Source organism: Flectobacillus sp. BAB-3569, assembly GCF_002270355.1.
GTDB classification, from domain to species: domain Bacteria; phylum Bacteroidota; class Bacteroidia; order Cytophagales; family Spirosomataceae; genus Flectobacillus; species Flectobacillus roseus.
The window spans coordinates 57,672-169,562 of record NZ_NJFZ01000016.1 but is presented as its reverse complement, the minus strand read 5'-3'; the positions used below and the strand labels follow the sequence as shown (position 1 = coordinate 169,562).

Here is a 111,891-nt window from a genome sequence, read left to right as displayed (position 1 = left end):
ATGCGCTTTGTCCCAGCGGGAGCATGTGAAAAACCGCAAATATAGCCACCTAACTCACTAAGCAATAAGCCCATAGAGTTGTGTCGATGCAATAAAATGGCAACTATTAAATCGTAAAAAGTACGAACTAAACGCTTATCCAGAACAGAATCTAACGATAACTGGACGTCAGCAAGATAAAGATCAAGTTTATGAAGAAGTAAATGAGAGAGTCTTGACTTACTCGATTTTATGTCATTATTTTGTAGAAATGCTTTATGCATAGAAACCTCCTGTTTGTTTGTGTTTGTCGTAATTCACAAAGTAAACAAGGAGGTTTCGTTTTTAAAAGTCTTCACGAAAAATTCGGGATGACTCATGTTTTGTTGGAAAACGAGTCATGGTATTTTTGTCCATTCATTAGTGATTTTTATACATTCTTTCAGGAAAATAATTCATGCAACTTTGTCATATCAAAACGATACAACAAAACACAAATAAACCTTAAAGATCATGTTAATTAAAAGAAGCGCTAACGCTCAGTGGATTGGCTCGGGCAAAGCAGGCAAAGGAACTCTTACTTCTCCTAGTGGTGTATTAAACGCAACTCAATACTCATTTAATACTCGTTTTGAAGACGGTATCGGCACCAATCCAGAGGAATTAGTAGGCGCAGCACACGCTGGATGTTTTTCAATGCAATTGGCATTCAACCTTCAGGGTGCAGGTTTTACCGCAGATATTATTGATACTACTTCTGAAGTAGTGTTAGAAAATGGTACAATTACGACCATCAACCTTACTACTAGCGTAAAAGCTGAGGGTTTGGATCAAGCTAAATTTGAGGAATTGGTAAATCATGCTAAAGAAAACTGTCCAATTTCTAAATTATTCAATGCAACTATTACGCTTCAGGCAACATTGCTATAGACTGAATATATTAATACGCTTTAAGCTGTAAGCCGTAGGCATTAGGCAAAAAAGCCTCAATTATTTCATGAGAAATACTAATTAACTTTTAGCCTACAGCATAAAGCCTAGAGCTTAAGGCGGGTAAAATTATTTTAATTTTGCCCGCAAACTTATCTAACCACTAAGTATTATTGTTGATTTTAATAGCCTATTTATTAGGCTATTATTTTTTGATACCTTATTCATAAGTTTTACATTTTTAGACGTAAAGTATTGCGTCTAAAAATGTAAAATTTATACAAAAATCACTGATTCACTCAATGTAGTACGGCTCTCACTATCCATTATAACTGATTCCCGATATAGGCTAAACATTGCATAGCAGACAAACCCCACTGTGCTACGGCATTGGTCGAAACTTCCCCTTCTTGGATAGGTCGCAAGACTAATGGCGGATTGATAGGCGTTAGTTTGCTTGATGGCTTTTTAAAACCACCTTCTCCTTTATAAAACTCATCCCATGCTCTTTGCGCCAATTTAGCATCTTTGAGATGATAGGCGGCAAATGCTGTCAATCGAGCATGACCTTGCGCTAGATTTAGTTTGAAGTTTTTTCCTAAATATGCTTTTTGTTCTTCATCTGTACCATTATATAATTCACAATACTTCAGCCATGCGGTCTTGAATTCTGGCATATCTATTAGGTCGACTAACTCAAAACAGATTTCTGTCAAACCAAAAACTGCACTCAAATGGGATACAGATATTTTGTCGACAGGCTGTGGCGCAAATTTTCCTGTAGCAATTTCCATAATGCCCTCCCCATGAAAAAATCCTTTGGGTTGTGTGGCTATGGTACGCATACTATTGAGCAATTTATTCTTCATTTGTTCATTGCCAGTACGTTCCCACTCAGTTAGCCATGCCGAAGCCAATGCCCCCCAGTCTGTACCAAACGACATAGATACGAGCTTTTTATCTGGGTCATTTTGGGGTGGTTTTTGACCAATTTTTCTACCTGGCACTACTTCTCTCAAGGTTTTGTCTCCATTGATTTGCTCTCGCATCAAATCGCCAATGCGCTCATCAGCAGTAAGATAATAGTAAAATCGGCGGTTGGCTGCTGTACTGATTCTCAATTGTTTGGCACTACATCCCCAATGTTGCACATTATGGCGCGAGCCCAAAGGACTAAATCTTCCGATATGATGAACATCCACTTCGCCCGTATGACGAGTCATGGCTTCTGCCATCGCAAATACGTCTTTATTTCCTGTTCTCAAAAAATAATACCACAACCAAAGGTCTGTCGACAGTTCGGAGTTGTCCCATGCAAAGCCACCCACGTCATAGCGCCAAACATGACGGTCATTGTCGTATGTGTGCATGACATCGCCATAATTCCAGAATCCATACCAACGACGTTCTTCTATTTGTCGCTGATAGTAGTTAAAGTAAAACGCTAATTGGTCTTCAAGTGCTTTGTGTTTTTCGGTGCTAGTAGTGGGTAAACTGATGGCATTGCCAAAAACACGAGCTTGAATAAACTGTTCTGGCAAAACCATGAGTCGAGGCGGATTTTCTATGTCTTCAGAAAGTTTACTCAAGGTTTCATGCGATGGAGTTTCGGTAAATGTTTGAATAAAAAATTCGCTAGTGCGGGCAGTACCATACGGGCGACCAAATTCGGGCTCATAATCTTCGTAGGTAATATCCAAGCCATCCCTTTGTTCTTCAAAAGTGAGTTGCCCCATGCCATCATGATAAAAACGCAAATCCATAGCAGAGGCTTTTGGCGCCCAAAACCAAAGCGTCATTTGGGCAAGGTCTGTCTGCGCCTGACGAATATCGATTTGTGCAGGATAGCTTTGCCAAAAATGCCTAAGTCCCAACGAAAGTCCACCCGTTGGAGTACCCAAATATGCCAAACCACTTGCTCGCTGACCACTTGCCGACTGAATCCAGCCATAGCCCGCTTTGGTTCTTTTCTGAATATCAAACCCATCACAGGAGCCTTGAAATAAGGTGTAATCGCCAAATGCAGGAATATATTTAAGTAAGTCTTGGATATTTTGCGGTAAAGCATTGACCGATTTTCCTTCAAATTGCGATTGAGTTACGTCTTTTCCTGGATTGCGTCTGAGCCCCGAAAGACCTTGGATAGCTTCGGCAAAAATGCCTCCATTTTGCCCTACAAAACGAATATGTCGATTATAAAGAGCTGTATCTTTTAATAAAGTATCAAAGCGAAAACCGATTCCTTTGATAAAATCGTGGTTTTCATCGGCATCATACACAAACGAATGAATGGCACGAATGGAGTCAGAATTTTCGTAAAAATAAAGACGTAATACAAAAGGTAATAGCTGTTTGCCTTGGGTACTCTGATGAATTCCCTCGACTTTTATCAAGGCTCGCACACTACCTTGATTTTCTATTTGTACTTTTTGAATGGTACTTTCAAAACCTTGTAATTGTGTATTTTCAGCCCAGTCACCATCAGCTTGGTTTTGTACTTGCAAGACGAGTTTTCCGTTTTGGGCAACTAATTTTTGTTGTGCATGAAAAAGCGATTTAATGATGGTATTCCCTTTTTTTGCAATTTCACAACGCATTTTTCCTGTGTCAACGACGATGATGTCCTGACTCTCATTGACTTGTAATTTGCCAGCTTGTGGTTTTTGTCCAATTTTAACACGCCAATTTTCGGCTAATTTTTCTTGTGCGCCAATAGCAAAAGCTGACCATTTAATACTACCATCTGGCCAAAATGCTAGCGGCCAAGTTTGGCTATTCTGAACAGTATCGTTTTGTAAAACAGCTAAAGGCGTTTCTTTTTTGACCAACCCTTTGGGCCAAGGAATACCCCATGTGGTGCCTTGTAATACGCTCGGAGCTTGTCCTGTTAACCAGTGTAAAATTGCTCCTTCTGTGGCTGGAATCAGATTTTTAGTTTGATGTTCCGTAGCCAAAATCTGATGAGAAGCCAATGTTGCAGCAGTGCTTGCTAATAAGGTATTTTTGACGAAATCTCTTCTTGAAACTTGAAATTGTTTTTTCATTATTTATTAGAGGTAAGTATTAGTGCTGAATTGTGAGCATCAGCTCTTTGGTTTTAAATACAAATTACTGAAAATAAAGCCTTTACATTTACAATTCGCAACTTACAATTAGAACTGTATGAAGGATTCTAAAACTGTCTATTTCGGATATCGGATGTCAGATTTCGGAAGTGTAAGCTTTTATGTTTTGTAAAAATAGAGGTATTTTACTTTATTTCCGAAATCAGAAATCCCAAATCCGCAATTATTGGAAATCCTTCATACAGCCCTAACTCACAATTCACTACTCAAAAAAAATAGCTATCAAAAAATTTCTGATAGCTATCCGTTTTCATACAAGATAGGATGAACGGGTTAGTTCAACTTACTATTGTCCTTGACCTAGTGAATAAGCGGCTTTACCATCAAACTCATATAGGTTTTCTGTTTTAATCACATCTATGCCTTGCGAAATGGCCTTCTCCAACAACGCTGGAATTTGTGCGCTAGAGCCAAGTCCCTTAAATCTACATCTCCAGTGGTCTGTACAAAATGTTTCGGGGAAGCCTTCAGGCCATACCTTGATTCCTCGGTTGGTAATCATACTTAGTTCCAAACCTGCATGATTTAGCTGACTTACTTGCGCTGCCAAATCATCTGCCTGATTACCAGACCAGTGTACAAACAAATCTACTCCAACGATTTCCTTTTTGGCAGGTGCTTTACGCACGTACTTCGGTAAGTACATTTGAGCTCCTTCAGCGTACTCAACGGCTTGAAGTTGCTTAGGTTTTTGACCAAGATTGGCGATAACCGCTTGAGCAAATTCCTTTGTACCAACCTTTTGAGTACTTGTTCCCTCCTGATAGATATCATAAGTATGAATACCGTCCTCGATGGTTTTGAGCCAAGCATTTTGTACCTTTTCCGCTACTTCCATCTGACCAATATGTTGTAGCATTAAGATAGCACCTTGCAATAACCCTGATGGATTGGCTACATTCTGACCAGCTCTTCGTGGTGCAGAGCCATGAATCGCTTCAAACATGGCACATTCCTCACCGATATTGGACGAACCAGCCAAGCCTACCGAGCCTGCTATTTGTGCGGCAATGTCTGATAGTACATCACCATAAAGATTTGGCACCACAATTACATCGAAAGCCTCAGGCGTATCAGCCATTTTTGCTGCTCCAATATCAATAATCCAGTGTTCATTTTCAATTTCTGGATACTCCAGAGCTATTTCGTCGAATACCTTATGGAACAATCCGTCGGTTTGTTTCATGATATTGTCCTTGGTGAAGCAAGTTACTTTTTTACGTCCGTTATGCTTGGCATATTCAAAAGCATAGCGAACGATTTTCTCACAACCCGGGCGACTGATGAGTTTAAGACACTGTACAACTTCGTCGGTTTGTTGGTGCTCAATACCTGCATAAAGATCTTCCTCATTTTCGCGGATAATCACAATATCCATCTTAGGGTGCTTGGTATCCACAAACGGATGCAGACTTAAACAAGGGCGAACATTTGCATACAAGCCCAAAAACTTACGAGTGGTTACATTAAGACTCTTATAGCCCCCTCCTTGTGGAGTAGTAATGGGTGCTTTTAAGAATATTTTGTTTCGGCGTATAATATCCCACGACTCTCTAGCGATACCCGAGGTATTACCAGATAAATACACCTTTTCACCAATGTCAATTGTCTCGATTTCAATTTTTGCTCCTGCGGCAAGAATGATTTCTAGAGTGGCATCCATAATTTCTGGTCCGATACCATCTCCTTTTGCAACTGTAATTTTTGTCATCTGTGTTTGTGTTATGCTTTGTTTACGACACAAATTTGAAGTAATATTTTTATAAGTTTTTATTTATGTTAAAAATAAAATACATAAGTATTATTTATGGATATAAAATTTCTAATCAGTGAATCTTTCTTGAACAATACTTAAAATATTTATTATCAATTACTTATATTAAATCAAAATATTGGAAATGTCATGAAAAATTAATATGTATAAATATTCTAAATGTCTAAAATATTATATATAAATAAAAACTTATGACTATTTAAGTTCAATTTTGTAGTCAAATATTAAAACACATACAAAATGATACTTTCAACTTCCGTACAATTAGCAAAGACATATTTAGAAAAAGGCGGTGTCATAGGACTCCCAACAGAAACCGTTTATGGTTTGGCAGGAAACATCTGGGATCAAGAAGCCATCAATAAAATATTTACTATCAAAGAGCGTCCTAAAAATCATCCATTGATTGCGCACGTAGCTCATTGGGAACAGGTGGAAAGTATTGCTAGTGATATTCCTGTGAAGGCTCAACTGTTAGCCGAAAGATTTTGGCCTGGTCCATTGACCATGATTTTATCAGCAAAACCAACTATTCCCTCAGAAGCAACTGCTGGCTTAGGCACAATTGCCGTTCGAATGCCAGAGCATCCTTTAGCATTAAAACTACTTTCGACAATTCCATTTCCATTGGTTGCTCCAAGTGCTAACCCATTTGGGAAGATTAGTCCTACCTCGGCCATGCATGTATTTTCTTATTTTAAAGGAAAAATACCCCTAACACTCGATGGTGGAAATTGCAAAGTGGGGCTCGAATCTACCATTATTGGGTTTAAAGATGATGCCGTAGTAATCTATCGTCAAGGAATTATCAGTAAGGATGATATTCTTGAGGTTCTTCCTAATACCGCAGTGTACTATGACATTGATAACCAGAGTAATTACCCAGGAAGTCACCGCTCCCATTATGCCCCCCGAACTCCTCTAATCATCACCGAATCTTTTGAAGAAGCGGTCAATAAATTTGTAGGTAAAAAGATAGGATTGCTCACTATGGGAACTAGCGGAGTGGATTTTTCAAGTAGTGCTGAAGTTCGCAACTTAAGCACCACCGAGGATCTAAGGGAGGCTGCTTCTAACCTGTATGCACAATTGCATGAACTGGATAATCTTAATTTAGACGTAATTATCGTTAAACTTTTCCCTGCGACTAATTTGGGTATAGCCCTTAACGATAAATTATTTAGAGCGTCAAGCCAATTTGACCAAAATGCTTGAAACAAACTAAATCAGTAGTTAAAATTTAATCCGCTTGATAATCAGACGGATAATTTTAAGTATTAATGCAAAATAAAATTGCATTAAGTAATCATGCAAAGTTTTGTGTTTTAGGCACAAGGCAACAGGCACTAGGCAAAGAGTGTTAAAATGTTTTTTAATAACCACAGCCATGCATTTTTCCAAAGCCCACCGCCGAAAGCCGTTACCTGAAAGCCCAAAGCTCAACAGTTGAATTTTATTTTGCCCACTCACTTAACTAATTATTATTTCATGAATTCCAACTTACTATTAGAGAACTTATCTAATCCAGCACTGCTATTTTTTGTTTTGGGAATTGTATCAGTGATGCTAAAAAGTGATTTGAAAATTCCCTCCAATTCTTCCAAGTTTATTTCATTGTATTTGTTATTTGCGATAGGTTTCAAAGGCGGTCAAGAACTTTCGCACGAAACCTTCAATAGTCAAATTATTTGGGTTATGCTAACAGGTATATTTATCTCGGTAGCAATACCATTTTACACATTTTTTATTCTTCGGAAAAAATTAAATATCTACGATGCAGGCGCTACGGCGGCGGCTTATGGTTCGGTAAGTGCTGTAACTTTTGTGACTGCGGTGTCGTATCTCGAAACGCATCATTTACAAATACATGGGTACATGGTTGCCACTATGGCACTGATGGAATCACCAGCCATTATCGTAGGATTGCTATTAATTTCGGTATTTGGAAAGGACATTCATCAAGGTATTCAGAAAAAAGAGGCATTTAAACACTCGTTAACCAATGGAAGTGTTCTGCTAATTTTGGGAAGTTTGATTATTGGTTATTTGGCTAATGCCAAACAAGCAGAAGGTATTAAACCATTTACTAATGATTTGTTTAAAGGCTTTCTGGCGATATTTTTATTAGATATGGGAATATCAAGTGGGAAAAAATTGACGTCCTTCTTTTCCTACGGTTGGTTTCCCATCATTTTTGCAGCGATTATTCCACTAGTCAATGGATGTTTGGTGGGATGGGTAACAGGATTTTTTTGCGAACATACTATTGACCGTTTCATCTTGGCGGTTTTGGCGGCGAGCGCTTCTTATATTGCCGTCCCTGCTGCCATGAAAATCTCAGTACCTCAAGCAAACCCTGGACTTTACTTGCCTATGACCTTGGCTATTACTTTTCCTATCAATATCACGATTGGATTACCTATTTACTTCGGAATAGTATCGATGTAATTTTGAATGGTGAATTAGTGCTTTACGAAGGATTTTCAATAATTGCAGATTTGGGATTTCTGATTTCGGAAATAAAGTAAAAGACCTTTATTTTTTACAAAATATAAAAGATTAAACTTCCGAAATCCAACACCCGATATCCGAAATATACAGTTTTAGAATCCTTCGTACAGTTCTGATTCACCATTCAAAACTAATACTTATTGCACCAATCAAATTTTTCCTGAATAATTCGATCTTTTTCTTGATGGATAAATTCTAAGAAAGCTTTTGCTACAGGCGAAAAGTTCTTGCCTTTCATCCAAATTAGGTGCCAAATACTTTGAATAGGAAATCCTTTGACAGGAATAATTTGAACATCACCCATCGATAATTCATTTTTAAGCCCAATCAAAGGCATAACCGAATATCCCAAACCTGCCAAAACCGCTTGTTTTACCGCTTCATTGGAAGTCAATTCCATTTTTTTATGAATAGGAAGCATATTGGCCTGCACAAATTTCTCCATCACATGTCTGGTTCCCGAACCTTGCTCGCGATAAATAAGGGGTAAAGTTCCCAAAACAGAGGTATCGTAAAGTTTCTTCTCAAAAGCTTGGCGTGTATTCCCAACTAAAAATAGTTTGTTGGGCATGAGTTCAACCTTTTCAATTTGTAGGTGGTCGGGCAATACCGATACCAAAGAAAAATCTACGTCGTTTTGTTCGAGACTTTCCACTACCTTCACTTTGTTGGTAACATCCAATTTTAGTTCAATTCCGTCATGTTGACTCATGAAGTCATTCAGAAAATATGGAATGACATACTTTCCTGTAGAAACAACAGATATTTTGAGTTGACCCACCAATTGCCCTTTAAAGGCAGCTGTTTTATGATTTATAGCATATACTTCTGATAGAATTCGTTCAGCAGCAATGGCAATTTCTTTTCCAAAATCTGTAATAAACAACTTACGACCAACCACTTCTGTAAGCGGAATAGCGAATTGGTCTTGTAAGTTTTTTAATTGTATAGAAACGGCGGGCTGACTCAAATGTAATTCCTCGGCGGCTTTTGTCACGCTTTTGGTTTTACTAATCATCAGGAAAACCTGCAATTGATGTAATGTATAATTCATAGAGATAGCTATAATGATTCAAGAAAATCCTAAACAAGTAAGGACATAAAATCAAATTTAGTAAAAGTAATAGTCAATATAAAATTGTGCCATTAATCAGAGATACGTCTCTACAGACACATCTGTTATTATAAAGATACTTCCAAAATATTATAGCCATAGGTTGTTTAAACGCATTTTGATAGCTTGTCATGGTAGGCAATGCTATTACTAGGATAACTTTGAGAGGGTTTTCAAAGATTAGTTAAAAAACACTTCATCAATAAATACCCATCCCGGTTGTCCTTTGCCATTATGCCAACTAGGAAGTTTGGTTACAGGTCGAGCGATAACTTTAATAAAAGAATAACTACCCGCTTTTAAAGTTATCTCGATTGGTTCAATACGCACAGGACTGTCTTTCAAAGGCTGAGTGGGATTGATTTTTTGTATTAATTGCAAACTGCTTTTACTATTTCCTGCCCATATTTCGATAGAAGTAGGAGGAAATATAAAACCTCCCAAATTTCGTCCAAGACTGAGCATTACCGACTGGATGGGCGTTGGTTTGTCAAAAGTAAAAAGCGCTTCAAAAGGTTTTTCACGGTAACCTAACCAAGCCTTATTTTTAAAGTCGTTGGGGTCACCCTTTTTCAAATTTATCAGGGTACTTCCTCCTTCACCCATGTATTGAGGATTGGGCTGATTAATTAATTCTACACTTTTAGGATGATGTTTTCCTTTGAAAAAGACGTACTCAACCACATCGCTGGCGTACCAATGCGCTTTGACAGCCTTTGCTTTGAGTATTGTATAAGTATTGAGTTCAAAGGGCTTTTGGTATACAGGAGAATTCAATGAGTCGAGTTGTTGCCCATTAACAGTATATCGGATCGTAACGCCTTTCAAAGGATGTTTGAATGAAATGAGCGTAGGTTTACTAAGCACAAAATCTTCATTCTCAAGGATTGGAGGCGTGAGCTTAAGCATTTCTGTATCGGTAGGAATATACCCTTTTTCGAAGTGAATAGCAGGAAACTGCTTTTGTATTTCATTCACCTCCAATTCGGTAAGCGAAGTATTCCAAACGTACACTTGCTTGAGAGCTGGTAACTTTGCCAATTGGATTAAGGAGTTTTTACTCTGCTTTGTACCTGATAAAGACAAAGATTTTAAGTTTATTAAGCTTTGAAGACTGGATAAATTTTCGCCAGTAATGTCGGTATTATTTAAAACGAGTTTTTCTAAATGTTCAAATTGTCCTATGGTTTTGAGATCATCGTTTGTAATGGGCATATTGGATACATTTAGCACCACTAATTGCTCTTTGATGTCGGCTAGCTCGCTTAATTGTTCCTTTTTGAAGGCTTGACGCACAAAGAAATCAGCTTGTAAGGCTGGAGAACCATTTGCCAATGGAAAAATCACTCTAAAAGGCGTATTGAGCTTCTGGAGCGTTTGTTCGTTTGCTGGCTCAAAATCGTAAGCAACTTCCGTCATGGACGACTGGTGTTTCTTATTTTTCTCCCAATACGCTTTTATAGGACTATTGACAGCCAATTGTTTAAGTGTCTTTTTGGTGTCTGTTCCATCATTAATCCAAGCGCTAAGTACCGCAATTTCTTCAGGCGTAAGCTGAGTTTTGCCCTTGGGTGGCATGTGCTTTTTGTCGTCAAGAGGCAAATTGGCACGTTCAATCAAATGGCTTTGAAGTGCGTTACCACTCATCCAAATAGGTCCGTTTTTGCCTCCTTTTTTTAAGCCAGCTAGAGTTGTCATCAGTAAGCCACCTTTAGTTTTTTGTTCATTATGACACTGGTAGCATTTTTCTTTTAAAATAGGCTGAATGACCGCTTCGAAAATGGGCGTATCTTCGGTAAACACAAGCTCAGTTTCTTCTTTATTGTTAGGAAATAAATAGTCCTCACCATGAGTCAAACTAGCTCCATAATGCCCTGTGACTAACAATACAACTAAACTTAGGCTCAAAACTGGCGTAAAAATACGTGTCTTGACTACAGGTTGATATATTATCCAAAGCCCATAGCATAAGAAACTTAGCACTATGCCTGAGTATTTGTGCCAAGTAAGCAGACTTGCGGTATAACCCTCTTCTTTTGACAGAAAGAAACCCATTAAGGCAGCCACACTAGCAGTAATAGCTGTGATAGCTAGCACAAATCTAAAGAGTTTAGGAAAATTTTCTCCTTCAAACTCTTGCTTACAAAACCAAAATAACCCTGTGATTAATAGTAGTCCAATAGGTAAATGTAAAACCATAGGGTGCATTCGACCTATGGTTTGAAATCCGATAGGAATATTTACTTTTTCTTGAAAAAGAAGCAAGAATAGCAATAAAATATGCAGTGCAAAAAGTAAATATGAAAGTATATGTTGAAAACGAGACATGTAAATGAGTCAATATTTAGAAAGAAAATGGGTTTTGGAATACTCAACAACCTTGTTGTGTTTTGGGCTTTCAGGTAACGGCTTTCGGCCGTGGGCTTTGGAAAAAAGCATGGCTGAGGTTATTAAAAACATGTTAACACTCTTTGCCTTGTGCCTATTGCCTGACTACTTAGATCTAATTCAGCACTCAAACTAAGCCATCAATCCTGGCAATACTTTACCTGCTAAATCGGTAAGTCGATAGCGACGACCCAAATGCTTGTAAGTAAGCTTTTCGTGATTGATACCCATCAAATGCATAATAGTCGCATGGAAGTCGTTGATATGCACAGGATCTTTGACAATATTATATCCAAAGTCATCCGTTTCACCATACACAGTGCCTGGTTTTACGCCACCACCAGCCATAAACGTGCAATAGGCTCTTGGATGGTGATCGCGACCATAGTTATCCTTTGAAGCTGTACCCTGAACATAATTGGTACGCCCAAATTCGCCACCCCAAATCACAAGTGTTTCGTCGAGTAAGCCCCTTTGTTTGAGGTCAGTAATCAAGGCAGCTGAGGCACGATCGGTATCTTGGGCTTGCATAGGCATTTCACCAACCAGATTACCGTGTTGATCCCAACCCTGATGGTAGAGCTGAACAAAACGAACGCCAGCTTCAGAAAGTTTACGAGCTAAAAGACAGTTAGCCGCAAAAGTTCCAGGAACAAGACATTCTGGACCATACATTTTGACAATATAGTCAGGTTCTTTACTGAGGTCAGTTAGCTCAGGAACAGCCGTTTGCATACGATACGCCATTTCGTATTGCTGTACTTTGGCTTTAATTTCTGGGTCACCAAAATCATCATAAGCCATATTATTGAGTTCGGCCAAATGATCTAACATTTTACGATGCGAAGCCCTATCTGAGTTAGCAGGGTTATTGAGATACAAGATAGGATCCTCGCCGCTACTAAATACCACACCTTGATGGGTTGAGTCTAAAAATCCATTTGACCAAAGTTTTGAATATACTCCTTGTCCGTTTCCTTTGCCTCTTGATAATAGAACCGAAAATGCTGGTAAGTTTTTATTTTCACTCCCAAGACCATAGCTTACCCATGCACCCATACTCGGACGATTGCCTTGTTGTGCGCCAGTTTGCATAAAGGTAAGAGCTGGGTCGTGATTAATAGCCTCAGTATTCATGGTTTTAATCATACAAATATCATCGGCAATATTGGCGATATTGGGAAACAACTCGCTCATCCAAATGCCTGATTGACCGTGCTGGGCAAATTTGAAGTAAGATCCCACCAAGGGAAATTTAGCCTGACTTGCCGTCATTCCCGTTAAACGTTGCCCCATACGAATAGAAGCAGGTAATTCTTGACCTGCCATTTTGTTGAGTAAGGGCTTGTACTCAAAACTTTCGTATTGTGAAGGAGCACCATTTTGAAATAGGTAAATCACACGTTTTGCTTTTGGGGCAAAATGTGCAATTCCTAGAGGTAAACTTTCGGCGTCATCAGCCGAACCTCTAAACAAATCTGGTACTAACAGCGAGCCTAGCGCAAGTCCACCAATACCCGCAGCCATTTTTCCCATGAAGTGTCTGCGGTTGATATTTAGACGATTTTCTATAAATTCATTCTTATTCATCTTCTATGATTGGGTGCTTTATTCTGTTGATTAAGTTAGTGGATAAAATTGAATTTTGAGCTTACGGCTTTCAGCAATGGGCTTTCGGCAAAACATATCTGTAATTACTAAAAAACACATTAACACTCTTTGCCTTGTGCCTGTTGCCTAGTGCCTAAACACACAACTTAAATCTTATTTTGCACGATTTCCTACTAGTACAAAAAGGATATTTATCAAAGGAATCCAAGGCAAAAAATTGACAGCTAAACGTTTCCAGAAAATCGAAGAAACATTTCTGCCAAGTGCCCATCGCCGACTGCCGAAAGCTTATTTCATAATTGCTTCTTCAAGGTTATACATCATAAGCACCGACTGCATCAAAGCAGCGGCCGTAGGACGTAAATGGGTCTTGTATTTCGCTTTTGCCGATGCCAGCAAAGAAGGCTTCTCTCCTACTCTCAATAGTTTCAGTGCTTTTTGAGGATTTTGACTAAAAACTTCTTTTTCACTGTTAAAATATTTTTCAAATACCGCTAATTCTTTCTCCTTTCCATTTCGACAAAGGACAGTACGAAAAACCTTTTTGATTTTATCATCATCAGTATTGTTTTCAAGAGCTATTTTTTCTGCTAATACTCTAGCCGATTCCAAAATGACAGGGTCATTCAGCATCACTAATGCTTGTAGTGGCGTGTTGGTTCTGGAGCGTTTTACTTCACATTGATCTCGATTTGAAGCATCAAAAATCAGCATAGAAGGTGGTGGAACGGTACGTTTGATAAATACATACATGCCTCTTCGGTAAAGACTATCTCCGTGGTCTTGGATATAACTTTTGAGACTTCCCCGTCCCGATGTGGCTACTTCCCACAGTCCTTTGGGCTGATAAGGTTTTACACTTGGACCTCCAATCATTGGACTCAGCAAACCACTTGTTGTGAGCACAAAATCACGAACCAACTCGGCTGAAAGGCGCATTCTAGGCGCACGAGCCAGCAAAATATTTTCAGGATCTTTGGCCAAATGTTCTTTGGTGATAACAGCAGATTGCTTGTAAGTTGCCGACATAACAATCTGCTTTACCAAGCGCTTGATATTCCAGTGATTGGTACGAAAATCTACCGCTAGCCAATCGAGCAATTGAGGATGAGAAGGCAACTCCCCCTGCATGCCAAAATCGCCCACAGTTTTCACAATTCCACGACCAAAAAACTCCTGCCACATTCGATTGACAAAGACTCTTGCGGTAAGGGGATTTTTCTCATCTGTAAGCCATTGAGCTAAACCAAGACGGTTTTTAGGATATTTTTTAGGATCAAAAGAAAGTAAAAATTTGGGCATTTGTGCCTCAACAAGCTCAGAAGGCTGGTCATAATTTCCACGATTCAATACATGCGTTTTTCGCAGGGTATCCGCATCTTGCATGACCATTACAGAAACATCGGCTGTATCTCTTTTATTGATAAAATTCAAAATACGTTTTACATCCTTACTCGTCAATTTAAGGTTTGGGGGGTCAGCAAAAGAGGCATCAATGGTACCAAATAAACCTTTTTCTGGCACTTGGTTAAAAAAGGCAAAAGCGCTATAATAGTCTTTTTGTTTGATAGGATCATATTTATGGTCATGACATTTGGCGCATTCATAAGTTAATGCCAAAAAGGTTTTACCAAAGGTATTGGTACGATCCGTCACATATTCGACACGGTATTCTTCATCTATTACGCCACCTTCTTGTGTAATTTTATGATTACGGTTGAACCCTGTTGCCAATACGGCCTCTTTCATACGTGGATTTTGTAGATTGCCCTTTTGATTTTTGACAATAACATCCCCAGCCAATTGCCATGTTAAAAATTTGCTGTAACTGTAATTATTGTTAAAAGCATGAATAACCCAATCACGCCATGGCCACATAGTTCTTAAACCATCGTCCTGATAGCCATGCGAGTCGGCATAGCGAGCGACATCTAGCCAGGCAATCGCCATTTTTTCGCCATAGTGTGGCGAAGTAAGTAGCTCATTTACTATTTTCTCATAAGCATTAGGTGAAGGGTCGTTCAAAAAACGTTCTTGTAATTCGAGTGAGGGAGGAAGTCCTGTAATATCTAAACAAAGTCTTTTTAGGAGTCTTTCTTTATCGGCTTCTTCGTTAGGTTTTAGCCCATTTTCTTCCATTTTTGTCAAGGTAAAATAATCAATCGGGCTTTGAGGCCAATTCGTATCATTGACTTTGGGTAACTGAGGTTTTTGAGGTACTGTAAATGCCCAATGAGGTTTATACTTGGCTCCTTGCTTAATCCATTTCTCAATTAAGGTAATTTCTTGCTCTGTCAATTTAAGATTTGAGTTTAATGGAGGCATGATATCAGCAGTATCTTTTGTGACAATACGCAACCATACCGCCGACTCATGGGGCTTTCCTGGCACGATAGCATGAAATTTGGGGTTATCTTTCAGACCAGCGTAGGCGGCTTCTTCGGTATCTAAACGTAAATCAGCCTCTCTTTTGTTGGCATCGGGTCCATGGCATTGAAAACAGCGATCGGAAAGAATGGGGCGAATATGGTAATTATAATCTATCTCCCCTGCGATGGCATCAGCCGATGCACTGCTTCCATTTTTCAGAAAACAAGCAGAAGTGATACAACACAAAGCCAAGAATAAGATTACTAAAAGCTTGTTAGTCAACACGTATGTCAATAGTTTGTTATTCATGAAATGACAGAAATAGTTTGATATTGATGAACCTTATTACTAACAAAGGCCAAAATAATATCGTAATACCCAAATACTTTTTTAGATAAAATTACATTTAATCTCGAAATCGTAATACTGTATTGTCCTGAATCATCCATAACAGGCAACTCTTTTTCTGGGAATCCATTCATTTTTTTCAAATCATCCTTTAGTTGATTTTGGATATATCATATCGGGTAATGCTAGGAAAATAATCCGCTGATCGAGAAAATCATAGGTTCGGAGTACTTCTATTGACTTCAAGCATACTTTTTTACCCAAAAACAGAGCGCACTCATGCATATTTGGAATTTCTGATTTCAGAAATGGTTGGGCTTGTCAGTCCATCATACACCGCTAATGCAGCATGATACATACCCTCTTCTGGATTCACAATCATTTCCATTTTGGAAAAAACCCTTTCATTTTGGAAGGGTTTTTATTTATCCAAAAAGTCCACAAAACAAAAATCATAAAAATAACCAACTGTAAATCAGATTATTACAAGAAATTTATTATAAAAATTGCAGAATTGGAATAGACTTTGGCACACCTAGTAGCAAAGAACAATTAAAAACCCTAAAAAAATGCTACTTACCATCATTCTCGTGCTTTTAGGTCTTCTGGCCTTCTATCTATTCGATTGGACGATAGATTTTTTTGAAAAAATTTAATACACAAAACCCTATTCATCATGATGACGCTATTGCTGGTTTTATCCATCGCCGTTTTTGGCTATTTGTTTTATGTTTTATTAAAACCTGAAAAATTTTAGCCTAACAATCAACTATCGCAATTGTAGGAAAACGCTCAATTTTGAAAATCCCTATTACCCAACATGGAAACTGATTTATTAGGCATCATTGCCACCTTTGTACTGACGATTTTACTGGCATGGCCTTTAGGAAAATACATTTCTGCCATTTATACAGGTGCTCCGCATTGGAGCGACAAAATATTTGGAGGCATAGAAAGACTTTTTTATAAAATTGGCGGAATCAATCCCAAGCTCGAAATGACATGGCAAGAAAGTTTAAAAGCACTTTTAAGCATCAACCTGATTTGGTTTTTGTTTGCTATGTTTATTTTGATGAACCAAGGATGGCTTCCGTGGAATCCCGATCATAATCCTTCTATGTCGCCCGATTTGGCATTTAATACAGCAGTATCGTTTTTGGTAAACTGTAACTTACAACATTATTCAGGCGAAACAGGAATGTCATATCTAGGACAAATCACCTGCTTGATGTTTTTACAATTTGTGACAGCCGCAACTGGTATGGCTGCTTGTGCTGTGGTGTTCAAAGCAATGCGTGAACAAACAAGCCAAAAACTAGGTAACTTCTACACCTATTTCATTCAATCGAACACACGTATTTTGTTACCGTTAGCTTTGATCGTAGCAAGTTTGCTTCTTTTCGAAGGCGTTCCGATGAACATTGAGGGCAAAGCCAGTATCCATACATTGGAGGGCAATACCGTACAAGTGGCTCGTGGACCAGCAGCGGCAATGGTCGCTATCAAGCAATTAGGTACTAACGGCGGTGGGTTCTTTGGTGCAAACTCAAGTCACCCGCTCGAAAATCCTACCTATTGGAGTAATGCCATTGAAAGTATTAGCATTATCTTGATTCCCATTGCAATGGTCTTTGCCTTAGGATTTTACCTCAATCGTAAAAAATTGGCTTTGGTAATTTTTGGAGTAATGACCGTAGGTTTTTTGGCACTTATAGCTCCAGCGCTATATTTCGAATGGCAAGGAAATCCTGCTATTGACCACTTGGGAGTAGCTCAAACTTTAGGTAACATGGAAGGAAAAGAAACTCGTTTTGGAACAACTTTTTCTACTTACTGGGCTATTATTACAACGGTTACCTCTAACGGTTCGGTCAATGCGATGCACGATAGTTTGATGCCATTGACGGGCATGAGTGCGCTACTTGGCATGATGATCAATGCACTTTATGGAGGCGTAGGTGTAGGTTTTCTTAACTTTTATGTATTCATCATCATTTCCGTATTTATTGCTGGTTTGATGGTAGGTCGTACGCCTGAATTGTTTGGGAAAAAGATTGAAGCACGAGAAATGAAAATTGCCACACTCATCGCACTTTTACACCCTTTCTTGATTTTGCTAGGGACCGCTATAGCATCTTACGTAGCACATCAAAAACCTGATATTGGTTGGCTCAATAACCCAGGATTTCATGGTTTTTCAGAAATGCTTTATGAATATACCTCATCTGCGGCGAACAACGGCTCAGGCTTTGAAGGATTAGGCGACAATACACCATTTTGGAATATCTCGACAGGTATTGTCCTGATTTTGAGTAGATATATCCCTATTATTGGTCCAGTGGCTATTGCAGGAATTTTGGCGAAGAAAAAGCATATTCCCTCTGGTGCAGGAACTTTACAGCTCGACACACTGACATTTGGTATCCTGATGTTTGCTGTGATTTTAATCCTAGTAGCTCTTGCCTTCTTCCCTGCCCTAACGCTCGGTCCATTAGCAGAACATTTTTCTTTGAAATAAAACTTGAGTTCAGATAAATTTTTATCCCAACACTCAATCAATAATATGAAAACGACATCCAATGCGCTTTTTACCCAAAAAATGGTAAAAGAAGCTTTATCAGCAGCATTTTCAAAACTCAGTCCCAAACAAATGTACCACAACCCCGTCATGTTTACGGTTGAAATCGGTACGGTGGTGATGTTTTTGGTAAGTATTTATAGTATTTCTCAGCCCGACCAAGGTTCGTTTGTCTATAATGCTATTGTATTTTTTGTGCTTTTTCTGACCTTATTATTTGCCAATTTTGCCGAGGCTATCGCCGAAGCACGTGGCAAAGCACAAGCAGAATCTTTGCGTAAAACTCGTGAGGAAACGCCAGCCAAATTGCTCAAAAACGACCAAATACAATCGGTAAGCTCTTCAAGTTTGACCAAAGGAGATATTTTTATTTGCGAAGCAGGCGATATCATCCCAAGCGATGGTGAGATTATTGAAGGCTTGGCTACTATAGACGAATCAGCCATTACGGGTGAGTCTGCGCCTGTGATTCGTGAAGCAGGTGGTGATAAATCTTCGGTGACAGGTGGGACAAAAGTACTTTCTGATAAAATCAAAGTACGAGTAAGAACACAACCTGGTGAGAGCTTTTTGGATAAAATGATTGCTTTGGTTGAAGGTGCTTCTCGCCAGAAATCACCCAACGAAATCGCCTTGACTATCTTGTTAGCTGGTTTTACCTTAATTTTTATCATCGTATGTGTGAGTCTGAAGCCATTTGCTGACTACGCCAATACGCCGATTACGATTGCGGCTTATATCTCTCTTTTTGTATGTTTGATTCCGACTACGATTGGCGGACTTCTATCAGCCATTGGTATAGCAGGCATGGACAGAGCTTTGCGTGCCAATGTGATTACCAAGTCGGGGAAAGCTGTTGAAACTGCGGGAGATATAGATGTTTTATTATTGGACAAAACAGGTACTATTACTATTGGTAACCGTAAGGCTACGCATTTTTACCCTGCTCCTAATCAAAAAACCGAAGATTTTGTTGAGGCGGTCGTACTGAGCTCATTGGTAGATGAAACTCCAGAAGGTAAATCGGTCATAGAATTGGCTAGTCAAATTGGCTATACGATTCCTAAATTGCCGATGGAAGCCAAAGCCATTCCTTTTACCGCCGAAACTCGTGCTTCTGGTGTGGATTTAGGGAATATAAGTATCAGAAAAGGTGCTATGGATTCTATCAAAAATTGGGTTGAAAAAGCTGGAAATTCTTTTCCTGATGAGGTAGTGGAACGAACCAAAAGCATTGCCAGTAATGGTGGTACACCTTTGGTAGTGGCTCAAAATCAGCAAGTTTTAGGTATTATCGAATTACAAGATATTATCAAAACAGGTATCCAAGAACGTTTTGAACGTTTGAGAAGAATGGGTGTAAAAACTGTTATGGTGACAGGAGATAACCCATTGACAGCCAAATATATTGCTCAAAAAGCTGGCGTTGATGATTTTATCGCAGAAGCCAAACCTGAAGATAAAATGAACTATATCAAAGCCGAGCAAGCCAGTGGTAAACTTGTAGCCATGATGGGTGATGGTACCAACGATGCCCCTGCCCTAGCCCAAGCCGATGTAGGCGTAGCGATGAACTCGGGTACTGCCGCAGCCAAAGAGGCGAGTAATATGGTGGATTTGGACAATGATCCAACCAAATTAATCGAAATCGTAGAAATTGGTAAACAATTATTGATGACGCGCGGTACGCTTACGACTTTCTCGATTGCCAATGACGTAGCCAAATATTTTGCGATTGTACCAGCTTTGTTTGTAGCAAGTATTCCCGCTTTGCAATCTTTGAATATCATGCGTTTGCATTCGCCTGAAAGTGCTATTTTGTCGGCAGTAATTTTCAACGCCCTCATTATTCCAATTTTGATTCCATTGGCCTTGCGTGGCGTCAAATATCGACCAATTGGCGCTTCGGCTTTGTTACAACGTAACTTATTGGTCTATGGCTTTGGCGGCATAATTGTACCTTTTATCGGTATCAAATTACTCGACATGCTGGTATCAGTTTGGTTTTAAATATGAATGAAGAATTGTGAGTTGTGAATGTATTTTTTTTAATCCATAATTCTTCATTCTCCCTTAGCTGTTTAACAAACTCTAAACTTCAATTTCAGCCCTTCAAGTGAAGTTTGAATATCATATTAGTCATTGGAGTAGGCAAGATTTTGTAGATTTCATCTTTTGCCTACTCAATTTAAAAAATTATTACCATGAAAAATCAACTTTTCACAGCCATCAAATTAAGCCTTGCTTGCTTTATTTTGTTGGTAGTTATATATCCCTTGGCAGTTTTGGGAATCGCTCAATTTACACCCAATAAAGGCGATGTGGATTTTGTTAAAGTACGCGACAAAATCGTTGGTGTTAGACAAATAGGACAAACTTACACCCAAGCAAAATATTTTTGGGGTCGTCCTTCAGCAGTAAACTATGATGCGGGTGTGTCGGGTGGTTCAAACAAAGGTCCTTCAAACCCTGATTATATTCAAACCGTTCAGGCTCGACGAGATACTTTTTTAGTACATAATCCAAGTGTCAAAGCCAACGAAATTCCAGCGGAATTATTAACGGCATCAGGCAGCGGACTTGACCCACATATTTCTTTACAAAGTGCATTAGTTCAAGTTGCTAGAGTAGCGAAAGCCAGAAATCATTCTACCGAAATTATTCAAAAAGTAGTGATGAATAGCCTCGAAAAATCTCCTGCGGGTACTCCTTTTGTGAATGTCCTTGAGCTTAATCTGGCTTTGGATAGATTGTAAGTGCTATTGTAGAATTGTGAGTTGTAAATTGTGAATAAGAAATTTTAAGTCCGAAACAGTTTGAAAACTGTTTCAATAAATAAGTCCAAGACTAAGTCTTGAACTAGTGTAAGTTCCTTTTAAAACAACTATGCCTGAGCCTCAATGTCTCAGGCAATTTGAAACAAAACCATGAAAAAATTATTATTGATTTGTGCCTCAGTGCTATTGTTATTGAGTAAAGGATTGGCTCAAACAAACAACTCTACTATCACTTGGTCTGGATATGTAGATGCGTATTATGCCTATGATTTCAACCAACCCGACGATCATCTACGTCCTAGTTTTTTGTACAATCATAATCGTCATAATGAATTCAATATCAACCTAGCGTACATCAAAGGAGCCTATTCATCCACTCGTACACGTGCCAATTTAGCCATCATGGCAGGTACTTATGCCCAATATAATATGGCTGCCGAAAGTCCTTTATTACAGCATATTTTTGAAGCAAATGTTGGAATAAAATTAAGTCAAAAACACGACATTTGGCTCGATGCAGGGATTCTTCCGTCGCATATTGGTTTCGAAAGTGCTGTCTCAAAAGACTGTTGGACGCTCACCAGAAGTATTTTAGCAGAAAACTCCCCTTATTACGAATCTGGCGCTAAACTGAGCTATACCAGTCCCAATCAACAATGGACAGCTAGCGTATTGGCACTCAATGGATGGCAACGCATCAAACGACTTGATGGAAATCAAACTGTTAGCTTGGGAACACAAATTACTCATAAGCCCAACGAAAATTTAACACTTAATTGGAGCACTTATTATGGCAATGAAGGAATAAATAATATCAATCAAAAACGTTATTTCTCAAACCTGTATGCTATTTATCAACATGAAAAATGGGGATTCATCGCAGGTTTTGATTACGGTTCTCAGCAAAAAGCCAATACAGATGGTTACAATAATTGGTATTCCCCTGTGGCGATTGTCCGTTATCAATTAGCTCCAAAAATGCGTCTAGCAGCTCGATACGAATATTATCAAGACAAAAATGGAGTCATTATTTCAACAAATACCCCTGAAGGCTTTCAAGTAACAGGTTATTCGCTCAACTGGGATTATCAAGTAGCCGAAAATGCTGTTTTTAGAATTGAAGCAAAAAATTATCATGCAAATTCAGCCATTTTCACCGAAAAATCCCAACCTAAAAATGACAATTTAGCTATCACCAGCTCAATTGCGGTGCAGTTTTAATTTTATCAGGGACAAAGGGAACAGGCACAAAGTGGCAAAGTATCTAATAGATTTTCTTCACTTTGTGCCTTCGTGCCTTTAATACTGTTCCCTATAAATACAACCTTTATGTCCGACTCAAATACTGCCGCCTATTTCTTGGAACTGATTAGGGCGTCGAAAAGAGGAAAACTCAAAATTTACATAGGAATGTGTGCAGGCGTAGGCAAAACTTACCGCATGCTTCAAGAGGCGCATAGTCTTTTGAAAAATGGGGTAGATGTCAAAATTGCTTTCGTCGAAACGCACCTTCGTGTCGAAACCCATGCCTTGCTCGATGGTTTGCCAATCATTCCGAGGCGGCAGCTATTTTACAAGGGCAAATTGTTGGAAGAAATGGATTTGGAAGGCGTTTTGCGTATTCATCCAGAAGTTGTGATTGTCGACGAACTCGCTCATAGCAATATAGAAGGTTCGAAAAACGAAAAGCGCTGGCAAGATGTGGTGCAATTACTAGACGCAGGAATCAATGTGATTTCGGCAGTAAACATTCAGCATATCGAAAGTTTAAACCAAGAAATTAAACAAATAACCGAGGTTGAAGTCACCGAAAGAATTCCTGATGCGATTTTACAACAAGCCAACGAGGTAGTAAATATTGACCTTACTGCCGACGAATTAATCGACCGACTCAAACAGGGAAAAATATATGAGCCTGCCAAAATTGAAACAGCACTCAAAAATTTCTTTCAGTCTGCTCATATTCTTCAATTGCGAGAACTAGCACTCAAAGAGGTAGCACATCAGGTAGAACGAAAGGTGATTCATGAAGTAAGCGCCGTAAAACTGAGTCCGCAACGGTTTTTGGCTTGCGTAAGTTCCAATGCCCCCCGTTCCAAAATGATTATTCGAAAAACTGCCCGACTAGCTTCTTATTATGATGCCAAATGGTTTGTTTTGTATGTACAAGCCGAAAGTGAAGCAGGTGATAAAATCGATTTATCAGTACAAAGACACTTAATTAACAACCTCAAACTGGCCACGGAATTGGGAGCGGAAGTGGTCAAAATAAAACATAACGATGTTGGATATACGATAATGAGTTTTGCAGAGCAGCAACAAATCTCAACGATATGCTTAGGCAAACCAATTATTGAAGGTTTTAGAGGTATAAAATCTGCCTACTTCTTTACCCAATTACTAAAAAAATTATCTTCGAGTCCGATTGATTTAATATTACTGTCATGACTATCAAAACCAAATTACAGCTAGGGCTTTTGTTTTTATTCGGGGTAATCGTCTTGCTTGGTGGCATGGGCATGTATTATCTCAATCAGCTCAAAGAAGAATCTGCCAATATCCTTACAGATAACTATGAATCAATTAGTTATGTCCAAAAAATGCAAGAAAGTCTTGATCTGGATACACAGACAGATAGTTTGGCGATGATCACATTTGAAAAAAATCTTCAACAACAAGAAAAAAACCTGACCGAAAAAGGCGAAAAAGAAGAAACCATCGAATTAAGAAAAGTTTGGAATTTATATAAAGCTCAGAATAATACGCAATTTCTACCAAGTATAAAAGCCCATCTTTTTGAGATAGCAACCATTAACCAAAATGCTATTTTTAGAAAAAATGAAGCAGCACAAATGATTTCTCAAGAGGCACTTAACTACTTGAAAATCATCACCATTACTTGTTTACTAATCTCCTTTACTTTCGTCATAAATTTTCCTGCCTATCTGGCCAGTCCTATCAAGCAACTCACCGAGGGGATTAGAGCCATTACTGCTAAAAACTATGAACAAAGGTTGCATTTTAGCTCGAATGATGAGTTTGGCGAATTGGCTACTGCATTTAACTTAATGGCACAAAAACTTGATGAATATGAGCATTCGAGTTTGGCTCAAATTCTTTCCGAAAAGAAAAGAATCGAGGCTATTATCAATAAGCTCAACGATGCGGTTATTGGGCTAGACGACCATCAGCATATTCTATTTGTCAACTCCGTTGCTTTGGATTTACTACATATCAACCAAGAGGAATTAGTGGGAAAATCAGCCTTAGATGTAGCACTTCAAAGCGATTTGATGAGAAGTCTATTAAATCATTCTACTGATAATCAAGAAATTAAAATATATACTGGTGGAAAAGAATCTTATTTCTCGAAAGAATGGATTTTAGTAGAAAATGAAGAAAAGCTCTTAGGAAAAGTGATTATTCTCCAAAATATTACCAAATATCATGAGCTAGATGCTGCCAAAACAAACTTTATTGCTACGATTTCTCACGAACTCAAAACCCCTATTTCCTCTATCAAAATGAGTTTGTCTTTGCTCGAAAACCCCAAAATCGGAGAGCTGAATCCAGAGCAACAAGGACTATTACAGAATATCAAAGACGAAAGTCAACGCTTATTGGGTATCACTGGCGAGTTATTGGATTTAACACAGGTCGAAAGTGGTAAAATCAATTTGGCTTTCGAGGCCGTTTCGCCTATTCAAATTATTGATTATGCTAGTATGGCCGTTGGTTTTCAGGCACAACAAAAATCTATCGAATTCCAAATTGACCTTGCGCCTGCCCTGCCGCAGGTATGGGCGGATGCCGAAAAAACCGCTTGGGTTTTAGTCAACCTCTTGACTAATGCCATTCGTTACAGCGAAGTACAAAGTAAAATTTTGATTTCTGTTGTTCAAGAACAAAATCAGGTAGTTTTTGGAGTGCAAGATTTTGGGAAAGGAATAGAAGCCAAATACCTAGATCGGATTTTTGATAAATACTTCCAAGCGCCTAATAGTCCCAAAGGTACAGGTTTGGGCTTGGCAATTGCCAAACAATTTATCGAAGCACAGCAAGGGCAAATACAAGTAAAATCAGAGTTTGGTCAGGGAGCGATTTTTCAATTTTCCTTACCGATTTATGAAGGATAGATTCAGCAAAACCCTCAAAGAGGAATTCTAACGATTTCAGATTGGGGATTTCTGATGTCGAAAATAATGTAAAATACCTCTGTTTGTCAAAAGAAATAGAAGCTTACACTTCCGAAACCCAACAGCCGATATCTCAAATAAGCAGTTTTTATGGTTTTCAGAGAATCATAGTCAAACATCAACAGAAGAATCATATAGCCCAGACAAATAAGGGATTTTATTCTGAAAGAGCCATAGGCAGAGCTCGTTGAGCTTTGCCTATGCTGCTAATATTTATTCTTTGTATCCTAAGGCAAGGAGTTCTTCTCTCGTCTTTTTTACCTTAGTATTGAAATATTGGGTCAAAGTATTATATTCTTTGGACATTGTGGAAAGAATAGAAACTTTTAAACCTTGAATGATGTCTCTTTGTAAGTTTTCATCTAGGCTTTTTTGAGGGTCATAAAAATTATTTGCCTGAATTCGTTGTACCAAATCATCTCGTAAGGTCGGATTTTGACTTAATAATTTTTGCACTAATTCGGCCTCCTTAATTTTATATTCTTGCCAAATATGTTGAAGCTCGGCTTTTTTCTCTTCAATCAAGGCCGTATTTACTTGAACTTTCTTAGCTTCCTTTTTAACCTTCGTTTTTGTTACCTCGTACTTATCGTAAAGATTAGGAGTGCTCACCATCGTATTGAGCATTCCTCCGATGTTATTAACGGTATTACCAGCCTTTATGTAATTGATGGTATACGCAATCCCCTTCTCGATTTGCTCAATCGGTAAATCTTTCAGCCATTTTTTGACTTTGGCTTTAGTAACATAATTACTCACCGTTGCATAAATGCGTTCAAGCTCTTCGGTACTGGCATCTAGCGCCTTTACTTCTTTGGACTTTACTTTTTCACCTACTTTTTCTCGCTGGTTATTTGGATTATCAAAAATATTGAAGGTAATGGCCACTACTTTCTTTTTCAGGATATCTTCCTCAAAAGTAAAATAAATGTCTGTATGCTTCAGTAAGTCTTTTTCTGCTCGTTTAATCAAACCTTTGAAGTGACCATAAAGTTGGTATTCATTGGGTTCGATCGAAAGAAGCGTTTTGAGTTCATCTACCCTAAACTTTCGTTTCCCAATTTTTTGATACTGCTTCAATAACTCAAACAATCGAACCGAGTAAATACTCGACAAGCTCAGAATATTTCTGATATCATATACCAAATATCTTTCCTTCAACTCCAATAAAAAGGGTCTAAGTGCTGGGTGAAAACTCAGCTTGATGTAATCTCCTCGCCCGCGTTCTTCAGGGGTAGCTGTAGACGCTACTAGGTGTGTAGTAAATTGTTCTTTGCGACCATCATCCAAAGTTCGGATAATACCCACTTTTTTGTCTAACAGCTTTTCACCTGCCGATTTGATGCTATCATATACTTGCCCAGAATCATGCAACCCAAATTCTCGAACAATATCTCCTGCATTGATTTGATATTCTCTAAAGTCTGTATCCTCGTGCTTAATCAGAGTAAGCATAAATGCAAATACTCTTGTCTCCCAGATATCAAACTTATATCTAGCTTCTACAAGCTCATTAGCTTTTCGAATGAGCTTAATATCTGAATCGATGATGGGTAATTCTTTCTTTTTAGGTGGCATATCTAATATCCTAGAAATATACAGCAGTACAAATATATCTATCATATCTAATTTTACAACTGATAGATACTGTTTATTTTTTAAGTCAAAAATTACTTTCAATCAAAAACTCCGAACTTTTTGTGATAGTTGTAAAAATTTCATGCCTACAAAAGGCCTCCAAAACACCCAAAAACGACGTTCTCAAAATAATTATTAGCACAAAACAGTTTTCCGAATTATTTGTGATAGTTATGCTAAAACTATGCTCAAAAAGACCTTCAATAAGTGCAATAAAAATCTAGTATTAGCCAATTTTTTTATTCCGAATTATTTGCGATAGTTCCGAATTATTTGTGATAGTTAATTATCCTATTTTCCGAATTATTTGCGATAGATAAAGTGATTTTATGCTCCGAATTATTTGTGATAGTTCCGAATTATTTGTGATAGGTTTCCGAATTATTTGTGATAGATGTGGATAACTTTTCCGAATTATTTGTGATAGTTGCCGAATTATTTGTGATAGATGACCTATTTAACAAAATGATTTTCAAATAGTTATAGAGCCTGAAAGTATTTAAATATTGTTGTTTATTTTAAAAAACAACAACAATAGTGTTTGTTGTTTCTATTTTAATTTTTCAAAAACAATAAAAAACAAAAAAAATATACTAGAAAAGAAACTTTCCTTTATCCCCCAGTTGCGCGGCCCCCCCTTAATGGTTTTCATCAAAAAACGGCTCCGAAAAGATAAGACCTAATGAGAAGTTAGTCATTTGGCTTGAAAATGCAGAATAATGTTCCTAGAATAACCTGTAGCCACATGAATAGATAGCAGAAATAATATTTATGTTTATTTTTTCAAACAAATATATTCAATATGTTTGAAAAGTTAAACATGACAAGTAATTTAGCATCGTACAAAACTTCAAACCGATGCTTACACAAGAAACATTACTTAAGTTTTTGAAAAGACGTTCAGCTTTATCGATTGCTACCCTTGAGAGAGAAGCCTCTTTACCCAAGAATACCCTTTCTGCGGTTCTTAATGGCTCGCGTAATTTGAATGAAAAGCACTTGGCTGACCTTTATCCTGTTGTGACACAATACGGTTTTAATCCTGAGGTTTTTGAAAAAGCACGCGTAATTTCAATTATCAATCACAAAGGTGGTGTAGGAAAGACCACAACTACGGCTTATTTGGGCGAAGCTTTGGCGAATAAGGGCTTTAAAGTACTCTTGATAGACATTGACCCTCAAGGCAGTCTAAGCGAGGTTCTAAACGTAAATGTGGGCGAAACACAGGTATATCATTCCTTGCTCAATTTGGAAGTGCCACTAGCTATTCAAAACGTAATCCCAAATCTTGATATTTCGCCGAGCGATATTGAGCTGAGTACTGCCGAAAAAGAACTCTCCAACAAGATCGGTGGCGAATTACGTTTGAGAGTGGCAATCAATAAAGTTTCGAAAGATTATGACTTCATTTTGATAGATTGTCCTCCTTCGCTCAATATTTTGACCATTACAGCCATGCAAGCCTCGAATAGCTGTTTGATCACGACCCTACCCGAGCAGCTTGCCTACAAAGGACTTGTGGTATTGTTGGAAAGAATCTCAGAAGTAAGAGCGTTGCTAAATCCTTCGCTAGAATTAGACGGCATTGTATTTACGATGGTAAAAAACAACAGCATTCACCGCGAGTACAAAGAACTCATGAGACAGCAATTTTCGGGACTGAGAGTATTTGACTCGGAAATAAAACATTTGATTGATTTTCAAAAAGCCATGGTTGAGCATCTTACCATTAGTGCTTTTAACAAAAGTTCGGAGGCCGCAACCTCCTATCAAAGTCTCGCGGACGAGTTTTTACAATCATTGTACAGTCGTAACGCATAAATTCTCTTAACCTATGGCAAAGAAATCTTTAGCAGAAAAAATGGCTGAAAATAGTCAGGCGCTTCTTCAAACGCTAAAACCCAATACCATCAATAGTTTTAGTACGACAGAAACTATTAAGAAAAATATTGTTGTCCTCGACGAGCTACGCGACCTGATTCCTCCTTTGTTGGAGGCAGAATATTTAGCCCTGAAAGACAATTTGATAAAACATGGTTGTAAAGACCCTTTAAAAATTTGGCGTACCACCAAGCACGTGGTAGGACAAACAGATTCGTCGGATGACGAAATATATGTACTGATTGACGGACACAACCGCTATAAGTTGTGTACTGAGCTGGGTATTTCTTTTAATATTCAAATTGACAATTTTGAGTCGCTGAAAGAAGTACGAGATTTTATGATTGACTTCCAGTTGAGTCGTCGTAATATTACTCCACAACAAGCGTCATATTTGAGGGGATTACGCTATAATTCAGAGAAAAAAGAACTAGCCGATAACCTCAAAGGAGGCATTGTCCAAAACGAAAATTTGCCTAATGGGCAAAATGTCCATCTGGGAGAAAACCCTAAAAAAACCACTGCTCAAGAGCTAGGAGAGTACTTCAATGTAGATGAAAAAACGATTCGTCGTGATGCTGAATTTGCCAAAGGTTTAGAACGCCTCGACCCCGTTTTTCGCAAGGAAGTGTTGAATGGAAAAGCAAGAGTTGAAAAATCAAAGATTCAAAAACTAGGTAAAGCCAGTGAAGTACTTAGTCCAATTTCAAGCGTAGACGATGTAATTGCGGTATACAACCAAATTGTCACAACGGAGCAAACCAAAGGCGTAGAAAGCCCACAGAAGTCAAACTTGGAGTTGCAATATGAAAAGCTTAACAAACAGCTTTTAAAGGCTTGTAAATCGAAGAAAGTAGATAAAGGTAGTGTGCAAAAATTGAAAGAAACATTTGAAGCATTTATTAACTCAATCCCACAAGGATAGGTGAATGCAGAATGGTGAGTTAGTAGTTTACGAAGAATTTCCAACTATTGCAGATTGGGGATTTCTAATTTCGGAAATGTAATCCCTAATTTTTGACCAACGATTCCAATTAGCGGGTGAATTTATTCACCTTTACAATCATTAAATAAATCGTGCACAATAGAATTTAAGTTATATGCCTAGGCAGTAGGCAACAGGTACTAGGCACAGAGTTTTAACATGTTTTAAAAAACAAAGAAATGCTTTGCTTTTTCCCAAAGCCTACCGCCGAAAGCCGATATCTGAAAGCCTAAAGCTCAAACCTTAAATTTTATTTTGCCCACTAACTTAAGAGTAACGAAATTTATATATTTCGTTACTCTTTTTTATATCTGTATATCTAAAAAATTTAACTGTAAGTAGAATTTGTATAACTTTCCCTTTTTTAATAACTTAATTTTGATTAGCTCACCAGAGCCAAATAACTGACTGAATTGATTATAAAGACCAATTATTATTACTAATCTATCCAACCTTTTAACAGAACAATGAATAGAAGAGATGTTATAAAAAATGTAGCCATGATGCTGGGCGGTGCGTTTTCGGCTCCTACACTCATGGCGATGAATCATTGGGAAAAACCTATTCAATCTCATCCTAATGGAGTTGCTTTTAGCTTGACTCAAATACAGCGCAATATCGTAGCTGAAATTGCTGAATTGATCCTTCCCAAAACTACAGCTCCCAACGACGTTTCGCCTGGTGCAAAGGATGTGGGTGTTCCTGCCTTCATCGAAATGATGATGAAGGATTGCTATTTACAACCCGAGCAACTGAGTTTTATGGAAGGTTTGGTAAAGATGGAACAAGTAAATTTTTTGGAGCTCAACGATAATGAGCGTAAAGGTATCCTCAAGTACTTGGAGCAAGAAACCAAGGCAGAAATGAAAGCCCGTCAAATGAAACAAACCAAAATGGGCGATAACGACGACCATGAGGATATTAAAAAAGTAGCGAAAGGATTACCATTTTGGCGACTCATAAAAGAGCTGACACTTTTGGGGTATTTTACTTCTGAAGAAGGAATCAAAGCTTCTTTTGAGTATGTGCAAATACCGGGGAAAGTAGAGAATATCAAGCTGAAACCCAATCAAAAATCATATGCTTACTAGGCGAGAATAATAGAATTGTGAGTTATAAATTGTGAATTGTCATAACCTAAAATAGGGTGCTAGTTAACAATATTGAGTTCAATTCTATTCTTCTGCTAAAGTATTTTTAACTGTTAAATCGCTGAAAATAATGTATTTGAATATAAAAGCTACTAAAAATAACACCTTTGATGCAATCGTTGTTGGCTCGGGTATGACGGGCGGTTTTGCCGCAAAGGAATTAACCGAAAAAGGATTAAATGTATTGATGATTGAGCGTGGTCGTGAAATAAAACATCCGCAAGATTATGATACTGCCATGAAACAGCCTTGGGAAGTAGAGCATAGGGGCAAGGTTACGGCGCATTCGGCTGAGGAACTTTGGGCAAATAAGCGCTTTGGCAATTTGGCTAATGATGAATCAGGTTCGTTTTTTACGAATGATAAAGACAATCCATATATTGAAAAACGCCCTTTCGACTGGATTCGTGCATACCATACAGGCGGCAAATCGATGCACTGGGGGCGCCAGTCGTATCGTTTCAATAAAGAAGATTTTGAGGCTAATGCCAAAGAAGGCATCGGTATCGACTGGCCAATCCGTTATGATGATTTGGCTCCTTGGTATACTTACGTAGAAAAATTTGTAGGAGTGAGCGGACAAAAAGAAGGGCTTGATGTATTGCCCGATGGTCATTTTTTGCCAGCTATGCCACTGTTTGCACCCGAAGTACATTTCAAGAAAATGATGCTTGAAAAATTTAATCGTCCTGTAACGGTCGGACGTGTGGCCAATCTCTCACAACCCCAAGAGTGGCATACCAAACTAGGCAGAGCTTCATGTCAATATCGCAACAAATGTGTGCGTGGATGTCCTTATGGCGCCTATTACAGCTCGCTTTCAGGGGCCATTCCAGCCGCCAATCTGACCAAGCGTTTGAGTATGTTACACGATACCATTGTAGCCGAGATTCTTTATGATGAGCAAAAACAACGAGCTACTGGTGTACGTGTAATCAATCAAAAAACAAATCAAGTAGAAGAGTATTTTGCTAAAATTATCTTCTTAAACGCTGGAGCCATGAACACCGCCGCTTTGATGCTCAATTCAAAATCTAACCGTTTTCAGAACGGTTTAGGAAATGATAGCGATCAAGTGGGACGTAATATCATGGATCACCATTTGGGCGTAGGCGCTACGGCTACGGTGGAAGGTTTCTTGGACGACTATGTGTATGGTCAGCGACCTAATGCACTTTATATCCCTCGTTTCCGTAACTGGGGCAATGACAAGCAATCTTATCTCAGAGGCTTTGGTTATCAGGGCGGAGCAAGTCGTGAAGGTTGGAGTAGGGGAGTAAATGCAGATGGATTTGGCGGTGACTTCAAACAAAGTCTGACCAAGCCTGGGCAATGGACAATTGGTTTTGGTGGTTTTGGCGAAGTATTGCCTAATCCCGAAAATCGTATGTATCTCGACCCAACCCGTAAAGATAAATGGGGCGTACCAATGATTGTTTTTGATGCCGCCTTCGGCGAAAACGAAATCATGATGCGAAAAGATATTATGAATTCGGCTATGGAAATGATGGACGCTGCGGGCTTCAAGAATATTACTGGCTACAACCGCCCAGAAGTACATTTAGGCTTGGGTATTCACGAAATGGGAACAGCACGCATGGGACGTGATGCCAAAACATCTGTTTTGAATGCCTTCAACCAAGTTCATGCTGTAAAAAATGTTTTCGTGACTGATGGTGCTGCAATGACTTCGTCATCATGCGTCAATCCTTCTATTACTTACATGGCTTTAACAGCTCGTGCAGCCGATTATGCCGTGAAAGCCTTGAAGAAAAGAGAGCTTTAAATGCAATTTTAAATAGGTTTTGGAAGGCACAAGGAAAACACTAGCTTTGTGCCTTTTTTATTTCATTTTCGAAAAAATCAAAGGCATACATTTAGGGTCAAGCGTGCTCATTTCTACCAATTTAAGAGATTTTACCATGTGTAAAGTTGCCTTTTTGTAATGTAAAAAATGAGGCGTTTTCAAATGACTTTGATACGCTTCTTTACTGGCATATATTTCCAAAAGTCGGAAAGTGATAGGATGTTCTTTTTGAAACATCGGAAAAATTGAAATAACGCCCGTTTCCAACTTGACAGACATAGACGATTCTTCTTTCAAATAAGTAGCGTTGATTTCTATATTGGCAATACGAACCATCAGGATAATCGACTCAATATAGGCTTTGCTTCAGTCGGCAACGATAATCATGAACTTAATTGGTTGTGAATCCTCATGACCAGACAGACCCTTCCACAAAGCCGCATAAATCCGCTATTTTTATCTTATCATTAACCGATACTATATTCTGAAGAGTTGTTTATGCCTTATTTGAGTTATATCCAATAAGGCATAAACAACATGCTTAGTGTCAAGAACAAATTTCTCATTATCGCAATAACAAAATAACCCCAAACATATTCCTATTCTATGAAAAATAACAATGATGCTGCTTCGAGAAGAAGATTTTTGCAACAAATTGGTGCAACAACCCTCATTTCTGCTACTTCGCCATTTGCTTCACTGGCTAATCAAGGCAAGGCCGAAGAACGTATTTTGCAGTACAACAAAAAGATTACTGCCAATGACAAAATCCGGATAGGTGTAATTGGCTACGGCGTACAAGGGCATTTTGATTTGAGCACTGCACTCAAAGTACCTGGTGTTGAATTAGCTGGTATATGTGACTTATATACAGGTAGAATCGAGAATGCCAAAGAGCAATTTGGCAAAGACCTTTTTACCACCCGAAACTACAAAGAGCTATTAGATAGACCCGATATTGATGCCGTCTTGATTTGCACAACAGACTGTTGGCATGCTCGTATTACCCTCGATGCCCTCGCCAAAGGTAAGCACGTCTATTGCGAAAAACCGATGGTCTACAAAATCAGCGAAGGTCATCCAGTGATTGAAGCAAGCAAAAAATCAGGAAAGGTTTTGCAGGTTGGTAGCCAGCGCGTGAGTAGCCTTGGCTATGCCAAAGCCAAAGAATTGTTAGCGGCTGGTGAAATCGGAAAGCTCAACATGGTAAATGCCGTTTACGACCGCCAAAGCTCAATTGGCTCTTGGGAATACACGATTCCCAAAGATGCAGATGCTATGACTACCAACTGGGACAAGTTTATAGAAGTAACCGAAAAAATGGCATTTGACGCTAAAAAATTTTTCTGGTGGCGAGCCTTCAAAGAAGTAGGAACAGGCGTTGCAGGCGACTTATTTATTCACTTATTGAGTGGTACGCATTTGATTACCAACTCAAAAGGTCCTGAAACAATTTTTAGTACAGGACAATTTAGCTATTGGAAAGACGGTCGTAATATGCCAGACGTAATGTCGGGCGTGATGCAATATCCAGATTGTGCCGAGCACGATGCTTTCCAGTTGACTTTACAAGTAAACTTTATCAGCGGAACAGGTGGACAGGAAATCATCAGACTCATTGGTTCTGAGGGAGTTATTGAAGTAATGGGTAATAATATCACCATCAAACATAGCATTATGCCCGAAGCGCCAGGTTTTGGTGGTTATGATTCATTATTTACTTTTTCCAAAAGTATGCAAACCGAAATGCAGGCCGATTATGATGCCAAATGGACGCCAGAACAGCGTAAAAGAAAAACGAAAGACGATATTGTTTTCAAAGTACCAGCAGGCTACAGCGACCACCTCGACCATTTTACCAACTTCTTTGATGCCATTCGTACAGGTAAACAGGTAGTCGAAGATGCTACTTTCGGCTTTAGAGCGGCAGCGCCAGCCTTGGCATGTAACGAAAGTTATTTCTCTAAAAAAATCATCCAGTGGGATCCTGTGAAAATGAAGCTCAAGTAGGTGCTGTTTAAACGGTATGAGTCACTTAAGTTAGTGGGTAAAAGAAAATTTAAGATTGTTCTTTGGGCTTTCAGGTAACGGCTTTCGGCGGTGGGCTTTGGAAAAAAGCATGTTAAAACTCTTTGCCTAGTTCCTAAGCACATAACATAAATCTTATTCTGCACGATTACTTGTAAAGAAAAGTTTTAAATAATTCATATCTAAAAATACTTTAAAAACTGGGTGCTTTTCGGAAAATGATTCTTTTCGAATAGCACCCAGTTTTTATGACGTAAAAAAAGTAAAGAGCCCAAATAGCTTTATCTTTGTTCGGATAAAAAAACATTTCCCAACCTTACTTCAAACCAAACTAGAAATATGAAAAAATGGAATACTTTTTCTCGAAAAGATTTTCTTAAAAACTCCACTTTAGCGCTTACAGGACTTTCTATGACGAAAGGACTGGCACAGAATATGATGTCGTCCGACAGTACATTTCAGGTATTGGGGGGCAAATTGACTTATAAAAATGTTCGTCTCGAAACTGGATTTGAATACGAAGAAGGAGAGGTGATTGCGACCAAAACGGATTTGTTTTTAGTTGAAATTGAAAATGGAAAAATCAGTAAAATAGCGCCCAATCAGCCTCAAGCAAAGGCGATTGATGCCAAAGGACATTTGATGTTACCTTCATTTCGAGATATGCACATTCATTTAGATAAAACTTTTTATGGAGATAAATGGCAGGCTACTCGAAAAAGAACCAATGGCGTAAAAGGAATGATTGCCTTAGAACAAAAGATGTTGCCCGAACTCCTCAAAACTTCTACTCAAAAGGCCGAAAAACTCATTGAGCTGTTACAGTCAAAAGGAACCAATTTTGCCCGAAGCCATGTCAATATCGAACCTACCTCAAAACTTCAATCTTTGAAGAACTTACAAAAAGCCCTTGAAAATAAGAAAAAAACCTTTGGTGCTGAGCTCGTTGCTTTTCCGCAACATGGGGTATTTTATACTGACTCGGTGCCTTTTTTGAAAGATGCCGCTCAAATGAATATTGATTTTATTGGTGGTGTTGACCCATATACCATCGATGGAGCTATCGAAAAAACCATTGATTTTACCGTTCAGCTAGCGCTTGACAACAACAAAGGAATCGACATTCATTTACACGAATCAGGCGAATCGGGGCTTAAAACTGTTGAATATTTAATCCAAAAAGTCAACGAAAATCCTGTGCTCAAAGGCAAGACTTTTGTGAGTCATTGTTTTGTTTTGGGAAAATTAGAAAAAAACAAACAGGAGGAAGTGGCTGAAAAATTGGGGGCTTCTCAAATCGGTATTGCCTCAACTATTCCCATTGGATCGTTGATAATGCCTATTCCAACACTTTATAAATACCAAGTTAATGTAGTCACTGGAAATGACAGCATCGTAGATCATTGGAATACTTATGGCACAGGTAGTGTTTTACAAAAAGCCAATCTGATGGCACAATTGTACGGCTACAACACCGAATTTTTGCTTTCAAGAAGTCTCAAATTGGCTACTGGAAATATCCTTCCACTTAATGACCAAGGTCAACAACAATGGCCAAAGATAGGCGATAAGGCCAACATCGCTTTTGTCGATGCCAGTTGTTCGGCCGAAGCCGTGGCGCGAGTATCTCCTGTTACATCTTTAGTGTTTGAAGGAAATGTGGTGTATTAAGTATGAGTGATGAATTGTGAGTGATGAGTTTTGAGTGTAATTTTATGATTACTAATATTTTACTTTAGTATTTTTTAAAGAAAGTGCTTTCACGTATGATAGGTATCACTTAAGACTATTGATTTTGCTAGAAAACTATTTTTATCGGTATGCGTTACAAGAATACTGATTTCGGAAACGTTTGCGATAGTTAGTGGAAAAAAATCCTGAAAAATCTTTAAAAATCGTGATTACATAGTGCTACCTTAATGCCGAAGTATATGTTTTTCTATTCGTAGAAAAATCTTCTTTTTGCATTATTCTCAGAAATATTATATCTCCAATTACAAACCTAAATAGCCTTGAACAATTTCAACATACTTACAAAAACTTGTATTACGGCACTCATCGTGGGTGCTCATACCTTCAGTTTTGCCCAAACACAAGGGCTCAAAGATTATTATCAATCCTACTTTCCTATTGGTGTGGCAGTAAATCAAAGAGTCATCACTAACGAGGCTGAAAGTAAATTGATTGTCCAAGAATTTAATAGCATTACGCCCGAAAATGCCATGAAAATGGGACCTATTCATCCCTCAGAAAATGAATATAATTGGGCTCCCGTAGACGAAATGCTGGGATATGCTAAGATTCATGGTATGAAAATGCGAGGACATACGCTTTGCTGGCATAATCAAACGCCTGCATGGTTTTTTATGAAAGACGGAGTGAAGGTTAGTAAAGCCCTTTTATTGGAGCGGTTGAAAGTTCATATTGGTATGATTATGTCTCGTTATCGTGGACAAATTTATGCTTATGATGTAGTCAACGAAGCTGTGCCAGATGCAGGTACAGAAATGCTACGTCCGAGCCCATTTTTAGAAATCATTGGAGAAGAATACATTGCCAAAGCTTTTGAGTATGCACACACTGCCGACCCTACGGCACAGCTTTTCTACAATGATTATAATACCGAAAACCCTCAGAAAAGAGAAAAAATCTATCAATTACTAAAAAACTACTAGCTCAAGGTGTGCCTATTCACGGCGTTGGCTTGCAAGGTCACTGGTCTATTTATGAGCCTTCATATCAAGGATTGGAGGAGTCTATCAAGAAATTTTCTTCTTTGGGATTAAAGGTTCAAATCACAGAAATGGATGTCTCTGTTTTTCAAAAAGAGCATGAAAGTCGTGAAAAAACAGCTAAAGATAAGTTGGTGCTTACCGATGCGATTTTGCAAAAACAAGCCGAACATTATGGCAAAATGTTTGAAATTTTCAGGAAATACAAGTCTGTCATTACAGGTGTTACCTTTTGGAATGTTGCAGATAATCGTTCTTGGCTTGATAATTTTCCTGTGAAAGGACGAAAAGATTATCCTTTGCTTTTTGATGAAAATTTTAAGCCAAAACCTGCTTATTTTAAGGTGATTGACTGGAAAAAATAATATAAACTACTCAAGAAATATAAGTCATCCCGAATTGTAGAATTGGGATAAAAACTATGCTAGATGTGATTTGGCTTAAGACGCAATTATTACGTCTCTATTAATGGGATACAATTTTTTATATAATCACTCAATTCGGGATGACTCATGCTTGTACGCGATAGCTATTACCTTTTCAACTTATTCAATCGGGTTTGGTAAGCTTGCCAATAGCTTTTTTTAGTTTTTTCAGGTAAAAAAGAAGTTTCAATCAATGATAAAACCTTTTCAGACTGATTGAGCATAAAAGTAAAAATCCTTTCTACCGTCTTTTCTGGAATTAGAGCTTCTTGTGCTAGAGTAAAAAACTGCTCATGGATTTTTCCTTTTGCGATAGTTTTGGGTAAAAGTCCTTCTTCCAGCGCAAAGTCGCCATCGTTGATATGCAGACGGCTATTCAGTAAATCATAAGCAGGGCTAAGTCTAAAATCTCCTAGTTCAGTTTCAATCAGGGAGAAGTTTTTATAATGCGCGTCTCCATTCGAAAACAAATAATTAAACAAGAGGAGTTTCCAGAGTTTGGGCGCTTCGATGCTGTAAGCTGGCACATACTTTTTTAGAATGTGGAACAGCTCCAGATAATTGCCTTGGTATTTATAGTGGGCTCCGTGGGTTTGTGGGGTTCTTCCTGCCAAGGAAGCAAAGTCCTCTTTCGCCCATTTGCTCCCATCTTTTTTCAAATCAAACCTTTTGGTCAAATAAGCAGGTTGTTCATTTTGGAAAAAAATTAAGGCATTTTCTGCTGTTTCTATTTCAAATACTTGTCGAGCCATTTGCATGGTCAAGTGTTCGTTGGCAGGCATTAGTGCCGTATTTTTGCCTGTCGATGGAGTAGGTTTTAAGATATAAGCTCCTCGTTCTCCTTCATTTACTAGTCGCAAACGATTTTTTTCTAATAGCACCGAAAATTTCTCCTGCACCCCCGATACTGATATTCTGGTATGGTTTTTTTGAAAAAGCTCATCCGTTTCAAGATTCCCCACGGGCGAAATATAAGGAAGAATCGGCGAAACTTTCCGACCCTCAAACATCCGATTCAAACAGGTTTTACTATATGTGTCATGTCCTATAGCCAGTGTTCCTGGGCATCTGTCGAGTTGCATAAAATTGAAAAGATAAAATTTGAAATTCACCTATTGTAGTGCTTGCACGGTTACCGCCCCAATGCTATCGTGTCGTGCTGTAATCAACAGCAAACCAAAATAATCATCTGGGTCTATCCGCATTCGTTGGCAAACCGCCTGTTTATTTACACCTTCTGGAAGCATATTGTAAAAAAAGGAAACAAAACCTCCGAGGCATGACATTGTGCCGTTTTGGGTAAAGTCAAACTCACAGAAGGTTTGCTATTATCTGTAAACCACACATCCAAATAGCAAAAAGTAAAGTTGCCTTTATCCTCTTGAGTTAAAATACCCGCTAGCTGATTTTTATAAAAAACCTGTGCTTGTCTCATACCTTACTACAGTTCTTTTATTTTGAAACACAATTCTAAACCCAAGGCATTGCCCAATTTTTGGAGAGTTTCGGCAGTTGGATTTCCCTTGCCACTTTCAAACTGCTTAAGTGTCCGCAGTCCGACTCCAGAGAGCTCTGCCAATGTCTCCTGAGTGACTTGTAGCATTTCTCTTCTTTCTTTAATTGCTTTAATTAATAGTTGAAAGTGCATTGTACGGCTCTTTTTTAGGTAATTATTTTATTTTAAACAAAAATATACAAAAAAGTGCATTGTACGGCACTTTTTTGGAAAAAAATTAAAGGCTATTTCTTAGGGCATAATTAAGTTAGTGGGCAAAATAAAATTTAAGATTATGCTTTGGGCTTTCAGGTAACGGCTTTCGGCGGTGGGTAATAAAAAACATTTCAACACTCTTTGCCTTGTGTCTGTTGCCTTGTGCCTATGATAAAAAACTTAAATATAACTTTGCACTAAAACTTAAGTATTAGTGCTGAATTACGAGTTGTGAATTGTGAATGTAAAATTTTAATTATCAATATCTTACATCTCCAATTGATTAAATCTAATTCTGCACGATCACTTAAGTAATCATGCAGAATTAGATTTGAGTTATGTGTTTAGGCGATAGGCAGAAGACAAAGTATACAAGCATTCACAGAGGAATAATTCTTAACAAAGACTACGCAAAAGAAGCCAAAAAAATTAATAGTAAATTCAATATTACGCTGAATGATGCTAAAAATTCAAATCTTACCTCTGGGAAGAGTTATGCAGTTTACAGCCCTATTTTGCAGTTCACCAGAAACCTATTTTTACCGAATATCTATTGTGGTTGTTTTGTGATATAAATATCTAAATTTACTATCATGAAAAAATTACAGTACTTATTAGTCTTTCTTATTTGGGGAATGCCTTGCTTTTCTCAAGATTTAGAAAAACTTCCTGCAAAACCTTGGGAAGAGATTGTCGAAATGAACTCTTTCCAAGACAGTCCATTAATTCGAGATAAATGGTACACTGATTTAAAAGTAAAATTAGTGGGGAATTATTCTAAAGAAGACTCGGTAACAATCTCAACTATTCTAAATAAGTTAGATGCTTTAACCGAGACAATATCAATTACCTTTTCAAAGTCAGAGAAACCTAATTTTATCATTGATTTTTCAGATAAACACAAGGGGCTAAATAGTTGCTTATCCAGCAAAACTAATAAGGGTTATAGTAGTGTGGAACTCTACGTCGACAAGACCAACAAAACGGATGTAGAAATTAGGCAGTCTTTAGAATCACGAATCGCAAAATTGTTGGTTGGAAGTTGTTTTACTAATTTTCCATCAATAGAGAAAAGAAACAGTATTTTTAACTCACTTGTTGAATCGTCCAATGAAAATATTCCTTTGAATGAAGAAGACAAGGCAATCATAAAAGAAATTTATAGAAAAGGCTTCGAAGAAAGACTGGCAAAAGCAGATAATCAATTTAAAGACAGCGTATTAAAAAAGATTGATGATGCTAAAATCGCAAGCAGAGACCGTTCTTTATGGTGGGTAAGAAACCCCATAGCTGTTATATTTTTACCTACGCTACTATTGGTATTATTAAGTCTGTTTGTCACTCACAAAATTTATCAATCAATAAGCGTTAAAACAAAGAAAGATTGGCTTCAGTTCGGTATTGTGTCCATAGTAGCCTTGCTATTGGCTGATATAATAATTGTATTCTGTATTTCTTTTTATGATTTTTTAACCATGCCAGATGATTCACGGATTTATAGAAGTGAGCCATTTTTACCGACCACTTTGTTGCTAGCAATAGCATTTCCCTTTCTCTATTTGTTTCGTTTTATTGAGTTGAAAATTCAAAAAACAGTAAAGAACATAATAGCAAAAACTGGATTAATATTTCTATCAACGGGATTTTTGCCTTTTGGATGTTTGTTAGTTTTCTTTTTTATCTTGAAAAATACACTCAATTATCAACAAGATTATTTAGCTTTATCGCAAGTATTTTTACTCTTAATGGCAATTGCATCACTCCGAGCATTAGTAGCGTATTTTATCTTTAAGGAAAGAAACTTAATCATAGAAAATGAAACAAAGCTTGCCAATTTGAGAGAACTAAAAGCGAAAGCCGAATTAAAATCGTTACAATCTCAAATCAATCCTCATTTCTTGTATAATTCTTTAAACTCCATTGCTAGTTTAGCACCTGTAGATGCTCAGAAAACTCAAAAAATGGCACATTCTTTATCTGATTTGTTTAAATACTCTATTAATCGAAACGGTAAAAAAACGAGTACCGTTCATGATGAAGTGGAAATGGTAAAAACCTATTTAGACATCGAGAAAATTCGTTTTGGTGAGCGGTTACAATTTACAATAATGGTTGATAATGATTTAGAAAACCATAAAATTCCCTTATTTTTAATTCAACCACTAGTGGAAAATGCCGTGAAACATGGGATTTCAAGAAACGAAGGTATAGGTAAAATTGAATTACAAATTGTGAAAGAACAAAATGAGATGAAGATTTCAGTACGTGATAATGGTCCTGATTTTCCTGAAGGTTTATTAAGTGGTCATGGCTTACAAACGGTTTTTGATTTGTTGAGATTAACCTATGGCGATAATGCCACATTAAATTGGACAAATACACCACTAAAAATGATTACTATTACAATTCCAGAAGCTATTTAATATGAACAAACGCTATTCTACCATCATTATTGACGACGAAGCACCAGCCAGGCTAGGTTTACTTAACTTACTTAAAGAATTTCCCGAAACTTTTGATGTGATAGATGTAGCACAAAACGGAACGGAGGCACAGCAAAAAATAGAAGCATTAAATCCCGATATTATATTTTTAGACATTGAAATGCCTTGCTGTACTGGTTTTGAATTACTGGCACGCTTAAAAACTATACCAATGGTTATCTTCTGTACGGCTTACGACCAATATTCTTTAGAGGCTTTTGAAACCAATAGTATCGATTATTTGGTCAAACCTGTCAAATTAGAACGTATTGAAAAAACCGTTCAGAAATTAAAAAACTTTCATATTAAAAGTTCTTCCGACGAGCTTCTCAAAGTTTTACAAGAGATTACACATCGAAAAGAACAAAAAAGAATGACTTCTATTACAGTCAAAAAAAACGATAAAATCATTTTTATAAAACTCGATGACGTATCTTATTTTGAAGCTGATAGTAACTATACAAGCATCCATTCAGCAATGGGAACGTTTTTGAGTACAGAAACGATAGTAAGCTTAGAAAACAAATTGCCAGATAATTTTTTACGCATTCACAGAGGGATAATTCTTAACAAAGATTATATCAAAGAAGCCCAAAAATATTTTAACAGTAAATACATCATTACGCTGAATGATGCTAAAAATTCAAATCTTACCTCAGGTAGGAGTTATGCAGAAAGTATAAAAACGAATCTAGGATTTTTTTAGTGATAAATAACTCAATGAAACAAGAGTCATCCCGAATTTAGCGATTTAGTGAATGAGTGATTATGTAAAAATTTGTTTTCCATCAGTAGAGATGCAATGATTGCGTCTTAAGCCATTCATATCTAGCATAGTAGCATCAAAAAAGCGGTCGAAAACATATTTTTCGACCGCTTTTTTGATAAAAACTTAGAGAATAACCCCAATCCTAAAAATTAGGGATGACTCATGTTTATGAATTAGTAGTTTGTGTTTTTGTTATACTCGACGTTATTCTACCTTAAAAACTACGGATGTTGCATAAGGCATCTTTGATGGGCAAGTAATTGTTAAACCGTCAGCTTCTTGTTTCCAATGGAGTTTTCCCTTGTAACCAAGTAAAGAAACCTTCTTGATACTTTGAGCATAATGACCAGCATTTGCACCTAAAGATTTTATTTTAATAGTTGTATTCGGAGCGGGTACTGTCATACAAAAAGCATAGAGTGAATTGTCTTTTCCAACTGTAAATCTAAAATCTGTTTCATTGAATTTAAACTCAGCGTGCCTTTTCGTTAAGCCCCCCCTGGCAACATTTTCAACTTATTATTGATAATTTCTCCTTCACCAGGAATATTCCAAGCCTTGCTACCATAAACCGCCGCTCCATTTCTACGCATCCAGATACCTACTTCTTTTAACATTTTTAAACTACCTTCGTCCAAAGAACCATCGGGTAAAATAGAAATACAAAGAGCCGCATTACCATCACGTGCGATAGCTTCGATAACATATCTAATCATCATTCCTGAATCATAAGTAAAACCGGGTGCATAAAACCAGTCTCCGACAGGTGCTTCAGCAATCCAAGGTTGAGCGGTATTGATTTTCTCAGGAACGCCAAATTCTTCCGTATTCACTGTGCCATTGGTATTATCACGGAATTTTACAATACTGAAAGTATTTACGTTACCCCTTCTTTGAAGAGTACGGTTGTAAAAATCAGCAATTACGTGTTGCATGGCATCGGCTTTTATCCCTGTTCCTGTGCCATTTCCAGTAAATGGACCTTGCACAGTACCATCAGTATAAATAAAATCAGGGTCATAGTGTTCTACAACGTCCATCATTCTCAAAGCCCAATTAGTGGTGTACCATTTGGCATAGTCAAGATGGTTTGAAAAAATACCTGCTGGGGATGGCGACCAATCGGTATGTGCATTTTGTTCTACTCCTTTATATTCTCTGAGGTCGATACCATAAAGCATTCGAGGGTCATAGCCTTCCCACCATTTTCCTTTGCCATCAGCAAGCGTCAGGTGTCCGTCGTAAGGAATTCCCTTTCTGTCTCCTTCTTTATCGCTTCCAAAGGCTGTTTGCCACCACCACCATGTATATTCATGGTGAAAAGTTACACCAAATCGCATTCCATCGGTTCTACAAGCTTTTGCCCATTCTCCAATCAAATCACGTTTAGGCCCGATATTGACAGAATTCCAAGGCTGATATTTTGACTTCCATAAATCATAATTATCATGATGCACGCCTTGAATCATGAGATATTTTGCGCCTGCATCTCTATATATCTTGGTAAGTTTTGCTGGATTAAGTTTAACAGGATTCCAGTCACGCAATACTTCTTTATAGCCAACTTCTGATGGATGTCCGTACTTTTTTAAATGATTGGTATAAGCTTTTTTCTCTGATTTATACAAATTACGGGCATACCAGTCACCACTTTCGCCTGCTGATTGTGGCCCAAAATGAACCCAAATACCAAACTTGGCATCACGAAGCCACTGCGGAGTGCCGGGATAGTTTTTTTCAATAGATTCCCAAGTTGGTTCAAAAGGTCCTTTTGCGATGGGAAGATTCAATTTCATTTCTGGAAAAGTTTTCCAATCTCCCACGGTTTCACTATCAACAGGTCTTGCCTTGGGAATTGTTGGTAACGGATTCTTTTCCTGAGCATACATACAAACAGGAAGTAAGAAGGGAATAAACAATGCAAATACTTTTCTCATGTGATTAGCTCTATTGAGCATTTTAATTAAAAAAACTTAGCGAATGAAAAACAGGTTCTCATTCGCTAAGGCATTTCAGGGATATGATTTTAATGAATGATATTAATAGCCAGGATTCTGTGTAAGGTTTTTATTAATATCTCTTTCCGACTGAGGAATTGGCCACAATTCATTTCTTCCTGCGACAAAAGCTCTTTTTTGATAAAGTAAGAAACCTTGATTATCCACAGGGAAATCTTTGTAAGTAGCTGGCGAATTGGTGAGTTTCATACCTGTAAACTGTCTGTTCAGTTCGGTTGCGGCAGTGCCCCATCTCAGAATATCATAATAATGTATTCCTTCAAAAGCTAACTCTACTTTGCGTTCTCTTCTAAAGATTGTTCTCAACGAAGCAGCATCTGTTACTTTCACAGGAGGCATATTAACCGAAGCTCTACCTCTTACTTTATTGATAGTTTCATCCAATAAGGCCTGATTGATAGCATCTCCAGCTTCTACTTTTGCCTCAAGATAGCTTAGAAGTACTTCAGCATAGCGAATCAAAGTGAAGTTTCCACCATAATTCATGAGGTTTCCAGCAAAGGTTGAATCCATGAACTTATTGACACAGTAGCCACTCCAATTGTATCGATTCATTCTATCCGATGAATTACTTTCAGGTCTTGAGATGTATTTTACTCCTTTAAATACCGCACGATCAGAAATCATGATTGTTTGATCTAGTCTTGGATCACGATTATTGTAAGGGTTATTTGAGTTATATAATGGAGATTCTTCTACCGTTTTTCCATCTATACACTCATACGACTGCACCAACTCGTTGTAAGGCGAAAACTGGTGCCATCCTCCATAAGTTTCTGGATAAAGATATTGCAAAAACACGTGACCGTAAGTATCCTCATGATATTGTGAGGCAAGAATGATTTCATTGCTATTTTCTCCTGTTTGAATAAATAACTTTTTAAAACCTCCTTGCTCGATTGAATAAGCACCACTATCTATGATTTTCTTGTAGGTTGCAGCGGCATCACTCCATTTTTTCTCTGCCATTTGTACTCTACCTAAAATAGCCAAAGCTGCTCCTGCTGTAATACGTCCCATTTCACTACTTGGGCGAGTGGTAGGTAATAAGGTAGCACTCTCTTTTAGTTCGTTTTCTACAAAAGTCCAAACCTCTGCCTTAGGCGTTCTCGTAATAGAGTTTGCCTCATCTAAGGTTAATAGCTTTTTAGGCAAAGGCACATCCCCAAAGTATAGAGCAAGGTTGAACAAACAATAAGCCCTTAGAGTACGAATTTCAGATTTTAAGATATTCTTCTTCGTTTGATCCATCTGAATAGCATCAATATGGTCTAGGAAGTTATTGCATTTGGCAATTTTATTGTAAGTATTGCTCCAATAGCTATTGGTCACCCAGTAAGAAGAGTTTAACGAACCGTCGGTAACACGGTCAGGGATTAACTCTTTCTCTGAACCTAGTCCTGCCATCAAATCAAGATAAAATACCGCTCTAGCATTCCAGAAATCCTCGCCAGACCAGCCTGCTCCGATATTATAACATCCAATCAAGGCAAGATTTGCGTCTTTTTCTGTTTTCCAGAAAGTACCATCTGAAATAGAGTCGAGTGGTTGTTTGTCAAAATAATCACTTTTACAAGCTACCAAAGAGAAGTATAACGCAAATAGTAAGCCTATTTTGAAAGATGGTAGTTTTGAATATATATTTTTGAATTTCATGTCTCTCAATCGTTTAGTAAAATATGTCCTTATAATTTAGAATGATACATTTACACCAAAAGTATAAACACTTGTAAGGGGATAAAATCCATTATTTTGTGCCATTTCTGGGTCCCATCCTTGATAATATGAATTGATTGAAAGGAGATTTTGTCCACTAAAGTATACTCTAAGCCTGTCAATCTTCATTTTCTCCATCAACTTATTACTAAATGTATAGCCAACTTGTAAGCTTTTTAATCTTGCAAAACTGGCATCTCTATTCCAGAATGTTGATGTTTGAACAATCCCACTTCCTTCGTTAAGACTTGTTAATTTTGGATAAAGTGCATTTGGATTTGGGTTCTCAGTTGTCCAACGGTTTTCTACTTGCCATCTTTGGATTTGTCCTCCGTTGAAGAAGGCAAATGCTTGATAGTTATTCATTTGTTTTTGCCATCCTGCAAGTCCTTGCACTAACATTAAGAAATCGAATCCTTTGTAGTTTGCAGTAAGTGTTAAACCAAAATTGTATTTAGGAACAGTATTTCCGATAAATGTTCTATCATAAGTGGCATCTACTTTACCATCTGGCACTCCATTAGGACCACTAATATCTTTATATCTTATCAAGCCAGGTTGTGCAGAATAAGGTTGTTGAGGGTACTTAGCAACATCATCGGCATCTTTAAACAAACCATCTGCAACATAACCATACGTAACGCCTAATGACTGTCCTACAAATAAATTAGCCCCGATATTTTGTTGAAGTCCATTGGCGAGTTCAGTTACCTTGTTGTTGACCACTGTAAAGTTTGGAGAAACTCCGATTTTAACCTTTCCAATGTTTGCATGATAGTTTAAGCTTGCTTCAAAGCCCGTATTTTCTACGCCTCCAATGTTTACAGGAGAAGTACTAAGACCCAAAGTAGCAGAGCTTGCTACGCTATAAAGCACACCAGAAGTTTGTTTTTTGAAAACACCCAAAGTAAAATCTAACTTTCCTTTCCACAAGCTTGCATCTAAACCAATATCGGTCGTCGTAGTAGTTTCCCAAGTAACATCAGCGTTGCTAAGTCTTGTAGTGGCTGCACCAGACACTAAAACACCACCTAGAGAATAGTTTTGTCCCAATGAAACAATATTCTGATAAGGGTATGTACCAACATTTTGGTTACCCAATTTCCCCCAGCTTGCTCTTAATTTTAGGCTGTTTACCCAAGAAATATTTTTCAAGAAATCTTCTTCTGAAAGAATCCATCCTGCTGAGAATGAAGGGAAATAACCCCATCTACCTTTTGCAGGGAAGCGAGAGGTAGCATCCGAACGCATATTGGCTTCAAACAAATATCTACCGTTGTAAGAGTAATTGACTCTACTGAAAAATGAACGCATTGACCATGCCGACGCAGAACCTGAGTTACTCATACCTGTGGCAGAACCACCATTGATTTCGAAAAGGGTATTAGTCGGAAAATCTTTACGAAAAGCTGACATTCCCCAATCATCATATTGCTCTTGAGAAACACCACCGAGTATCGTAAACGAGTGCTGGTCTATTTGTTTAGTGTAGGTAGCTAACGACTGCATGGTTAATTGCTGGCCTTGTCCAGACGATACTGTTAAATTGTTAGGGCCAACCGTCTTGTTTGCATTAAACACAAAATCTGAAGCATAATCTTTGTTGTAGTAACTCCAGAAATTATATCCAACTTTACCACTCAAGGTTAATCCTTTGATGACCTCCCAAGCTATTTCACTACTTCCCAAAAAGTATTTGTTTGTTCCTTTGTAAAAAGACTCACTTGCCATCCATGCTTCTGGGCTGTAATTGTCTTGGTAACCATAAGTTCCATCAGATTTTTTACCTGCAAAAATAGGGCCTTGTCTTACCGCAAAGTTGATCATGCTGTTCATACCGCCATCATATTGACGTGGAGAATGGTTTTCTGAAGTATATCCTGTCAAGTTCACTTTTAGCGTAAGGTTATCCTTAATTTTAGTGTCCGTATTCAAAAGTATATTATATTTCGAATAGCCATTTTTAGCCACGATACCATTTTGTTGCAAATACCCAATAGAAAATAGATACTTTGTTTTATCATTTCCTCCCATAAAACTTAGGTTATGGTTACTCTGAAAACCATCACCAGAAGTTAAAAGGTTTTTAAGGTGAGGTACGTTGGGATAATTATCAGGGTCTGAGCCGTTTCTGAATTTCTCAATGTCAGCATCTGTATAAGAAATACCTGCGCCTGCGTTGATATTTGCTTCATTTCTTAGCTTGGCATATTCAGCAGATTCCACAAAATCAGGTAGTTGAGTAGCATTTTGCCATCCAGCATAGCTATTATAGCTAATTTTCATTTTGCCAGATTCGCCTCTTTTGGTTTCGATGAGGATTACGCCATTGGCAGCTCGGCTACCATACATCGCCGCTGAAGCTGCATCTTTCAATACCGAAATACTTTTGATGTTATTCGGGTCAACATCATTAATAGAAGTTGCTAATCCATCAACGAGAATCAACGCACCACCACCAGCACCATAAGAACCTATACCACGAATCGTAATACTTGCACCGTTATTACCAGGCTGTCCTGAACCTTGCGATACCGAAACACCCGTCATGAGACCTGCTAATGCTTGAGAAGATTGTGTAATAGGTCTATCTGCAATTTCTTTAGCAGAAATACTTGAAACAGAACCAGTTAAATTGATTTTCTTTTGAGTGCCATAGCCCACAACCACAACTTCATCCAAACTTTGTTGTTCTGCTACCAGCTTTATATTTAGTTCAGTTGATTTACCTACTTGGATTTCTTGTTTTTTATATCCAATATAAGAAAACACCAAAATGCTTGATCCATTTGGGACATTGATGTTGAATTGCCCTTTATCATTGGTTACTGCACCTTTTGTCGTTCCTTTAATACTAATATTTACTCCGACCAAAGGAACGCCGTTTTCGTCTGCTATAGTACCAGAAACGGCTTGTTCCAGATATTCAGCTTGGGATTCTACATTTTCGTCGTTTTTTAAGGAAAGAGAATTGGACTTTTTTAGCAAAATTCGATTTCCTTGAATTTCATAGCCAATACCTAGTGGTGTGAATATTTCATGTAACACCTCTTTTAATTCCTTATTTTTGACATTAACACTTATTTTTCGCTTGGCGCCTATGCTATTGGGGCTATAGAAAAAGTTTACTTTTGCAGTATTTTCAAATTCAGAAAGCACTTCAATTAATCCCTTTTCTTGAATATGAAGGGTTACCTTTTTCTGTAACATATCTTGTCCGCTAGCATCTCTAGCGTACGACAGTGTTGTGAAAATAATCGCAATAAATATCTGTCCAGCTGAAATTTTCATAATGGATAGTAACGTTGCTAACGTTAATAGATTTTTTTTCATAAATTGTAATGTTTTTGTTTTTCTCGAAAAATTGACAAAAATATTCCCATGCACTTCCTAGTAAGAAGTGCCTCAAGTTGCTTAAACGGGAATCACATGGAGTCGGTAAATGGTGCGAACATTTGCCGACTTTTCTTTTTTAGGAAGAATTAGAAACTTTTTTGGATCATAGTTATTAGTAGGTTTTTATAGTGTTTAAAAATACATTTGTTAGTTTTCAATAATTACATCCTTTTCCTGATATAATAATTTGAGCGTCAATTACTTGGTAACTTATTCCTGTGATTTTAGAAATACTATTTAATTTATCAAACATCGTCTCGTCAGAGAGATTACCATTAATGGTACAATCTTCATAGAGTTTCGAATCATACACGATTTTGATTCCATAAGCCTTTTCTAAATCTGAAAATACACTTGCTAAAGAAGCATTACGATAAATAAATGTCTGATTATCAGAAGAATCAGCAAGTATTTGAGGCAATTCTACAATCTTCTTTACTAACTTGGCTTTGGATAATTCATAAACCACCTCTTGATTCGGCGTAACAATGATTGTATTGGGATTGGTATGGTTGCGATCACTTGCTTGTTTTTGTGCGAGCACCGATACTTTACCTGTTTTTACAATAACCCTTTCTTCCTCAATATTAGGGTTGGCTTTAATCGTAAAACTTGTCCCCAATACCTGTGTAATTAACTTTTTGGTATAAATAATAAATGGTTTTTGTGGGTTTCTTTTTACCTTAAAGAATGCTTCTCCAACTAAATAGACCTCCCTTTTATTCTTTTCGAATACTTTAGGATATTTAATACGAGTATTTTTTTGGAGAACTATTTCCGATCCGTCACTCACTGTAATACTCAAAGGCCGATTGGAAGTATTTTGACTTTCAACAAACTCGATTTCCTTGTTGTAATTCGCCAGTTGAGGAATCTCATAATTTCTATCTTCGCGCTGATAATGGTTGATCCAATATCCAAGTCCAATCAGTAATAATACCGATGCGGCTAGTTGCCATTGAAACCTATACCAGTAACTCGGTTTCTCGGAGAGTTGTATTTCTAATTCGACACCACTCCATATTTTTTCAAGGGACGCATCTTCATCAATAGGTGTAGTTTGCATGATACCAAGCGTTTTTACCAGTGATTTTGCTTCTAAAATCACTGTTCTTTTTTCTGGATGATTTTGCATAAAATCTTGCCAGAAGGTATTGGTATGTTTATCTGGATTTTGCACCCAACGACAAAAAAAATCGTCTTTTACAAAATCGATGGTGTTGTAATGAGAATAGTTCATAGCTGTCAATTATAGAATGACAAGGATAACAGAAATATATCCTATTTTTTGAAAAAAAATTTATACATAAACTGTATCTAAACAGTTAAGTGATAATAAATCAGTGATTTATCTAATAAATGAAGAGAAAATAAGTAGGAATAAATGGATGGAAATATGTATTGATTGACGTAAAGAGAACAAAGCTTTTTGGATGAGGTTACCCACAGAAGCATAATTTAGCTCCATAATTTCGGCAATCTGGGCATTTGAGAATTGGTGATAATATTTCAAGTTGATGACTTCACGCTGGCGTTGTGATAGGCCATCGAAGGCTACTTTAAGGCGCTCTAAGCGTTCTTTTTGACTTTCTTCTTCAATCAGAATTCTTTCAATAGAAGCCTCAAAAAGATCTCCTCCTAGAGTTTCATCAATTTCGTCAGTACTTTTAGAAAAGTCGTATTTGACTGTTCGCATCAACTTGTTTTTCAGCGCACGGAATAAGTAAAACTTAATAGAATCGGTATCAGCAAGGTTTTCCCTGCTCTGCCATAGTTCTAGAAATAAATCTTGAAGACAGTCTTCTATAACTGATAAGTTTGAAGAGATTCGAAGCGTTACGCCATAATTCAATAATGACTTAGCGTGTAACTGATAGATTTTGGCAAAAGCAATCTTATCTCCTTTTTTAAAGGATTGCCAAATCTCTAAATCACTGTTATGCAAGGAATTAAAAGCCAAAATATAATAGTTAATAAAATTTATAAATGAATCCAACACAGCTATTCATCATCTACAACTCAACGTGTACTTATGACACAATTACTTAAGTAAAATATTACAAATATATACTATTATAAATATTAATTTTTAGCAAAATAATACCAAACTAAGTATTAGTGCTGAATTATGAGTTGTGAATTGTGAATGTAAAATTTTAATTATCAATTACTTACATTATAAATTTAAGTTGTGTGCTTTAGGCACTAGGCAAAGAGTGTTAGAATGCTTTTTTCTAAAGCCCAATAGTTGAATTTTTTTGTCCACTAACTTAATTGTCAGTGACTTATAAAATTAAAACATACTTCAACAATGATGATAGGATAGAAGCACATTTTACGTTGTAAATAGACTACCAGCAAAGGGTATTTTTTCTAGAGTTCGTCTTTTCTAAACGGTAAAAGGAGGGAGCTAATGCTTTGTTTTACTCCTTTTTAGCCCAATTTTCAAACCTGAAATTTATTTAATTCATGAAAAAAACTTTTTTACTTGTTGCTTTCTTTATGAAAGTAACAATTTCGTTATTGGCTCAAAATCAAAAACTAGCCCAAGACTGGCTTGTCAGTCCCATCTCCCAAAAATCCCAAGTCAACATTACTGATTCTGAAATAGTATTGGATAATGGACTGGTTCGTCGGAGTTTTTTTCTCGGCGAAAACTTGGCTTGTTATGATTATTTTAATCATAGTACTCAGCAACAACTGATTCGGTCTGTCAAACCCGAAGCTCGTGTGACAATCAACGGTAGAGTATATCAAGTAGGGGGTTTACAAGGACAAAAAGAAAATGCCTACCTGAAGAAAGAATGGTTGAAGAATTTGAGAAAAGGTAGTTCAGATTTTGTGTATCAATCTTTTGAAATCAAGCCTGTAGAACCCTTTGTCAATTGGAAAGCCACTACTTGGTTACCTAAAACAAAGCGCCTCGAAGGTAAAAGATTAAAACTGAGTTTTGTACCTCAAAATCAAGATTTACAAGGTATTAAAGTACAAGTCAACTATGAGATATATGATGATATTCCACTGATTATCAAATGGGTAGAGGTAGAGAATCAAAGTGCTAAAACGATGTATGTTGATAGAGTAGTCAATGAAATATTGGGTCTTGTAGAGGAAGAAAGTGCTGTTGTTGGAAGTCCCACACAGATGAAAAAGCAACATGGCATATATTTCGAAACTAATTATGCTTTTAATAATGCCATGCGCTATGACATTAGCGATCAAACCACCCATTGGCTGATTGATTCGACCTATACTTCTCAAGTAAATTATAATTATGAAACCCCCTGTTTGTTTGAGGTATATCCTGAAAAAGTATCCCATATCAAACTTACTCAAGGAGAAAGTTTCAAATCTGTGCGCACGCATGAGCTCTTAATGGACTCCTACGATCGTCAGCGTAGGGGCATGATGATTCGTAAAATGTATAGGACTATTGCTCCTTGGACTACACAAAATCCGATTTTTATGCACTTGGTTAGTCAAAATGATGAACAAGTCATTAACTGTATAAATCAGTGTGCCGCAACAGGCTACGAAGCCTTGATATTGAGTTTTGGAAGTCACCTCAATATGGAAGACGTTAGTGAAACGAATTTGACTCGTTGGAAAAAACTCGCAGATTATGCGCATAGCAAAGGAATTCTGCTAGGAGGGTATTCTCTATTTAGTAGCCGACGTATCGATGACGAAAATGATGTTGTTGACCCAGTTACGGGAAAAACTGGGCACGCATTTTTTGGTAATGCTCCTTGTTTTGGTAGTAAATGGGGACTTAAGTATCGAGATAAAATCAAGCACTTTTTTGAAGTGACTCATTTTGATATTTGGGAAAATGATGGTCCTTATCCTGGCGATGTTTGTGCTTCTACTCAGCACCCCGGCCATGAGGGATTGGCTGATTCGCAATGGAAACAGATGAATATTCAAAAAGAGCTTTATCGCTGGTTGAATGAAAGAGGCGTATATATCAATGCGCCAGATTGGTATTTTTTGGATGGAACTCATAAAATAGCCTTAGGATATCGTGAGGTCAATTTCTCGTTAAGTAGAGAACAACAGCGAATCCTCAACCGACAAAATATTCATGATGGAACAATCGAAAAAACAAGTGCTATGAGTTGGGGATTTGTACCATTAACAAAATACCAAGGTGGTGATGAAAGTGCTATCTTAGAGCCTCTCAATGAGCACCTTAGCGATTACGAGCAATTGATGATGATTTATTATGGTGCTGGAGTACAAGCCTGTTACCGAGGTCCACGTTTGTATGATACAGATGCAACCAAAGCCGTAGTTCAGAAAACAATTAGTTGGTACAAAAAATATCGTGATATTCTGAATGCTGACATGATTCAGCTTCGTCGTGCCGATGGAAGAGACTGGGATGGGCTATTGCATGTATCGAGTACCCTCCCACAAAAAGGGCTAGCCATGTTGTATAATCCTAATAAAGAAGCTATTGAGCGAACCATTACGCTTCCTTTGTACTATTCAGGCTTGACCAAAGAAGCAAAAGTCAGAGAAAAAGAAGGTGCTTCAAAGGTATATCTGTTGAACCAAAATCATGAAATTCAGGTAAAAGTGAAAATACCAGCAGAAGGCTACACTTGGTTAGTAATAGAATAACCTGTAGCGTCGCTTAAATCCTTATGATAAAGTTTGACTCAATAGTCTTAAAAAAGAGTTGGCGTTCTTAAGCTACTTTCTAAATCAAGTAACAAAGATTTATTTCTCAATCCTCCTGCAAAACCCACCAGCTTGCCAGATGTTCCTACTACTCTATGACAAGGAACAATAATCGAAATTGGATTCTTATTGAGTGCTCCACCAACCGCTCTTACCGTTTTTATGTCACCAAGCATACGGGCTATGTCGCCATAGGTTTTTGTAGCGCCATAAGGGATTTTAAGTAAGGCATTCCACACGCTCATCTGAAAATCTGTTCCATGATAATCTAACGGTATATCAAATGCCGTTCTTTTTTTCTCAAAGTATTCTGCCAGTTGTGAAGCCGTTTGCAAAAGAATTGGGTTCGAATCATCTCTTTCAGGAACAGGCAGTTTCGTTCGTTGGTAATCTTCACCTTCCCATAATATTGCGGCAAGTCCAAGGTCTGTTGCTATTAACTTAATTTCACCCACGGGTGATGGTATATCTTTAAAAACCAACTGTTTGTATTCTTTCATAGAATATTTTTACTTCAAATAGATTGAATAAAATGGCATGAATACGCTTTAGGTAATAAGCCGATGGCATTAGTCAAAAATATATTCATGATTTTATTAACAACACTTTTAGCTTACGTTAAATCGCTGATTGTCGGAAGCTTAACGATAAATCTTATTCAGTACGAATACTCAGAGCTTAAGTGCGATTCCGTATTCTTCCATTTTACGATAAAGTGTCGTCAGACCAATATTGAGCAGTCGAGCAGTTTCAGTCTTATTGCCTTTGGTATGTTGTAGTACTTTTTCGATATGAAATTTTTCAACAGATTGTAAATCCAATCCACTTGGTGCATCGGCTTGCGTGTGGTGGATAAGATTGGGAGGTAGACAGTCTTTCTGGAGTTGACCGTTATTTTGTAGAATAAGAGCACGTTCGATGACGTTTTTCAATTCACGAATATTACCTGGCCAAGTATAGTTTTCAAGTATTTGTTGAAACTCAGGTGTCATCGTAACTTGTTGAAAACCATATTTTTTACTTAAATCTTTGATAAAATGTTTGCTCAAAAGCGTAATATCCGTTTTACGTTCTCTCAAGGCAGGTAGTGAAATTTGAAACACGGAAAGGCGATAGTACAAATCCAGACGGAAATGCCCTGTCTGGGATTCTTTTTCTAAATCTCGATTGGTGGCCGAAATCACCCGAACATCTACTTTAACCTCTTTGGTATCGCCCACGCGCAAGAATGTGCCTGATTCTAAGACCCTTAAAAGTTTCGCTTGTAGGTCGAGCGACATTTCGCCTATTTCATCCAGAAAAATCGTGCCTTTGTGTGCTACTTCAAATAAACCTTTTTTGTCTTTTAAGGCTCCAGTAAATGCACCAGCTTTATGTCCAAATAATTCAGATTCAAGGATTTCTCTCGAAAAAGCAGCGCAGTTGATGGCCACAAAACCTTCGCTATGTCTGGCAGATGCTTCATGAATAGCTTGGGAAAAAACCTCTTTTCCTGTGCCTGTTTCGCCAGTCAATAAAACGGTTGTGCTGGTTTGTGCCACCCGTTTTGCCATATTTACCGCATTTTCTATGATAGAAGTTTTACCAATTACTTTATCAAAGCCCGTTAATGATGCTTCTGAGCGATTGGTCTGTTTGGCTTTTTGCATAGCCAAATCAAGCATAGGAATCATTTTTTCATTATCATCTCCTTTTACCAAATAATCAAAAGCGCCATTTTTCATGGCCTTTACGCCGTCTTGAATGGTACCATAGGCGGTCATTACGATAATTTCGAGATGAGGATACTGAGATTTTAGTTTTGCTGTAAAGTCTACACCATTACCATCGGGTAGTTTTACGTCGGACATAACCACTTGTATAGGCTGACGCTCAAGCATTTGCCAAGCAGATTTGAGATCACCTGCTTCGAAAACGGTGTAATCTTCCAACTCCACAATACGCTTGAGTAGTCCGCGTAATTGCTTTTCATCATCAATAATCAATACTACACCTTTTGATTCCATAAATTTTCTTTTGTTGACTTATGCTACAAAGTAAATAGAATTATCCTTAGGGTGTATCTTTGAGCATACGGAGATGTTGTTTAGGTCGGAGTGTTGATTTTTGATTTCGGAATTAGGTTTATTCTTCAACTAATATCAAAAGAGCGGTCGAAAAACAATTTTCGACCGCTCTTTTGATATTCCTATACTATGACTGATTCGGCTCAAGACGCAAAGCACTGCGTCTCTACTGATTGATTAAAAAAATAATCATTCATTTGCTCGCTTTTACTTCTTTATTTCAAAATTATAACTGCCAGATTCTAATGGAATTATGATAAATCCTTTTTCTGATTTAACTCCTTTCCACGTACTCAAAGATTTGCCATTTTCTGAAATTTGAGCCACTGATTTGGCAGGTAAATAGAGCGTCGCTGTTGAGTTGGCTGGTACAGTAGCGCTGTGAGTCCAAGTATTTTGTTGGCTTTTCCAAGCGCTATAGATGCGACCATACATGGAATCATAATGACCTTTAGCTTCAGTAATTTGACCATTTGGATCAGGTGTTGGCATTAGGATAAATTCCTTAAAACCAGCCTTTTCTGGATGTCTTTGAATGCCCAATGAATAATTGTACATCCAAGCAGCTACGGCACCAAACGAATAGTGGTTGAAGGAGTTCATGCTATTGTTGCCTCCAAAACCATTTTCGACGGTATAAGAATTGAGACGTTCCCAAATCGAAGTAGCACCATTAACTACCGAATACAACCAAGAAGGATACTGTTTATTGGTTAAAAGCTTGTAAGCCAAATCATGATTTCCATTTACAGAAAGGGCTTCGCTGATAGAAGCTGTACCAATAAACCCTGTCATCAAGGAGTAGTTTGGACGTTCGATGCCGCTATCATCTTTGTTGGTTCTCGAAACGGCTTCATTCAGATATTTGATAGCAAAAGGTTTATTCGCTTCATCAAAAACATCCAATGCCAATGGGATAGCATACGAAGCTTGAGTGTCAACTATGACTCCTTTGTCCGTTTTACCTGTTCCTTCTTTTTCGTTTGGTGCACCCCAAAATCCTGTTTTCAAACCAGATCTTACTGTACGGTGAGAATTTTTGTCGATATAAATGTCGTTGAATGCTTTTTTGATTTCCTCGCTACGTTTTTTCAAGGCTATTGCTTCGTCTGTTTTACCTAAAATAGAAGCCATTTGACTCATAATATTCAAATCATATGAGAAGTACGCCATCCAGAAAAGAGTATTATCATTTTTGTTTCCTTCTGGGCTAAGCCAGTCGCCCAAAGGACCTTCGTTGAGGATACCTGTGTTTTTATCAATTTTTGATTCCAAAAAGTTGATATACTTTTTCATGGCATTAAAATGTTCTCCTAACAACTGAATATCACCATATTGACGATACGTTTCCCATGCAACAACGATCCCAGCACTACCCCAAAGTGTACCTCCAAAACCACCTCCAAGTGGAGCAACATCAGTAAAACGTCCATTGTCATCTTGTACATCACGCATGGCCAAAAGGTGTCGTCTCAAGAATGAATTGGCATCGGTCAAATAAGTTGCTGTTTTAGAAAATACCGAAATATCACCGCTCCAGCCCATACGCTCGTTACGAGCAGGTGTATCTGTTGGAATAGAAAGGAAGTTGCTGCGCAAAGACCAAGTAATGTTTTGCCAAAGTTTATTGACTAATGGATCTGAGGTTTCATAACTTGACGATAATTCATTTACTGAGCTGATAACCAATCCTTTAATATCACCAACAGGAATAGCTTGTGGTATTCCTGTGATTTCTAAATAACGATATCCATGAAAAGTGAATCTTGGTTGAATTACTTCATCTCCGCCTTTCAAGATATATTGGTCGGTGGTGAGCGCCGCACGGATATTTTCCATCATAATCATACCCTCATTACCTTTGTAGGTATCCAAATTGGGATATTTTATTTCGGCATAACGCATGGTGATGACTTGTCCTTTTTGACCATTCTTGATTTGAATTTGCGGAAAGCCTACCATATTTTGTCCCATATCATAAACAAATACTTTTGGGCGAACTTCCTCAACGCTTTGAGCCTGAAGCGTTTTGACAATGCTTGCATTTTCACCGATCTGACCAATTAGTTTGAAATCTTTGTAATCAAAAGTAGATTTTTGACCAAAAACATCACTAAAAGTTCCCATATAGGAATTGCCTTCGAGGGGTACTTCTACGGCTTTTTTCCATGATTTGTCATCATAATTACTCAGTGTCCACCCTTGAATATCAGCTTCTTTAGTGGCATCATATACTTCTCCTTGGAAAAATGAGCCGTATCTAATTGGGCCGTCGGAATTGAGCTTCCAAGTGCTTGGATTTGAGTCAACTACTTGTTCTGAACCATCGACATAAGTGATAATAATTTTAGCTAAAAGAGATTGTCTATCACCAAAGAAATTCCAATGGTTTCCACTGTAAGTAATATTGCCACTCCACCAGCCTTCGCTCAACCATGCACCTAGCGCATTTTTTCCTGTCGAAATGGATGACGTGATGTCAAAAGTTTGGTAAGTATGATTTTTATTGTACTGTGTCAGTCCTGGGTTGAAGAAATCGTTACTCACCCTTTTTCCATTGAGGTACGACTCATAAATCCCTCTTGCGGTAATATACAAACGAGCCTTTTGGATTTTTTTATTGCTTACATCAAATGTGGTGCGAAGCATTGGTTCGGCATTTTGAGTAGTATTGGTGGTTGCTAAGGTATTTTCGACACGATAGCGTTGTCCTTCTTTTGTTACGCCAATCCCTGAAAAAATGGAAGCGCTTGTATCTTTGAAAATAGCATTAGAAGGGTAACGGTAGTTTTTGACTGTAATATCTGAAAAATATGCTTTTTGCTTATCAGCTACTTTGAATCCCATATCTGCTAGCATAGGGTAACTCAAATAGTCATTGCCCGCACCAACGGGATTGAGGTTGAGCCCTCTAGGACCAAATCTAGAATTGGGCTCTAAGGAAGGGTCTTTTAGTTTATGCGTTTCGTCGTTACCATCCAAATAAAACTCAAATAAACCAAAGATAGATTCGGTAAAAATCTGGTGTTTTTGATATTTATTCGACTGATTAATAAGCGATTGAGGAATAGTAATAACTTTTATGGGCGTATTCTCTTGGTCCGTTTTTGTATAACCTACTCGATAGATATTGAGCTTTGCGTTGGAGGTAGGCTCAGATGTTAGCGTGCTAATATCCAATTCTATAGCAACATAGCTCTCATTCTTTTGGCGCTCTACAGCCATGTAGTTTAAGTAGCGATTGGCTAAGCGCGGGTCATTAGCGCCAAAAATAAATGAAGCTTTGGTACTATTACTGGCTTCATCGAGTTGAATGGCATAAGAAAGTTTAAAAACTGAAAGAGCATGAGGATAAAAAACGAGGTCTTCGTCGCCACCGCCTATCCATTTGGCATTGCCCCAAGCTTCTTGTTTGGGGTTCATTAAGCCAGTTTCGAACCAAGAGTTTGCCGTTGAACTTTTGCCCTTATTATCCCAAACTGTCAAAAACCATGTGTATCTGGAACGAGCTTGTAAGGGTTTCCCTTGGTATTGGATAGCATGGGAAACATCAGAGCTGACTTTTGTAGATTGCCAAACCTCCTGATTTTTTTCATCAACTACTTTAATTTGATAGGCTACTTGCGCTAAGCCCTTGATGGAGGATAGGGCTTTCATTTGCCATGAAAACTGCGGTGTGCCTAAATCAGTGCCAAGAGGCTGGGTTTGATAATTGACTTGAAGTTTTTGTAAGCTAAAATTTGCCCAGATTGCAGGAATGCTCCACATATTCACTAGCAAAAGTAGCAATAGACCTTTTTTCATAGGATAGTATTGATAATGTTCTAAAAAAGATGGAATTAGTTCAAATTTAGCGTTTTCCAAGGTACAACTATCATATACTGTCTATGTCAAAAATATTATTTATGCTTGACTATATGTTAATTTGCTATTTATCAATAATTTACGATTAAATTTTTATATTTTCTTTTTGATACAATAAATTGATTTTATGTTGTTTTAACTATGAAAAATCACAAAATATTAGAATTGAGAAAGAAGGCATACTGTTAAGATAGAATTACGATGAATCAAGTATATGGCCTTTTGTACAACCCTAATATGTTATCCTGAGTCGAGCCATTTGAGTTATTTTTTAATCGTTAATCAAACATGAGTCATCCAGAATTTAGCGATTTAGTGAATGAGTGGTTGAGTGATTATGTAAAAATTTGTTTTCCATCAGTAGAGACGCAATGATTGCGTCTTAAGCTATTCATATCTAGCATAGTAGCATCAAAAAAGCGGTCGAAAACATATTTTTCGACCGCTTTTTTGATAAAAACTTGGAGAATAATCTCAATCCTAAAAATTAGGGATGACTCATGTTTTTGATACTTTATTTCTGGATGAAACCTTTTTAGACGTAAAGCCTTAAGTGGCATTTATATTAAGGATAATCATTCAGATTTTTCAAAATATAACAGTCTATTACTGCACCAATAATTTAATTGTGTTGGTATTATTGAGTTGGATAAAATACACTCCAGCACTAAAATGTTGGATAGGAATGTCTGTACTACCTTTGAAAGAACCTGAATATTTCTCGTTACCAAAGGCATCGATAATCCTCACTTGAGTATTGCCTTGATAGTCAACTTTTACGGTAACTTTATCGTTGGAAGGATTCGGGTATACGCTTACAAATGTATTGATACCTTCATCTATACCTAAAGGAAGTAAAATTTCCACTGTTACTTTTGCGGTATTTGAGCAACCATTTTTATCAATTCCTTTGACGGTGTATGTTCCTGAATACTTGGTGTCTACGGAGGAAATACTTGGGTTTTGAACTGACGAAGTAAATCCAGCGGGACCAGTCCAAGTGTAACTATTTGCCCCAGAAGATTTCAAATCAAGTGTTTGAGCTTGGTAAATTGGGCTTTGAGCCGAAGCGACCAAGTTGGGCAGTTCATTTATTAGTACCTTAGCCGAATCCTGATTTGCACAACCATTTTCATTGATTCCTTTTACTTTAATCAAAAGTTGATTCATGGCAAAAGTGGCATTAGGAATTTCCAATGTACCATTAGTATTGGCGTATACTTTTTGGTTAAAAGTATAGTCATAAGATTTGGCTCCTGTTGCTTTAAAAGCAAGGGTTTCGCCAACGCAAGCCGTGTCAGTTAGGAGTTTGATTGTTGGCAAAGCATATATTGTTCCTCTGAGAGTATCTTTATTGACTATTTTGTACGTACCCGCATCTATTCTCAACGTGAACGAACCCGTTGCAAGGGAGTTAGCTTCAGATTGCCATACTGTTTGGTTGCTATTGGTTTGTTGAGAAGACTTTAACGTGTAGTCTTTTCCGTTGGCTTGTATCACTTGAGAAAAACTAGTACCTGCATCGACATCTCCCAAAATACGACCATATACTTTGATAGGTTGAAGGTAGCAAGCTTTAGACAAACTATCTAAGCGCAATACAGGTATTACAGTCACATTGGTGTTATTGGGAGTCCCAACACATCCTTCAGCATAACATTTTGCTGTATAAGTAGTGGTAGAAATGGGAGTTGCCGTGAGTAGATTACTAGTAGTTAGGCTCGAACCAGCGTCTTTTTTACTGCTCCAGCTCCACTGTACCTGTGTACATCCTTCAGCTTTTAGCGATACCTGTTGTCCATATTCTATATCCTTGTTTGATGTGCTAAATGAAGGAGTACTTAACGTATTTGTACAGGCGTTGTAACGCACCACATAGCCATCATATGCAAACCAAAACAGCCCATTATTATCTATCAACATTTTTCTTATACCACTTTCTTGTATTTCTACATTTGCCAATACTTTCCAATCTCCTCCTGAATATTTCAGAATTCGGCTTGAATCCCATGCGAAAATATCTCCAGCGCTGTTTTCTGCAAAAAGTCGAGGAGAAATGATATTTCCTGTTTTAGCCTTATTCAAGCTCCAAGTATTTCCATCATACATCAAAACGCCATTAGTATTAGAAGCCCACAAGCGGTTTTTGCTATCTAAAAATGTAGTGATATAAGGAGCAGCGAGTTCGGGCATTGTTGATTCTGTAAACTCTACCGAACTTCCGTCGTTGGTACTGAATCGTTTCAGGGATGCTTTGTTGGTCTGCGAAACAAGATAGGCCTGCCAAATATAATCCTTACTACCTACTATATTACCTAATCGCCCTTGGTCACCCGAGGTTGGCGTTATATTGAAGCCTCTATTTAGATTACTCCCAGAGATTCTATAAAATACCAGCCCATTGACATTGTTCAAGCTAGCAAGAAGGTAATTATTGTTGATATCCAAATAGGTAGGATAAAAATCAGATGAGGTATTAAGTATAGTTGAACTTACCAAATTGCCTGTTGTGTTATCCAAAATATTCAAAGCATAGACATTAGCAGGAAAGGATCCCTGATAAGATATTCGCTTACTAACTTGTGTGATTACAGCTGATTGATTTTGATTATTAGCGTTATAAATAAGGGTGGCTCTAGCACCAACACTACCACCGCTTGTACTATTGGTCAATGCTAATTTTTGACCAGTGAGTGTATTAACTAGTACTAATCCTCCGTACGACAAGTAGGCCAAATGGTTTGTGGCCATGTAGGTACTAGTATTGTATGTCTGCATAGCTTGCTCATTATCAAATCCTTGGTATTTGACTAAGTTGCTGTCGACGCTACTGATTTTATTTACAAAAGAAACACTTCTGGAATTGAGGACACCCTTTGGATAAAAATATATAGGATTTTCTCTATCTCTCGACAATTCGTAGGTTACCGTGTAGGTTTGATTGTTTTCTAATGCTGGAATTTTGTAGATATATCCATAATTAACAATGCTGGTAGGAGTATATTTCTTTTGGTAAACTAGAGTATTGGGACTATTCGTTTTCACAATTGAAAGTTTGGCAACTGATTCGCCACCAGTATATGCTTCGTCGGTGGTAATCGTTCGTGCTATCGAAGGATTGGCTACCTGTGTGGTAATAGGATTTTGGTAGGAGCTTTGAGCAAAAACTACTTTTCTTTCAGACCAATCACTTTTTATTGTTTCATTAATCGCACGTATCCTCCAGCCCATTCTATAATAAAACGCCCCGATGTAGAAATTTCCTTCGCTGCCTGTGAAAGTGAAAGTATAGCATGGGTATGAAAATGTATGGTCATCTACATAAGTAAATTGTACTTCATAAGATTTGGCACCAACACTCGGAGTAATTTTTAGGGTATTGAGTTTCCCAGCATCAAAGGTCGTCCAATAAAGTGGCATGGCCTTGGTATTGGGAGGTAAAAGACTATTTTCTCCTATATTGATGGTACAAACATTACTCCAACTAGAAACCCCAAGTTTATTACTAGCCATTACTCGCAAATAATATTTACCTTGTGGGTTTAGTGTGCTTAATTGTATGTAGCTCACATCGGTGGTATCTTGACTTATAATTTGCTTAAAATCAGTATCTGATGCTATTTGAACAACATATTGATCAGCCATAAGCGAAGCGTTCCATACAAAAAATGGATTTGTATTCACCGTAAAAGTACTGGGTAACTGCACCGAAGGCACTGTTCCTGTGATTTCTTGCATGTTGGCTGTGGCATGCTGTTCTATAACTGCTTGACATAATGGATGAAACTCATCTTTAGCTTGGCAGTAACTCATGATAGAACCTTTAATAATTTCTAAAGATTTCTCATAACAAGCACCCTCAGTAGCATAGCAATAATCCAATGGACCACCTGGCCATGAGCAGCTTTGTGTATGTGGCGAACCAAAGTTATGTCCCAACTCGTGAGCAATTGCACTCAAATTGAAACTCCTAAGTCCCCATGGACAAACAGACTCTCGCCCTCCGAGATAAGCTACCCCACCTGCACCAGTGAAAGATTTAGCCGTTAAGTATATTACTTTATCATACTGATTTCTAAGCTTGTAAAGTTTACCATTTACCTTGGAAGGATTCCAATTATTATAGAGTCTACCCAACATTGCATAAATATCAGAGGTATCAAAATAAGGATCAGACTGAGCAGTGGTCCAAAAGTTAAAACACGTTACCACAAGTTTGATATTCATGTCTCTTTCATACACTTTTGAAACTTGGCTAATTTGTAGGATTGCCTCTTTTTTGATAAGATTGGTATCGCCATTGTAAGATTGGTAAGTAGGATAGTCAACCTCTATGGCAATTCGGGCAACCCGCCCAGGGCTGACCGCAGTACGACTGGCTTTTTTTTGAGCAATATACTTTTGAGCATTTTGGATAAAGGCTAGGTTTTCGGCAGATATTTTTGATTCATCTGTACCACAGGCAACACTAGGCTTGTTTGGTTCTACTAATACTTGACTCAAGCAAAGTTGAAAAGTCATCATAAAACCCATTAGGAGTAGTAACGTTTTTTTCATAGGGTAATTTGAAATTGTTTAGACAAAGAAAATGAGAAAATCTGATAGTTTTTTTGAGTAAAACCTGTAAATATCTATACAAAAATTTTTTTTATTTAGTGAAATCAAAAGTCTACTAAAGATAATTTTAAAAATCACCTATGTGAAGGTAGAAGGGAAATTGAATGTAAACATTGTGTTTTCGGTAAAACATTTCTTACATAAAAGTAGAGGTTTTTTTGCCTAATGCTCACGGTTTATAGCCTATAGCAGATGAATACAATTTTATTATCTATCTGAAGGATTTACAGAAAATGATATAGATGTCAGAAAATCCTCTTAGTTTTCGAGGATTATTTTAAAAGTCCCCTAAACATCATGAAACGCAAACCTTTACTATGGATTCTTTTCCTGTGGATGACCCCGCAGTTGTACGCACAACAGGCAACAATCGTACAAATTGAAACTAAATCTAACGCCCTAATTTTCAAGTCAGACGAGAATAAACGTCTCCGTACCATCTATTTCGGTAAAAAACTCCAACACAAAGAAGAAGCCCAATGGATTCCTACTCCAAGCAAATCTACCGATGAGAATTCGGGTATATGCAATGCCGTTTATACGCCGAGTGGCTCGTGGAGTATGTTTGAGCCCGCCATCAGTATCACTCACGCCGACGGTAATATTTCTACCGAATTACTATTTCAAAGTGTTCAGGAGCAAAAGGAAAGTGATAATGTTTCGCTAACGACTATTTTGCTCAAAGACCCTGTGTATCAGACAGAAGTAAAACTTTTTTATAAAACTTACATACAAGAAGATGTGATTGAGCAATGGACAGAGATTAAAAATCTTGAAAAAGGACCAATCACTTTACAGAAATATGCGTCGGCAAACTTATACCTCAATGCCGAAAAGTTTTATCTGACCAATTATTACGGCAACTGGGCACAAGAAATGCGTCCTAAAGAAGTGGAGCTAACAGGTGGTATAAAAGTACTAGATTCAAAATTGGGCACTCGAACCAATTTGTTTGAACCACCCACTTTCACAATTGCACTTAATAAAGCCTCATCAGAAGATGAAGGGGATGTTTTGCTAGGAAACTTGGGATGGTCAGGCAATTTCAAGTTAGAGTTCGAAATAGATCCTTTACACAATTTACGCCTAATTGCGGGTATCAATCCCCATGCTTCGGCGTATCCTTTGGCAAGTAATGCTAGTTTTAAAACTCCCTCTTTTATCTATACGTTGTCGCAACAGGGAAAAGGACTTGCCAGTAGAAATCTGCACAATTGGGCCAGAAAGTATCGTATCTTAGACGGTACAGGCGATCGTTTGACTTTGCTAAATAACTGGGAAGCCACCTATTTTGATTTTGACCAGAACAAACTGACGAGTCTTTTTAAGGATGGTAAAAAATTGGGCGTCGATATGTTTTTGTTGGATGATGGATGGTTTGCTAATAAATATCCTCGAAACGGAGATAATGCTGGTTTGGGCGATTGGGAGGAAAACAGAAAAAAGCTACCCGATGGATTAGGTTATTTGATTAAAGAAGCCCAAAATACAGGTATTAAATTTGGTATATGGCTTGAGCCAGAAATGGTAAACCCCAAAAGTGAACTTTATGAAAAACATCCTGATTGGGTCGTAAAGCAAGCGCAAAGACCCGAACATTATTTCCGAAATCAATTGGTATTGGATTTGGCAAATCCTAAGGTGCAAGATTATGTGTTTGGTGTTGTAGATAATTTATTTACTAAAAATCCAGCACTAGCATTTATTAAATGGGATTGCAATGCGGTGATTTTCAACGCTAACTCTACCTTTTTACAGTCGCAAGGTCAATCACAAAGTCGTTTTTATGTCGATTATATTCGTGGACTTTATAGTGTTTTAGAAAGAATTCGTGCAAAATATCCTAAAGTACCAATGATGCTTTGCTCGGGCGGTGGCGGTCGTGTAGACTATGAGGCTTTGAAATACTTTACAGAATTTTGGCCAAGTGACAACACTGAGCCACTTGAACGTATTTTTATCCAATGGAATTACTCGTATTATTTCCCAGCCATTGCGACTTGTAATCATGTAACAGATTGGGGAAAACAGCCGTTAAAGTTTAGAATAGATGTAGCGATGATGGGAAAAATGGGATTTGATATTGTAGTGGAACATCTCAACCCTGAGGAATTGCAGTTTGCACAAAAGGCTATTCAAAATTATAACCGACTTAAAACCACTATTCTACATGGTGACCAGTATCGCTTGGTCGACCCATATACCCATGATTTTGCTTCATTGATGTATGTTTCGACCGATAAAAACAAAGCCGTGATGTTTAACTATTTAGTCAGTAACCGTTATGAATCTTCGGCTAGTCCAAGGCCTGTGGTACTAAAAGGTCTCGATCCTAACAAGAAATATAAAATTCAGGAAATCAATTTGTTTGCCAACAAGAAGTCGAGCCTAAACAACAGTGCCGAATACAGTGGTAGCTATTTAATGACAGTTGGTTATAATCCTGAAGTGAGCAGCGGTAGAAGTAGTGTGATTTTGGAAATAGAAACTCTATAAAAAGATAAAGTGATAAGTAATCGTGCACAATTAGATTTAACTTATGAGTTGAGGCACTAGGCAACAGGCACAAGGCAAAGAGTGTTAAAATGTTTTTAACGCCCACAGCCATGTTTTTTCCAAAGCCTACCGCTGAAAGCCGTTATCTGAAAGCCTAAAGCACAATCTTAAATTTTATTTTGCCCACTAACTACAGGTACGAAGAGTTACGCTATCTCTTCGTACCTATGTGTTTTGGCTAGTTTAGATTCCTTTTACAGGAAAATATAATCCAACATTAATCTTTCTGAATCGAAACAAATCAAAGGGGAAATCTTTAACCTTCAATTTGTGTATTTATGAAAAAAGTAACTTTACTGTTGTTGATTTCGCTAATTTTTGGGAGTTGTAAAAAAAATGATACCACTTTGCCAACGGTATCTTCCTTGCGAGTAGAGGGAACGATGACAGTCGATGCGCTGTCACGAACGTATTTGTTGAACCTACCTCCCAATTATAACCAAAGCTCAGACATTCCCTTGGTCATTGCTTTGCATGGTGGCGGTGGTAGTGCCACACAAATGGAAGCCAATTATTATTTGACCGATAAAGCCAATCAATCTCAGTTTGCTATAGTGTATCCTGAAGGAGTGCGCAGTGACGGTATTTTGGGAGCAAGAACATGGAACGCAGGAACGTGCTGTGACTATGCTGTTGAAAAACAGATAGATGATGTAAAGTTTATCAGTAATTTGATTGATGATTTACTCAAAAAATACCCCCGACTTTCTACAAAAAAAATATATGCCACAGGTATGTCCAACGGAGCTATGATGTGTTATAGACTTGCTTGTGAACTTTCTAGTAAAATTGCCGCTATTGCCCCCGTAGCAGGAGCCATGGTAACGACTAGCCCTTGTGTGGCGTCGAGACCTGTTCCAATCCTACATATTCATTCGAAACTCGATACCAAAGTACCTTATGTTGGCGGACGAAGCACCTTAGGTTTTGTAATACCACCCGTCGAGACGGGTATCAATACATGGTTGAATATAGATGCTTGTAGCTCGAATATTAAGACCGTCAACAGTTTTACAAAATATACGCTTACCCAATGGCTCGATTGTAAAAATAGCGCCATTCAAATTTATTTAACCGAAGATGGGGGACACTCATGGCCTGGCGGTGACAAAGTACGTGCAGGTGCAGACGCTATTTCTGATGCTATCGTTGCTAATGATGTGATATGGAGCTTTTTTCAACAGTATAAATTACCGTAAACGAAGAAAATCGGACAAGGTACCCAAGCATAAGACAATGAGTGAGGTCGCTTCTCATATTTTCTCTTGATTAATTATTGAATATTCCTTGTCAATCTCTATAAATCTTGTAGATTTGTGTATTATAAAGAAAGGATAACTAACACACAATTTCATAACCACTCTCCTTTAATCATAGAAACGCCTGATATAAAGTCATTTACTCGTTTATTCAAACGATGATGGCTATTGTATTTATTAGATTTATCTCTTGACTTAAATTGTCTTATGGCATTATTCATCCTATGAACTTTATGATATCACATTCAAAGGCTGCCAGCTACAGCCAGACTTTATCCCAAATGATTTTGGATAAGATGGTAGCATTTGCTCAATATGTTCTTGAAATAGAGTTTTTTAGTGCTTGCGTATATAGAGGAGAGGAGCTCGAATGTTACTTGAGTAATTTACCCAATACCATCGTTGAAAATATACCAGTCTCAATAACAAGACAATCTTTCGCTCAATATACTTTTGATAAAGTAATTATGCTCAAAAGGCATCTTTCATTTGGGATACCTTGGCAAGAATATTCGAGCATTAAACAAACATGGATTGTGCAAAGGGCTTTGGACCATGATTACAAAGTAGTACTAGGATTTCACTCTTCAAAAAACCGAGAATTAGCTACTGAACTGAATACGCAAATTTTACATTTTTCTGATGCCATAGCCTATCAAGTAGGATATTATGGCTTAAAAAATCAATTGAATGTACCTTCTCAAGTTCCCCCTTTGCACGAATTACAAAATAATCTTGGAATTATCGGTATTAGCGAGGGTATTCATGAAGTGAGAGATTTGATTTTGCGAGTTGCTCCAACAGACTCGACCGTTATTATTTTGGGAGAAACTGGTACGGGCAAGGAATTGGTGGCCAAAGCTATTCATGAGCAATCGCATAGAAAAGAAGGCGTTTTTGTGAAAATCAATTGCGCCGCTATTCCATTTCATTTGCTTGAAAGTGAGTTGTTTGGACATGAAAAAGGCGCATTTACTGGTGCTGTAGAACGCAAAATTGGGAAGTTTGAATTGGCAAATGGTGGTACTTTATTTCTGGATGAAATTGGCGATATGCCTCACGAGCTGCAAGCGAAGTTACTCAGAGTATTGCAAGAAAAATCCTTTGAACGTGTAGGAGGAAATAAAACTGTCAAAACCAATGTGCGAATTATTACTGCGACACATTGTAACTTAGAAAAGTTGATAGAAGCTGGTACTTTCCGACAAGATTTGTATTATAGACTGCAAGTATTTCCGATACAGATACCTGCTTTGAGGGAAAGAAAAGAAGACATTCCTTTATTGGTAGAATATTTCGTCAATCATTTTTCCAAAACGCTCAACAAGCAATTGCTTGGGGTAAATCAACAAGTATTGGATAATTTGATGCAACATACTTGGCAAGGAAATGTCCGAGAATTACAGCATGTTATCGAAAGGGCCTGTATTTTAACGAAAGGAAAATATCTTAATAAGATTGTTATTTCTCAGAATAGCAGTACAACACAAGAGAAAAATAATCATTTTGAAATAAGACCTTTACAAGAAGTCGAACGTAATTATATTATTCAGGTTCTTCAGCATTGTCAAGGAAAGGTTTTTGGAGAAAATGGTGCAGCCCAACTTTTGGGTTTACCCCCAACAACCCTGCTGTCAAAAATGAAAAAACTACAAATACAAAAACAGATAAGCTAGTTCGAGGCTAAGTCTCGAACTAGTAATTTCATTTCTTCATTATTTCATTTCCTTCCTTTATTTACTTTACAAACTACTTATAAACCAACTTAATCCCGTGTTTCTTTATTTTGGAATACAGTGTTTGTGCAGATATTCCTAAAAGTTCTGCAGCACCGCCTGCGCCAGATACTCTGCCATTACTTGCTTTTAAGGTATTGATAATGTGCTCTTTTTCCATTTCATCCATGGTCAGAATAGCACTTGGCAGTTCAGACTCTATCTGATGCACAGTCTTTGATTCGGGCATTTGGACTGTGTTTATTTCAGCATTATTTGCCAAAAGCACTGCTCTTTCGATACAGTGTTCTAATTCTCGAATGTTACCATGCCAAGCGTAATTTTTGAGCTTTTCTAATACCGAATTATTGATGCTAGTAATCTTTTTACCCAACAACAATCCATATTTTTCCAGGAAATAATAGACTAAATCTTCAATATCCTCTTTTCGTTCACGGAGTGGGAGTAGTTCTAAAGGAAAAACATTGAGACGATAATACAAGTCGAGTCGGAAACGACCTTCTGACACTTCTTTTTCTAAATTACGGTTTGTCGCAGCAATAACTCGAATATCGACTTTCAAGGTAGTATCGCTTCCTATTCGCTCAAATTCTTTTTCTTGTAACACTCGTAACAGCTTTACTTGTGCTTCAAGAGGCATTTCTCCGATTTCATCCAAGAAAATTGTTCCTCCATGCGCTTGTTCGAATTTGCCTATACGTCGTTGATGGGCACCTGTAAAGGCTCCTTTTTCATGTCCAAATAGCTCAGATTCAATGAGATTGATAGGTAAGGCTGCACAGTTGACCGTAATAAAAGGTTGATTGTTACGATTCGACAAAGCATAAATGGCCTTGGCGACTTTTTCTTTCCCCGTTCCAGTTTCACCCAAAATTAACACGGAAGTAGGAGTAGGGGCCACAACTTGAATTTTATAGGTTAACTCCTTCATAAAAGGACTTTTACCAATTAGCCCTGTGACTTCAGAAGTGAGTTCTACCTGTGTTTCAGTCTTAATAAAACCTCGTTCAATACCATATCTGTGGCGCGCAATATCGAGCATGACAAATAAATCTTTGTCACGAAAAGGTTTTACCAAAAACCCATAAGGCTGTGTTTTTTTGGCAGATTCAAGGCATGAATGATTGGTATTGGCTGAAATAAATAGAAAAGGTATATTTTTTTTATGCAGTATTTGTGCTAAATCTATGCCTGTCAATTCACCTTTGAGAATAACATCAATCAGCACCCAATCGGGTTTCTTTTCCTCAATATATTGTAAGGCTCTTTCTACAGAAGACGCAATTCCTGTTACTAAATAGCCCCCTTTGGTAAGCATCAGCTTGAGGTCATAAGCTACTATAAATTCATCTTCTACGATTAATATTTTATCTTTTTTAGACATTCACTAACTCTTTATGTAAGGGAAAAACAATCTGTACCTTTACGCCATTATCGCTTATAATTTCTACATTTCCATCTATTTGTTCTGCCAATCCATAAATAAGATTGACGCCCAATGACTCGGAGGTATGTTGTAAAAAATCATCTGGAAGCCCAATGCCATTGTCACGTACTCCCAAATGTACAAAGTTCTGGTCGTCGAGTTGGAGACAAATACGAATTACGCCATTACTTTGATGAGGAAAGGCATATTTGATAGCATTATTAATCACTTCATTAAGAATTAAGCCTACTGGCACGGCCTGAGAAACATCAAGTATTACATCTTCTAGAACGTAGTCGATGGTAATATTTTGCTTAAAATTTGAGTATTCTTTTACGTATGAAATCAGCTCTGCAATATACCATCGCATATCAATGGTTGACAGCCCGTCCGTTTGATATAGTTTTTGATGTATCAATGAAATGGCTTGCATTCTTTGCTGGCTTTTCTGGATAGCCACTATGGCATCCTGATTGTTGAGATGCGCCGACTGTGCATTGAGTAGGCTAATTACGACCTGCAAATTATTTTTTACTCTATGATGAATTTCTCTGAGAAGCCATTCTTTTTCATTTAAGAGCTTTTTGAGTAAATCATTTTGTTTGTTAATCTCGGCTTGTTTTTTCTCAAGTTGTAAATTAACTTTTTGTTTGAGTCGATATCGACTCACAGAAATTACGAGTAAAAGCAATAAAATGACAGCACCTACGATAATATTGACTTTTAAAACTCTTTCATTTTGGATAATGCTATTCTGAATTTCTGTCTTTTGTTGTAAAATTTGGATATTCTTATCTTTTTGTTCGGTTTCAAACTTTACTTGGAGATTGATAAGCTGCTTGGCTTTTTCGATATTCAATAAAGAATCAGAAGCTACTTTATATAGTTTTAGGTGCTTTACAGCATCCTGAAGCCTTCCTAAAGCTGAATCAGCTTTATAAATATTCTGATAAGCTAAGGAAAGATAAAGGTAGTTTTTTTCTTGAATAGCTATTTTTTCGTAATCTAAAAGCAATGGATAGGCTTTTTTATATTGATGTGTTTCTATCAAATATCGTGTGATGCTATTGAGATAAAACTTGTAATAAGCCTGTTCTGGGCTGAGTTTTGAAAATATTTCCCAAACCTTTTGATAATGCGGTTGAGCTTTATCAAACTCTCGAAGTCCAATATAGATGTTCAAATAAAGATAAGGAATCCGCCCTATCATTTCATCGCTTAAATCTTTGGCATATTTTTTTTCGAAGAAAATTAAATCTTTTAGTGCGCCTTTATAGTCATTAATGCGGGCTTTAGCCGTAATGATATTGCCCGAAATCATTTGAATATAGCTTCTCTCTTGGTATTTCTTGGCGAGAACCAATGCCTTTTCCCAATAGGCAACAGCAGGTTTTTCTTGCTTCAAATAATAATATACCAGAGCAGTAGTATTGTAAATGCTACTCATTTGTAAAGATGAGTCTTTGAGTGACTCAGCGATTTTTACAGCGGAGATACTATTTTCAAGTGCATTATCGTACTTACCCATTTGTATATAAACATTGGCCATAAGTTTATAAACGCCTTGGGTATCAGGTATTTTAGCCTTTCGAAAAGCAATGAGTGCTGCATGTAGTTCTTTCAATGCTTGTTCGTTCTGACTGTCGATTGAAAGTAAGTCTCCAAGCATTTGTCTTGCAGGAGCTTCTTTTTCGTAGGCTTTGGCTTGTGCAAAATACAAGATGGCTTTTTGATAAAACTGTATTTTTTGCTTGATATGTTGTTCGTCTTGCTCTATTAAATGCCCTTCTTTTTCAAAATAATCTCCTTTTTGTTCGGGCAAATTATAAAGTTTGGCAAAACCTAAAGCTTTCCGAAACATACCTCGTCCTTCAGCTCGGAACCCTTTTTCCAACAAAATACTACCTCTTAAATACAAACTTTTGACATACTCTTGGTGCAAATTATTTACTACGCTTACTCGGGTGGCTTCTTCGGCCAAAGTTGAGGCACTATCTAAATCAGATTTTAGTTCTCCATCTCTCAACAAAAAATGCTCACTCAATAACAATTGGGTCTTTGCCAGATTTGCGGGCGTAACTTTTCCCTTCAACACGCGTTTGAGCGAATCGGCTTGGGGCAATGTGAGTACTTTGGCATTTGCCTCAAAGTAGCTCAGTAATCCTGTGGCAATCAGCAACAAGCTTATTTTGGAGAGAAAGGGAAAAGTTTTTATCATGACTCAGAATAACAAATGGCGATTGAGAGGTAATAGAAGTAAGACAAAGGTCTTGCTTCTATTACTAAAATTACACAAATTTTACTTTAGATGCGCTCTTAGCATCCAAGCCATTTTTTCGTGCTTTTCCATCAAGCCAGTAATAAAATCACTGGTGCCGAGGTCGTGCAAGTCAGTAGCAAAACGATTTATATTTTCTCGTAAATGAAATATAATCGTCAGGTGGTCTTGCAATAATTCTTTGATAAGTCCAAGACTAGTATTTTCTTCACGAGTTTCTTCTGTCAAACGCGTAAGTTGTGTATAACGTTTGAGTGTAGCAGGAGCAAAGTGACCAATCGCACGAATACGTTCGGCAACATCGTCGATAATGTCGTCTAACTCATCATATTGTTTTTCGAAGAAAAGGTGCATATTATAAAAATCTGCTCCTTCTATATTCCAATGAGCATTGCGTGTTTTGGTGTACAAAACGAATTCATCTGCTAATAACTTTGACAGCTCTAAAGCTATCTCCAAACGGTCATTTTCTTTGATACCAATGTGTGTTTCCATGATTTATAAAATGTTTTGAGATAATCTGGGAATGATGAGTTGTGAATTGTGAGTTATGAATTAGGGTTTGTCCTTGCCTAAAAGTTAGACAGGAATTCTAATGTTATAATTTTGCCTAATGCCTCATCTAAAACTTTCGAATAATTACTACACCAGAAATAATGAGTAAAATCCCTAGGATACGATATAGATTGATAGGATGCGGGTGTGGTACCAGTAGGTTGAAATGGTCTAGTAACAAGGAAATCAATAATTGTCCTGCCACCGCCAACCCAAAAGTTAGTGCTGGTCCGAGCCTAGGAAATGCCAACACCATGACGGTTACATAGAAGGCACCAAGCAAACCAGCCACCCACAAATGAGCAGGAGCGGATTTTACTGACCCTAAAATAAGTGCTTCTCTGTTGACAGCCACATAAGCAAGCATACCAATAGCTCCAACAATGAACGAAATCAGGGTAGCCCATGAAGGACTATCAAGTACTTTGCCCATACGGGTATTGAGTCCTGCCTGAATCGGTAACATAGCTCCAGCTATAATCACCAATAATATCCAAATACCTTTATTCATCGTAATGAGATTTAGAAAATAAGAAATAGTCTAAACTATAATTTCCTGCTCCAGCGAAGGTTAAAAAAATAAAAGATAGGCTATACATGAAAGGCGTATCTTTGACCAATAAGGAATCTCCTGCATGTACCACTAAATATCCCATTAGCGTTACACACCAAATAGGGATAGTAGAAAAACGGGTGAATAAGCCTAAAATCACAAATATCGGACAGACTAAATTTGCGGTAAGAATAGCGCCATCATTCAACCATGTAGGTAAGCCAAAAGGATTAGGAATTTGTTCAACTACGCCTGTTGTGATACCCAATTTTTTGAGACCATGAACCCAAAATAGCTCCGTCCCCAACGCCACTCTGTAAATCAACAATAGAATATCCCATGATTTTTGTTGTAGATTACCTACTAAAAATAGGTTAGACAACCACTGATTAAAAGGTTCTGATTTCATACTTATTTATTAGGTTGAAGAAAAAAGGCATTATACAACTATTTGAGAATACTTTTAAAATCACACATTCACTCAATATATCGGCGTGAGGGTATTTTCTATTTCAGTTCTAAAGCGTTCGAATTGGATAGGCAACTTCAGTGATTGTCCCAATTCTGCGAGAGGTTCATCGACATCAAAGCCAGGACTATCCGTTGCCACTTCAAATAAAACCCCACCAGGTTCACGGAAATAAATAGAATGAAAATAAGTTCGATCCATAATAGGTGAAACATGCAAATCTGCATCTAACACCTTTGCTCTTTGCAGTTCAATAAACTCATCGGTTGGCGTTCTGAATGCCACATGATGGACGATTCCAGCGGCAATCATGGCTTCTGGTTCATCAGGTAACTCAAGAATGTCGATATATGCAGCATTGGCTTCGAACCGATGTGAAAGTCTCGTAAATGCACCTTGCTTGCTTGAAACTGTATATCCTAGAAGTTCTTTTAGTACCTCAACACTTGGTTCAGTTTCGTTAAGCGTGAGGGTTATACCATAAAAACCTTGTGTTGCATATTGAGCAGAGATATCGCTGGTCGCCCAAGGCTGGGATGTTTTACCTTTTTCTGTTTCTATCAGTGCCAAGGATAAACCGTCAGGATCTGCGAAGGATAGGATATTTTCATCAAAACCATCATTTTGCTCTACAAAACGAATGTTATTTTGTGCCAAACGCTTTTTCCAGAAATCTATACTTCCAACAGGAATCGCAAATGTAATCTGAGAAACCGTTCCTGCGCCAGGGATGCCTTTTACCTCATCGCCCCAAGCAAAAAATGTCAGAATTGTTCCGGGTGAACCTGCTGTATCTCCAAAATAAAAGTGGTATGCGTCGGGAGCATCGAAATTGACCGTTTTTTTGACTAATCTCAACCCTAATATTTTGGTATAAAAATCGTAAGTTCTTTGGGCATCGCCAGCAATTGCTGTGATATGATGTAGCCCGTATGTGAGGTTTTCCATGAGCTTAAATAATGTTTTTTGCTAAAACTTTACTTGCGTAGTAAGCGCTGTCATAAAAATGTCTTTTCCTGCGCTTTCTGCTTGAATAAAAGGGCCTGAAGCAAACCAAGTAGCTTCGAGTCGGAGGTAAACAAAAGGATTGAGTTGATAATTAAAATCCATCGCCAACTGAGTACCGATGAACTTTTCTTCAGTATTTTTTCCTGCATAAATCACCGACATATTCGGCGCATAAATACCGTCATGCTTACTCAATCGCCAAAAAATATCGTAATCCATACCCCAATTAAGTCTATCCGTCAATTCTAAATCAATAGAAGGATGAATATCAAATAAATTGGAAGGTCCAATAAGTGCTGCCAGACCAAAATAGGCTCCTTTGGGATACAAGGGGTTGAAAGTCTCTACTCGATTATCGTTAGGGTTTTCATCACCCGAAATAGCCTCAGTTTTTAAGCCAAACTTTGGTTTTAAACGCCATTCATCTTTTTGAAAAGTAGTATTGGATGAAACCGTCCAAGCTCGAATCGTTTTATCTTGAAAAGTCCCAAACTGATAAACTCCTTCAAAATCATATTGCCAAGCGCCAGAGGTTTTCCAAATTCGAGTACCGACTGAGTGACGAAGTTCTTCACCTTTTCCAGCTACGAGTGTGGCTGTTTTTTTCCAAATACCCAAGTAATAAACATCGATATTGTTCAATACAGGAGCATGATTAATGACCGAATAAAGCCCCCAAAATTTAGCATTTTCATTAAAATGGTCGTCAAAAATTCCTGCTTTGTTGGCGACGGGATGCGAGTAAAAAGCATCGGATTTAAAGTTTTTTGTTGGTAAATAAACTTCAATGCATCAAATGCCATTCTGTTGTTAGGCGCTTCACGTACTGCCACTAATCGCTGTGAACCATAAGATAATTCTTGGCGCCCGATGCGAGTGGTCAGTGTGGTTTGTGATGAAGTGTTCCATTTGGCCTCAACAAATGCCTGATGTAAATCCAGAGGATTTTCTTCGACGACACTTGGTGCTAAACGACTATTGGCCATACTGCTTTGCAATTGTACAAAAGCCCTCAAATGCTTGTTTATATGCCAATCTGCATGACCTAAAAAACGGGTGAGTAAAAATCCATCTTTGTCGGGAGTGGCATCGCCCCAGTCTTCATTTTTTAAGTAAAAGTATTGATAGCGTACCTCTCCACCCAAAGATAAATAGGGCAGTTTTTGATGCTTTGTCAAAGGGATAAACTTAATTTTATCGTAACTGCCTGCACTGCTATCACGTTTAATCTTGGACCAATCTTCGTCATAACGAAGTGGTTTGAAAAGCGAAGTTTTTTGAGCAAAAGCACCAATACTTCCCAAGAAAATACCCAATGCTAAAATCGCGGTTTTCATACGGTATAACGAAGATTAAGTAAAATAATATTGGCTGTAGGCTGTAAGCTGTAGGCTAAAGTAGTCTCTTAAGAAATTATCAGAATTTTAGCCTATTGCCTATAGCTTAAAGCCTAAAGCATATTCTCACTATTACTTGGTTTGGTAGCCTCCGTAATATTTGACTGGACTCCAGCTTGGAATTACCTCTAAAGGTTGCGGTGCGATAGCTTTAAAATCTCCTTTGCCATAAACTACTTTCCCATCGAGAATCGTCAATTCTGAAGTAATTTCCTTGATTTTTTCTTCTTCTATATTGAAGTAATCATCGCTCAATACCACTAAGTCGGCCAAATAACCTGAAGCAATTTTCCCTTTTTGTTTTTCTTTAATTAAATCATATCCTCCTGCTGTATACAATTGGAGTGCAGTTTGTCGATCAAGCGTATTTTCTTTAGCCATTACCTGATTGCCTCCCAATGATTTTCCTGAAACTACCCAGTATAATGACATCCATGGGTTATATGAAGCCACTCGCGTTCCGTCAGTACCCAGACCAACAGGGATACCCAATTCAAGCATTCTTTTAACGGGAGGACTATTCAAGGCAGCCTTTTTCCCATATCTACGAATAAAACTTTCTCCTTGATATGCCATACGGTGCTGAATAGCAATGCCACCACCTAAGGCTTTGATGCGTTGCATATTTTCTTCAGTGACAGTTTCGGCATGATCAAAAAACCAAGTCAGTCCGTTGAGTGGCGTTTCTTTGTTTACTTCCTCTATTACTGCCAAATCTCTTGAGATACTTTCGTTATAAGTAGCGTGCAGTCTGAATGGCCAACGATTTTTTACTAATAATTGTAAAACAGGCTTCAAGGAGTTTTCCATAGTTGCTGGTAACTCAGGACGAGGAAAAAGGAAATTTTCAAAATCAGCCGCATCAGCCACTAAATTTTCGCCACCACCTTCAACATGATAGTCTACCTCGTTATGTCCATTTGGATGCGAAGCGTCTAAATCAACCATTCCAACCCATTTGTTATAGTCGCTTAGTTCAGTTCCTTTTTTCTGAGCAAATAAGTAATAGGGCAATCGAACGGTTATTTTTCCTGCTCGGTCGAGCGAATCTGTGATTTTGTAATCATCAGGGAAGTTCTGGAAACCACCTCCTGCATCCATTACCGCAGTCACACCCAATCGGTTGAGCTCGGTCATGTATTGTAAGGTCGAATTTATTTTTTCGTCGATACTAAGCTCTGGTAATTTTGCTAGTGTAGAATACAAGATATAGGCATTGGGTTCAGCGGCTAACAATCCTGTTGGGTTTCCGTGTTCATCTTTTTCGATTAAACCACCCATTGGGTTAGGCGTATCTCCATTGATATGAAGTTTTTCGAGACCAGCCTTGTTGAGCCACGCTTTTCCATAGAGATATAAAATAAAAGTAGGAGTATTGCCCGTAGCTTGGTTGATTTCCTCAAGCGTTGGCAAACGTCTTTCTTCAAATTGGTATTCGTTCCAGCCACCAACTACACGAACCCACTGACCTTCTGGCGTGCGTTGTGCCTGTTCTTTGAGCATTTCTAATGCTCTTTTTAGGGATTTAACGCCATCCCAACGTAATTCGGTATTAAAAAATCTTCCCCCACGAATTACGTGTAAATGACTATCAAAAAGCCCAGGGATAACGGTTTTTCCTTTAATATCTACCACTTGTGTTTTGGGAGATTTGTAGGATAAAATTTCTTTATTACTTCCTACTGCCAAGACTTTGTTTCCTGCAATGGCAATAGCTTCGGCATTACTCTTTTGAGCGTCAAGGGTATGTACTTTGGCATTAATCAAAACCATATCAGCTTTGATCTTTTGCCCAAAACCTTGAGAAATGACAAAGGTTAAGAGAATAGTGAGTGCGGTTAACTTCTTCATGGCAATAAGGAAGGTTGGGGTAATGGGGTAATAATGCTGAATGATAAGTTATGAATTGTGAATGTAAAGTGTTAAATAGCAATGCTTTACATTCACAATTATTTTAATTTTGCTCGCTTTAAACGTTAGACTTTGGACAAAAATATTCCTCATGAATTCAAAGAATCATTTGGCTTAATGCCTACCGCTTATAGCCTATTAATGTTTCAACATTTCGTGAGCATATTGGATACCGATACCGTAAGCACCACCGTATTTTTTTACCAAGTTGGTTACAGGTACATAAGTCTCGCTTCTTGCCCAGTCTCTCTGTAATTCAAGTAAGTATTGGATAGATGTCATTGGGTGCGCACCTGCTTGTACCATACGTGCGACAGCTTGGTCATGAGCCTCTTTTGAAACGTCACCACTAGCATCCGTTATAACATATACGTCATATCCTTCGCTGATGGCAGACAATGCTGGACCTACAATACAAACGCTAGTCCACAAACCTGCAAGGACAATTTTCTTTTTGCCTTTATCAACAATCGCTTTGTGAGCATTTACATCTTCCCAAGTATTCATGGTAGTGCGGTCGATGTATTTGGTAGTTGCTTGAGGGTAAAATTCAGATACTTCAGGAAAAACAGGACCACTAAATGATTTTTCGGCTACCGTTGTTACAACCGTTGGTACATTAAAGATTTTAGAAGCACCTGCTACAATGGCCGTATTGTTACGTAATTCGGTCATATCGATATTTTTTGTAGCAAAACCCATTTGGCTCTCATGGTCGATAAGTACCAAAGCGTGGTTACTTGGACTCAACAACATAGGAGATGGTTTTTGTGCTAAACCAACAAATGAAACAAGAGCGAATGCGATAGATAAGATGGACTTTTTCATGGTTTTAAATGTTTATTGTACTGTGTTGTGAAAATTTTGAGCAATGTTTTTCCGCCTCCCAAAATGGGGAGTTGAGCGACATTGCAGGTTTTTGAGTATGAATTTTTAGCTTTACAAAACCTTCAAAGGGTTATTGATTCTCTGTCGTTGTTTTGTTGATTCAAAATTACTACAAGCAATAAACCTGTGCATTGATGTATGTTAAGTAATGATTTGACTGGGCTTTCGGCGGTCGGCTATGGGCAATCGGCAAAATGTCTCCATTATTGTATTCTATCTGTGGTCAGTGAGACACTGACCAAGGAAGCAAATCCCAAATCTGAAATTGTTCTATCTGTGGTCAGTGAGACACTGACCACGGAGGCAGCCTATAGCCTAAAGCAGGTTAATGCAATTAAATCCCTATTTTGCCAAAAATGCCAGTAATTCTGAGTTAAACTTTTCCAATTCTTCAATAAACAATGCGTGACCACTATTTTCAAATTTCACAATATAAGAATCTGAAATACCCGCGTGCATTTGTTCGGCTAAATGAAACCCACAAATGATATCCTTGGTACCATGGAAGATAGCCGTTGGAACGTTGATTTTACCTAAATCTTCTCGCAAATCTTCGTCACGCAACGCAATTAAGCATTGAGTTGTAGCATAAAATGATGCCTCAAAGTTGATGCCACCCAACCAGCCTGCCAAAGGAGCTGAAATAGCTGTTTCGGATGCGCCGAAAATCTTTCCAAAATTTTCTAATAACTGTGGACGATTGGTAACACTCAAATCAATCAAACCATTTACTGCTTCTGCCTCAGACCAGATTGGAGCCGCAGCACCAAACAAGGCTAATTTGTTGATGTGGGCGCCTGAGTACTTAGCTGCAAAGTGAATCGAAATCGCACCACCCATCGAAAACCCTCCTAAAAGTGCGTCTTCGACATTGAGTGTCTCTAGTACAATTTTGATATCCTCAGCAAAGATATCATAGTTGTAAGGTCCAAAAGGCTTATCCGATTTCCCGAAACCACGAAGTGTAATACCAATAACACGGTAGCCTTTTGCTACTAAAAATTGATATTGATACTCATACATGGCATTGCTAAGTGGCCAACCATGAATCAGTACTACTGTTGGGCCTTCGCCTAAATCAATTACATGCAATTTTACATTTTCTTCAACTGCAATAAATTCACTTCTACCTACTGAAGTAAATTGTCTGTTAGATAAGGTCATTGTTAGATTTGGAGTTTTAGTGAAACAATAGATAGAGATAATCTCATCTTATTGATTCCTAAAAGCGTGCCTGTTTTGTAAATAATTGATAGTCAATTTGTTGTGTTAAAATGAAGCGTTTGTAAACTACGAAATATCGTAGTTTTATGAAAGTGTAGTACTATATTTCATAATAGATGTAAAAGAATAGCATTCTAAAAATGTGTGACGATGCTTATAAGTTAGTGCCTTAGGCTTGCGGGTATCGGCTTTCGGCGGTGAGCTTTTGGCAAAAACAAATCTATAATTACTAAAAAACATGTTAAAACTCTTTGCCTAGCGCCTGTTGCCTAGTGCCTAAATACACAGCTTAAATCTCATTTTGTACGATTACTTAAATGTTTAGTAAAAATTAAGTATAAATCAATTATCTATTCCTTTATAGATATATTTCCAGTAAAAGGTAAAGTTTTTATATAATTTTCACCTTTTAAAGTTAGACAAACATATATTTCTCTTCCAATTAACCACATTATTAATATCTTATTTAGCCTTATTATAAATGAGTCAATTGTTGTTATTGGATAGTTACAGCTCAGATACTGGTGATTTAACCGTTTTTGAAAAAATCTTTCCCGAACACATCAAAAGAGTGTGTTTTATTCAAGGAGATGACAATATCACTTATGGAGGATATCGTCACAAATCCACTAAACTAGCGCTAGTTTGCCTTTCGGGAAACTGTCGTGTCAATTGTAAGAATACCTCTGTGCAAGAAGAATTTGTGTTAGATTCGGCACAAAAATGTTTGCTTTTGTATCCTGAAGATTGGTTTTTTATAGATTCGTTTTCAAATGATGCCAAACTTCTTATCATTGCAAATCAACCATACAGTAATGAAGAATTAGTTCATGAACCTTGTTGAAAAGACCTCATATCTACGACAAAACGATATTGGATGGTGCCCTTTCCAGACGCTCAAAAGCTTCGTTGATTTGCGATACGCCTATCGCTTAGATAGTTACACTCCTATTTGTTAATGTTATTTTATGTCAAAATGAATCGTCACATCAGCATTTCCTACAGCCTTAGCCAGTTTAGTAGGATCAATGATACTACCGAGCTTGGTATAGCTGTAGGTAGTTAATAGAGGTTGGTAAAAAAGAACAAGTGTGTTGGTACCATACATCATCAAATCACCTGCCTGAATGCGTGAGGGAACTATTGGAGAAATAGGGAGGTGTTTAGGAAGACTAGCATATTTCTCATTGGCATTAAGTTCTGTCATCTTCAAGGTCACAGGCAATAATGCTTTAAATGCCTTTGCTGTCTCATTATTCAAAAGAGCAGCCGTAAAAGATTGATTACCAACCTTTACCACAATACTATCTTCTTTCATGCTAATTGAATCTTTGGGCGCTTCTTCTACGACGATATTCTCATTAGGGAGTGTAGCACTCTTTTCACATGCAATACCAAAAGCTAAAATGCTTCCTAATAGTGTAATTTGTTTTATCATCATATGTAAGATTAATAAGTCGCTTGATTTACCTGTGCATACTCCTCCGTTGTTACTGGCTGAAGCCATGCCACTTGTACGCCCTCTTTAAAATTGGTAATAGCAATATGCGTCATTGTAGATGTATTTGAAGCGCCATGCCAGTGTTCAATGTTTTCAGGAATATTTACGACATCTCCTTTGGTAATTTTACGAGCAGGATTTCCTTTTTCTTGATAAAACCCTTCACCTTCAATCACAATAAGCACTTGTCCTTTGGGATGCGTATGCCAGTTGGTTCTGGCGCCAACTTTAAAGGTTACACTCCCTGCCGAAAATTCATTATTATGGTCTTGTCCGACCAATAGAGTTAAAAATGCTTCCCCTGTAAACCAGTCTTGTGGTAATGGTTGTCCCAAAGGAAATAGACTATTTTCTGTTGACATTTTTGTAGATGTTTTTGTGAAAGATATTTGCAAAGGTAGGTGGAGAAACGCTCTTCTATTTTATAAAAAATACGGTTTTCATAACCAATTTTACCTAAAGACTGTCACCTCAATGCGTATTAAACAAAGCTCCTGATTACCCTCGCTGGAACTCCAGCAACTACGGTATTGTCAGGAACGTCTTTACTCACGACTGCTCCAGCAGCAACAACCGCATTTTCGCCAACCGTTACGCCAGGTAAGATAGTTGCCGCTGCTCCAATCCAAGCATTTTTCTTGATATGTACCTTCCCTAATACCAGCGCTTTCCGTTCACTCGGATGTAGTGGATGGCTTTCGGAAATAAGACTTACTTTTGGAGCTATCATGACTTCATCTTCAATAATAATACCTCCCAAATCCAGAAAGGTACAATCATGGTTGATAAAAACGTTTTTCCCCAACTGGATAAACCCACCAAAATTGGTATGAAAAGGAACAAATACCGTCGTACTTTCATCTATGTTTGTTCCTATAATTTGAGAAAGTATTTCTCTTGCTTGTTGTATATCAGTGGCGGTATTTAGTTTAGCAGACAGTTGCATCGTTTGCGATACTTTTTCCATGATTTTAGAATATTCAGGGTCATGAAAAGAAATCGTCTCGCCTGCGAGCATTCTGGTAAAAATATCGTTTGATGATGTATTCATTTTTAGAAGAGTTTGTTAATAATAGGTTGGCTGTAAGTTACAGTCTTGAATTTCTTCAATTTCATTTATATTGTGTTTTTGGATAATGTAAATCAGTTTCAAAATTATACTTTTGGGAGTCTAGTTTTTTTATAAATTTTACGGTTTTACTTACCACTTTTACAGGTCTATGCCACACGAATATTTTTCTTCCATAATTTAGAAGTATCACCAAAATGGAAAAGACCATGGTTATTTATGATACCGTCAAACAATACAGTCAGACATTCAACAACTCAGCGTTGCATCCTCTGATTAGTTTAGTCGATTTGGGAAAATCGAACCCTTTACCTCGTGTCAAGTTTAAAATGGGGATTTATGCTATTATTCTCAAAGAATCCAAGTGCGGCGATTTGCGCTATGGCAATACTTATTATGATTATGACGAAGGGACTATTGTATTTTTTGCGCCTGAACAAATCATCACAACAGAGCCAGAAGGAGAGATACATCAGCCCTTTGGCACCGCTTTAGTTTTTCATCCAGACTTAATCAAGGGAACATCGCTGGGGCGACAAATTCACGAGTTTAGCTATTTTTCTTATCAGTCAAACGAAGCATTGCACGTATCTGAGCGAGAAAAAGAAACGATCACGAATTGTATCGAGAATATTTCTACGGAAATCAATCAAAATATTGATAGACATAGCAAAAAGCTCATCATTGCTAATCTTGAATTGTTATTAAAATACTTTTCAAGATTTTATGATCGACAGTTTATCACTCGTGAAGAAATTCATCAGGGTATTCTTTTGCAATTTGACCAACTATTGACCGATTATGTATATGGGAAAGATTTAGCTACGAAAGGACTGCCATCAGTGGCATATTTTGCAGATTGCCTGCATTTATCCGCTAATTATTTTGGAGATTTAATCAAGAAGGAGACAGGAAAAACGGCATTAGAGTATATCCAATTAAAATTGTTGGATTTTGCCAAGGAACGAGTGTTGGATACCACCAAATCATTGAGTGAGATTTCGTATGAATTAGGCTTTAAATATCCGCAACATTTCACCAGATTCTTTAAACAAAAACTTGGTGTCACACCATTAGAATATCGTTTAAATTAGCTGTGAGGGATTTTTGATTTAGTGAATTGAGATTATTTCGTTGAGTATTGTCCTGTAGCCAATAGCCACTTTTGTTACTTTCATTCACGAAAGAATGATTGATAAATGTTTCCTCTAATGTTGGTTTTCCAGAAATGGCACAAGTAATTTTTCTGTTCTGAGTTCCCGCTGTGCTTTACCTAACTCTACAAAATGATTTTATCAATCATGCAAAAATATATTTAATTTTTGTGTTTTAGGCAAAAGGCAAAAGGCACAAGGCAAAGCGTGTTAAAATGTTTTGGTTCTTTGAATATTTTTGTGGAAAGTTAAATATATGTCGGAAAATAGTTTTTACGAAAATCTTCTATCCTTGCCAGATTTGAAGGTCGACTCAATAGAGCACTTACCTTCCAAGTTAGTTATTCACTGTCATCTATCGGTGAAGACAGGTCAATGTCCTGTTTGTCAGCAAAAGACAACAAGCATTAATCAATATACTGAACGTGTTTTACAAGACTTGACCATAGTTGGCAAACAAGTGTATTTGAAAATTCGCATACCACAATTCGAGTGTCAAAACTGTCATCGTTATTTGAGTTATGAGCTACCTTTCGCGGATGCCAATAAAAGCTATACACATCGTCAATCCAAGTGGATATTTGAACTTTGTAGCCAGCAACCCTTCACAGAAGTAGCGGCTTTGGTAAACCTCAGTAACAAAACGGTTGAGCATCTTTATTATGAGCATGTTAGCAAACGCCTACAAGTAAAAGAGCGTTTTAAAAATGTTCGCCAACTTGGTATTGATGAATTATCACACCGAAAAGGCAAAGGTGACTACTGTTGTGTTTTAACCGATTTAGAACGAGGTACTCATTTAGACATTCTCCCAGATCGAAAAAAAGAAACGATAATCGCTTATTTTAATGATTTAGGGGCTGGTATTTGTCAGCAAATCCAAGTTGTGTCTTGTGACATTTGGGACTCCTATATTTTGGCATCCAGACAATGTTTTCCCAATACGGAGATTACATTAGACCATTTTCATATTGTCAAAGCCCTTAATGAATCTCTCGATGCGGTCAGAAAATCGCTTCGTAAAGCTTATCAAACCCATCAAGAGTTCAAAAACATTAAATGGCTATTGTTTAAGCAAGCTCAAAACTGCACAGAAGAACAAACTCATTTATTGAACCTGGCTTTTGAAAAAAGTCCCACTCTACACCAGTTTTATATACAACGTAACCGATTCCATACCATTTACCAGTGTGCTACTGATGCTGAAAATATGACTCATTTACTTAATGATTGGATTGAACAAGCTACTAAATTAGAGCATCCTAAAACCAATAAGTTTATTAAAACACTCCAAAATTGGATGGCAAATATTGCTTCATATGCGAATACTTTTGCCACCAATGCCGTAACTGAAGGACTCAATAATCTCATTCGGCGCATCAAAAGAATATCGTTCGGTATGCCTAATTTTGAGCATTTGAGGTTAAGAGTTTTAGCAAAAAACATTTAGTCCACAAAAATGTTCCAAGAACCAATGTTTTTTAATAACCACAGCCATGCTTTTTTCAAAGCCCACTGCCGAAAGCCGATACCTGAAAGCCTAAAAGTTGAATTTTATTTTGCCTACTATCTTGATAATTCAATTTTACACTTATTCGGCAAAAAGTCTCGCAAAATGGTTTTCGAGGTGGTTTCTCATGCCATTGCGGAAAAGTTCTGGCGAGCCATTCTCGAGAATATCCACTAAGCCTTTGTGAGAGACAAATTTCTTTTGTGGTAAATCCTTTTTTAGTAATCCACTGTTGTGGACATAATCAAAAATAGGGAGCAACATTTTCTGGAAGCTTTTGAGGGTTTTGTTGCCAGTAATTTCATAGAGCTTTCCGTGAAAATTGATTTCATGTTCGATATTGAACAAATGTGATTCGCTCGAACTAGGTTCATTTTTGACAATTTCCTTCAACTCATCAATATCCTTTGGTGTAATTTTTTGAAAAATCAAATCAGCCATTCCAATTTCCAACACCAAACGTAATTCAAAAATTTCACGCAAAGTATCCTCATCCAGAATGTAAGGATTCATGCTTTTGCTCATGATACCTACAATATCTGGGCTTGTAATAACGGAGCCTTTTTTCTTTTTGGATTCGACAATACCCATGGTTCGTAGTCGAGTAATAGCTTCACGGATTACGGTTCTACTCACGCCCAAAAGCTCGACTAACTCCACTTCTTTGGGAATTACGTCACCAACTTTGAGTTTTCTGCTTTGGAGTAACTCCACCAAATTGGCCTCAACTTTATCTACCAACGAACTATTATCTACTGCGATGAAGCTATCGCTAAAATCTTCATTTGTCATATTATGTATTACTTATTTTTATAAAAGTAGTATAATCTATCGATTTTGAAAAGCAAAACGTATGAAAATTCGAGCTAGATGCTCTGCAAGGGGTATTTTATTATTTTGTCTAACATGAAAACTATTTTTTACTCTAGAATATCTATTTGTAACAAGAAATATTTATTGTATCCTAAATAAGTATTACATGTTAAATATAAAAATACTTATAAATAGGGCTTTAGAATGTTGTTTTAATAGGTATTTACTACTAAAATAAAATATTTTATAAAAATGTTACTAAAAATTTGCAAAAGTAGATTGCCACTCTATACCTTTGTTATGTAATACATAATACATTAACTAAACTATATTATGAAAAACATTTATCAGCGAGTGGGTTTACTCATGATTTGCATTCTGTGGACATTTGTTTCATGGGGGCAAAGCAAAAAAGTGAGCGGAAAAATTACCGCCTTAGAAAATGGCGAGGCCTTACCGGGTGTTTCGATTCTCTTAAAAGGAAAAACACAAGGTGCTAGTACCAATGAAAAAGGCGAGTTTAGTCTTGCTGCATCTGAGGGAGATATTTTGGTGATTAGCTATGTGGGATATATCAAGGAGGAAATCAAAATAGGAACTGCAACCAATTTGAGCATTCAGTTGCGTTCAGATGTTACTTCTTTGGGAGAAGTAGTTGTGGTAGGTTATGGCACACAATCGAGACGAAATATTACGAGTTCGATTGGAAAACTTGAAAAAGACATATTGGCGAATGCCCCAAGAGCTAACCTTGGGACAGCTTTACAAGGGTCTTTGGCAGGCTTACAAGTCATCAACCGATCGGGAACGCCAGGTGCCGCACCTACCATTTTACTTCGTGGGGGCGCCTCAATCAATAGCCCAGGAGCGCCGTTGGTTGTGGTTGATGGAGTGATTAGAGCACTTAACGACATTGCTCCAGACGATATTGAATCGATGGAACTTTTGAAGGATGCTGCTTCAACGGCCATTTATGGTGCAAGAGCCAACAATGGGGTAATTTTGATTACAACGAAACAAGGAAAAGCAGGTGTGGCAAGAGTGAATTACAAGTTTACCTTGGGTTACAACCAAAATCGACAAGGATATAAGTACATGAATGCTCGTGATTATATCTATTACAATCGTTTGGGAAATTTGAACTCAGGTAGAACATTAGCGCAAGTTAATGCCACTCGTGGATACGGCTTATTGACGGATGCTGCCAATTTAGGCTTATTTGATATTCGTGCCAATACGCCTGCCAATGCTGGTTTGCTAGCGCAAGGTTGGCAATCGATGGATGACCCTTACGGTGGTTCAATTTTATACAAAGATCATGGTGGCGAAATTGAGAATTTGGTTTTTAGAAATACCTATACGCAAGACCATTACCTGAGCGTAGAGGGTGGCAATGATAAAGGAAAGTACTTTGCTAGTTTTGATTATTACAATGAACAAGGCGTAATTGTTGGTTCTGACTACAAGCGCTACACAGGGAATTTGAATGGCTCTTACAAAGTAAAACCAAATTTAGAAATTTCGACAGGGGCAACGTTTTCGACTTCGTCCCAAATCGGAACGCTTGGTTCTGAAGCGAATACTCTATACAGAAGTTTAGCAATTTGGCCAACCATGAATCCATGGCTAGATTCTTTGAAAACCCAGCCAAACCCTGGCAATGGAGTTACAGATGGAAATCCGCTATATTGGTTACAGAAAACAAAGCGTGAAAATGAGGTAAATCGTATTACAGTTAATGCTTCGGCTAAGTATGATATTACCAAAGATTTGTACTTGAAGGTATCAGGTAATGCATATTTGTTTGAGTCACTGAACAACTCATTTAGTTTAGCCACTCAAAACTATACAAACTTGTATACCAACCCTGTCTCGTATAGCAATACTACTAGAAATGCGTCATCGCTATTCTCTCGTTCGTTCCAACAGCAATACAATGCGATTTTGAATTACCAGAAAAATCTTGGAGATAAGCATCATTTGACTGCCATGATTGGTACGGAATACTTCAAACAAAAAACTTTTGAAATGCAAGTTTTAGGCCAAAATGCACCAACAGATGATATTGAAACTGCTAATGCGTCGACCACTTTTGCTGCTGGAAGTAATTATTCTTACAAAGATGAATATCGTATTTTCTCACAATTTGGTCGTTTGAACTATGATTTTGATGAACGCTATTTGTTGAATTTTGTGGTAAGAAGAGATGGTATTTCAAGTTTGGCTTCGGATAATCGATTTGGTATTTTTCCGGGGATGTCGGCAGGTTGGAATTTACACAAAGAGGAATTTTTCAAAAATAGTAGTTTGAGTGATTATGTGAGTTCAGTAAAACCAAGATTTAGTTACGGAGTAAATGGTAACGTTGCAGGTATTGGTAATTATGAAGTGCAAGGAGTTTATGGTTCGCAAGGAAATTACAATACCAATTTGGGCTTTTTGAGTACAAGCATTATTAACTCTGGCTTGCGCTGGGAGAAAAGTACTACTTTGGACGTTGGTGTAGACCTTGGTTTACTCAAAAATCGTATCAGCTTGATGGTGGATTATTATGACCGTCGTACCAGTGATTTGTTGACCAATTTAACACTACCTAGTTATACAGGATACAGCTCAGTGCGTACTAATTTGGGCACTTTCCAAAATACTGGTTTAGAATTAACCTTAAATGCTACAATTCTACAAAAACCAAATGGATTAGTTTGGAATGTTGGTGGTAATGTTTCGTTCGTTGCCAACAAAATTTTACAGCTTCCATACAACGGTAATGAAAATAATCGTCAAGGCGGATTGCAAGTGTATGACCCTGCACAAGGAAAAGTCGTGTGGGTAGGCGGTTTGCAAGAAGGTCAGCCCTTAGGTGCTATTTATGGATACAAACAGGTTTCTATTTTCAAAAATGATGAAGAAGTAGCTCGTATTGCAGGTAATAGAGTTGATAATGTTGCAGGAATTGGCGGTCCATCGACAACGATGACTAATAAAATTGCCCCAGGAGATGTCAATTGGCTCGATGTAGATAACAACAATATCATCGACTCTCGTGACCAAGTGTATTTGGGAAATGTTAACCCGAATGTCATCGGAGGCTTTACTTCTACCTTGTCTTACAAACGTTTTTCACTCTTCACCAGATTTGATTTTGCTTTAGGACATACGATTTATAATGACCTTGTGGCTCGTACATTGGGTAACTATCAGGGTACTTTCAACTATCTCGAATTGCAGAAAAATGCTTGGTCGCCAACCAATACGGATACGGATATTCCCAAAGTATATTATGCCGACCAAGTAGGTGCACCAGCAGGAAAGAAAAACTATACAAGAGCTAACAATGCTGGAGCAGTTTTGAATGGAAACAATTCAAGATTTTATGAAAAAGGGGATTACTTAGCTTGTCGTGAAATTACGCTTTCTTATGATTTGCCAAAAAGTACCATAGTAAATAAACTATTCTCTCAAGCTCGTATTTACGCCAACTTCAATAATCTTTTCTATATCACTAAGTTTAGCGGTCCTTCGCCAGAGCCAGCTTCAGGAGGAATCTATTCGGGTACGTATCCAACACCAAGAACTGTTGTGATGGGAGTACAAGTGTCATTTTAATATTAAAGAAACCGATTTATGAAAAAGATATTTAAGATAACCTTTTTAGGAATAGCGATAGGATTGGGATTGACCGCTTGTAATACAAGTCTCGACCTAGCACCTATCAGTAGCATCAGTGATGCCAACTACTGGAAAACAGCCGACCAATTCGACGCTTTTGTTTCGGGAGTTCATTCAAGACTGAGAAGTCATAATGCCAATATTCAAGCATTGGGCGAAATGCGCTCGGATATATTTGGTACTGAGGCTAATAGTGCCAGTACTTTCACGGGTGAGGCCACACAAGGTTTAGAAAGAATGTGGCAACATACCCTCGATTTGGACAACTCGGGCGTGAGCAATTTTGGCGGATTTTATACCAATATTGTGCAGTTAAATTTGTTGATTAGTAAGTTAAATACGACCAATATCGTAAGTACTACCAACAAGAATTACTACTTGGGGATAGCCTACGGCATGCGAGCCTATTACTACTTTCATTTGTATCGTACATGGGGTAACGTAGTGATTCAGACTGAGCCAGTATTGTCGATTGATATTGCCAACTTGGCGAAAGAGGCTTCTCCAGAATCGGCAGTGATGGATTTGATAAAATCAGATATTGATAAATCTATTGCTAGTTTTGGTAGTGATTATTCTTTCAGAAATAACAAAGGCTATTGGTCAAAAGCCGCTTCATTGATGCTCAAAGCAGAAGTGTCATTATGGAATAGTCAGCGAGGTGGTGGTGTAGCCGATGCCACTACGGCATTGAATGCTTTGAACGAAATCAGAACTAATATCCCCAATCTTACGCTGTTACCAAGTTTTAGTAATGTTTTTGCCTCAAATAATAAAGGTAATAACGAAATCATTTTTGCCATTCGCTATGTATTGAATGAAGCAAGTATGGGTTTTGTATCGAGTAGCTTTGTTCCGCAAACAGGTTTGATTGCAAACTTTTATGACTTGAATGGCTCTCGCCAGTTCAATGTAAATACCGATAACTGGAGTGGCTTATTACGTGCTCCTGTGCGTATTGCCACATTCAAAAAGTTTGATGAAGCCGATACTCGTCGCTTGTCTTCGATTCAGCCAGCTTTTGAAAAGCGTAGCACAGGTTTTGAGTTGGTAGGTTGTTTTACCAATAAATTCCAAGGCGAGCAAAATGCAGGCTCACGTATATATACCAACGATTATCCTATTTATCGTTTTGCTGATTTGCTATTGCTTACTGCCGAGGCTAAAATACTATTAGGTCAAGACCCATCAGCCGAAATCAATCAGGTGCGTGCAAGAGCTTTTGGGGCTAATTATGTGGCTAGTAAATACGGATATCCGAATCAAGCAAGAGATAAAGACCCTAAAAATGCTATATTAGATGAACGATTGTTTGAGTTTATTTTTGAAGGAAAACGTTGGTATGACCTTCGTAGATTTGGCAATAGCTATGTTTTTGCCAATACGACTTTATCAAGCAATGAAGCCTACAAAGTGCTATGGCCGATCGACCGAAACTCTCTGACTAATAACCGTTCGTTGGTACAAACAGCAGGATATCCAAGTTTTTAATTTGAATTAAGAAAACTAAAATATAGGCAATTATAGAGGTACAAGTGAAGAAGATTTTTGTGTAAAACTTTGTACCTCTATGCCTTTGATTCATTGTCCCAAAAATAAATAATAATATGAAAATAGCTCATCTTGAAGGACTTATTGCTGCGCCTTTTACTCCAATGTACTCAGATGGAAGTTTGCATCTGGAATTAATTGAAGAATATTACCATTTGCTCAAATCTAATGGTGTGACAGGTGCCTTTATTTGTGGCTCAACTGGCGAAGGAGTTTCGTTGACGCATACCGAAAAACGAGCGGTTGCTCAAGCTTGGGCAAAGGCAACAGTAGGTGATCCAGATTTTAAAGTAATGCTCTTTTTGGGTGGTACAAGTATTGCCGATTGTAAAGAACTAGCGCTATTTGCTCAAGAATTAGGCTTGTATGCTATTTCGTTTACTTCGCCATTTTATTTTAAACCAAATTCGGTAGAAAAGCTTGCAGAGGCTTGTCAGGAAGTAGCTTCTGTGGTGCCCGATATGCCTTTTTACTATTATCATATTCCTGTGTTGACTGGCGTTAACTTTGCCATGTATGATTTGTTGAAAGCCATAGATGGAAAAGTGCCCAATTTTGCAGGAATCAAATATACCCACGAGGATTTCATGGATTATCAGTCGTGTTTAGAATTTCAAAATAAGAAATATGATATGCTTTGGGGGCGTGATGAAAATATGCTGGCAGCTTTGAGTTTAGGAGCCAAGGGTGCTGTGGGAAGTACTTTCAATTATGCCGCGCCTCTGTACCATGATATGATAGAGGCTTTTGAAAAAAATGATTTACCCAAAGCCAGAGCTTTACAAATGCAATCTATCGAAGTGATTCGTTTGTTGGGCAAATATGGGGGAATCGCAACAGGAAAAGCCTATATGAAATTGGTTGATTTAGACTGCGGAACGTTTAGACTACCCGTTAGAAATATGACAGATACTCAATTCGAACTTTTCAAGAAAGATGTCGAAGCATTGAATTTCTCTGTATTTTGTTCAAAAATGCACGCTTAAACTATGAAAAATTTACTTATGTCTACGATTATTTCTTGCATAGGATATACCAATGATATGTCGAACGACGTGCCACCTCAACTTCAGTGGTCGGTATTGCATTCATTGCCAGTGGCCAATGGACATACCAAACAAGCAGGCTTGGCTGGTCCAATCGTTGGCGTATCTCAAAATGTGTTGATGATAGCAGGTGGAGCTAATTTTGAAGATGCTTTGCCTTGGGAGGGTGGAAAAAAGAAGTATTTCGATGACATTTATGTATTACACAGAGATCCTAACAAGGCATTTTTCTGGCATTTTCAGACGTTTCGATTGCCTCAAAAAATGGCTTATACAACCACTGTTCAGTCTGCACAAGGGCTGATTTGTATCGGTGGCGAAGACCAAGAAGGTTATCGAAAAGAGGTTTTTATCCTTAAATGGAATCCACGGGAAGAACAACCAGTAATAGAATCTTTACCTGATTTACCACAAGGAATTAGTAATGCGGCAGCCACCATTGTTCATGATTCGGATATATACTTGGCGGGTGGCGAAACCAAAACTGGTGTTTCGAATCAGTTACTCAAATTGGATTTGAAACATATATCACTTGGTTGGCAACTCGTTACGGAACTTCCTGTGAGCCTTTCGCATGCTTTACTGTTTAATCTCAACCATCAATTATATCTAGTTGGCGGACGCCAAAGGCAAGCCAACGGCATTAGTGATTTCTATAATTCTTGTTATGCTTTTGATGATAATAAAAAAGTCTGGGCTACACAAAAATCTTTACCTTATGCTATTTCGGCAGGAACTGGCGTGGCGGCGAGTAAGCATCAATGTATATTATTTGGCGGTGATAAAGGCGAAACTTTTCATAAGGTAGAGATTTTGTTGGCACAAATTGCCCAAGAATCTGACCCTGAGAAAAAGGCTAAACTTACTGCCCAAAAGAATCATCTACAAGTTAATCACCCAGGTTTTAGTCGAGAAATATTACTTTTTGATTCCCAGAAAAATACATGGAAAAAGCTTGGTAAAATTCCTTTTGCTGTACCTGTAACCACTACGGCTATTATTTGGGACAACAAAGTCATCATTCCCTCAGGTGAAATAAAAGCAGGCGTAAGAAGTGTAGAAATATTAGTAGGAGAAATAAAATAGGGTTTTAATGATGAGTTATGAATTGTGAATTGTCCTTTGTCCTTGCCTAAAATAGGTTGTAAGAGAGTTGAGCTTTATCATTAAAATTAAATTGGTGTAGCGGTAACTCTTGCAGTTACCTCATTCAAAATGGCAACCGCAAGGGTTGCACCTACACCCCAAAAAAACAATAAATAAGAACTCTTTCGAACAAAATAAAAACCTTCGGACAGCAATGGCTTTAAATTTAAAATATTGATAATCAAGACTGTAAACTAAAAACTCAGCACTTATACTTAATTCGTTTGTTCAGTTTTTCACAAAAAACAATACTGAGGTTGATATCCGCAATCTAAAATCCAAAATCACCAATCAAAATGTTATTTAATTCCAAAAACTATAAATGGCTTGTTGTAGCGCTACTTTGGGTGGTGGCATTGCTCAATTACCTCGACCGACAGATGCTTTCGACCATGAAAGCAAGTATGCAGGTGTCGATTGTTGAGCTTCAGACTGCTGCAAATTTTGGGCAATTAATGGCCATTTTTCTTTGGATATATGGGCTTATGAGTCCTATCTCTGGACTCGCTGCCGACCGTATCAACCGCAAATGGATTATTGTCAGTAGTTTGTTTATATGGTCTGCTGTGACATTATTGATGGGTTTTGCTCAAAATTTTACTCAACTGTTGGCTCTTCGGGCATTGATGGGCTTTAGCGAATCGCTGTATATTCCTGCCGCCTTGTCGCTAATTGCCGATTATCATGATTCTAAAAGTCGTTCAATAGCCATTGGTATCCACATGACAGGCTTATATATAGGGCAGTCGCTCGGAGGGTTCGGGGCAACTATTGCAGCATCATTTTCATGGCAAGCCACTTTTCAATTATTTGGTTTTGTAGGGGTTGGATACGCTCTTTTACTCATGATTTTATTAAAAGAAAATCGAAAAAAAGAAGAAGAGAATGCAATTGAAGTACCAGAAAACCAAATAGTTACTAATTTGAAAAGCCTTTTTGGCAATACTGCCTTTATCTTGCTATTGCTCTATTTCACGATTCCTAGTCTGTCGGGCTGGGGTATCAAAAATTGGCTACCTACACTTTTTTCCCAAAGTCTAAAAATAGATATGGCTCAGGCAGGTCCGCTGTCTACCATCACCATGGCTTTTTCCTCTTTGGTTGGAGTTCTTGCTGGTGGATATTTATCTGACCGATGGATACAAACACATATTCGAGGACGAATTTTTGTAAGTACCATTGGTTTGGGGCTCACGATTCCTGCCTTGTTTTTGCTCGGTTTTGGTACGGAAGTTTGGCATTTGGTAGGAGCTGCTATCTGTTTTGGATTAGGATATGGCATGTTCGATGCCAATAATATGCCCATTCTTTGTCAAATCGTTTCCGAAAAACAACGTGGTGCTGCTTACGGACTTATGAATATGTGTGGGGTATTTGCAGGGGCATTGATTACCAATATTTTAGGGAAATCTACCGACCAAGGCAATCTAGGATATGATTTAGCGAGTCTGGGAGGCTTAGTTTTTATCGCCTTAGGGATTTTTCTAGCATTAATAAAGCCCAAAACCTCAAAGTGAAAATTGGATAGTTATGGACAAAGGGAAGAGCGATTATTTACCTGATGTGTACATGCTTCATCAAGGCAAGGGCTCTCCCTTTTCTTTCAATTTCTAAAAAATATGCAATCCAAAATGAACATCGAACGACTTACCTCATTAAGAGATTTTTATAAAAAACAACTACTAGAAGATACCATACCCTTTTGGTTTCCTCGAAGTATAGATTGGGAATATGGCGGTTATCTGCTCATGAGAGACCAAGATGGCTCGCTTATCGACGACGATAAAGCCGTTTGGATTCAGGGACGAGCAGCTTGGACACTTTCGACGTTGGTAAATACCTTTGGCGAAAATGAAATGTGGCTCAATGGTGCCAAAAATGGGATAGATTTTCTGAATAAACATTGCTTTGATACCGACGGACAAATGTTTTTTCATGTAACTCGACAAGGAGAAGGTATTAGAAAACGTCGTTATTATTTCTCTGAAACTTTTGCTGTAATTGCTCACGCTGCCTATGCTAAAGCATCGGGTGATGAGTTTGCGGCTCAAAAAGCTCGTGAGTTATTTGGCAAATGTTTGGAATACGCTACCAATCCAACCTTACTACCAGCAAAGTTTACGAACACACGCCCAACACGAGCAATCGGTGTGCCCATGATTATGATGAATACCGCCCAACAACTTCGTGAAACCATTGGTGATGAGCGCTGTGATGTTTGGATTGAAACTTGGATTCAGGAAATAGAACAGTATTTTGTCAAAGATGATATTCGCTGTGTAATGGAAAGTGTGGCGCTCGATGGCAGTATTATTGATCATATCGACGGACGTACCCTCAATCCTGGGCATGCGATTGAAGGGGCTTGGTTTATTTTGCACGAAGCCCAATATCGCAACAATGATCCTCATTTGATTGAATTAGGCTGTAAAATGCTCGATTATATGTGGGAAAGAGGTTGGGATAAAGAACACGGGGGCATTTTGTATTTTAGAGATGTTTACGACAAACCTGTACAGGAATACTGGCAAGATATGAAGTTTTGGTGGCCACATAACGAAACCATTATCGCCACTTTATTGGCCTATTTGATGACAGGAAATGAAAAATACGCCCAGTGGCATCAAATGGTGCATAACTATGCCTATAAGCACTTTCATGACCCTATTAATGGTGAATGGTATGGGTATTTACACCGTGATGGAAGCCTTGCTCAAACTGCCAAAGGTAATCTATTTAAAGGCCCTTTTCATTTACCTCGCCAAGAATGGTATTGTTATAAAATTTTGAATGAGTTTTTAGAAAAAAGAGGATAGAACATCAGCTTTAGATATTTAACTATAACTATGAAAAAAATACTAGGAATCATCCTGAATGTCTTGTTGACAAGCCAATTGTGGGCACAAGTACCTGTTTTTACCTCAGGACAAGAGGGGCATAAATCTTTTAGAATACCTGCCATAATCAGTTTACCTGCGGGCGAATTATTGGCTTTTGCCGAGGGGAGAGTCAACGGAAGTGGCGATTTTGGAGATATTAATATTGTCCTGAAGCGTAGCAAAGATCAAGGAAAAACATGGGGCAATATCGAAGTTGCCATCAATTATGATTCTCTTCAGGCGGGTAATCCTGCGCCAGTCGTTGACCTTACCGACCCCAAATATCCACAAGGGCGTATCTTCCTTTTTTACAATACTGGAAATAATCATGAAGGAGAAATTCGTAAAGGACATGGTATCAGAGAAGTTTGGTTTGTGACATCCATAGATGCAGGACACACATGGTCAAAGCCCCAGAATATCACCACACAAGTGCATAGACCCAACCAACCAAAGATTAATCCAGCCTATCAGTTTAAAGAAGATTGGCGTTCGTATGCCAATACACCTGGGCATGCTACGCAGTTTTTGAAAGGCAAATACAAAGGTCGCATCTTTGTGGCAGCTAATCACTCACAGGGCGAGCCGCAAGCACATTTTGTGGATTATTTTGCCCATGGATTTTATAGTGATGACCACGGAAAAACTTTTCATTTGAGCGAAACCATCAACATCGCAGGAGGCAATGAGGCTACAGCAGCGCCATTGTCAGGCAATAAATTGATGTTTAATGCTCGTAATCAAAAAGGAGATATTCGCCAGCGAATTGTAGCGATTAGTAACGATGGCGGACAACATTGGCACGATACCTATTTTGATCCAAACCTCCCTGATCCTGTATGCCAAGGAAGTATTCTGAGTTTTACAGAAGGTAAAAAGACGATTCTTGTTTTTTGTAATGCCGCAGATACAAAAAATAGAGATAACCTTACTTTAAGAATCAGCTATGACGAGGGAAAAACGTGGGTGAAAAATTGGGTTATCGACAAAGCTGAGGCAGGACTTACACGCGACAATGCTGCCTATTCGGATATTGTGCCAGTGGGGAAAAATCAAATTGGGATTTTGTACGAAAAAGACAACTACAAACAAATCATTTTTCATACAGTGTCATGGAAGTAAGAGCGATTGGCAAAATCCCATGAAATGGATGTTTACAGTTTTGCCATTTTTCGAATAACAATCATGAAAAAATATCTTTTTACACTTCTAGGCAAATTGCTGTGCTTGAGTCAATTGGCGCAAGCACAGCTTGAATTACCCGCTATTTTTAGCGATAACATGGTTTTGCAGCAGAAAATGGCTATTCCTGTTTGGGGAAAATCATGTCGAGGTTGTGAGGTGCAAGTTTCGTTTGATGGATTTTCACTAAAAACTAAAACAGATAAGAATGGTCATTGGAAAATCAATATGCCTGCTCATACCGCAGGAGGACCTTTTCAATTGCTGGTTACCTCCCAAAAACAGCGTCTAGTTTTTCAAAATATTCTAGTGGGGGAAGTGTGGCTTTGTGCTGGGCAGTCCAACATGGAATTTCGTTTGGAACAAACCAAAAATGCCAAACAAGAAATATCGCAAGCGAATAATACTCAAATTCGATTATTTCGTATGACCCCTCGTGCAAAGGCTCGTCCCTTGGCGAAGGTGGTATTTAGTGATAGTCTTTTGTCTGAGTTGCAAGCAGGTAAGTTTTATGAGCCTACGAGCTGGCAAGTATGTACATCCGAAACGGCTGCTAAGTTTTCGGCGGTGGGTTATTATTTTGGTAAACAATTACAGCAAAAGCTCAATGTACCAATTGGGCTCATTTGTAATGCCGTTGGCGGTACTACTACCCAAGCTTATATCGATTCGGCAAGTTTGGCTTCGCATCCTCAATTACAGCAGTTTGTGGATAAAGATTGGTTACAAAAAGCCCAAGATATTCATCCTTGGGTATTGGAACGAAGTAATGAAAATTTGGCTCTTACGTTACACGATGCTACGCCCAATCGTAAGTTTTTACATCCATTTGCAGGTTCTTTTTTGTTTAATAATGGCATAAAACCTTTAGCACCCTTTGCCATCAAAGGCGTGATTTGGTATCAGGGTGAATCCAATGCCACACATCCCGAAATTCATAACCCTTTGTTTGAGACTTTGGTAAAAAGCTGGCGAAAAACATGGAATCAAGGTGATTTTCCTATTTATACAGTCCAGCTTCCTGCCATTGCTAATCGTTCTGGCTGGCCTGCTTTTCGTGCAAGTCAGTTTGAGTTGAGTCAAAAAATCAACAATGTCGGTATGATAGTGAGTATTGATACAGGGGATTCCTTGGATGTTCACCCGACTGACAAAAAGCCTATTGGCGAGCGACTGAGTCTATTAGCTTTGGGTAAAACCTATCAGTTACCTCTTGATTATTCAGGGCCTATTTTTAAAGAATATCAGCAAAAAGGAAATACTCTTGAACTTAGTTTTGACTTTTCCAGACAACTGCAAACCAGTGATGGATTAAATCCCAAAGGCTTTATCTTGCAAGGATTTAATCTAGGAGGAACAGAAGTATCTTTCTTTTATCCTGAAAAAATAACGCTCTTTTCTGATAAAATAATCCTTACCTTGCCTTCGGATAAACAGGTTGCCCAAATCAATTATGCATGGCTTCCTAATCCAAAATGTAATATTGTCAACGAGGCTAATTTACCATTGATGCCGTTTAAAATAGAATTGAATGGGAATTTTTAAAACGGATTTTACGATAAAAAAACATATTTATACTCAAACAGAAATGAATTGCGACAAATAGTCTTGCTAAAGGTTTTATTAATAGCACTTTGTGCCTTAGTGCCTTTGCAACTCTGTGCCTTTTGTCTATAACATATCATCTATGAAAATCAGATTTGCAATAGGCTGTGTATTCGGCCTATTTTTTGCCTTTATGGCACAGGCTCAACAAGTAAAGTATCGTTTTCCAGATTCTTTATTTTCAACCTATTACCATCAAAGAGTAGCTCTTTTTAAAGTTTTGCCTAAAACTTCTAAAGATATCATTATGTTGGGCAATAGTATTACCGACGGTGGAGAATGGGCTGAAATGTTTCAAAATCCTCATATTAAAAACAGAGGTATCAATGGCGATATTAGCGCAGGAGTATTGAACAGAATCGATGAAGTAGCTGAAAGAAAGCCAGCTAAGGTGTTTTTGTTAATAGGAACCAATGATTTGGCTAGAGGAATTTCGCCAGACAGTGTGGTCAAAAATATTCGTCAGATTGTGGCAATTTTGCATGAAGCATCGCCTAAAACGCAGATTTTTGTACAAAGTATTTTTCCTGTGAATGAATCTTTCAAGAAATTTGGAGGACATACTAGTAAAAAGGCTGAAATCATTCAAGTAAATCAATCTTTGAAAAATCTAAGCGATTCACTGCCATTTGTGTATCTCGATGTATATACAAGTTTGGTAGACGAAACAGGTCGAATGAACCCTAAGTTCACTAATGATGGGCTTCATTTGTTGGGAGAGGGGTATTTGGCATGGAAAAAAGTGATTGAAAAGGATCTTAATTAATCGTGCAGAATAAGATTTAAGTTTTTTTGAAGGCATAAGGCAACAGGCCTTGCTGTTTCAAGTTTAATAACTTGGAACAATAAATCAAGTGCAGTCTCCGACTGCATAACCAAAAAAGCCAATAGCAAAGGTTGAATATTTTAGTGTATTCAGTTTGAGCAAGGTCGCAGTCGGAGACTGCTTTTTATCTGGCGTTCCAAGTTCTTAAACTTGAGAGAGCTAGGAAATTAGACTTTAACCTTTTGATTATGAATACCTTCAAATAACCAATAGACTATTAACTAATAACGTTTTCATACTTATTCACAATTTACAACTCACAATTCAGCACTAATCCTTATGTTGCCCGAAGAGAAAATTTATAACTACCTAAACAAACGTTGTGCTCCACAACATCCCGATTTTATCTTGGTATTGGGTAGTAGCGATTTGCGAGTACCGAAGTTTGCGGCTGAGTATTTTTTAGAAAATCCTGTAAGCAACATCGTTGTTTCAGGAGGTTTGGGAAAGATTACCAATGAAATTTGGACGCAGACAGAAGCACATACATTTTCCAAAGTTATGATAGATTTAGGTGTACCAGCCGAGAAAATCTATTTGGAAGAAAATGCCTCTAACACAGGTGAAAACATTCTTTTTTCCAAAAAATCATTGAACAACATGGCTTACCACATCGTGAAGGCCTGTTGATTGCCAAACCTTACATGACTCGCCGAGCTTATAATACCGCTTCTCAACAGTGGCCTGAGGTAGAATGGTCGACCTCAGCCGAACCACTGACTTATGATGAGTATGTAGATTTGGTAGACGATAAGGAAACCTTTATTCACCTGATTGTAGGCGATTTGCAACGCATAAAAGTATATGGACAATTAGGCTTTCAGATAACAGAACAAGTACCAGCGGATGTTTGGGAAGCGTATGTAGAGCTGGTTGATAAAGGATATAATCGGTTTGTTATTGATCATGTTGGGTAAGAATTTTACCAAACATGAGTCATCCCGAATTGAGTGATTATGGGAAAATTAGGAAAGACGTAATGACTTTGTCTCAAGCCAAGTTATATCGAGCATAATAGCATCAAAAAAGCGGTCGGAAAATATTTTTCGATCGCTTTTTTGATAAAAACTTGAAGAATAATTCCAATCTTCAAAATTCTGGATGACTCCTGTTTAAAACCCTATACCAAACTGAAAGGCAATACCTACTGAGGTTGGTTTGTCGTTACCAAAACGAACGGGCAAGGGAATAGCGATAAAATAATTGGTATCTTTTCCTTTTTTAATAACCTTATTGAAAACGGGCGTAAACCCTAGTCTTCCAGAAGTTTCGAACGCCGCACGACCAACAAAGGTAAATACGTGTTTGAATCGAAACATAATGCCGGGATGAAATAAAAAATTACTCACACGAGTCTGACTGGCATCGCTTCTTACAAAGGGCACAAACTCTAAACTAGCTCCAATGTGGTCAGATTTTAGGATATTGATACCTACGGGCATTCCAACAGTGTACACCGAGCCAAAGTTTCCCGTACTACCTTGCGAGTCAAATGTAAGGAGTGGATGTACTAGTCCTGCATATCCTACTACTTTAGGATAGCTATTACTTGGAGTTTGAGCCAATGATACAGTAGGTTGAATCGTAAAAATTAATAAGCTCAAATATAAAAAGAGAGAGTAATTGTTTTGCATAAAATGTTTTTTCTACAAAATTCTTACCCGAATCTTTCCCTAAATAGTACTATTATTACCTTTGGTATAAATTTTACTTTTTTGCTGTTTTTCTATAATTTGAGGGACTTTCTCCCATGATTTCCTTGAAAGTTTTAGTAAAATGACTTTGATCCGAAAACCCTGATAAATAGGCTATCTGGGTTAATTTATAATTGGTACTGACCAATAAGTCTTTTGCTTTTTCGACTCGTAACTTACGGATATATTCTCCGTAGGACATATTGTCAAAGTATTTGGGAAACTCCCTTGAAAGATAGGTTGGATTGAGGTCGAGTTCTCTCGAAATATCGCTAAGTGAAAAGCTTAAATCGGCATCGATATAATCTTGTAAGAGATGTTTGAGGTCGAGTACCCAGTTGGGTGTATTTTCGTTCATCAAATTTCCTTCCGCCGACAAGCCCACTAAGATACGTTCCACGCTACTTTGTACATGTTTGGCCTTTTGCAAATGACTCGCCCATGCATACAACGCATCGTAAATGATTGCTCCTTGGGCTAGTAATTGATGGTCATCCAAAATATTATAGGATAAACCCGACGAAATCGCCCATAGTCCTGCCGAGTATGGCGAAAAATCGTGACGGTCAGTATCGGCACCACGAATAATCGGTGCCATGATTTTAAGCGCAGGATCGTTTAGTTTATACTTTTTGAGAAGCGTATCGAAAGTACAGTATTTCCCTCGGTGTGAAAGTTCTACACGAGGTATGTCAAATGGGATAGCATCTTGTAAATGAGCTATTTCTAGGACTTTATCCGATGGAACAAATAAAAATTCAGCATCGGCATCAATGTATTTTTTGATAAGTCATGGACAAGCTATTCTATCTATTTTGGGTCTTTCACGGGTAATCCACTTCATTTTTTATTCAAGACTTTTTCTTAAAAGTAAGTAATAGTGCAATTTAAGATGATGCCACTTCCATATATTCAGCTTCTTTTTGAGTTTTGGCATTTTTGAAACATACCACAAATGCATGGCGATAGTCGATGTATTTGTAAGTGATTTCAAAAAAATGTAACTCGCAAATTTGCTTGACAATAGATAATCCTAAACCAATGGAGTCAGGGTTTTCTTTCTTAAATCGTCTGAAAAGCTCTTCGGTTGGCATACTTGGGGCTTTTCCTGTGTTTTCAATATAAAGTTTTTTGGGAGTCAAGGTTACGGATATTGTTCCATTACAAATATTGTGACGGATGGCATTGCTAAATAGATTATTCAAAAGAATAGAAGCCAATACAGGATGAAGTCTGAGCGAAATATGCGGTTCAATTTGCTTTTGAAGCGTAATAGATTTCATCTCTAAAAGTTCTTCAAAGCCTTCCAGTGTTTCATTGACTAATTGCGAAAAGTTGATTTCTTCGATACTTTCATATTCTTGATTTTCGAGTTTTGTCAATAAAATCAACGATTGGTTGGTTTTGTTGAGCTTGTCGAGCGCATTGAGGGAGGATAAAATTAAACCTGCTTGTTCATCACTAATGGGCGATTGCATGAGCAATTCTAGTTTTCCTTGAATAATTGCCAAAGGCGTTTGTAACTCGTGAGAAGCATTTTCAGAAAACTCCTTCAGAGAATTATAGTCACAAATCGCTTTATTCATCATTTTTTCCAGAAAATGATTCAAACGATTAAACTCATTAATGCTAGTTTCGGGAAGGTGAATTGCTTGTTTGTTTTTCAATGAAAAGCGATGTATTTCATCTAAAGTATTATGAAAAGGTGCTAAAATTCTTTCGGAACCCAACCTGATAAAAACCCATAAAAGTACAATTAGCAATAGGAAAATACCCGCCATCGACTCAAACACCACTTTGGTGACATCGTCGGTATTAATCATCATATTGTATACCGAAATATCATAATGATGCCCATTGATTTTGTACGATGCCGAGGCTTTTATCTGACGGTCAATACGTTGTAATTGAGGACTCCACGCCAAAGTATCGGATAGCGTGACTTTTTTAACAGGAGAATTGTAGGGAATTTCAGCAATATGCAATTGTTCTCTTACGAGCTTTTCATAAGGGACGCCATTTTCGATTTTTTGACAAATATGGTGTAAAAGTTTTTCTTGTTCTTTCGCTTGAGCTATTTCGATATGAGATTCAAAACTGTAAAAAGTCAGTATCCCTCCGACCAAAAAACAAAGGCCGAAATACCTAAATACCAAGAAGTGAATTTATTAATGAGTTTCATAATGTTTCGTAGCAACAAAAAGGATTGTGTAATACGTGAGTTATCAGGCAGGAGGCATTAGGCAGATAGTTTTAAAATGTTTTTTTGCTGAAAATTTAATTTTACCCATCTTCTTGCCTTTAATGAGCATTATGCTTAATGCCTACGGCTTACAGCCTAAAGCCCACTCGTACATTCTATTTTGCATTTGTGTCAAATTTATATCCAAGACCATAAACCGTTGAAATATAATCGTTTCCATCAAAATTGCTAATCTTTTTTCTCAGATTTTTTACATGTTGGTAAACAAAATCAAAATTAGATAAAGTATCTGTATAATCTCCCCAAAGATGCTCTGCAATAGACTGACGAGTGATGACTCTATTTTTATTCGCTAAAAATACACTAATAAATCAAACTCCTTTTTGGTCAAGTCTAAGGTTTGTTGATTGACTTGTACTTCGTAGGTAGTGGTATTAATGGTTATTTCATTGAAAGTTACCACGTTGTCGCCTCCCAAATGATTTCTACGATAAAGTGCTCGTAATCTGGCTAATAACTCCGATAAATGGAAGGGTTTTGTAAGATAATCGTCCGCTCCAATTTCTAATCCAGTGATTTTATCATCTAAAGAATTTTTGGCAGAAATAATCAATACACAACTCTGGATCTTATTCCGTTTGATAAAACGAAGGATATCTAAACCATTGCCGTCGGGCAACATAATGTCTAACACAATACAGTCATATTCAAAACCCAGCAAGCGGTCTTCGGCTTGTTGGGCAGTGGCACAAAGTTCACATACAATGCCTTCTTTGCTGAGAAACTGGAAAATATTTTGAGCCAGTTCAGGATGGTCTTCTACGATTAATATTTTCATAAGTGCCTAAAATAGAAAATTCTTTTTGAAGCAAATTTGAAGAACTGTAAAGTTTTTAAATCGCCTCAATATTTTCTTGATTTTATCCTTTTCCTTTAACGAATCAAATTCATTCTTCTTAAAATACTACAATTATTGTATCATATTGGTACTATAGAACAGGATACAACATAAAAACTGTTCAATTTTGTTGAAACTTCAAAATCTCCTCAAAATCTTGCTGAAAATTTGAATTAATCAAGCGTTAATTCGTCCATTTTCTCAACAATTACTAATGATATGAGGCTTTGTGGCAAAGATACCAAAGTCTTTAATTTCTCATAAAACTATGTCTCTAAAACCCTTGTTCATGTTTTTGTGTTGCTTTTGCTTGCTTCGGCCTGCTTTTGCACAAAAACCAGTATTTACTCTTTCGGAAGCTATCCAAACGGGTTTGCAAAACTACAATTCTATCAAGGCCAAAAAGAGTTATCAGGGTGCTTCAACTGCTATGGTTGAAAATGCCAGAAGACAATTTTTGCCTGATGTAAACACCGCCATTCAACAAAACTACGGAACAGCCAATGGACAATTTGGTCCTTTGTACTCGTATAAAGGCGTAGGAATAGCGGCAGCGGGTCCAAATTCAGCCTCCCAAAACTGGAACACCGCTTTTGGGGCGCTTTATGCCACCAATATCAACTGGGAGGCTTATTCTTTTGGACGTTTGGATGCTACCCTCGATTTGGCAAAATCGCAGGTAGCGCGTGATTCATTAGATGTACTTCAAGAAAAATTTGCGCACAGTATGAAAATCGGTGCGGCTTATTTTAATGTGCTGGCGGCACAAAAGTTTGTGGAAGTCAGTCAGGCCAATTTCAAACGTGTAACAGCTTTACAAGATGTCGTAAAAGCACGCGCCAAAAATGGTTTGAATGCAGGGGTTGATTCATCTATTGCCAATGCCGAAGTCTCTAATGCTCGTCAGGGAATTATTGATGCTAAAAATCTTGAAATTCAGGCAAATGCACAGTTAGCACAGTTTCTTAATAAATCTCCACAAGCTTTTGATTTAGACAGTTTATACTTTATCAGTATTCCTAAAAGCTTGGAAACTGCTCAATCTATCGAGCAAAATCCAACCCTTCAGTGGTATGCTTCAAGAATTACTTTAGCCGAAAAACAACAAGTTTTATTTGAAAGAAATAAGCTTCCTACGGTAAACCTTTTTGGCGCTTTTCAGACTAAAGGTTCAGGTTTTAAAAATGACTATACTCCTGATAACCATCATATTGACGGCTCTTACTTCGGTGGAATTGGACCTACTAGGAGTAACTTTTTAGTGGGAGCGGGAATATTCTGGAATTTTATGGCTCCAACCAAAATCAATAAGCAAATAGAGGCACAAAAGTTATTACGAGAAGGCCTGCGCTATGAGTATGAACAAATGAGTTTGCAACTACAAAATCAGGTAGTTTTGGCGGATCAGCGTATCCAAAATGCCTTAGCAAGTTTTCACGAAGCACCGATTCAGTTAGAAGCTGCTCGTACTGCTTATAATCAAAAGGCATTATTATACAAAAACGGTTTGTCGAATATCATCGACCTTACCCAAGCGCTATTTGTATTGAACAGAGCCGAAACCAATATCAATGTAGCTTATGCCAATGTTTGGCAAGCCCTATTGCTCAAAGCCGCCAGTTCTGGTGATGCTGATTTACTCATGAAACAAGCTAGATAATTGTATGAATTTAATTAGAACAGCCCTACGCAAACCCATTACTATTTTGGTATTGGTGGCAGGTATGGTCTTTTTTGGAATAAATGCAGTCCGCAATATTAAAGTGGATATTTTTCCAGATATGAACTTGCCTGTTATTTATATTTCGCACCCTTTTGGAGGGTACACTCCAACACAAATGGAGGCTTTTTTTGGTAAGCAGTATGTCAACTTATTGTTGTATGTTTCGGGGGTAAAAAGTATCGAAACCAAAAACATTCAAGGACTTACCTTGATGAAACTAACCTTTTATCAAGGTACTAATATGGCGCAAGCTGCCGCCGAAGTATCAGCGTTTAGTAACCGTGCGCAAGCCATATTTCCTCCTGGCTCTCAACCTCCTTTTATTTTGCGTTTTGATGCCTCAACTTTGCCAGTGGGTCAATTAGTATTGAGTAGTAAAGTTCGTTCTAATAACGAACTGCTCGACTTGGCAAATACCTATATTCGTTCGTCATTTACTTCAATCCCAGGTTTGATGGCGCCACCACCATTTGGAGGTAATATCCGAACAGTCGTAATCAAAGCAGATCCTGAGTTGATGCGCGCACACAATATTACACCCGACCAAATTGTTGAAGCTATTCGACTCAACAACCAAACATCACCTTCTGGAAACGTTCGTATTGGCGATGTCAATTATATCACGCCAGTGAATACAACCATTAAAAAGATTGAAGATTTTCAGGATATTCCTATTTTCAAAGGAGGGGTTGCCAACTTGTATTTGCGTGATGTGGCAAAAGTGGAAGATGCTGCCGATATTACTTCCAGTTACGCACTAGTCAATGGTAAACGCTCTGTGTATATGGCTATTACTAAAACGGCCGATGCATCGACTTGGGATGTAGTCCAAGATTTGAAAAAGAATCTTCCCAAATTCAAAAGTCAATTACCTGAAGATGTACAATTGTCTTACGAATTTGACCAGAGCGTCTATGTAATGAATGCCGTAAAAAGCTTGATGAGCGAAGGGGCGATTGGTGCAGTTTTGACGGGTTTGATGGTATTGCTTTTCTTGGGAGATACCCGTGGTGCAATGATTGTGATTATGACCATTCCGACCTCGATTATTTCAGGAATTTTATTCTTGTATTTGAGCGGACAAACCATCAATATCATGACATTGAGCGGTTTATCATTAGCAATTGGTATTTTGGTAGATGAATCAACCGTAACGATTGAGAATATTCACCAGCATTTTGATATGGGCAAACCCAAAGCCTTGGCGATTTGGGATGCTTGTAAGGAAATCGCTTTTCCTAAATTGTTGATTCTCTTTTGTATTTTGGCCGTTTTTGCACCTGCCTTTACCATGAAAGGTATTCCAGGTGCTTTGTTTTTGCCTCTATCTTTAGCGATTGGTTTCTCGATGTTGATTTCGTTCTTACTTTCTCAAACTTTTGTACCAATTATGGCCAACTGGATGATGAAAGGTCATGCCAAAGCTCACGCCAAACAAGCGGGTCATCCTATCACAGAAGATGAGGAATTTCAAATGTCAGGTTTAAGTCCTGAGTCAGAAAAGGATACTTTGAATCAGAAAAAAGTATTAGTAGAGCCTAAACCAAAACCTACTAAACTAGGAGTGTTCGACCGATTCAAAGCTCACTTTATGATTTTTCTGGATAGACTATTACCGCATCGCAAATTAGTTGTAGTTACCTATCTGATACTAGCGAGTGTGGCAGCGTTCTTTTTACTCAAAAATATTGGTCGTGATGTATTGCCAAGAGCCAACGGTGGTCAGTTTCAGGTACGTATTCGTGCCAAAGAGGGAACACGTATTGAGCGAACAGAGCAAAAACTGATTCAGACAGTGGGTATTTTAGAACAAATGGTAGGTCGAGAAAACATTTCTATTACTTCGGCTTTTGTGGGACAACACCCTGGGTTATTTTCTACAAGTCCTATTTATTTGTTTATGAGCGGACCACATGAAGCGGTATTACAAGTACAATTGGAGGAGCATTACAAAGCAAATTTAGAAGATTTAAAAGAAGAACTTCGTGAAAAAGTAAAAGCAAAAGTACCCGATATTCAATTGTCTTTTGAGCCTATCGAGTTGACAGACAAGATTTTGAGTCAAGGTTCGCCAACGCCAATTGAGGTTCGTATTTCAGGAAGAAATAAGAAAAACAATGAGGAATATGCCAAAAAGGTTGTAGAGAAATTGAATGAGTTGCCTTATTTGAGAGATGTCCAAATCGGTCAATCGACCAATTATCCTGCTATTAATATTTCTATCGACCGTGTTCGTGCGGCACAATTGGGTATTGATATTGCTGAAATCTCTCGTTCGATTACCGCTTCAACTTCGTCATCGCGTTATACAGATAAAAGTGTTTGGATAGATGAAAAATCGAACCAGACCTACAGCGTTCAAGTACAAATTCCTGAAAATCAACTAAAAAGCATTCAGGATATCAGTGAAATTCCTATTACTAGAAACGCTAGTCGACCTGTATTGAGCGATGTGGCTACCATTACGACAAGTAAAACGTATGGCGAA

Annotated in this window: 79 protein-coding genes and 3 pseudogenes (1 of these 82 cut by a window edge); 40 read left to right on the top strand and 42 right to left on the bottom strand. The window is 37.8% G+C overall.

The features are described 5' to 3' along the window. Positions 1-263, bottom strand: a pseudogene (locus tag BWI92_RS27030) (hypothetical protein); the annotation flags it as partial. A gap of 229 nt (positions 264-492) precedes the next feature. On the opposite strand from BWI92_RS27030, the gene BWI92_RS16055 reads away from it, so the two are divergent. Then, complete coding sequence (locus BWI92_RS16055) at positions 493-909, top strand: OsmC family protein (RefSeq protein ID WP_095164279.1); 417 nt, start codon at positions 493-495, stop codon at positions 907-909. 326 nt (positions 910-1,235) lie between these two features. Here the strand turns inward: BWI92_RS16055 and BWI92_RS16050 are convergent, their stop codons facing one another. Both BWI92_RS16050 and BWI92_RS16045 read right to left on the bottom strand, forming a co-directional pair. Beyond that, positions 1,236-3,953: a Tat pathway signal sequence domain protein gene (locus tag BWI92_RS16050; RefSeq protein WP_095164276.1), complete on the bottom strand. Its 2,718-nt coding sequence runs from the start codon at positions 3,951-3,953 to the stop codon at positions 1,236-1,238. Positions 3,954-4,320: 367 nt separating this feature from the next. Then, positions 4,321-5,745, bottom strand: a complete 1,425-nt coding sequence (locus BWI92_RS16045) for an NADP-dependent isocitrate dehydrogenase (protein ID WP_095164274.1) — start codon at positions 5,743-5,745, stop codon at positions 4,321-4,323. 303 nt (positions 5,746-6,048) lie between these two features. Between BWI92_RS16045 and BWI92_RS16040 the strand changes: the two genes are divergently transcribed. Then, complete coding sequence (locus BWI92_RS16040; protein ID WP_095164272.1) at positions 6,049-7,023, top strand: L-threonylcarbamoyladenylate synthase; 975 nt, start codon at positions 6,049-6,051, stop codon at positions 7,021-7,023. 273 nt (positions 7,024-7,296) lie between these two features. After that, on the top strand, positions 7,297-8,256 hold the full coding sequence (locus tag BWI92_RS16035; RefSeq protein WP_095164270.1) for a sodium-dependent bicarbonate transport family permease: 960 nt from the start codon (positions 7,297-7,299) through the stop codon (positions 8,254-8,256). Positions 8,257-8,449: 193 nt separating this feature from the next. Here BWI92_RS16035 and BWI92_RS16030 read toward each other — a convergent pair whose 3' ends face one another. The 5 genes from BWI92_RS16030 to BWI92_RS27340 form a co-directional block, all read right to left on the bottom strand. Next, on the bottom strand, positions 8,450-9,373 hold the full coding sequence (locus tag BWI92_RS16030) for a LysR family transcriptional regulator (RefSeq protein ID WP_095164268.1): 924 nt from the start codon (positions 9,371-9,373) through the stop codon (positions 8,450-8,452). Positions 9,374-9,613: 240 nt separating this feature from the next. Further along, positions 9,614-11,761 (bottom strand): c-type cytochrome domain-containing protein, encoded by a 2,148-nt coding sequence (locus BWI92_RS16025; protein WP_095164266.1) that lies wholly within the window; start codon positions 11,759-11,761, stop codon positions 9,614-9,616. Between the two features lie 192 nt (positions 11,762-11,953). Continuing rightward, on the bottom strand, positions 11,954-13,411 hold the full coding sequence (locus BWI92_RS16015) for a DUF1501 domain-containing protein (RefSeq protein ID WP_095164262.1): 1,458 nt from the start codon (positions 13,409-13,411) through the stop codon (positions 11,954-11,956). 309 nt (positions 13,412-13,720) lie between these two features. Next, positions 13,721-16,111, bottom strand: a complete 2,391-nt coding sequence (locus BWI92_RS16010) for a DUF1553 domain-containing protein (RefSeq protein ID WP_095164261.1) — start codon at positions 16,109-16,111, stop codon at positions 13,721-13,723. After that, the gene (locus tag BWI92_RS27340; RefSeq protein WP_176464449.1) at positions 16,108-16,284 is read right to left on the bottom strand and encodes a hypothetical protein; all 177 of its coding nucleotides are present in this window, start codon (positions 16,282-16,284) and stop codon (positions 16,108-16,110) included. Before BWI92_RS27340 ends, BWI92_RS16010 begins: the two co-directional genes overlap by 4 nt. Before the next feature lie 542 nt (positions 16,285-16,826). On the opposite strand from BWI92_RS27340, the gene kdpF reads away from it, so the two are divergent. From kdpF to BWI92_RS15975, 7 genes are all read left to right on the top strand, one after another. Next, positions 16,827-16,907 carry a K(+)-transporting ATPase subunit F gene (gene kdpF, locus BWI92_RS28880; RefSeq protein ID WP_095164260.1) on the top strand — a complete coding sequence of 27 codons (81 nt, stop codon included), beginning with the start codon at positions 16,827-16,829 and terminating at the stop codon, positions 16,905-16,907. A 63-nt stretch (positions 16,908-16,970) separates the two neighbouring features. Then, on the top strand, positions 16,971-18,668 hold the full coding sequence (gene kdpA, locus BWI92_RS16000; RefSeq protein WP_095164259.1) for a potassium-transporting ATPase subunit KdpA: 1,698 nt from the start codon (positions 16,971-16,973) through the stop codon (positions 18,666-18,668). 45 nt (positions 18,669-18,713) lie between these two features. Continuing rightward, entirely contained in the window at positions 18,714-20,738 is a 2,025-nt protein-coding gene (gene kdpB / locus BWI92_RS15995; protein WP_176464448.1) for a potassium-transporting ATPase subunit KdpB, read from the top strand. Between the two features lie 194 nt (positions 20,739-20,932). Next, a complete protein-coding gene (kdpC, locus tag BWI92_RS15990) occupies positions 20,933-21,484 on the top strand; it encodes a K(+)-transporting ATPase subunit C (protein WP_095164258.1) in 552 nt (183 codons plus the stop codon). A gap of 171 nt (positions 21,485-21,655) precedes the next feature. Further along, on the top strand, positions 21,656-22,726 hold the full coding sequence (locus tag BWI92_RS15985; protein ID WP_095164257.1) for a porin: 1,071 nt from the start codon (positions 21,656-21,658) through the stop codon (positions 22,724-22,726). A 108-nt stretch (positions 22,727-22,834) separates the two neighbouring features. Beyond that, positions 22,835-23,953, top strand: a complete 1,119-nt coding sequence (locus tag BWI92_RS15980; protein WP_095164256.1) for a sensor protein KdpD — start codon at positions 22,835-22,837, stop codon at positions 23,951-23,953. Further along, positions 23,950-25,641: an ATP-binding protein gene (locus tag BWI92_RS15975; RefSeq protein ID WP_095164255.1), complete on the top strand. Its 1,692-nt coding sequence runs from the start codon at positions 23,950-23,952 to the stop codon at positions 25,639-25,641. The genes BWI92_RS15980 and BWI92_RS15975 overlap by 4 nt, the downstream gene beginning before the upstream one ends. Positions 25,642-25,914: 273 nt before the next feature. On the opposite strand, the gene BWI92_RS15965 is transcribed toward BWI92_RS15975, so the two are convergent. Then, positions 25,915-27,324, bottom strand: a complete 1,410-nt coding sequence (locus BWI92_RS15965) for a replication initiation protein (protein WP_141234807.1) — start codon at positions 27,322-27,324, stop codon at positions 25,915-25,917. 873 nt (positions 27,325-28,197) lie between these two features. On the opposite strand from BWI92_RS15965, the gene BWI92_RS15960 reads away from it, so the two are divergent. The 4 genes from BWI92_RS15960 (at position 28,198) to BWI92_RS15945 (ending at position 33,142) form a co-directional block, all read left to right on the top strand. Then, positions 28,198-29,160: a ParA family protein gene (locus tag BWI92_RS15960; protein ID WP_095164252.1), complete on the top strand. Its 963-nt coding sequence runs from the start codon at positions 28,198-28,200 to the stop codon at positions 29,158-29,160. A gap of 13 nt (positions 29,161-29,173) precedes the next feature. Beyond that, positions 29,174-30,145, top strand: coding sequence for a hypothetical protein (locus tag BWI92_RS15955; RefSeq protein ID WP_176464447.1), 972 nt, complete (start codon positions 29,174-29,176; stop codon positions 30,143-30,145). 527 nt (positions 30,146-30,672) lie between these two features. Beyond that, the gene (locus tag BWI92_RS15950) at positions 30,673-31,296 is read left to right on the top strand and encodes a gluconate 2-dehydrogenase subunit 3 family protein (RefSeq protein WP_095164251.1); all 624 of its coding nucleotides are present in this window, start codon (positions 30,673-30,675) and stop codon (positions 31,294-31,296) included. Positions 31,297-31,426: 130 nt separating this feature from the next. After that, the gene (locus tag BWI92_RS15945) at positions 31,427-33,142 is read left to right on the top strand and encodes a GMC oxidoreductase (protein WP_095164250.1); all 1,716 of its coding nucleotides are present in this window, start codon (positions 31,427-31,429) and stop codon (positions 33,140-33,142) included. Positions 33,143-33,199: 57 nt separating this feature from the next. Here BWI92_RS15945 and BWI92_RS15940 read toward each other — a convergent pair whose 3' ends face one another. Beyond that, on the bottom strand, positions 33,200-33,499 hold the full coding sequence (locus BWI92_RS15940) for a putative quinol monooxygenase (protein ID WP_095164249.1): 300 nt from the start codon (positions 33,497-33,499) through the stop codon (positions 33,200-33,202). 270 nt (positions 33,500-33,769) lie between these two features. On the opposite strand from BWI92_RS15940, the gene BWI92_RS15935 reads away from it, so the two are divergent. The 4 genes from BWI92_RS15935 (at position 33,770) to BWI92_RS28705 (ending at position 38,288) form a co-directional block, all read left to right on the top strand. Beyond that, the gene (locus BWI92_RS15935) at positions 33,770-35,173 is read left to right on the top strand and encodes a Gfo/Idh/MocA family protein (RefSeq protein ID WP_095164248.1); all 1,404 of its coding nucleotides are present in this window, start codon (positions 33,770-33,772) and stop codon (positions 35,171-35,173) included. A 357-nt stretch (positions 35,174-35,530) separates the two neighbouring features. Further along, positions 35,531-36,862, top strand: a complete 1,332-nt coding sequence (locus BWI92_RS15930; protein ID WP_095164247.1) for an amidohydrolase — start codon at positions 35,531-35,533, stop codon at positions 36,860-36,862. Positions 36,863-37,203: 341 nt separating this feature from the next. Then, positions 37,204-37,866: an endo-1,4-beta-xylanase gene (locus BWI92_RS28710; protein WP_310588913.1), complete on the top strand. Its 663-nt coding sequence runs from the start codon at positions 37,204-37,206 to the stop codon at positions 37,864-37,866. 8 nt (positions 37,867-37,874) lie between these two features. Continuing rightward, a complete protein-coding gene (locus BWI92_RS28705; protein ID WP_310588911.1) occupies positions 37,875-38,288 on the top strand; it encodes an endo-1,4-beta-xylanase in 414 nt (137 codons plus the stop codon). A gap of 167 nt (positions 38,289-38,455) precedes the next feature. Here BWI92_RS28705 and BWI92_RS15920 read toward each other — a convergent pair whose 3' ends face one another. From BWI92_RS15920 to BWI92_RS15910, 3 genes and pseudogenes are all read right to left on the bottom strand, one after another. After that, the gene (locus BWI92_RS15920) at positions 38,456-39,430 is read right to left on the bottom strand and encodes a type II toxin-antitoxin system HipA family toxin (protein WP_217903423.1); all 975 of its coding nucleotides are present in this window, start codon (positions 39,428-39,430) and stop codon (positions 38,456-38,458) included. A 30-nt stretch (positions 39,431-39,460) separates the two neighbouring features. Next, positions 39,461-39,783: pseudogene (locus BWI92_RS15915) on the bottom strand (HipA N-terminal domain-containing protein). Between the two features lie 6 nt (positions 39,784-39,789). Further along, positions 39,790-39,996, bottom strand: coding sequence for a helix-turn-helix domain-containing protein (locus BWI92_RS15910; RefSeq protein ID WP_095164245.1), 207 nt, complete (start codon positions 39,994-39,996; stop codon positions 39,790-39,792). A 656-nt stretch (positions 39,997-40,652) separates the two neighbouring features. Between BWI92_RS15910 and BWI92_RS15905 the strand changes: the two genes are divergently transcribed. Next, positions 40,653-42,482 (top strand): sensor histidine kinase, encoded by a 1,830-nt coding sequence (locus tag BWI92_RS15905; RefSeq protein ID WP_095164244.1) that lies wholly within the window; start codon positions 40,653-40,655, stop codon positions 42,480-42,482. Position 42,483: 1 nt separating this feature from the next. Further along, on the top strand, positions 42,484-43,248 hold the full coding sequence (locus BWI92_RS15900) for a LytTR family DNA-binding domain-containing protein (RefSeq protein WP_095164243.1): 765 nt from the start codon (positions 42,484-42,486) through the stop codon (positions 43,246-43,248). A 267-nt stretch (positions 43,249-43,515) separates the two neighbouring features. On the opposite strand, the gene BWI92_RS27760 is transcribed toward BWI92_RS15900, so the two are convergent. The 6 genes from BWI92_RS27760 to BWI92_RS15875 form a co-directional block, all read right to left on the bottom strand. Further along, entirely contained in the window at positions 43,516-43,716 is a 201-nt protein-coding gene (locus BWI92_RS27760; RefSeq protein WP_217903424.1) for an alpha-L-fucosidase C-terminal domain-containing protein, read from the bottom strand. Between the two features lie 83 nt (positions 43,717-43,799). Beyond that, positions 43,800-45,248 (bottom strand): alpha-L-fucosidase, encoded by a 1,449-nt coding sequence (locus BWI92_RS15895; RefSeq protein WP_217903422.1) that lies wholly within the window; start codon positions 45,246-45,248, stop codon positions 43,800-43,802. Positions 45,249-45,350: 102 nt separating this feature from the next. After that, positions 45,351-46,985, bottom strand: coding sequence for a RagB/SusD family nutrient uptake outer membrane protein (locus tag BWI92_RS15890; RefSeq protein ID WP_095164242.1), 1,635 nt, complete (start codon positions 46,983-46,985; stop codon positions 45,351-45,353). 36 nt (positions 46,986-47,021) lie between these two features. After that, positions 47,022-50,378, bottom strand: a complete 3,357-nt coding sequence (locus BWI92_RS15885; protein WP_176464446.1) for a TonB-dependent receptor — start codon at positions 50,376-50,378, stop codon at positions 47,022-47,024. A gap of 217 nt (positions 50,379-50,595) precedes the next feature. Beyond that, the gene (locus tag BWI92_RS15880; RefSeq protein ID WP_095164241.1) at positions 50,596-51,681 is read right to left on the bottom strand and encodes a FecR family protein; all 1,086 of its coding nucleotides are present in this window, start codon (positions 51,679-51,681) and stop codon (positions 50,596-50,598) included. 108 nt (positions 51,682-51,789) lie between these two features. Further along, complete coding sequence (locus BWI92_RS15875; protein ID WP_176464445.1) at positions 51,790-52,401, bottom strand: RNA polymerase sigma factor; 612 nt, start codon at positions 52,399-52,401, stop codon at positions 51,790-51,792. 509 nt (positions 52,402-52,910) lie between these two features. On the opposite strand from BWI92_RS15875, the gene BWI92_RS15870 reads away from it, so the two are divergent. Further along, positions 52,911-55,067: an alpha-galactosidase gene (locus BWI92_RS15870; RefSeq protein WP_095164239.1), complete on the top strand. Its 2,157-nt coding sequence runs from the start codon at positions 52,911-52,913 to the stop codon at positions 55,065-55,067. A gap of 47 nt (positions 55,068-55,114) precedes the next feature. Here BWI92_RS15870 and BWI92_RS15865 read toward each other — a convergent pair whose 3' ends face one another. From BWI92_RS15865 to BWI92_RS15845, 4 genes are all read right to left on the bottom strand, one after another. Further along, entirely contained in the window at positions 55,115-55,627 is a 513-nt protein-coding gene (locus tag BWI92_RS15865) for a methylated-DNA--[protein]-cysteine S-methyltransferase (RefSeq protein ID WP_095164238.1), read from the bottom strand. Between the two features lie 171 nt (positions 55,628-55,798). After that, positions 55,799-57,133, bottom strand: a complete 1,335-nt coding sequence (locus BWI92_RS15860) for a sigma-54 dependent transcriptional regulator (RefSeq protein WP_095164237.1) — start codon at positions 57,131-57,133, stop codon at positions 55,799-55,801. A 267-nt stretch (positions 57,134-57,400) separates the two neighbouring features. Next, positions 57,401-60,997 carry an alpha-L-rhamnosidase gene (locus tag BWI92_RS15855; RefSeq protein ID WP_095164236.1) on the bottom strand — a complete coding sequence of 1,199 codons (3,597 nt, stop codon included), beginning with the start codon at positions 60,995-60,997 and terminating at the stop codon, positions 57,401-57,403. Between the two features lie 666 nt (positions 60,998-61,663). Then, positions 61,664-65,614, bottom strand: coding sequence for a zinc-dependent metalloprotease (locus BWI92_RS15845; protein ID WP_095164234.1), 3,951 nt, complete (start codon positions 65,612-65,614; stop codon positions 61,664-61,666). Positions 65,615-65,971: 357 nt separating this feature from the next. Between BWI92_RS15845 and BWI92_RS15840 the strand changes: the two genes are divergently transcribed. The 3 genes from BWI92_RS15840 to BWI92_RS15830 all read left to right on the top strand — a co-directional run bounded on the left by BWI92_RS15840 (position 65,972) and on the right by BWI92_RS15830 (position 71,165). Next, positions 65,972-68,170, top strand: coding sequence for an alpha-galactosidase (locus tag BWI92_RS15840; protein ID WP_095164233.1), 2,199 nt, complete (start codon positions 65,972-65,974; stop codon positions 68,168-68,170). A gap of 338 nt (positions 68,171-68,508) precedes the next feature. Beyond that, on the top strand, positions 68,509-69,429 hold the full coding sequence (locus tag BWI92_RS15835) for a PHB depolymerase family esterase (protein WP_095164232.1): 921 nt from the start codon (positions 68,509-68,511) through the stop codon (positions 69,427-69,429). A 293-nt stretch (positions 69,430-69,722) separates the two neighbouring features. Next, positions 69,723-71,165, top strand: coding sequence for a sigma-54-dependent Fis family transcriptional regulator (locus BWI92_RS15830; RefSeq protein ID WP_176464444.1), 1,443 nt, complete (start codon positions 69,723-69,725; stop codon positions 71,163-71,165). Between the two features lie 73 nt (positions 71,166-71,238). Here the strand turns inward: BWI92_RS15830 and BWI92_RS15825 are convergent, their stop codons facing one another. The 10 genes and pseudogenes from BWI92_RS15825 to BWI92_RS15780 all read right to left on the bottom strand — a co-directional run bounded on the left by BWI92_RS15825 (position 71,239) and on the right by BWI92_RS15780 (position 82,874). Next, on the bottom strand, positions 71,239-72,609 hold the full coding sequence (locus tag BWI92_RS15825; protein WP_095164230.1) for a sigma-54 dependent transcriptional regulator: 1,371 nt from the start codon (positions 72,607-72,609) through the stop codon (positions 71,239-71,241). After that, a complete protein-coding gene (locus BWI92_RS15820; RefSeq protein ID WP_095164229.1) occupies positions 72,602-74,869 on the bottom strand; it encodes a histidine kinase dimerization/phosphoacceptor domain -containing protein in 2,268 nt (755 codons plus the stop codon). The genes BWI92_RS15825 and BWI92_RS15820 overlap by 8 nt, the downstream gene beginning before the upstream one ends. Before the next feature lie 81 nt (positions 74,870-74,950). Further along, positions 74,951-75,424: a Dps family protein gene (locus BWI92_RS15815; protein WP_095164228.1), complete on the bottom strand. Its 474-nt coding sequence runs from the start codon at positions 75,422-75,424 to the stop codon at positions 74,951-74,953. 127 nt (positions 75,425-75,551) lie between these two features. Further along, positions 75,552-75,995: a DMT family transporter gene (locus BWI92_RS15810; RefSeq protein ID WP_095164227.1), complete on the bottom strand. Its 444-nt coding sequence runs from the start codon at positions 75,993-75,995 to the stop codon at positions 75,552-75,554. Beyond that, the gene (locus BWI92_RS15805; RefSeq protein WP_095164226.1) at positions 75,988-76,446 is read right to left on the bottom strand and encodes a DoxX family protein; all 459 of its coding nucleotides are present in this window, start codon (positions 76,444-76,446) and stop codon (positions 75,988-75,990) included. Before BWI92_RS15805 ends, BWI92_RS15810 begins: the two co-directional genes overlap by 8 nt. A gap of 72 nt (positions 76,447-76,518) precedes the next feature. After that, positions 76,519-77,454 carry a ring-cleaving dioxygenase gene (locus tag BWI92_RS15800; protein WP_095164225.1) on the bottom strand — a complete coding sequence of 312 codons (936 nt, stop codon included), beginning with the start codon at positions 77,452-77,454 and terminating at the stop codon, positions 76,519-76,521. A gap of 21 nt (positions 77,455-77,475) precedes the next feature. Further along, positions 77,476-78,851 (bottom strand): annotated as a pseudogene (locus BWI92_RS15795) (alginate export family protein). Positions 78,852-78,983: 132 nt separating this feature from the next. Further along, positions 78,984-80,762, bottom strand: coding sequence for an amidohydrolase (locus tag BWI92_RS15790; RefSeq protein WP_095164224.1), 1,779 nt, complete (start codon positions 80,760-80,762; stop codon positions 78,984-78,986). Between the two features lie 198 nt (positions 80,763-80,960). Next, positions 80,961-81,650: a hydrolase gene (locus BWI92_RS15785; protein ID WP_095164223.1), complete on the bottom strand. Its 690-nt coding sequence runs from the start codon at positions 81,648-81,650 to the stop codon at positions 80,961-80,963. Between the two features lie 402 nt (positions 81,651-82,052). Continuing rightward, positions 82,053-82,874 (bottom strand): alpha/beta fold hydrolase, encoded by an 822-nt coding sequence (locus BWI92_RS15780; protein ID WP_095164222.1) that lies wholly within the window; start codon positions 82,872-82,874, stop codon positions 82,053-82,055. 541 nt (positions 82,875-83,415) lie between these two features. On the opposite strand from BWI92_RS15780, the gene BWI92_RS15775 reads away from it, so the two are divergent. Beyond that, entirely contained in the window at positions 83,416-83,778 is a 363-nt protein-coding gene (locus BWI92_RS15775) for an FdtA/QdtA family cupin domain-containing protein (RefSeq protein ID WP_095164221.1), read from the top strand. Positions 83,779-83,895: 117 nt separating this feature from the next. Here the strand turns inward: BWI92_RS15775 and BWI92_RS15770 are convergent, their stop codons facing one another. From BWI92_RS15770 to BWI92_RS15760, 3 genes are all read right to left on the bottom strand, one after another. Beyond that, positions 83,896-84,375 (bottom strand): cyclophilin-like fold protein, encoded by a 480-nt coding sequence (locus tag BWI92_RS15770; protein WP_141234806.1) that lies wholly within the window; start codon positions 84,373-84,375, stop codon positions 83,896-83,898. Between the two features lie 8 nt (positions 84,376-84,383). Next, positions 84,384-84,797, bottom strand: a complete 414-nt coding sequence (locus tag BWI92_RS15765; RefSeq protein ID WP_095164219.1) for a cupin domain-containing protein — start codon at positions 84,795-84,797, stop codon at positions 84,384-84,386. Between the two features lie 119 nt (positions 84,798-84,916). Then, positions 84,917-85,486, bottom strand: coding sequence for a DapH/DapD/GlmU-related protein (locus tag BWI92_RS15760; protein WP_095164218.1), 570 nt, complete (start codon positions 85,484-85,486; stop codon positions 84,917-84,919). A 215-nt stretch (positions 85,487-85,701) separates the two neighbouring features. On the opposite strand from BWI92_RS15760, the gene BWI92_RS15755 reads away from it, so the two are divergent. Both BWI92_RS15755 and BWI92_RS15750 read left to right on the top strand, forming a co-directional pair. Continuing rightward, entirely contained in the window at positions 85,702-86,598 is an 897-nt protein-coding gene (locus BWI92_RS15755) for an AraC family transcriptional regulator (protein WP_095164217.1), read from the top strand. Positions 86,599-86,914: 316 nt separating this feature from the next. Beyond that, on the top strand, positions 86,915-88,108 hold the full coding sequence (locus BWI92_RS15750; protein ID WP_095164216.1) for an ISL3 family transposase: 1,194 nt from the start codon (positions 86,915-86,917) through the stop codon (positions 88,106-88,108). Between the two features lie 141 nt (positions 88,109-88,249). Here BWI92_RS15750 and BWI92_RS15745 read toward each other — a convergent pair whose 3' ends face one another. Beyond that, positions 88,250-88,960 carry a FadR/GntR family transcriptional regulator gene (locus BWI92_RS15745; protein ID WP_095164215.1) on the bottom strand — a complete coding sequence of 237 codons (711 nt, stop codon included), beginning with the start codon at positions 88,958-88,960 and terminating at the stop codon, positions 88,250-88,252. A gap of 354 nt (positions 88,961-89,314) precedes the next feature. Here BWI92_RS15745 and BWI92_RS15740 point away from each other — a divergent pair, with 354 nt between their 5' ends. The 11 genes from BWI92_RS15740 to BWI92_RS15690 all read left to right on the top strand — a co-directional run bounded on the left by BWI92_RS15740 (position 89,315) and on the right by BWI92_RS15690 (position 103,802). Beyond that, positions 89,315-92,587, top strand: a complete 3,273-nt coding sequence (locus BWI92_RS15740) for a TonB-dependent receptor (RefSeq protein ID WP_095164214.1) — start codon at positions 89,315-89,317, stop codon at positions 92,585-92,587. Between the two features lie 18 nt (positions 92,588-92,605). Next, a complete protein-coding gene (gene nanU, locus BWI92_RS15735; protein WP_095164213.1) occupies positions 92,606-94,141 on the top strand; it encodes a SusD family outer membrane lipoprotein NanU in 1,536 nt (511 codons plus the stop codon). Positions 94,142-94,257: 116 nt separating this feature from the next. After that, entirely contained in the window at positions 94,258-95,187 is a 930-nt protein-coding gene (locus BWI92_RS15730; protein WP_095164212.1) for a dihydrodipicolinate synthase family protein, read from the top strand. A gap of 3 nt (positions 95,188-95,190) precedes the next feature. Beyond that, entirely contained in the window at positions 95,191-96,333 is a 1,143-nt protein-coding gene (locus BWI92_RS15725; RefSeq protein ID WP_095164211.1) for a hypothetical protein, read from the top strand. Positions 96,334-96,689: 356 nt separating this feature from the next. Further along, complete coding sequence (locus tag BWI92_RS15720) at positions 96,690-97,910, top strand: MFS transporter (protein WP_095164210.1); 1,221 nt, start codon at positions 96,690-96,692, stop codon at positions 97,908-97,910. Between the two features lie 102 nt (positions 97,911-98,012). Further along, positions 98,013-99,209 carry an AGE family epimerase/isomerase gene (locus BWI92_RS15715; RefSeq protein WP_217903421.1) on the top strand — a complete coding sequence of 399 codons (1,197 nt, stop codon included), beginning with the start codon at positions 98,013-98,015 and terminating at the stop codon, positions 99,207-99,209. A 30-nt stretch (positions 99,210-99,239) separates the two neighbouring features. After that, positions 99,240-100,394 carry an exo-alpha-sialidase gene (locus BWI92_RS15710; protein WP_095164209.1) on the top strand — a complete coding sequence of 385 codons (1,155 nt, stop codon included), beginning with the start codon at positions 99,240-99,242 and terminating at the stop codon, positions 100,392-100,394. Positions 100,395-100,457: 63 nt separating this feature from the next. After that, positions 100,458-101,999 carry a sialate O-acetylesterase gene (locus tag BWI92_RS15705; protein WP_176464443.1) on the top strand — a complete coding sequence of 514 codons (1,542 nt, stop codon included), beginning with the start codon at positions 100,458-100,460 and terminating at the stop codon, positions 101,997-101,999. Positions 102,000-102,141: 142 nt separating this feature from the next. Next, the gene (locus tag BWI92_RS15700; protein ID WP_217903420.1) at positions 102,142-102,825 is read left to right on the top strand and encodes a GDSL-type esterase/lipase family protein; all 684 of its coding nucleotides are present in this window, start codon (positions 102,142-102,144) and stop codon (positions 102,823-102,825) included. Between the two features lie 339 nt (positions 102,826-103,164). Next, a complete protein-coding gene (locus BWI92_RS15695) occupies positions 103,165-103,515 on the top strand; it encodes a YdcF family protein (protein ID WP_095164207.1) in 351 nt (116 codons plus the stop codon). Between the two features lie 14 nt (positions 103,516-103,529). Next, the gene (locus BWI92_RS15690) at positions 103,530-103,802 is read left to right on the top strand and encodes a hypothetical protein (protein WP_141234805.1); all 273 of its coding nucleotides are present in this window, start codon (positions 103,530-103,532) and stop codon (positions 103,800-103,802) included. Between the two features lie 195 nt (positions 103,803-103,997). Here the strand turns inward: BWI92_RS15690 and BWI92_RS15685 are convergent, their stop codons facing one another. The 5 genes from BWI92_RS15685 to BWI92_RS15670 all read right to left on the bottom strand — a co-directional run bounded on the left by BWI92_RS15685 (position 103,998) and on the right by BWI92_RS15670 (position 107,620). Next, entirely contained in the window at positions 103,998-104,519 is a 522-nt protein-coding gene (locus BWI92_RS15685) for a hypothetical protein (protein ID WP_095164205.1), read from the bottom strand. Positions 104,520-104,592: 73 nt separating this feature from the next. Then, on the bottom strand, positions 104,593-105,354 hold the full coding sequence (locus BWI92_RS15680; RefSeq protein WP_229363196.1) for a chromate resistance protein ChrB domain-containing protein: 762 nt from the start codon (positions 105,352-105,354) through the stop codon (positions 104,593-104,595). Positions 105,355-105,466: 112 nt separating this feature from the next. After that, positions 105,467-106,705 carry a HAMP domain-containing sensor histidine kinase gene (locus tag BWI92_RS15675; protein WP_141234804.1) on the bottom strand — a complete coding sequence of 413 codons (1,239 nt, stop codon included), beginning with the start codon at positions 106,703-106,705 and terminating at the stop codon, positions 105,467-105,469. A 232-nt stretch (positions 106,706-106,937) separates the two neighbouring features. Beyond that, positions 106,938-107,102, bottom strand: a complete 165-nt coding sequence (locus BWI92_RS28700) for a helix-turn-helix domain-containing protein (RefSeq protein ID WP_310588914.1) — start codon at positions 107,100-107,102, stop codon at positions 106,938-106,940. 32 nt (positions 107,103-107,134) lie between these two features. Further along, positions 107,135-107,620 (bottom strand): response regulator transcription factor, encoded by a 486-nt coding sequence (locus tag BWI92_RS15670; protein WP_310588910.1) that lies wholly within the window; start codon positions 107,618-107,620, stop codon positions 107,135-107,137. A 328-nt stretch (positions 107,621-107,948) separates the two neighbouring features. Here BWI92_RS15670 and BWI92_RS15665 point away from each other — a divergent pair, with 328 nt between their 5' ends. Beyond that, positions 107,949-109,340 (top strand): TolC family protein, encoded by a 1,392-nt coding sequence (locus tag BWI92_RS15665; RefSeq protein ID WP_095164203.1) that lies wholly within the window; start codon positions 107,949-107,951, stop codon positions 109,338-109,340. Between the two features lie 4 nt (positions 109,341-109,344). Then, a protein-coding gene (locus BWI92_RS15660) for an efflux RND transporter permease subunit (protein ID WP_095164202.1) crosses the window boundary here: on the top strand, positions 109,345-111,891 show its 5' portion. It continues 735 nt past the right edge of the window; only the first 2,547 of its 3,282 coding nucleotides appear in the window; the start codon lies at positions 109,345-109,347; the stop codon falls past the right edge of the window.

Coding starts and splice junctions, on each gene's coding strand:
- BWI92_RS15865 (WP_095164238.1), bottom strand. CDS start 55,627: ATGAAAGAATACAAACAGTTGGTTTTTAAAGATATACCATCACCCGTG.
- BWI92_RS15935 (WP_095164248.1), top strand. CDS start 33,770: ATGAAAAATAACAATGATGCTGCTTCGAGAAGAAGATTTTTGCAACAA.
- BWI92_RS15800 (WP_095164225.1), bottom strand. CDS start 77,454: ATGGAAAACCTCACATACGGGCTACATCATATCACAGCAATTGCTGGC.
- BWI92_RS15855 (WP_095164236.1), bottom strand. CDS start 60,997: ATGAAAAAAGGTCTATTGCTACTTTTGCTAGTGAATATGTGGAGCATT.
- BWI92_RS15730 (WP_095164212.1), top strand. CDS start 94,258: ATGAAAATAGCTCATCTTGAAGGACTTATTGCTGCGCCTTTTACTCCA.
- BWI92_RS27340 (WP_176464449.1), bottom strand. CDS start 16,284: ATGAATGGATTCCCAGAAAAAGAGTTGCCTGTTATGGATGATTCAGGA.
- BWI92_RS15820 (WP_095164229.1), bottom strand. CDS start 74,869: ATGATAAAAACTTTTCCCTTTCTCTCCAAAATAAGCTTGTTGCTGATT.
- BWI92_RS15670 (WP_310588910.1), bottom strand. CDS start 107,620: ATGAAAATATTAATCGTAGAAGACCATCCTGAACTGGCTCAAAATATT.
- BWI92_RS16055 (WP_095164279.1), top strand. CDS start 493: ATGTTAATTAAAAGAAGCGCTAACGCTCAGTGGATTGGCTCGGGCAAA.
- BWI92_RS15905 (WP_095164244.1), top strand. CDS start 40,653: ATGAAAAAATTACAGTACTTATTAGTCTTTCTTATTTGGGGAATGCCT.
- BWI92_RS15965 (WP_141234807.1), bottom strand. CDS start 27,324: ATGATAGATATATTTGTACTGCTGTATATTTCTAGGATATTAGATATG.
- BWI92_RS16010 (WP_095164261.1), bottom strand. CDS start 16,111: ATGAATAACAAACTATTGACATACGTGTTGACTAACAAGCTTTTAGTA.
- BWI92_RS16030 (WP_095164268.1), bottom strand. CDS start 9,373: ATGAATTATACATTACATCAATTGCAGGTTTTCCTGATGATTAGTAAA.
- BWI92_RS27760 (WP_217903424.1), bottom strand. CDS start 43,716: ATGACAGTACCCGCTCCGAATACAACTATTAAAATAAAATCTTTAGGT.
- BWI92_RS16045 (WP_095164274.1), bottom strand. CDS start 5,745: ATGACAAAAATTACAGTTGCAAAAGGAGATGGTATCGGACCAGAAATT.
- BWI92_RS15665 (WP_095164203.1), top strand. CDS start 107,949: ATGTCTCTAAAACCCTTGTTCATGTTTTTGTGTTGCTTTTGCTTGCTT.
- BWI92_RS15860 (WP_095164237.1), bottom strand. CDS start 57,133: ATGGAATCAAAAGGTGTAGTATTGATTATTGATGATGAAAAGCAATTA.
- BWI92_RS15985 (WP_095164257.1), top strand. CDS start 21,656: ATGAAAAAATTATTATTGATTTGTGCCTCAGTGCTATTGTTATTGAGT.
- BWI92_RS15750 (WP_095164216.1), top strand. CDS start 86,915: ATGTCGGAAAATAGTTTTTACGAAAATCTTCTATCCTTGCCAGATTTG.
- BWI92_RS15785 (WP_095164223.1), bottom strand. CDS start 81,650: ATGAAAAAGTCCATCTTATCTATCGCATTCGCTCTTGTTTCATTTGTT.
- BWI92_RS15725 (WP_095164211.1), top strand. CDS start 95,191: ATGAAAAATTTACTTATGTCTACGATTATTTCTTGCATAGGATATACC.
- BWI92_RS15685 (WP_095164205.1), bottom strand. CDS start 104,519: ATGCAAAACAATTACTCTCTCTTTTTATATTTGAGCTTATTAATTTTT.
- BWI92_RS15715 (WP_217903421.1), top strand. CDS start 98,013: ATGCAATCCAAAATGAACATCGAACGACTTACCTCATTAAGAGATTTT.
- BWI92_RS15885 (WP_176464446.1), bottom strand. CDS start 50,378: ATGAAAAAAAATCTATTAACGTTAGCAACGTTACTATCCATTATGAAA.
- BWI92_RS15775 (WP_095164221.1), top strand. CDS start 83,416: ATGAGTCAATTGTTGTTATTGGATAGTTACAGCTCAGATACTGGTGAT.
- BWI92_RS15825 (WP_095164230.1), bottom strand. CDS start 72,609: ATGTCTAAAAAAGATAAAATATTAATCGTAGAAGATGAATTTATAGTA.
- BWI92_RS15930 (WP_095164247.1), top strand. CDS start 35,531: ATGAAAAAATGGAATACTTTTTCTCGAAAAGATTTTCTTAAAAACTCC.
- BWI92_RS15765 (WP_095164219.1), bottom strand. CDS start 84,797: ATGTCAACAGAAAATAGTCTATTTCCTTTGGGACAACCATTACCACAA.
- BWI92_RS15805 (WP_095164226.1), bottom strand. CDS start 76,446: ATGAAATCAGAACCTTTTAATCAGTGGTTGTCTAACCTATTTTTAGTA.
- BWI92_RS15955 (WP_176464447.1), top strand. CDS start 29,174: ATGGCAAAGAAATCTTTAGCAGAAAAAATGGCTGAAAATAGTCAGGCG.
- BWI92_RS15870 (WP_095164239.1), top strand. CDS start 52,911: ATGAAAAAAACTTTTTTACTTGTTGCTTTCTTTATGAAAGTAACAATT.
- BWI92_RS15920 (WP_217903423.1), bottom strand. CDS start 39,430: ATGCAACTCGACAGATGCCCAGGAACACTGGCTATAGGACATGACACA.
- BWI92_RS15770 (WP_141234806.1), bottom strand. CDS start 84,375: ATGATGATAAAACAAATTACACTATTAGGAAGCATTTTAGCTTTTGGT.
- BWI92_RS15745 (WP_095164215.1), bottom strand. CDS start 88,960: ATGACAAATGAAGATTTTAGCGATAGCTTCATCGCAGTAGATAATAGT.
- BWI92_RS16040 (WP_095164272.1), top strand. CDS start 6,049: ATGATACTTTCAACTTCCGTACAATTAGCAAAGACATATTTAGAAAAA.
- BWI92_RS15980 (WP_095164256.1), top strand. CDS start 22,835: ATGTCCGACTCAAATACTGCCGCCTATTTCTTGGAACTGATTAGGGCG.
- BWI92_RS15960 (WP_095164252.1), top strand. CDS start 28,198: ATGCTTACACAAGAAACATTACTTAAGTTTTTGAAAAGACGTTCAGCT.
- BWI92_RS15705 (WP_176464443.1), top strand. CDS start 100,458: ATGAAAAAATATCTTTTTACACTTCTAGGCAAATTGCTGTGCTTGAGT.
- BWI92_RS16025 (WP_095164266.1), bottom strand. CDS start 11,761: ATGTCTCGTTTTCAACATATACTTTCATATTTACTTTTTGCACTGCAT.
- BWI92_RS16035 (WP_095164270.1), top strand. CDS start 7,297: ATGAATTCCAACTTACTATTAGAGAACTTATCTAATCCAGCACTGCTA.
- BWI92_RS15910 (WP_095164245.1), bottom strand. CDS start 39,996: ATGCACTTTCAACTATTAATTAAAGCAATTAAAGAAAGAAGAGAAATG.
- kdpA (WP_095164259.1), top strand. CDS start 16,971: ATGGAAACTGATTTATTAGGCATCATTGCCACCTTTGTACTGACGATT.
- BWI92_RS16050 (WP_095164276.1), bottom strand. CDS start 3,953: ATGAAAAAACAATTTCAAGTTTCAAGAAGAGATTTCGTCAAAAATACC.
- BWI92_RS15940 (WP_095164249.1), bottom strand. CDS start 33,499: ATGGTTCGTATTGCCAATATAGAAATCAACGCTACTTATTTGAAAGAA.
- BWI92_RS15890 (WP_095164242.1), bottom strand. CDS start 46,985: ATGAAATTCAAAAATATATATTCAAAACTACCATCTTTCAAAATAGGC.
- BWI92_RS15755 (WP_095164217.1), top strand. CDS start 85,702: ATGGAAAAGACCATGGTTATTTATGATACCGTCAAACAATACAGTCAG.
- BWI92_RS15900 (WP_095164243.1), top strand. CDS start 42,484: ATGAACAAACGCTATTCTACCATCATTATTGACGACGAAGCACCAGCC.
- BWI92_RS15975 (WP_095164255.1), top strand. CDS start 23,950: ATGACTATCAAAACCAAATTACAGCTAGGGCTTTTGTTTTTATTCGGG.
- BWI92_RS15810 (WP_095164227.1), bottom strand. CDS start 75,995: ATGAATAAAGGTATTTGGATATTATTGGTGATTATAGCTGGAGCTATG.
- BWI92_RS15880 (WP_095164241.1), bottom strand. CDS start 51,681: ATGAACTATTCTCATTACAACACCATCGATTTTGTAAAAGACGATTTT.
- BWI92_RS15950 (WP_095164251.1), top strand. CDS start 30,673: ATGAATAGAAGAGATGTTATAAAAAATGTAGCCATGATGCTGGGCGGT.
- kdpF (WP_095164260.1), top strand. CDS start 16,827: ATGATGACGCTATTGCTGGTTTTATCCATCGCCGTTTTTGGCTATTTG.
- BWI92_RS16015 (WP_095164262.1), bottom strand. CDS start 13,411: ATGAATAAGAATGAATTTATAGAAAATCGTCTAAATATCAACCGCAGA.
- BWI92_RS15945 (WP_095164250.1), top strand. CDS start 31,427: ATGTATTTGAATATAAAAGCTACTAAAAATAACACCTTTGATGCAATC.
- BWI92_RS15830 (WP_176464444.1), top strand. CDS start 69,723: ATGATATCACATTCAAAGGCTGCCAGCTACAGCCAGACTTTATCCCAA.
- BWI92_RS15895 (WP_217903422.1), bottom strand. CDS start 45,248: ATGAGAAAAGTATTTGCATTGTTTATTCCCTTCTTACTTCCTGTTTGT.
- BWI92_RS15695 (WP_095164207.1), top strand. CDS start 103,165: ATGTTGCCCGAAGAGAAAATTTATAACTACCTAAACAAACGTTGTGCT.
- BWI92_RS15790 (WP_095164224.1), bottom strand. CDS start 80,762: ATGAAGAAGTTAACCGCACTCACTATTCTCTTAACCTTTGTCATTTCT.
- BWI92_RS15740 (WP_095164214.1), top strand. CDS start 89,315: ATGAAAAACATTTATCAGCGAGTGGGTTTACTCATGATTTGCATTCTG.
- BWI92_RS15780 (WP_095164222.1), bottom strand. CDS start 82,874: ATGACCTTATCTAACAGACAATTTACTTCAGTAGGTAGAAGTGAATTT.
- BWI92_RS15760 (WP_095164218.1), bottom strand. CDS start 85,486: ATGAATACATCATCAAACGATATTTTTACCAGAATGCTCGCAGGCGAG.
- nanU (WP_095164213.1), top strand. CDS start 92,606: ATGAAAAAGATATTTAAGATAACCTTTTTAGGAATAGCGATAGGATTG.
- BWI92_RS15840 (WP_095164233.1), top strand. CDS start 65,972: ATGAAACGCAAACCTTTACTATGGATTCTTTTCCTGTGGATGACCCCG.
- BWI92_RS15700 (WP_217903420.1), top strand. CDS start 102,142: ATGAAAATCAGATTTGCAATAGGCTGTGTATTCGGCCTATTTTTTGCC.
- BWI92_RS15690 (WP_141234805.1), top strand. CDS start 103,530: ATGACTCGCCGAGCTTATAATACCGCTTCTCAACAGTGGCCTGAGGTA.
- BWI92_RS15845 (WP_095164234.1), bottom strand. CDS start 65,614: ATGAAAAAAACGTTACTACTCCTAATGGGTTTTATGATGACTTTTCAA.
- BWI92_RS15710 (WP_095164209.1), top strand. CDS start 99,240: ATGAAAAAAATACTAGGAATCATCCTGAATGTCTTGTTGACAAGCCAA.
- kdpB (WP_176464448.1), top strand. CDS start 18,714: ATGAAAACGACATCCAATGCGCTTTTTACCCAAAAAATGGTAAAAGAA.
- BWI92_RS15835 (WP_095164232.1), top strand. CDS start 68,509: ATGAAAAAAGTAACTTTACTGTTGTTGATTTCGCTAATTTTTGGGAGT.
- BWI92_RS15720 (WP_095164210.1), top strand. CDS start 96,690: ATGTTATTTAATTCCAAAAACTATAAATGGCTTGTTGTAGCGCTACTT.
- BWI92_RS15815 (WP_095164228.1), bottom strand. CDS start 75,424: ATGGAAACACACATTGGTATCAAAGAAAATGACCGTTTGGAGATAGCT.
- kdpC (WP_095164258.1), top strand. CDS start 20,933: ATGAAAAATCAACTTTTCACAGCCATCAAATTAAGCCTTGCTTGCTTT.